The 115,343-nt window shown below is 34.2% G+C and carries 105 protein-coding genes and 1 tRNA gene (2 of these 106 running past the window's edge); 71 read left to right on the top strand and 35 right to left on the bottom strand.

The genetic code is table 11. The features are described 5' to 3' along the window. From BUR19_RS06590 to BUR19_RS06560, 7 genes are all read left to right on the top strand, one after another. On the top strand, positions 1-511 hold the 3' end of the coding sequence (locus BUR19_RS06590) for a phospho-sugar mutase (protein ID WP_074234093.1). Its footprint begins 1,211 nt before the window's first position; only the last 511 of its 1,722 coding nucleotides appear in the window; its start codon lies beyond the left edge, outside the window; its stop codon occupies positions 509-511. A gap of 194 nt (positions 512-705) precedes the next feature. After that, positions 706-1,959: a pyridoxal phosphate-dependent aminotransferase gene (locus tag BUR19_RS06585; protein ID WP_074234091.1), complete on the top strand. Its 1,254-nt coding sequence runs from the start codon at positions 706-708 to the stop codon at positions 1,957-1,959. A gap of 1 nt (position 1,960) precedes the next feature. Continuing rightward, positions 1,961-2,542: a hypothetical protein gene (locus BUR19_RS06580; protein ID WP_074234089.1), complete on the top strand. Its 582-nt coding sequence runs from the start codon at positions 1,961-1,963 to the stop codon at positions 2,540-2,542. 24 nt (positions 2,543-2,566) lie between these two features. After that, positions 2,567-3,289 (top strand): 3-deoxy-manno-octulosonate cytidylyltransferase, encoded by a 723-nt coding sequence (kdsB, locus tag BUR19_RS06575; protein ID WP_175565875.1) that lies wholly within the window; start codon positions 2,567-2,569, stop codon positions 3,287-3,289. Positions 3,290-3,375: 86 nt separating this feature from the next. Further along, positions 3,376-4,038, top strand: a complete 663-nt coding sequence (locus BUR19_RS06570) for a histidine kinase (RefSeq protein WP_074234085.1) — start codon at positions 3,376-3,378, stop codon at positions 4,036-4,038. 10 nt (positions 4,039-4,048) lie between these two features. Next, positions 4,049-4,402, top strand: a complete 354-nt coding sequence (locus tag BUR19_RS06565; protein WP_074234083.1) for an MmcQ/YjbR family DNA-binding protein — start codon at positions 4,049-4,051, stop codon at positions 4,400-4,402. A gap of 174 nt (positions 4,403-4,576) precedes the next feature. Continuing rightward, positions 4,577-6,835: a glycoside hydrolase family 3 C-terminal domain-containing protein gene (locus tag BUR19_RS06560; RefSeq protein ID WP_074234081.1), complete on the top strand. Its 2,259-nt coding sequence runs from the start codon at positions 4,577-4,579 to the stop codon at positions 6,833-6,835. Between the two features lie 52 nt (positions 6,836-6,887). On the opposite strand, the gene BUR19_RS06555 is transcribed toward BUR19_RS06560, so the two are convergent. Continuing rightward, on the bottom strand, positions 6,888-7,814 hold the full coding sequence (locus BUR19_RS06555; protein ID WP_074234079.1) for a bifunctional riboflavin kinase/FAD synthetase: 927 nt from the start codon (positions 7,812-7,814) through the stop codon (positions 6,888-6,890). 159 nt (positions 7,815-7,973) lie between these two features. Between BUR19_RS06555 and atpD the strand changes: the two genes are divergently transcribed. Both atpD and BUR19_RS06545 read left to right on the top strand, forming a co-directional pair. Beyond that, on the top strand, positions 7,974-9,482 hold the full coding sequence (gene atpD, locus BUR19_RS06550; RefSeq protein WP_074234077.1) for a F0F1 ATP synthase subunit beta: 1,509 nt from the start codon (positions 7,974-7,976) through the stop codon (positions 9,480-9,482). Positions 9,483-9,567: 85 nt separating this feature from the next. Next, on the top strand, positions 9,568-9,849 hold the full coding sequence (locus tag BUR19_RS06545; RefSeq protein ID WP_074234075.1) for a FoF1 ATP synthase subunit delta/epsilon: 282 nt from the start codon (positions 9,568-9,570) through the stop codon (positions 9,847-9,849). Between the two features lie 78 nt (positions 9,850-9,927). On the opposite strand, the gene BUR19_RS06540 is transcribed toward BUR19_RS06545, so the two are convergent. Then, positions 9,928-10,680 (bottom strand): NUDIX hydrolase, encoded by a 753-nt coding sequence (locus BUR19_RS06540; protein ID WP_074234073.1) that lies wholly within the window; start codon positions 10,678-10,680, stop codon positions 9,928-9,930. Positions 10,681-11,089: 409 nt separating this feature from the next. On the opposite strand from BUR19_RS06540, the gene BUR19_RS06535 reads away from it, so the two are divergent. The 6 genes from BUR19_RS06535 (at position 11,090) to BUR19_RS06510 (ending at position 22,270) form a co-directional block, all read left to right on the top strand. Then, positions 11,090-13,354 (top strand): TonB-dependent receptor, encoded by a 2,265-nt coding sequence (locus tag BUR19_RS06535; RefSeq protein WP_074234071.1) that lies wholly within the window; start codon positions 11,090-11,092, stop codon positions 13,352-13,354. 11 nt (positions 13,355-13,365) lie between these two features. Further along, positions 13,366-15,657 carry a glycoside hydrolase family 3 protein gene (locus BUR19_RS06530; protein WP_074234069.1) on the top strand — a complete coding sequence of 764 codons (2,292 nt, stop codon included), beginning with the start codon at positions 13,366-13,368 and terminating at the stop codon, positions 15,655-15,657. Between the two features lie 409 nt (positions 15,658-16,066). Then, on the top strand, positions 16,067-16,945 hold the full coding sequence (locus BUR19_RS06525) for an alpha/beta hydrolase (protein WP_074234067.1): 879 nt from the start codon (positions 16,067-16,069) through the stop codon (positions 16,943-16,945). A gap of 202 nt (positions 16,946-17,147) precedes the next feature. Continuing rightward, positions 17,148-18,176 carry a nucleoside hydrolase gene (locus BUR19_RS06520; protein ID WP_074234065.1) on the top strand — a complete coding sequence of 343 codons (1,029 nt, stop codon included), beginning with the start codon at positions 17,148-17,150 and terminating at the stop codon, positions 18,174-18,176. Between the two features lie 13 nt (positions 18,177-18,189). Continuing rightward, a complete protein-coding gene (locus tag BUR19_RS06515; RefSeq protein WP_074234064.1) occupies positions 18,190-20,649 on the top strand; it encodes a glycoside hydrolase family 3 N-terminal domain-containing protein in 2,460 nt (819 codons plus the stop codon). 199 nt (positions 20,650-20,848) lie between these two features. Next, entirely contained in the window at positions 20,849-22,270 is a 1,422-nt protein-coding gene (locus tag BUR19_RS06510; RefSeq protein ID WP_074234063.1) for a sugar MFS transporter, read from the top strand. Positions 22,271-22,348: 78 nt separating this feature from the next. Here BUR19_RS06510 and BUR19_RS06505 read toward each other — a convergent pair whose 3' ends face one another. Continuing rightward, positions 22,349-23,218 carry a hypothetical protein gene (locus tag BUR19_RS06505; protein WP_074234062.1) on the bottom strand — a complete coding sequence of 290 codons (870 nt, stop codon included), beginning with the start codon at positions 23,216-23,218 and terminating at the stop codon, positions 22,349-22,351. Positions 23,219-23,610: 392 nt separating this feature from the next. Between BUR19_RS06505 and BUR19_RS06500 the strand changes: the two genes are divergently transcribed. Next, on the top strand, positions 23,611-24,252 hold the full coding sequence (locus BUR19_RS06500) for a DUF6261 family protein (RefSeq protein WP_245799033.1): 642 nt from the start codon (positions 23,611-23,613) through the stop codon (positions 24,250-24,252). A gap of 115 nt (positions 24,253-24,367) precedes the next feature. Here BUR19_RS06500 and BUR19_RS06495 read toward each other — a convergent pair whose 3' ends face one another. Both BUR19_RS06495 and BUR19_RS06490 read right to left on the bottom strand, forming a co-directional pair. Further along, positions 24,368-25,309: a ketopantoate reductase family protein gene (locus BUR19_RS06495; RefSeq protein ID WP_245799032.1), complete on the bottom strand. Its 942-nt coding sequence runs from the start codon at positions 25,307-25,309 to the stop codon at positions 24,368-24,370. Between the two features lie 66 nt (positions 25,310-25,375). Continuing rightward, positions 25,376-25,957, bottom strand: a complete 582-nt coding sequence (locus tag BUR19_RS06490; RefSeq protein ID WP_074234060.1) for a Crp/Fnr family transcriptional regulator — start codon at positions 25,955-25,957, stop codon at positions 25,376-25,378. 130 nt (positions 25,958-26,087) lie between these two features. Here BUR19_RS06490 and BUR19_RS06485 point away from each other — a divergent pair, with 130 nt between their 5' ends. The 4 genes from BUR19_RS06485 to BUR19_RS06470 are packed head-to-tail and all read left to right on the top strand — an operon-like array spanning position 26,088 to position 29,467. Beyond that, complete coding sequence (locus tag BUR19_RS06485) at positions 26,088-27,332, top strand: EI24 domain-containing protein (RefSeq protein ID WP_074234059.1); 1,245 nt, start codon at positions 26,088-26,090, stop codon at positions 27,330-27,332. 19 nt (positions 27,333-27,351) lie between these two features. Beyond that, positions 27,352-27,912, top strand: a complete 561-nt coding sequence (locus tag BUR19_RS06480) for a LemA family protein (RefSeq protein ID WP_074234058.1) — start codon at positions 27,352-27,354, stop codon at positions 27,910-27,912. Then, entirely contained in the window at positions 27,896-28,273 is a 378-nt protein-coding gene (locus tag BUR19_RS06475) for a hypothetical protein (protein ID WP_074234057.1), read from the top strand. Before BUR19_RS06480 ends, BUR19_RS06475 begins: the two co-directional genes overlap by 17 nt. A gap of 12 nt (positions 28,274-28,285) precedes the next feature. After that, the gene (locus tag BUR19_RS06470; protein ID WP_074234056.1) at positions 28,286-29,467 is read left to right on the top strand and encodes a hypothetical protein; all 1,182 of its coding nucleotides are present in this window, start codon (positions 28,286-28,288) and stop codon (positions 29,465-29,467) included. Here the strand turns inward: BUR19_RS06470 and BUR19_RS06465 are convergent. The 6 genes from BUR19_RS06465 to BUR19_RS06440 all read right to left on the bottom strand — a co-directional run bounded on the left by BUR19_RS06465 (position 29,452) and on the right by BUR19_RS06440 (position 34,161). Further along, positions 29,452-30,159, bottom strand: a complete 708-nt coding sequence (locus BUR19_RS06465; RefSeq protein WP_083600655.1) for a lycopene cyclase domain-containing protein — start codon at positions 30,157-30,159, stop codon at positions 29,452-29,454. The genes BUR19_RS06470 and BUR19_RS06465 overlap by 16 nt on opposite strands. Positions 30,160-30,169: 10 nt before the next feature. Further along, on the bottom strand, positions 30,170-30,625 hold the full coding sequence (locus tag BUR19_RS06460; protein ID WP_074234055.1) for a sterol desaturase family protein: 456 nt from the start codon (positions 30,623-30,625) through the stop codon (positions 30,170-30,172). Then, positions 30,622-31,095: an SRPBCC family protein gene (locus BUR19_RS06455; protein WP_074234054.1), complete on the bottom strand. Its 474-nt coding sequence runs from the start codon at positions 31,093-31,095 to the stop codon at positions 30,622-30,624. The genes BUR19_RS06460 and BUR19_RS06455 overlap by 4 nt, the downstream gene beginning before the upstream one ends. A gap of 79 nt (positions 31,096-31,174) precedes the next feature. After that, positions 31,175-32,008: a phytoene/squalene synthase family protein gene (locus tag BUR19_RS06450; RefSeq protein WP_074234053.1), complete on the bottom strand. Its 834-nt coding sequence runs from the start codon at positions 32,006-32,008 to the stop codon at positions 31,175-31,177. 6 nt (positions 32,009-32,014) lie between these two features. Next, positions 32,015-33,484 (bottom strand): phytoene desaturase family protein, encoded by a 1,470-nt coding sequence (locus BUR19_RS06445; RefSeq protein WP_074234052.1) that lies wholly within the window; start codon positions 33,482-33,484, stop codon positions 32,015-32,017. Beyond that, positions 33,481-34,161 carry a MarR family winged helix-turn-helix transcriptional regulator gene (locus BUR19_RS06440; RefSeq protein WP_074234051.1) on the bottom strand — a complete coding sequence of 227 codons (681 nt, stop codon included), beginning with the start codon at positions 34,159-34,161 and terminating at the stop codon, positions 33,481-33,483. Before BUR19_RS06440 ends, BUR19_RS06445 begins: the two co-directional genes overlap by 4 nt. A 213-nt stretch (positions 34,162-34,374) precedes the next feature. On the opposite strand from BUR19_RS06440, the gene BUR19_RS06435 reads away from it, so the two are divergent. Continuing rightward, the gene (locus BUR19_RS06435; protein ID WP_074234050.1) at positions 34,375-34,884 is read left to right on the top strand and encodes a tetratricopeptide repeat protein; all 510 of its coding nucleotides are present in this window, start codon (positions 34,375-34,377) and stop codon (positions 34,882-34,884) included. A 54-nt stretch (positions 34,885-34,938) separates the two neighbouring features. On the opposite strand, the gene BUR19_RS06430 is transcribed toward BUR19_RS06435, so the two are convergent. Then, positions 34,939-35,871, bottom strand: coding sequence for a DUF4349 domain-containing protein (locus BUR19_RS06430; RefSeq protein ID WP_083600653.1), 933 nt, complete (start codon positions 35,869-35,871; stop codon positions 34,939-34,941). 208 nt (positions 35,872-36,079) lie between these two features. Here BUR19_RS06430 and BUR19_RS06425 point away from each other — a divergent pair, with 208 nt between their 5' ends. Further along, a complete protein-coding gene (locus BUR19_RS06425) occupies positions 36,080-36,880 on the top strand; it encodes a hypothetical protein (protein WP_139297277.1) in 801 nt (266 codons plus the stop codon). A gap of 5 nt (positions 36,881-36,885) precedes the next feature. Here BUR19_RS06425 and BUR19_RS06420 read toward each other — a convergent pair whose 3' ends face one another. From BUR19_RS06420 to BUR19_RS06400, 5 genes are all read right to left on the bottom strand, one after another. Then, positions 36,886-37,464 carry a hypothetical protein gene (locus tag BUR19_RS06420; protein WP_027382097.1) on the bottom strand — a complete coding sequence of 193 codons (579 nt, stop codon included), beginning with the start codon at positions 37,462-37,464 and terminating at the stop codon, positions 36,886-36,888. A gap of 103 nt (positions 37,465-37,567) precedes the next feature. After that, positions 37,568-39,160: a peptide chain release factor 3 gene (locus BUR19_RS06415; protein WP_074234047.1), complete on the bottom strand. Its 1,593-nt coding sequence runs from the start codon at positions 39,158-39,160 to the stop codon at positions 37,568-37,570. Between the two features lie 399 nt (positions 39,161-39,559). Beyond that, complete coding sequence (locus BUR19_RS06410; protein WP_074234046.1) at positions 39,560-41,086, bottom strand: SulP family inorganic anion transporter; 1,527 nt, start codon at positions 41,084-41,086, stop codon at positions 39,560-39,562. A 159-nt stretch (positions 41,087-41,245) separates the two neighbouring features. After that, entirely contained in the window at positions 41,246-42,433 is a 1,188-nt protein-coding gene (locus tag BUR19_RS06405; protein ID WP_074234045.1) for an MFS transporter, read from the bottom strand. A gap of 101 nt (positions 42,434-42,534) precedes the next feature. Continuing rightward, positions 42,535-43,635, bottom strand: a complete 1,101-nt coding sequence (locus BUR19_RS06400; protein ID WP_074234044.1) for a TlpA family protein disulfide reductase — start codon at positions 43,633-43,635, stop codon at positions 42,535-42,537. A 96-nt stretch (positions 43,636-43,731) separates the two neighbouring features. Between BUR19_RS06400 and BUR19_RS06395 the strand changes: the two genes are divergently transcribed. From BUR19_RS06395 to BUR19_RS06380, 3 genes are all read left to right on the top strand, one after another. After that, positions 43,732-44,643: a glycosyltransferase family 2 protein gene (locus BUR19_RS06395; protein WP_074234043.1), complete on the top strand. Its 912-nt coding sequence runs from the start codon at positions 43,732-43,734 to the stop codon at positions 44,641-44,643. Beyond that, positions 44,640-45,698 (top strand): hypothetical protein, encoded by a 1,059-nt coding sequence (locus BUR19_RS06390; protein WP_074234042.1) that lies wholly within the window; start codon positions 44,640-44,642, stop codon positions 45,696-45,698. Before BUR19_RS06395 ends, BUR19_RS06390 begins: the two co-directional genes overlap by 4 nt. 184 nt (positions 45,699-45,882) lie before the next feature. Further along, positions 45,883-46,227 carry a hypothetical protein gene (locus BUR19_RS06380; protein WP_074234040.1) on the top strand — a complete coding sequence of 115 codons (345 nt, stop codon included), beginning with the start codon at positions 45,883-45,885 and terminating at the stop codon, positions 46,225-46,227. 10 nt (positions 46,228-46,237) lie between these two features. Here BUR19_RS06380 and BUR19_RS06375 read toward each other — a convergent pair whose 3' ends face one another. Further along, positions 46,238-47,272: an FUSC family protein gene (locus tag BUR19_RS06375; RefSeq protein ID WP_175565874.1), complete on the bottom strand. Its 1,035-nt coding sequence runs from the start codon at positions 47,270-47,272 to the stop codon at positions 46,238-46,240. Between the two features lie 192 nt (positions 47,273-47,464). Between BUR19_RS06375 and BUR19_RS06370 the strand changes: the two genes are divergently transcribed. Genes BUR19_RS06370 through BUR19_RS06335 form a run of 8 tightly spaced genes read left to right on the top strand, consistent with a single transcriptional unit; the run spans position 47,465 to position 54,272 of the window. After that, positions 47,465-49,792, top strand: a complete 2,328-nt coding sequence (locus tag BUR19_RS06370) for an ATP-dependent helicase (protein WP_074234038.1) — start codon at positions 47,465-47,467, stop codon at positions 49,790-49,792. Between the two features lie 19 nt (positions 49,793-49,811). Beyond that, positions 49,812-50,483, top strand: coding sequence for an ABC transporter ATP-binding protein (locus tag BUR19_RS06365; protein ID WP_074234037.1), 672 nt, complete (start codon positions 49,812-49,814; stop codon positions 50,481-50,483). Then, a complete protein-coding gene (locus tag BUR19_RS06360) occupies positions 50,480-50,881 on the top strand; it encodes a hypothetical protein (RefSeq protein ID WP_074234036.1) in 402 nt (133 codons plus the stop codon). Before BUR19_RS06365 ends, BUR19_RS06360 begins: the two co-directional genes overlap by 4 nt. A 25-nt stretch (positions 50,882-50,906) precedes the next feature. Continuing rightward, on the top strand, positions 50,907-51,506 hold the full coding sequence (locus BUR19_RS06355; RefSeq protein ID WP_074234035.1) for a murein L,D-transpeptidase catalytic domain-containing protein: 600 nt from the start codon (positions 50,907-50,909) through the stop codon (positions 51,504-51,506). Continuing rightward, complete coding sequence (radC, locus tag BUR19_RS06350; protein WP_074234034.1) at positions 51,506-52,183, top strand: RadC family protein; 678 nt, start codon at positions 51,506-51,508, stop codon at positions 52,181-52,183. The genes BUR19_RS06355 and radC overlap by 1 nt, the downstream gene beginning before the upstream one ends. Beyond that, positions 52,180-53,085, top strand: coding sequence for a hypothetical protein (locus BUR19_RS06345; RefSeq protein WP_074234033.1), 906 nt, complete (start codon positions 52,180-52,182; stop codon positions 53,083-53,085). The genes radC and BUR19_RS06345 overlap by 4 nt, the downstream gene beginning before the upstream one ends. A gap of 49 nt (positions 53,086-53,134) precedes the next feature. Then, on the top strand, positions 53,135-53,644 hold the full coding sequence (locus BUR19_RS06340; RefSeq protein ID WP_074234032.1) for a DUF7935 family protein: 510 nt from the start codon (positions 53,135-53,137) through the stop codon (positions 53,642-53,644). Positions 53,645-53,651: 7 nt separating this feature from the next. Further along, positions 53,652-54,272 carry an inorganic pyrophosphatase gene (locus BUR19_RS06335; protein WP_074234031.1) on the top strand — a complete coding sequence of 207 codons (621 nt, stop codon included), beginning with the start codon at positions 53,652-53,654 and terminating at the stop codon, positions 54,270-54,272. A 175-nt stretch (positions 54,273-54,447) separates the two neighbouring features. Here the strand turns inward: BUR19_RS06335 and mgtE are convergent, their stop codons facing one another. After that, the gene (gene mgtE / locus BUR19_RS06330) at positions 54,448-55,767 is read right to left on the bottom strand and encodes a magnesium transporter (protein WP_074234030.1); all 1,320 of its coding nucleotides are present in this window, start codon (positions 55,765-55,767) and stop codon (positions 54,448-54,450) included. Positions 55,768-55,833: 66 nt separating this feature from the next. Then, complete coding sequence (locus BUR19_RS06325) at positions 55,834-56,409, bottom strand: pyruvate decarboxylase (protein WP_074234029.1); 576 nt, start codon at positions 56,407-56,409, stop codon at positions 55,834-55,836. Between the two features lie 134 nt (positions 56,410-56,543). On the opposite strand from BUR19_RS06325, the gene polA reads away from it, so the two are divergent. From polA to BUR19_RS06305, 4 genes are all read left to right on the top strand, one after another. Beyond that, positions 56,544-59,378: a DNA polymerase I gene (polA, locus tag BUR19_RS06320; RefSeq protein ID WP_074234028.1), complete on the top strand. Its 2,835-nt coding sequence runs from the start codon at positions 56,544-56,546 to the stop codon at positions 59,376-59,378. Positions 59,379-59,430: 52 nt separating this feature from the next. Next, on the top strand, positions 59,431-59,700 hold the full coding sequence (locus BUR19_RS06315; RefSeq protein WP_074234027.1) for a YciI family protein: 270 nt from the start codon (positions 59,431-59,433) through the stop codon (positions 59,698-59,700). A 42-nt stretch (positions 59,701-59,742) separates the two neighbouring features. Further along, the gene (locus tag BUR19_RS06310; protein WP_074234026.1) at positions 59,743-60,096 is read left to right on the top strand and encodes a bleomycin resistance protein; all 354 of its coding nucleotides are present in this window, start codon (positions 59,743-59,745) and stop codon (positions 60,094-60,096) included. 241 nt (positions 60,097-60,337) lie between these two features. Further along, positions 60,338-61,363: a M28 family metallopeptidase gene (locus tag BUR19_RS06305; protein WP_074234025.1), complete on the top strand. Its 1,026-nt coding sequence runs from the start codon at positions 60,338-60,340 to the stop codon at positions 61,361-61,363. Positions 61,364-61,421: 58 nt separating this feature from the next. Here the strand turns inward: BUR19_RS06305 and BUR19_RS06300 are convergent, their stop codons facing one another. After that, positions 61,422-62,189 (bottom strand): NUDIX hydrolase, encoded by a 768-nt coding sequence (locus BUR19_RS06300; RefSeq protein ID WP_074234024.1) that lies wholly within the window; start codon positions 62,187-62,189, stop codon positions 61,422-61,424. Then, a complete protein-coding gene (locus tag BUR19_RS06295; RefSeq protein ID WP_245799031.1) occupies positions 62,167-63,330 on the bottom strand; it encodes an MFS transporter in 1,164 nt (387 codons plus the stop codon). Before BUR19_RS06295 ends, BUR19_RS06300 begins: the two co-directional genes overlap by 23 nt. A gap of 242 nt (positions 63,331-63,572) precedes the next feature. On the opposite strand from BUR19_RS06295, the gene BUR19_RS06290 reads away from it, so the two are divergent. From BUR19_RS06290 to BUR19_RS06265, 6 genes are all read left to right on the top strand, one after another. Then, positions 63,573-66,491, top strand: a complete 2,919-nt coding sequence (locus BUR19_RS06290; RefSeq protein WP_074234022.1) for a SusC/RagA family TonB-linked outer membrane protein — start codon at positions 63,573-63,575, stop codon at positions 66,489-66,491. Between the two features lie 12 nt (positions 66,492-66,503). Beyond that, positions 66,504-68,066 (top strand): RagB/SusD family nutrient uptake outer membrane protein, encoded by a 1,563-nt coding sequence (locus tag BUR19_RS06285; protein ID WP_074234021.1) that lies wholly within the window; start codon positions 66,504-66,506, stop codon positions 68,064-68,066. Between the two features lie 9 nt (positions 68,067-68,075). Then, positions 68,076-68,954, top strand: coding sequence for a hypothetical protein (locus tag BUR19_RS06280; RefSeq protein WP_074234020.1), 879 nt, complete (start codon positions 68,076-68,078; stop codon positions 68,952-68,954). A 176-nt stretch (positions 68,955-69,130) separates the two neighbouring features. Further along, entirely contained in the window at positions 69,131-70,591 is a 1,461-nt protein-coding gene (locus tag BUR19_RS06275) for a glycoside hydrolase family 30 protein (protein ID WP_074234019.1), read from the top strand. 12 nt (positions 70,592-70,603) lie between these two features. Further along, positions 70,604-71,404 (top strand): glycoside hydrolase family 16 protein, encoded by an 801-nt coding sequence (locus BUR19_RS06270; protein WP_074234018.1) that lies wholly within the window; start codon positions 70,604-70,606, stop codon positions 71,402-71,404. Positions 71,405-71,453: 49 nt separating this feature from the next. Then, positions 71,454-72,893, top strand: coding sequence for a glycoside hydrolase family 30 protein (locus BUR19_RS06265; RefSeq protein ID WP_074234017.1), 1,440 nt, complete (start codon positions 71,454-71,456; stop codon positions 72,891-72,893). 47 nt (positions 72,894-72,940) lie between these two features. On the opposite strand, the gene BUR19_RS06260 is transcribed toward BUR19_RS06265, so the two are convergent. Further along, positions 72,941-73,462, bottom strand: a complete 522-nt coding sequence (locus BUR19_RS06260; protein WP_074234016.1) for a hypothetical protein — start codon at positions 73,460-73,462, stop codon at positions 72,941-72,943. 384 nt (positions 73,463-73,846) lie between these two features. Further along, positions 73,847-74,950, bottom strand: a complete 1,104-nt coding sequence (locus BUR19_RS06255; RefSeq protein ID WP_074234015.1) for a M14 family zinc carboxypeptidase — start codon at positions 74,948-74,950, stop codon at positions 73,847-73,849. Between the two features lie 1,123 nt (positions 74,951-76,073). Here BUR19_RS06255 and BUR19_RS06250 point away from each other — a divergent pair. Next, positions 76,074-76,595, top strand: coding sequence for a helix-turn-helix domain-containing protein (locus BUR19_RS06250; RefSeq protein WP_074234014.1), 522 nt, complete (start codon positions 76,074-76,076; stop codon positions 76,593-76,595). A gap of 46 nt (positions 76,596-76,641) precedes the next feature. Here BUR19_RS06250 and BUR19_RS06245 read toward each other — a convergent pair whose 3' ends face one another. After that, complete coding sequence (locus BUR19_RS06245) at positions 76,642-76,854, bottom strand: hypothetical protein (RefSeq protein ID WP_074234013.1); 213 nt, start codon at positions 76,852-76,854, stop codon at positions 76,642-76,644. Between the two features lie 254 nt (positions 76,855-77,108). On the opposite strand from BUR19_RS06245, the gene BUR19_RS06240 reads away from it, so the two are divergent. Continuing rightward, positions 77,109-78,737 (top strand): DUF6377 domain-containing protein, encoded by a 1,629-nt coding sequence (locus tag BUR19_RS06240; RefSeq protein ID WP_245799030.1) that lies wholly within the window; start codon positions 77,109-77,111, stop codon positions 78,735-78,737. A gap of 179 nt (positions 78,738-78,916) precedes the next feature. Then, positions 78,917-81,211: a beta-glucosidase BglX gene (gene bglX / locus BUR19_RS06235; RefSeq protein WP_074234011.1), complete on the top strand. Its 2,295-nt coding sequence runs from the start codon at positions 78,917-78,919 to the stop codon at positions 81,209-81,211. Positions 81,212-81,357: 146 nt separating this feature from the next. Here the strand turns inward: bglX and BUR19_RS06230 are convergent. The 6 genes from BUR19_RS06230 to BUR19_RS06205 all read right to left on the bottom strand — a co-directional run bounded on the left by BUR19_RS06230 (position 81,358) and on the right by BUR19_RS06205 (position 84,905). Further along, a tRNA-Ile gene (locus BUR19_RS06230) sits at positions 81,358-81,431 on the bottom strand. A gap of 62 nt (positions 81,432-81,493) precedes the next feature. Continuing rightward, entirely contained in the window at positions 81,494-81,892 is a 399-nt protein-coding gene (mce, locus tag BUR19_RS06225) for a methylmalonyl-CoA epimerase (RefSeq protein ID WP_074234010.1), read from the bottom strand. A 257-nt stretch (positions 81,893-82,149) separates the two neighbouring features. Next, positions 82,150-82,911 carry a triose-phosphate isomerase gene (gene tpiA, locus BUR19_RS06220; protein ID WP_074234009.1) on the bottom strand — a complete coding sequence of 254 codons (762 nt, stop codon included), beginning with the start codon at positions 82,909-82,911 and terminating at the stop codon, positions 82,150-82,152. A 6-nt stretch (positions 82,912-82,917) separates the two neighbouring features. Beyond that, positions 82,918-83,268: a tellurite resistance TerB family protein gene (locus BUR19_RS06215; protein ID WP_074234008.1), complete on the bottom strand. Its 351-nt coding sequence runs from the start codon at positions 83,266-83,268 to the stop codon at positions 82,918-82,920. Between the two features lie 9 nt (positions 83,269-83,277). After that, a complete protein-coding gene (locus BUR19_RS06210; protein WP_074234007.1) occupies positions 83,278-84,354 on the bottom strand; it encodes a BT_3928 family protein in 1,077 nt (358 codons plus the stop codon). Positions 84,355-84,368: 14 nt separating this feature from the next. Beyond that, complete coding sequence (locus BUR19_RS06205; RefSeq protein ID WP_074234006.1) at positions 84,369-84,905, bottom strand: DUF1599 domain-containing protein; 537 nt, start codon at positions 84,903-84,905, stop codon at positions 84,369-84,371. 98 nt (positions 84,906-85,003) lie between these two features. Here BUR19_RS06205 and BUR19_RS06200 point away from each other — a divergent pair, with 98 nt between their 5' ends. From BUR19_RS06200 to rplI, 7 genes are all read left to right on the top strand, one after another. Beyond that, positions 85,004-86,071, top strand: a complete 1,068-nt coding sequence (locus tag BUR19_RS06200; RefSeq protein ID WP_074234005.1) for a DUF2891 domain-containing protein — start codon at positions 85,004-85,006, stop codon at positions 86,069-86,071. A gap of 49 nt (positions 86,072-86,120) precedes the next feature. Then, entirely contained in the window at positions 86,121-86,954 is an 834-nt protein-coding gene (folP, locus tag BUR19_RS06195) for a dihydropteroate synthase (protein WP_074234004.1), read from the top strand. Positions 86,955-87,208: 254 nt separating this feature from the next. Then, the gene (locus BUR19_RS06190; protein WP_074234003.1) at positions 87,209-87,832 is read left to right on the top strand and encodes a hypothetical protein; all 624 of its coding nucleotides are present in this window, start codon (positions 87,209-87,211) and stop codon (positions 87,830-87,832) included. A gap of 39 nt (positions 87,833-87,871) precedes the next feature. Continuing rightward, positions 87,872-89,404 (top strand): GEVED domain-containing protein, encoded by a 1,533-nt coding sequence (locus BUR19_RS06185; protein WP_074234002.1) that lies wholly within the window; start codon positions 87,872-87,874, stop codon positions 89,402-89,404. Between the two features lie 125 nt (positions 89,405-89,529). Continuing rightward, entirely contained in the window at positions 89,530-89,871 is a 342-nt protein-coding gene (gene rpsF / locus BUR19_RS06180; RefSeq protein WP_074234001.1) for a 30S ribosomal protein S6, read from the top strand. Positions 89,872-89,896: 25 nt separating this feature from the next. Next, positions 89,897-90,199, top strand: coding sequence for a 30S ribosomal protein S18 (gene rpsR / locus BUR19_RS06175; RefSeq protein ID WP_027382072.1), 303 nt, complete (start codon positions 89,897-89,899; stop codon positions 90,197-90,199). 162 nt (positions 90,200-90,361) lie between these two features. Next, a complete protein-coding gene (gene rplI, locus BUR19_RS06170; protein ID WP_074234000.1) occupies positions 90,362-90,877 on the top strand; it encodes a 50S ribosomal protein L9 in 516 nt (171 codons plus the stop codon). A 66-nt stretch (positions 90,878-90,943) separates the two neighbouring features. Here rplI and BUR19_RS06165 read toward each other — a convergent pair whose 3' ends face one another. Then, complete coding sequence (locus BUR19_RS06165) at positions 90,944-91,492, bottom strand: thioredoxin family protein (RefSeq protein ID WP_074233999.1); 549 nt, start codon at positions 91,490-91,492, stop codon at positions 90,944-90,946. Between the two features lie 87 nt (positions 91,493-91,579). On the opposite strand from BUR19_RS06165, the gene BUR19_RS06160 reads away from it, so the two are divergent. The 3 genes from BUR19_RS06160 to BUR19_RS06150 are packed head-to-tail and all read left to right on the top strand — an operon-like array spanning position 91,580 to position 93,994. Next, on the top strand, positions 91,580-92,458 hold the full coding sequence (locus tag BUR19_RS06160; protein ID WP_074233998.1) for a lysophospholipid acyltransferase family protein: 879 nt from the start codon (positions 91,580-91,582) through the stop codon (positions 92,456-92,458). Next, positions 92,458-93,432, top strand: a complete 975-nt coding sequence (locus BUR19_RS06155) for a glycosyltransferase family 2 protein (protein WP_074233997.1) — start codon at positions 92,458-92,460, stop codon at positions 93,430-93,432. The genes BUR19_RS06160 and BUR19_RS06155 overlap by 1 nt, the downstream gene beginning before the upstream one ends. A gap of 7 nt (positions 93,433-93,439) precedes the next feature. Continuing rightward, on the top strand, positions 93,440-93,994 hold the full coding sequence (locus BUR19_RS06150) for a 3'-5' exonuclease (RefSeq protein WP_074233996.1): 555 nt from the start codon (positions 93,440-93,442) through the stop codon (positions 93,992-93,994). 131 nt (positions 93,995-94,125) lie between these two features. Here BUR19_RS06150 and apaG read toward each other — a convergent pair whose 3' ends face one another. Further along, the gene (gene apaG, locus BUR19_RS06145; protein WP_074233995.1) at positions 94,126-94,509 is read right to left on the bottom strand and encodes a Co2+/Mg2+ efflux protein ApaG; all 384 of its coding nucleotides are present in this window, start codon (positions 94,507-94,509) and stop codon (positions 94,126-94,128) included. Between the two features lie 152 nt (positions 94,510-94,661). Here apaG and purB point away from each other — a divergent pair, with 152 nt between their 5' ends. The 11 genes from purB (at position 94,662) to BUR19_RS06090 (ending at position 108,716) form a co-directional block, all read left to right on the top strand. Beyond that, positions 94,662-96,089, top strand: a complete 1,428-nt coding sequence (gene purB, locus BUR19_RS06140) for an adenylosuccinate lyase (protein ID WP_074233994.1) — start codon at positions 94,662-94,664, stop codon at positions 96,087-96,089. A 91-nt stretch (positions 96,090-96,180) separates the two neighbouring features. Next, positions 96,181-99,870 carry a phosphoribosylformylglycinamidine synthase gene (locus BUR19_RS06135; RefSeq protein WP_074233993.1) on the top strand — a complete coding sequence of 1,230 codons (3,690 nt, stop codon included), beginning with the start codon at positions 96,181-96,183 and terminating at the stop codon, positions 99,868-99,870. Between the two features lie 111 nt (positions 99,871-99,981). Next, entirely contained in the window at positions 99,982-100,677 is a 696-nt protein-coding gene (locus BUR19_RS06130) for a DUF3667 domain-containing protein (protein ID WP_074233992.1), read from the top strand. A 117-nt stretch (positions 100,678-100,794) separates the two neighbouring features. Continuing rightward, a complete protein-coding gene (locus BUR19_RS06125) occupies positions 100,795-101,631 on the top strand; it encodes a GLPGLI family protein (RefSeq protein ID WP_074233991.1) in 837 nt (278 codons plus the stop codon). 90 nt (positions 101,632-101,721) lie between these two features. Then, positions 101,722-102,294, top strand: a complete 573-nt coding sequence (locus BUR19_RS06120; protein ID WP_074233990.1) for an RNA polymerase sigma factor — start codon at positions 101,722-101,724, stop codon at positions 102,292-102,294. Next, positions 102,278-103,117: a HEAT repeat domain-containing protein gene (locus BUR19_RS06115; protein ID WP_074233989.1), complete on the top strand. Its 840-nt coding sequence runs from the start codon at positions 102,278-102,280 to the stop codon at positions 103,115-103,117. The genes BUR19_RS06120 and BUR19_RS06115 overlap by 17 nt, the downstream gene beginning before the upstream one ends. A 46-nt stretch (positions 103,118-103,163) precedes the next feature. Beyond that, complete coding sequence (locus BUR19_RS06110) at positions 103,164-103,967, top strand: DUF4097 family beta strand repeat-containing protein (RefSeq protein WP_139297275.1); 804 nt, start codon at positions 103,164-103,166, stop codon at positions 103,965-103,967. Positions 103,968-103,987: 20 nt separating this feature from the next. After that, on the top strand, positions 103,988-104,686 hold the full coding sequence (locus tag BUR19_RS06105; protein ID WP_074233987.1) for a hypothetical protein: 699 nt from the start codon (positions 103,988-103,990) through the stop codon (positions 104,684-104,686). Between the two features lie 4 nt (positions 104,687-104,690). Continuing rightward, positions 104,691-105,074 carry a ribonuclease inhibitor gene (locus tag BUR19_RS06100; RefSeq protein WP_074233986.1) on the top strand — a complete coding sequence of 128 codons (384 nt, stop codon included), beginning with the start codon at positions 104,691-104,693 and terminating at the stop codon, positions 105,072-105,074. 14 nt (positions 105,075-105,088) lie between these two features. Then, positions 105,089-105,715, top strand: a complete 627-nt coding sequence (locus BUR19_RS06095; RefSeq protein WP_083600651.1) for an SGNH/GDSL hydrolase family protein — start codon at positions 105,089-105,091, stop codon at positions 105,713-105,715. A gap of 103 nt (positions 105,716-105,818) precedes the next feature. Next, positions 105,819-108,716: an AsmA-like C-terminal region-containing protein gene (locus BUR19_RS06090; RefSeq protein ID WP_074233985.1), complete on the top strand. Its 2,898-nt coding sequence runs from the start codon at positions 105,819-105,821 to the stop codon at positions 108,714-108,716. Positions 108,717-108,800: 84 nt separating this feature from the next. Here BUR19_RS06090 and BUR19_RS06085 read toward each other — a convergent pair whose 3' ends face one another. After that, positions 108,801-109,436 (bottom strand): tetratricopeptide repeat protein, encoded by a 636-nt coding sequence (locus tag BUR19_RS06085; RefSeq protein ID WP_074233984.1) that lies wholly within the window; start codon positions 109,434-109,436, stop codon positions 108,801-108,803. A gap of 529 nt (positions 109,437-109,965) precedes the next feature. Between BUR19_RS06085 and BUR19_RS06080 the strand changes: the two genes are divergently transcribed. The 4 genes from BUR19_RS06080 (at position 109,966) to BUR19_RS06065 (ending at position 112,946) form a co-directional block, all read left to right on the top strand. Next, on the top strand, positions 109,966-111,147 hold the full coding sequence (locus tag BUR19_RS06080; RefSeq protein WP_074235572.1) for an acyl-CoA dehydrogenase family protein: 1,182 nt from the start codon (positions 109,966-109,968) through the stop codon (positions 111,145-111,147). A gap of 129 nt (positions 111,148-111,276) precedes the next feature. Beyond that, positions 111,277-111,849 (top strand): DUF1287 domain-containing protein, encoded by a 573-nt coding sequence (locus BUR19_RS06075; RefSeq protein WP_074233983.1) that lies wholly within the window; start codon positions 111,277-111,279, stop codon positions 111,847-111,849. 160 nt (positions 111,850-112,009) lie between these two features. Then, entirely contained in the window at positions 112,010-112,291 is a 282-nt protein-coding gene (locus BUR19_RS06070; RefSeq protein ID WP_139297274.1) for a hypothetical protein, read from the top strand. 4 nt (positions 112,292-112,295) lie between these two features. After that, positions 112,296-112,946, top strand: a complete 651-nt coding sequence (locus tag BUR19_RS06065) for an N-acetylmuramoyl-L-alanine amidase (RefSeq protein WP_074233981.1) — start codon at positions 112,296-112,298, stop codon at positions 112,944-112,946. A gap of 71 nt (positions 112,947-113,017) precedes the next feature. Here BUR19_RS06065 and BUR19_RS06060 read toward each other — a convergent pair whose 3' ends face one another. Further along, on the bottom strand, positions 113,018-115,343 hold the 3' portion of the coding sequence (locus BUR19_RS06060; protein WP_074233980.1) for a PD-(D/E)XK nuclease family protein. It continues 368 nt past the right edge of the window; 2,326 of the gene's 2,694 nt are visible here — the last part of the coding sequence; its start codon lies beyond the right edge, outside the window; it ends in the stop codon at positions 113,018-113,020.

Below are 115,343 nucleotides of genomic sequence, written 5' to 3'. Positions count from 1 at the left end.
AGATTTCGTTCGTGACAAGGATTCTTGTGGTTCTATTTTGACAGCTTGTGAAATCGCTGCTTGGTGTAAAGCCAATGGAACAACGGTTTACGAATATATGATTGACATCTATAAAGAAGTTGGTTTCTATTTCGAAGGCTTGATTAATGTTGTAAGAAAGGGTAGAACAGGTGCTGAAGAAATTACCCAGATGATGAGCGATTTCAGAAGTAATCCACCAAAAGAAATTGCTGGTTCTCCAGTAGAAGAAGTGAAGGATTTCAAAGAGCAGACTTGTTTCGTCGTTTCTAAGAACGAGAAAAAAGTAATGGACGATATTCCAAAGTCTAATGTATTGATTTTCTACACACAAGACGGAACGAAAGTTTGTGTTCGTCCTTCAGGAACCGAGCCAAAAATCAAATTTTATGTTTCTGTAAAAGACAGCATCACTTCAAAAGAAGATTTTGTTGCCAAATTGCCTAAGCTTGAAGAGAAAATTGCCAAGGTAAAACAGGACCTCAATTTGTAATTGAAAATTTTTATTAGAATAGAAATATAATCTAAAATATTTTTAACATAAAGTTCTCAATTACTGATTTAGGTTAGTTTTGAGAACTTTTTTGTTATGTAATTTGATTTACTCAGTTACATTTAAGACTTTTGTAAATCATAAAAAGTAAAAATCCGGATTAAGTTCCGGAAAAACATCAAAAAAATAATTAAGTGAAAGTATCTAAACTCGCATCTAACCTAGTTGGTTCAGAAATCATCAAAATCGGAAATGAAGTAAACGATTTGAAGGCCAAAGGTGCACAAATCTCAAATCTTACAATCGGCGACCTTAATTCCAACATCTATCCAATTCCACAAGAATTGAAAAACGGAATCGAGAAAGCTTATAAAAATAATCTTACCAATTATCCGCCAGCAAACGGTTTGCAATCTTTGAGAACATCCGTAAGCAACGACCTCAAAAAACGTTGGAATCTGGATTATTCAGCTAATGATATTTTGATTACAGCCGGTTCTAGACCTTTGATTTATGCAGTTTTCAAAACAATTGTTGACGAAGGCGATAAAGTGATCTATCCGATTCCTTCCTGGAATAACAATCATTATGCTTATTTGACAAGCGCGAATGCGGTTGAAGTTCAGACTCAGGAATCCAATAATTTCTTACCGACAGCGGATGATTTGAGACCACATTTAGAAGGCGCAGTTTTGCTTTGTCTTTGTTCTCCACTCAATCCAACTGGAACAATGTTCACAAAAGAGCAATTGTCCGAGATTTGCGAATTGGTTTTGGAAGAAAATAAAAAAAGAGGAGCAGACGAAAAACCGCTTTACCTGATGTATGACCAAATCTACGCAATGTTGACTTTCGGTTCAGACCATTACAATCCTGTAAGTCTTTTTCCGGAAATGAAAGATTACACGATTTATGTTGACGGAACGTCTAAATGTTTTGCGGCGACAGGTGTTAGAGTTGGTTGGGGATTCGGGCCGAGTTTGGTAATTGATAAGATGAAAGCTCTTTTGACGCACGTTGGAGCTTGGGCGCCAAAACCAGAACAGGAAGCAGTTGCCGAGTTTTTAGCTGATGATTCTGCGGTTGATACTTTCTTAGATGATTACAAACAAAAACTGAATACAAGTTTAAAAGAACTTCACGCAGGAATCCAGGATTTGAAATCCAAAGGTTTTGACGTCGAAAGTATCTCACCAATGGGAGCACTTTATTTGACAATCAAACTCGATTACCTTGGAAAAACTGCACCAGACGGAAAAGTTTTGGAGGATTCTACAGATTTGGTTTTCTATCTGATTAATAACGCAGGAATGGCTTTGGTTCCTTTCTCAGCGTTTGGAAATGATAAGTCAGTTCCTTGGTTCAGAGCTTCTGTTGGAGGTTGTTCTCTGGATGATATTAAAGATTGTCTTCCTAAGTTGGAGAAAGCTTTAAATGATTTAAAATAAATTGAGAAGCCGAATATTTCTTGAAACAAAATTCACTTTCTATTCATCAATAGTAATTATTCTATTAGTGATTTTAAGTGTTTGGATTTCAGGAAATAATTCTCATCATACATTATTTCAGAATTCGATTCTTTCAACTTCTATTCTTGCGATTGCATTTTTTCTTTTTGTAAGTATCAGTCTATATAAAGGAGTTGGATTGAGAGATAATCTTGGCAAAATTTTCACGAAAGAAAATTTTAATAAACGAATGAAATCTACCTCCGATTTTACTCCAGACATTGATATTCCATTGATGGATGCAGAGGGAATCGGAGGTATTATTATATCTATATTGGCTTGGATTGCGTTTACTGTAGCAGCATTATTCGCTATATATTTTGTAGGTGTTTTCTTCTGGTCAATTTTATTGCTTTTATTAGCCATTCTTTACTGGATTTATTTCAGAGCTTTGAGATTGATTTTTAAAAATTCAAAGTATTGTAAAGACAATTTATTCAAAAGTTTAGGATTTGGGATTTTTTATTCCGGATTATATGTATCTTGGATTTACGGAATCATTTTTCTATTAAAATATATTTAATTCATAACTCATAATTAAATTAAAATGAAAATTATCGCAGTCATTCCTGCTCGTTATAATTCTACAAGATTTCCAGGCAAAATGATGGAGATTTTGGGAGACAGAACTATTATCACAACTACTTATCAGAATGTTGTGGAAACAGGTTTGTTTGATGAAGTGTTTGTCGCTACAGATTCCGAATTGATTTTTGATGAAATTTCCAAAAACGGCGGAAAAGCTGTAATGACAGGCGAACACGAAACCGGAAGCGACAGAATTGCAGAAGCTGTTCAAAACATCGATTGTGATATTGTGATTAATGTTCAGGGTGATGAACCTTTCCTTAAGAAGGAACCTTTAAAACAATTGATTGATGTTTTTTCTAAAGATGATAAAAAAGAAGTTTCTTTAGCTTCATTAAAAATTCAATTAAAAGAATCTGAAGAAATTCAGAATCCAAATAACGTAAAAGTCGTTACTGATAATAATGGATTTGCATTGTATTTCAGTCGTTCCGTGATTCCTTTTCATCGAGAATTATCTTATAATGTCAAATATTACAAACATATTGGCGTTTACGCTTTCAGAAAAGAAGCTTTGCTTAAATTCTCTTCTTTAGAAATGACTCCTATGGAAATTTCGGAAAAATTAGAGCAATTGCGTTACTTAGAAAATGGAATGAAAATTAAAATGGTAGAAACCGATTTTGTCGGGATTGGGATTGATACGCCGGAAGATTTGGAGAAAGCCAAAAAACTGATTTAATTTAGTCGTTATTAATGTCAAAATTAACGTTCTTTAAGACAAGAAGCCAATTGAAAATTTTATCTTAGCAACCTTAAAAATTTTGAATGAAAAAATTAATTCTCATATTTTCCATTATATTTTCTATCATTATTTCTGCTCAATCGGCAAAAGATATCATTGATAAAAACATAGAAAATTCTGGAGGTCTTACCAACTGGAAACTTCTGAATACGGTTCAGATACAAGGGCGAGTAACTTTGGGAGTTAATGATTCTTACTTAATGAAAATCTATCAGCAACGCCCTAATCTTACCAAAACGGCAATTGTAGTGGGTGGAAAAGAAACACCTGTTGAAGGCTATGATGGAACGAATGGCTACGCAATGAACTACGCTCAGAACAAGCTACAAAAGTATAACGATTACATTCCTGAGAGTTTTGACAATGACTTTATAGACTGGGAAAACAAAGGTTTTGAAGCAGAATTGTTAGGTAAAGAAAAAATCGGAGAACAAGTTTATTTTAAAGTAGAATTGACGAAAAATGTGAATAAGACCATTTACTTTTTTGATGTCAAAAACTATATGCTATTCCGGGAAATCAAGAAAGACGAAACCCTGACTTATTCCGATTACAGAAAAGTAGGAAACTTATTGATGCCTTACAGAATCGAATCCTCTTCGCCTAAAAAAGACAGTGATTATGTGATGATGATTAATAAAATCGAAATCAATAAAGAACTTCCGAAGAATACTTTCAAATTCTAATTTCATCACAGTGGAAACAGAAGAAATCCGTGAATATTGTTTAGGAAAAAAGGCAGTTACAGAAGGTTTTCCTTTTGATAATGAAACCTTGGTTTTCAAGGTTGGTGGAAAGATGTTTCTTTTGATTTCCTTAGAAAAACAGCCTGCAACATTTTCAGCAAAAGCGGATCCGGAATGGAGTGAAGAACTTCGGGAAAATTATCCTCAGATTTCTGGTGCTTATCATATGAATAAAACCCATTGGAATTCAGTTCTTTGTGAAGGTCTTAAAAAAGAATTGATCCTTAAATTGATTGACCATTCTTATGATCTGGTATTTAAATCTTTGACGAAGAAGTTACAAGCGGAAATTCTCAATAGCTAAATTTTCGAATATTTAGCTTCATTAAGATTCAATTCATATACATATTCTAATTAATACTTCCAAACCTTATTAATGCTTATAAATCATAATCAATTTTTATTTTCTCATTTTGAGATAATGAAATAATTTGTATATTAGGCATTCGAAAATTTCTATTTGAAAAGAGTAAAATTTATGATTAAAAAATTAATATTACTTTCTGTATTAGGCTGTATGACACAGTTTAGTTTTGCTCAGAAAAAAACACCTGTTTATTTAGACGATTCCAAACCTGTAGAACAACGTATCGAAGATGCTTTGTCAAGGATGACTTTGGAGGAAAAAATCAATATCATTCACGCTCAATCCAAATTCAGTTCTCACGGCGTTCCAAGATTAGGAATTCCTGAATTGTGGACTGCAGACGGACCTCACGGCGTACGTTCAGAAGTACTTTGGGACGAGTGGGACCAAGCAGGCTGGACTAATGATTCTATTATTGCTTATCCGGCTTTAACGGCTTTGTCTGCAACGTGGAACAGAAATATGTCTTCCATCTACGGAAAATCTCTGGGAGAAGAAGCGCGTTACAGGGGAAAAGATGTCATTCTCGGACCTGGTGTTAATATTTATAGAACACCACTTAACGGCCGTAACTTCGAATATATGGGAGAAGACCCATTTTTGACTTCGCAAATGGTTGTGCCTTATATTAAAGGTGTGCAAGCCAATGGCGTAGCGACGAGTGTGAAGCATTTTGCATTGAATAATCAAGAAACTTTCAGACACTCCAGCAATGTGATTTTAGATGACAGAGCTTTGTATGAGATTTATTTACCACCTTTCAAAGCAGCAGTTCAGGAAGGGGATTCTTGGACAATTATGGGCGCTTATGATCTTTATAAAGGCCAGCACGCTAGTCATAATCAATATTTGTTGAATGATATTCTGAAAGGTGAATGGGGCTACAAGGGTGTTGTAGTTTCCGATTGGGGAGCAGTTTTAGATACAGACCAGGCGATTCATAATGGTTTGGATTTAGAATTCGGAACCTGGACAAACGGTTTATCAAAAGGAACAAGTAATGCTTATGAAAATTATTATTTAGCAAAACCTTATTTGGATTTGATTAAATCTGGAAAAGTTGGAACTAAGGAATTGGATGATAAAGTAAGACGCGTTTTAGGGCTGGCTTACAAAACATCAATGAACAAAAATAAACCATTCGGTTCTATCGCTTCAGAAGAGCATATCGCTGCTGCGAAACAAATCGCTTCAGAAGGTATTGTTCTTCTTCAAAATCAAAAAGCAACATTGCCAATCAACCTGTCTAAGACTAAGAAAATTGCAGTGATAGGAGAGAACGCTATCAAAATGATGACTGTTGGCGGTGGAAGTTCTTCTTTGAAAGTAAAATACGAAACTTTACCACTTGATGGTATCAAAGAACGTTTCGGCAAACAAACTGAAGTCGTTTATGCGAGAGGATACGTTGGCGATGTCGGTGGCGATTATAATGGTGTAAAATCTGGTCAAAACTTAAAAGAAACGCGCTCTTCTGCGGAATTAATTGCAGAAGCTGTGAAGTTGGCGAAAGAATCTGATTTTGTAGTTTTTGTTGGAGGTCTTAATAAAAGCGACCATCAGGACGCAGAAGGAATGGACAGAGAAAGCTATGGTTTGCCTTATGACCAAGATAAATTGATTTCCGAATTGTCTAAAGCCAACAAAAATTTGGCTGTAGTTTTGGTTTCCGGAAATGCCGTTGCAATGCCTTGGATCAAAGAAGTGCCTTCAGTTTTGCAGTCTTGGTATTTGGGTTCTGAATCTGGTCACGCGATTGCTGCAGTTTTGGCTGGTGATGCTAATCCATCCGGAAAATTACCATTCAGTTTTCCTGTGAAGTTGGAAGATAATTCGGCGCACGCTTTGGGAGAATATCCTGGAAATAAAGCAGAATTGGCTGCTGGAAAAGGAAAAGATTTGAAAGATCCTATCAATATTACTTATAATGAAGGGATTTTTGTGGGTTACCGTTGGCACGATACGAAAAATATCAAACCATTATTTAGTTTTGGACACGGTTTGAGTTACACCACTTTCGAATATGGGAAAGTAAAAGCAGACAAATCTGAATTAACAGCTAATGATAAAATCACTTTTACGGTAAATGTGAAAAATACAGGTAAAATGAATGGAGCAGAAGTGGTGCAATTATACATTAGTGATCTGAAATCATCATTACCAAGACCATTGAAAGAACTGAAAGGATTCGATAAAGTTTATTTGAAAGCAGGAGAATCCAAAGATGTCTCTATCACAATTGATAAATCTGCATTGAGCTTCTTTGATCCTGCAAAACACGATTGGGTTGCTGAACCAGGCGATTTCGAAGCTTTGATTGGAAGTTCTTCTTCTGATATCAGAACAAAAATCAAGTTTACTTTGAAATAAGATTTATTGGATATATAATTAAAGGATAGCAATTGCTATCCTTTTTTATTTCTTAAAACTGATATTCTTCAGTTAATCTTTTATCTTCATCCAATTTTTCAATCAGCTTTTCCAAACCTTCAAATTTGATTTCGTTGTGCAGAAAATCCCGGAATTTGATAGTGATGTCTTTATCATAAATATCCTGATCGAAATCAAGAATATATACTTCCGTATGTAAAGATTCGTTCTGGTCATCGATTGTAGGATTGGTTCCGATGCTTAGCATTCCTTTATAGAATTGATTGTCCATATAAACTTCAACGATATAAGCACCTTTTTTAGGGAGTAGTTTATTAATTGGAACTTCGATGTTTGCAGTTGGATAACCAATGGTTCTTCCCAATTTTTTTCCGTGGATCACTTTTCCGGTCAATGGATAATTGTAACCTAACATTTTGTTGGCATCATTGATTCTTCCTTCTGATAAAGCGATTCTGATTTTTGTAGAACTAATATTAAGATCATTCGTTTGAACAGCTTCCAATTGATTGACTTTAAAACCTAATTTATTGGACAAAGATTTCAATAATTCAAAATTTCCGCTTTTATTTTTCCCGAAAGTGTGGTCGTGTCCTATTATAATATGTTTAACATTGAGTTTATCAACTAAAACCTGTTCGCAAAACTCAGTTCCTGTCAGATTTCTGAATTCTTCGTCAAAAGTTTTTAGAAAAATATTTTTGATTCCGCTTTTTTCAAGTAATTCTAACTTCTCCTCAAGCGTATTTAGCATTTTTACATCATCATTTGGATTTAGAAACTTTCTTGGATGTGGCCAAAAACTGAGGATAGCAGATTCAAGATGTTCTTTTTCTGCGATTTCATTCAATTTATTGATGATAGATAAATGTCCCAAATGAACACCATCAAACATACCTAATGATAATGCTAAAGGTGTTGTAGAATGGTATTCTGTAAGATCTCTGATGATTTTCAAATCCTGAATTTTATGACAAAACGTTATAAGTTTGTCTGTGTAAAATTACACCGAAAAATGGTGTTTGATATTGTCATACAAATATGATAAAAATCTTTTTTTCTGACAATGCTCGTTTGCAAACTTTTATTATCTTTGCGCACAAGTAAAAATTTAGTAATGGCAAACCAAATTAAAGGAAAAATTTCACAAATTATTGGACCAGTTATCGACGTGGTTTTTAATGAAGTTGAAGAATTACCAAAAATATATGACGCTTTAGAGATCACTAAAAGCAACGGAGAAAAAGTTGTATTAGAGGTTGAGCAGCACATTGGTGAAGATATGGTAAGATGTATCGCAATGGATGCTACAGATGGTCTTCAAAGAGGTCAAGAAGTAACTGGTACAGGTAAACAAATTACAATGCCGGTTGGTGATGAAGTTAATGGTCGTCTTTTCAACGTAGTTGGAGATGCTATTGATGGAATCCAAAACTTGTCTAAAGAAGGAGGTTTGCCAATCCACAGACCAGCACCAAAATTTGACCAGTTGACAACTTCTGCTGAAGTTCTTTTCACAGGGATCAAAGTAATTGACCTTGTTGAGCCTTATGCAAAAGGAGGTAAAATTGGATTGTTTGGTGGAGCTGGTGTAGGAAAAACAGTATTGATCCAGGAATTAATTAACAATATCGCAAAAGGTCACGGTGGACTTTCTGTATTCGCAGGAGTAGGAGAAAGAACGAGAGAAGGAAATGATCTTTTGAGAGAGATGTTGGAATCTGGGATTATCAAATACGGAGACGAGTTCATGCACTCTATGGAAAATGGAGGTTGGGATCTTTCAAAAGTAGACTTAGAAGCTATGAAAGAATCTAAAGCTGCTTTCGTTTTCGGTCAGATGAATGAGCCACCAGGAGCAAGAGCAAGAGTAGCATTGTCTGGTCTGACTTTAGCTGAATACTATAGAGATGGTGGAGAAACTGGTCAAGGTAGAGATGTACTATTCTTCGTAGATAACATCTTCCGTTTTACACAAGCTGGTTCTGAGGTATCTGCACTTCTTGGTCGTATGCCTTCAGCGGTAGGTTACCAACCAACTTTGGCTTCTGAAATGGGTGCGATGCAGGAGAGAATTACTTCAACTAAAAACGGATCTATTACATCTGTACAGGCGGTTTATGTACCTGCGGATGACTTAACTGACCCGGCTCCGGCAACAACGTTTGCTCACTTGGATGCAACTACAGTACTAGATAGAAAAATTGCTTCATTAGGTATTTACCCAGCGGTAGATCCATTGGCTTCTACGTCAAGAATCTTGGCTCCGGAAATCATTGGTGAAGAACATTATGACTGTGCTCAAAGAGTAAAAGAAATTCTTCAGAGATACAAAGCATTGCAGGACATTATTGCAATCCTTGGTATGGAAGAATTGTCTGAAGAAGATAAATTGGTAGTTTACAGAGCTAGAAAAGTTCAGAGATTCTTGTCTCAACCTTTCCACGTTGCTGAACAGTTTACAGGTATTCCAGGATCATTGGTTGATATCAAAGATACCATCAAAGGATTTAATATGATCATCGACGGTGAGTTGGATCAATATCCGGAAGCGGCTTTCAACTTGAAAGGAACTATCGAAGAAGCTATCGCAGCCGGACAAAAAATGTTAGCTGAAAACGCTTAATAAATTTTAAATGTCAAATTTTAGATTTTAGATTGAATTTCAATAATTTATAATTTAAAATCTACAATCTATAATTTCATAAAAAATGAATATAAAAATTTTAACTCCGGAATACGTTGTTTTTGATGGCGAAGTAGATTCAGTTCTTCTTCCTGGAAAAAGCGGTGAATTCCAAATATTTAAAAATCACGCAGCGATTGTATCAGCTTTAGTACACGGTAAAGTGAAAATCTACACGGAGAAAGTAGATTCTACTTATCAGAAATTTTTGACTAAAGAAACTGAAGCTAAATCAGCATTTTCTTACGAAATTAAGAGCGGAGTTTTAGAATTTAATAATGACAAAGGAATTATTCTTTGTGAATAAAAATCCTTAAATCACATAAACAAAAAAGAATCATTAATTATTTAATGATTCTTTTTTTATTCTAAAGCTGATTAAAATCTACCAGCTCGTCAAACCGTTTTCTAAAGCTTTATTATAATTCTCCTCGTCAAAAGAATAGAGATCTGGCGCTTTGTGGGCACCACCTCGTCTTTGTTCATCAAGTTTTCTTAGGATTCCAAGGTTCTTGATTTTTCGATAGAAATTTCCTCTGTTTAGTTCTTTTCCAAGAATAGCTTCGTAAAGTTTCTGAAGCTCAGAAAGGGTGAATTTTTCAGGTAATAGATTAAATCCTATTGGTTTGATTGATATTTTTTCTCTTAAAGCTAACAAAGCTTTCTCAACGATTTCTTTATGATCCATCGCCATTTCTATTTCGGGCAATTGACTTAGATAAATCCATTCACAACTCTCACTGAACTCATCAGTAGCCAAATCAATTTTAGAAGGATTATATAAGGCATAATATCCTATTGTAATGAATCTTTGCTTATGAAATAAAGTTTCATCAAAATCTTCGAAATAGCCTTCACTTCTGTTCTTTTTTCCAAATACGGCAAACTCTTCAAGATAGGAAACTGCATTCACACCAGCTCTTTCTTTTAAGATTCTTACAACCGCATCATCCAGATCTTCATCTTTTTGTATGTATCCACCTGGCAAAATCCACATCTTTCGATAGTTCATCTTTACGAGTAGAACTTTCAATTCGTTTTGTTCGAAGCCAAAGATCACAGGATCCGCCGAAAGGTTCGGGATATATAATTGTTTATTTTCTTCTGATCGTTTTAGTATTAGTTCTTTAGAATCCATTTTTCTGTTTCTGAGGTCAATGTTACAAAAATATTAATAAAATAATTGAAGAAAGATAAAATTTGAAAAATCAAAAGTGTTTTTGGCGATTTTTTCTTACACTATTTTCATTGATTCTTATTGAATCAATGAAAATAAATTTTAGATTTAGTTGTAATTAATTGAAAATGAGTTAATTATTTTGATGTTAATTTTTATTAATATTTATTTTGTCACAATAAAATTTTGATTTATACTTGTAATGCTTCTTAATGAATCAATGATAATTAATTACTAATCTTTATCAAAGTTTCGGATTTACAACGATAATTTTTGCAATGATTAAAACATAATTGTCTTTCTGTAAACAATAAAAGTTTGAAGTAATCAATGACAATTCCAAAGAAAATTAAAATATATATAACTGAAAATGAGAAAATCAACTTTGAAATTATCAGCCCTTGGTTTGATACTTTCTTTCACCACAGCTTTCGGACAGGAAAAAACCGATACTGTTGCGGCGAAAAAAGCTTTGAATGCAACTAAAACCGAAGAAGGCGTAAAAACCGTGACCACATCTTCAAAAGAAGACAACAACAGAAACGTAATGCTGAACGCAGCCAATAACACAAGTCCAAGAGACGTGAATATCGGTTTGCCATCAACTGTGGGCGGAATTACCATTCTTGAAAACGACTTGCCCGCAGTATACTTCTTCTGGCCGGAACTTCCCAACAAAACGTGGAGGCAAAGTGTAGGCTTAGAAAAAACAGGACTGCTAAAGATGGATCAATTGGCAAATACAATGGGTGACCTTGGTTTTGCAGTTAACTCTTATTCTCAAATCGGAACAAAGGATTTAAAAGTAAAAGGAAAATTTACAACAAGCACTTTCGGCTGGCTGCAGGGTGATGCCAATGTTTCGGGTCCGATATCTAAAAACGGCTGGACATACACGGTTGGTGCCTTCGCCAATTTTGACCCGAGCACCTATAAATTGGGTTTTGCCAGAAATGCCGATGAAACAAAGATTTTCAGAGCCGGCATAACCAAATATTTCAATGACGATAAGGGTAAAATCTCAGTTTTATACAAATATGCTGATTCGTACAGTCTTACCAATTATGCGGTTTTTGAATACGGACCGGAAGGTAAGATAACCGAGCTGGATAACTTCAAAATCGGTAGAGATTCTTACATAGTGCGTGAGGGAAATATGAAGTTTAAAGACGTTCTTTCCGGACAGACCTATTTTGCAAATCTTGCAGGGAATGATAACAGGTCTAGCTCTCATAACATTGACGTTGTCGGAAATTATCTGCTGAATAACGGCTGGAATTTCAAATTCTCAACACGAGCCCACTTCTCAAAAGTAAAAATGGCCAACAGCATTCCTTTAAGTATTTTTAATGCTGCGCCGGGAGCTGGTTACACACTGGCTTCAAACGGACAGGCGTATTCAGGTCCAGTCGGAACGCAGTTGGCAATGTACACCCCCGAAACGCCTATTACGAGTGTTGCAGGACGTTTTTCACTGAACAAGCAGGTGGGAAATCATAACCTTACCGTAGGCGTTTTGGAGCAATACTATCACATCGATAAATTCACCTCAAACCGTTCTTTCTTCTATCAGACGGTTGGCGCGCAGCCTCAGAGATTAATCGGCCCCAATACAGATGCAGACGGTTTCTACAACTATAATGCCGGCGCAGAGTACCACAGCGGAACAGAAAATAAACTGTCTGTTTATGGAACAGATGAATGGAAAGTTTCTGATAATTTCAACTTGAGCTACGGTTTGCATCTGAAAAATCACATTCTGGACGGAGAATATTCTTTAACACCACGAACGGTTGGTTTCAGCTTTACAGATCCAAGTCAATTCAATCAGATTAATCAGAGCTTTTTCCAGATTGGTGGTAGCTTGAACGCAACATACAACATTACCAAAAACTTTGGCGTGATCGCAAACGCTTTATACACCGAAGAAAACAGAAGACTGGAAAGTTATTCACAGGCTTTTGAACCCAATACCAATAAAATTAAAAGTCCACTTGGTGCAATCGGAGTGTTCTGGAATACAGACTGGATTCAGCTGATTTCTCAGGCGACTTATCTGAAGAAAAATAACAACCTGAACCGATACAATCTTGTAAATCCAGCCAACAGTTCTCAGGCGCAGGTTGTAACAGTTTATTACGATATTCAGACATTGGGATGGACAACGGATTTTGTTTTAAAGCCATTCAAAGGATTTAACTTGCATTATTTGGTGACGTTCCAGAATCCGGTTTACAAGAAATTTAATTTTGATGCATTCGGAACTTCATATAACTACAGCGACAACAATGTGTTGGGTGTTGCTAAAACTTTAATGGAAATCGACCCGAGTTACACGATTGACAAGTGGAGATTATGGGCAAGTTTCAGATATTTTTCTAAACAGTATGCGAATCTTACAAACGCTTTATATTTCGCTCCAAGATGGGAAACTTTCGGTGGAGTAAGTTATACGGTTAATAAAAATATCAATCTTGGCGCAACGGTTATCAACTTCCTGAATCAAAGAGGAGCAAGCGGAACCATCAATGGTGCTGAACTGATTACCGATGCAAGTCCATACTACGGAAAATTATTGACGGGAACTTACATTATGCCATTAACAGGTCAGTTTTCTGTAAGCTTTAATTTCTAAAATTTAAAACAATGAAAAGAACAGTTTTAAATATTGCAGCCTTATTTTTAGGAATAACAGCATTTTCGCAAAACATTCAGATTGTAACCAATGCTAAAGGTCCGGTTTTGGGATATTCTACAGATTCTGGGGTGAAAATCTTGACAGTCGGCGGAAATAAATTTAAAGATTTAAACAAAAACGGAAAGCTTGACAAGTACGAAGACTGGAGACTTCCTGTTGACGAAAGAGCAAAAGATTTAGCTTCAAAAATGTCAGTTGAGCAGATTGCAGGATTGATGTTATACAGCAGCCATCAATCAGTTCCGGCTCCTGCAGAAGGTTTCAGAGCTGGAAAATACAGCGGAATGTTTTACAAAGAAAGTGGTGCAAAAGCCTTTGATTTAACAGACCAACAAAAGAAATTTCTAAAGGACGACAATCTTCGTCACGTTTTGGTAACAACAGTAGAATCTCCTGAAATTGCCGCAAAATGGAGCAATAATATCCAGGCTTATATTGAAGGTTTGGGATTAGGAATTCCTGCCAACAACAGTACAGACCCGAGACATTCTGCAACGGTAACCGCAGAATTTAATGAAGGAGCAGGCGGACAGATTTCACTTTGGCCGGATGGTTTGGCAATGGGTGCAACTTTCGACCCGGAATTGGTGAAAAAATTCGGAAACATCGCCGCTCAGGAATACAGAGCCTTGGGAATTTCAACCGCTTTATCTCCTCAAATCGACCTAGGAACAGAACCCCGCTGGTACAGAATCGCGTATGTTTTTTCTGAAAGTCCTGAGTTGACAGCAGATTTAGGAAGAGGTTACATCGACGGTTTCCAGACAACCATTGGAAGTAAAAACGGTTGGGGAAACAAAAGTGTGAATGCAATGGTCAAACATTGGCCTGGAGGAGGACCTGAAGAAGGCGGTCGCGACGGTCACTGGGCAATGGGAAAATACGCGGTTTATCCGGGAAATAATTTCCAGAACCACGTAAAACCTTTTACTGAAGGTGCTTTCAAGCTAAACGGCGGAACCAAAGAAGCTTCTGCGGTAATGCCTTATTACACGATTAGTTTCAATCAGGATACCAAAAACGGGGAAAACGTTGGAAACGGTTACAGCAAATATCTTATCACAGATTTACTTCGTGGAAAATATAAATATGACGGCGTAGTCTGCACCGATTGGTTAATCACAGCAGACGAACCAAAATCACCGGGAGGATTTGCCGGAAAACCTTGGGGAGCAGAAAAATTATCAATTTCTCAACGTCATTACAAAGTTTTGGAGGCAGGAGTTGACCAATTTGGTGGAAACAACGACAAAGTACCTGTTTTGGAAGCTTATCAAATGGGCGTGAAAGAACACGGCGAAAAAGCGTATCGTGCAAAATTTGAGCAGTCTGCAGTCCGTTTGCTGAGAAATTTCTTCAGAACCGGATTGTTTGAAAATCCTTACGTAAACACAGAAGAAACCAAGAAAATCGTTGGTAATCCTGAATTTATGAAAGCAGGTTACGAAGCTCAGGTAAAATCCATCGTGATGCTGAAAAACAAAGCCAATATTCTTCCGATTAAAGAAAGAAAAACGGTTTACATTCCGAAAAGATATTCTCCTGCAACCTTCAACTGGTGGGGAGTTTACACCGGACCGTCTTTGGAATATCCTGTCGATATCGAGAAAGTGAAGAAACATTTTAACGTAACAGACGACCCTGCAAAAGCTGATTTCGCATTGGTTTTCGTGAAAAGTCCGCACAGTGAAGAAGGCGGTTACAGCGACGTCGATGCTAAAGAAGGCGGAAACGGTTATGTCCCGATTTCTCTTCAATACCAAACGTACACGGCAACCGAAGCCCGTGAAAAAAGTATTGCAGCGGGAGACCCAGTTGTTGCACCAAATGTTCACGACAGAACGTTCAAGAACAAAACTTCTACAGCGACCAATTTCACAGATTTGTTAGCGATAGAAAATGCTTATAAAGCAATGAACGGAAAGCCGGTCATCGTTTCTATCACAGCTTCCAAGCCGATGATTTTTAATGAATTTGAAAAACACGCCGATGCAATTCTGATGAATTTCAATGTATCCAATCAGGCAGTTGTGGATATTGTGATCGGAAAATACGAACCTTCAGGTTTGCTTCCTTTACAGATGCCTGCGAATATGGCGACGGTTGAAAAGCAGAAAGAAGATGTTCCTTATGATATGGAAACACACAAAGATTCCGAAGGCCACAACTACGATTTCGGATATGGAATGAACTGGTCAGGTGTGATTAAAGACGTCAGAACTCAAAAATATCATAAGTAATAGTTCATCAAAAAATTAGTTAATTGATGTCTTGAGACCGGGCATTAGGTTCGGTCTCATTTCTTTTTTTATAATTATTTGGGCAGCTATTCCGCCTTCCACTCCCAATCTTTTTTGCAGACGATTTCAGTCTAAATAGAACTCGAAGTTTTCGCAAAAAAGGATTTCCGTTCAAGTCGGGCTGCGTGCAATTCGATGTTAAAATCAACAGCATTTTTGTCATTCCGTAGGAATCTCAACAATGATATTTGAAATACTGAGCTTAGATTCCTACGGAATGACAAACAGACTGTTATCTAATTGTTTGTCTTTGCTAAGTAGAACGCCTTTGCGAACGGAAAATTTGCAGAACAACATTAAAAAAACTTAGTCCCGAAACTTCGGGATTAAAAATTAAAATCAATTCAAAATGAAAAAATTAATCATAGTAAGTCTACTTCTTACAGGTTTAACAACCATCAACGCTCAAAAATCAATTCCATTATACAAAGGAAAAGCACCGGGAACAGAAAACTGGACACAAAAAGAAGCGCAGCAATTTAATGAATTGTTCAAAACAGAAGTTGTTTTCAACGTAGCGCAACCTTCAATGTTAATATTCGAAGCTGACAAGGCGAAAGCCAACGGAACGGTAATCGTTGTCGCTCCGGGGGGTGGTTTTCAAAGTTTATCCATCAACAGAGAAGGAATTGATGTTGCCAAAAAACTAGCAGAAAACGGAATCACGGCAATCGTTTTAAAATACAGATTACTGGAAACAAAATCCAACGACCCAGCCAAAGAAATGATGGAAGGCATCAAAGACCGAAAAGCATTTGACGCAAAAACAGCTCCAATCAAAGTAATGGCTGGAAACGACATCAAAACGGCCATTTCCTACATCAGAACCCACGCAAAAGAACTGAATATCAATCCTGAAAAATTGGGTGTTATCGGTTTTTCAGCGGGTGCAAGTGTGATTTTGGAAAGCGTTCTTCACAGTAAAGATGCTTCAACGTTACCCAACTTCGCAGCTTCGATTTACGGCGGACCAAGTCAGGAGATTTTAGATACTCAGATTCCTTCAACGACTTTACCATTGTTCATTTGTGCTGCAAGTGATGACCAATTAAAGTTGGCTCCAAAATCAGTTTTGTTGTACAACAAATGGCTTGAAGCAGGACAGCCAACCGAACTTCACATCTACGAAAAAGGTGGTCACGGTTTCGGAATAGGGAAACAGAATCTTCCTGTTGATAAATGGTCGGATGTGTATTTGGATTGGCTGAAATTCCACAAATTTTTATAGCATTTGATTAAATCATAAAAATTGTAATGACTTTAGTCTCAAGTAGGTTGAGCAAATTTTGCAGATAATAAATTAAGAAATCTACTTTATCTGAATAATCTGCGAGAGATTTTACAGAGTCCCAAAGGGACGATTTACTAAAGGATAGGATAAAATCCTATCAGAAAATAATCAATAACTCTTTTTTGGTTAACCTAAAACAATGAAATCAATTTTTAATATAGTTTCTTTTTTTGCGACAATGGCTGTGTCCGCACAGTCTTCTGCCGTGATTTCGGAAATGGATAAATACGTAAAACCCCGCTATCGCGTTATCGTCGATAACGATTTTGGTGGCGACCCCGATGGTTTATTTCAGTTGGTTCATCAGGTTCTTTCGCCTTCCGCAGAAATCAAAGGAATTATCGGTTCCCATTTAAAACCAGGCGACCCGTTTGACAAATCAGATATTACTGCGGAAAATGCTGTAAAAAGAGTCAACGAAACGTTGGAAGTAATGAATTTGAAAAACAAATTTTCAGTTTTCCAGGGTTCAAATGACCAATTGAAAGATTTGAAAACTCCTAATGTTTCCGAAGGTGCGAAAGCCATCGTTGCAGAAGCAATGAAAGCGGATGAAAAAAATCCTTTATTCGTGGTTTGTGGCGCAGGTTTAACGGAAGTTGCAAGTGCCTATTTAATGGAACCAAAAATCGCAGACAAAATTATCGTCGTTTGGATTGGCGGTCCGGAATATCCCGATTTGGCAACGCCACCTCCAGGTTACACGCCTTTAGAATACAATCTTGGAATCGACATCAAAGCAGCACAGGTTGTTTTCAATGAATCCAACTTAAATATCTGGCAAATTCCAAGAAACGCTTACCGACAGACTTTGATGTCTTATGCCGAACTCGTAACCAAAGTAAAACCTGAAGGAAAAACCGGAGCTTATCTCACTAAAAAGATTGAAGACCTGATGGAAATGGTTCAGAAATTCAATCTGAAAATCGGCGAAACCTACATTATGGGTGACAGTCCTTTAGTTTTGCTGACGGCCTTACAGTCTTCATTTGAAGCAGACCCATCTTCGAGTTCTTACGTCATCAAAAATGCACCGAAAATCAATGATAATGGACTGTACGAATACAATTCGAAAGGAAGGAACATTAGAGTCTATACGCAGCTCGACACTCGATTGATGTTCGAAGATTTCTATTCAAAATTAAAATTATTCAATAACAAAAAGTAAAAAATATAGAATTATGCAGAAGAATATATCAACGCTGATAGGACTTTCTCAGAAAGCAAAATATTCAGGATTATTCCTGGCTTTATTGGCTGCATCGCCGTTTGCGAATGCTCAGACTAAAAATGCAACAGTAACGGTTGACGGAAAAACATTTAAAGATTCTAACAAAAACGGAAAATTAGATGTTTGGGAAGACACACGTCTTTCGGTGGACAAAAGAATTGATGCCATCATCAAGCAAATGACCAACGAAGAAAAAGTAAATCTTCTCATCGGAACCGGAATGCCTGGAATTGAAGTTTTGACAGGTCCTGTCGGAGATTCAAAACAAGGATTGGTTCCCGGAGCTGCTGGAGGAACAGATTCTTTCGACAGATTTGGAATTCCAGCGACAATTGTTGCAGACGGACCTGCAGGTTTGAGAATTCAGCCAACAAGAGATAATGATTCAAAAACATATTATGCAACGGCTTTTCCTGTTGGGACAGCTTTGGCTTCAACCTGGAATAAAACATTGTTGGAGCAGGTTGGAAAAGCAATGGGAAATGAAGTGAAAGAATACGGTGTTGACGTACTTTTAGCGCCGGCTCTGAACATCCAGAGAAATCCATTGAACGGAAGAAACTTCGAATATTATTCGGAAGACCCATTAATTTCAGGGAAAACTGCTGCAGCCATCGTTAATGGAATCCAGTCTCAAGGTGTAGGAACTTCGATCAAACATTTCGCCGCGAATAACGAAGAAACCAACCGTTTGACCATCAACGCTCACGTTTCCGAAAGAGCAATGAGAGAATTGTATCTGAGAAATTTTGAAATCACGGTGAAAGAATCTCAGCCTTGGACGGTGATGTCATCTTATAACAAAGTGAATGGCGTTTATACTTCAGATTCAAAAGATTTACTGACTCAGGTTTTGAGAAATGAATGGGGTTTCAAAGGAATTGTAATGACCGACTGGTTTGGAGGTTTTCCGGGATTTGAATCGATTAGAAGCGGTGGAATTTCTGACGTTGTAAAACAGATGAATTCAGGAAATGACCTTTTGATGCCCGGAATTCCTGCTCAGAAAAAAGTCTTGTTGGAAGCTTTAAACTCAGGGAAATTATCTCCGGAAGTTGCGAATCTTAATGTGAAAAGAATCTTGGAATATGTTTTCAAAACACCGACTTTCGCACAGTACAAATACAGTGACAAGCCAAATCTAGCTGAACACGCAGAAGTGACGAGAAACGCTGCAGCAGAAGGAATGGTTTTGCTTAAAAATGAACAAAATGCTTTGCCTTTTGCCAACAAACAGAAAGAAGTTTCGTTATTCGGAGTGACTTCTTACGCTTGGATTACCGGCGGAACGGGAAGTGGAAGTGTGAACAACAAGCACACGGTTTCACTTTTGGAAGGCTTGAACGCAGCAGGATATAAATTGGACAAAGAACTGGTTGATTTGTACAAACCATTTGCTGAGAAAGAAGAAGCGGCTGAAAAAGAAAGCAGAAAAGCAAGAGGGATTTTAGCACTTCCGGGAAGATTGTCTGAAATGAAATTGGATGATGCTTTCTATGCTAAAAAAGCGGAAACTTCTGAAATAGCTTTCGTGACTCTGGGAAGAAACTCAGGAGAAGGCGGTGATAGGGTAGTGAACGATGATTTCAATCTGGCAAAGGAAGAAATCGAAATGCTGGATAAAATCTCAAAAGCGTTCCACGCAAAAGGAAAGAAAGTGGTTGTGATTTTAAACATCGGAGGCGTAATTGAAACTGCGTCTTGGAAAGATAAAGTAGATGGAATTCTTTTAGCTTGGCAACCAGGTCAGGAGGGTGGACATTCTGTTGCAGATGTGATTTCAGGAAAAGTAAATTCTTCAGGAAAACTGACGATGACTTTCCCTGTGAATTATACAGACCACGCTTCTGCAAGGAATTTCCCTGGAATTCCTGCGGATAATCCGAAAGATGTGACGTATCAGGAAGGTGTGTATGTTGGATACCGTTATTTCAATACATTTAATGTAAAACCTTCTTACGAATTCGGTTATGGTAAGTCTTATACGGATTTCGCTTACAGTAATTTAAAACTGAATTCTAAAACTTTTAATAATAAATTAGAAGTTACAGTTGATGTAAAAAATACCGGAAAAGTAGCAGGAAAAGAAGTGGTGGAATTGTATTTATCTGCTCCTGGAAAAACGATTGACAAACCAAAATCTGAGTTGAAAGCGTACGCAAAAACCAAAGATTTGAAACCGGGAGAATCTCAAACGATTACTTTGACTCTTAACCCGAAAGATTTGGCTTCATTTGAAACCGCAAAATCGGCTTGGATTGCAGAAGCAGGAAATTATAAAATTTCTGTCGGAGCGTCTTCTTTAGACATCAAACAAACGGCGGAATTCTCTGTTCCTAAAGAATTGGTGGTGGAGAAAGTTCAGCATATTTTGCCTGCGGATGAGAAGTTTGAGGATTTGAAACATTAAAATTATATTCTCGCAGATTTTACAGATTAAGCAGATTTTTAATTGACTAATCTGCAAAATTTGCTCAATCTGCGAGAGATTTTAGTCAAATAAAATAATCAATATTAAACTTGACTTTTTAGTGACAAATTTATTGTCTCAAAATAATATATTATCAACAAAAGGGGCTATCTTTAGCCTCTTTTAAAATTAAAAATATATGATAAATAATGAAGTAGGAACCAAAAGGAGTTACACCGTTCCGCTGATTACGATTACCCTTTTGTTCTTTATGTGGGGATTCATTACGTGTATGAATGACATTCTTATTCCTTACCTGAAACAGCTGTTCAATCTGACGTTTTTCCAATCGATGTTGGTGCAGTTTTGTTTCTTTGGAGCGTATTTTATTGGCTCATTAATTTACTTTTTAATTTCAACCACACAAGGCGACCCGATTGATAAAGTCGGTTATAAGAAAGGGATTCTTTTCGGAATTTTCTTGGCGGCATTTGGGTGTGTTTTATTTTTTCCAGCGGCGAGTTTGTCGTCTTATCCTTTGTTTTTAGGCGCTTTATTTATTTTAGGACTGGGATTCACAGTGCTACAAATCACGGCGAACGCTTACGTTTCACTTTTGGGTCCGGAAGATTCTGCATCCAGCCGACTGAATATGACACAGGCTTTCAACGCATTCGGGACAACGATTGCGCCGGTTTTGGGTGGACATTTGATTTTCGAATTGTTCTCTGAGGCAGACGGTTCTTTCTCTGCAGCAGCGACTAAGATTCCTTATTTGATTTTTGCCGGAATTCTTTTATTGGTGGCTTTGATTATCTCAAGAGTTAAACTTCCTGATTTCAAAGTAGCTGGAGAAGAAGTGGTAAAAGGTTTCGGTGCTTTGAAACACAATCATTTGAAGTTCGGCGTTTTGGCGATGTTTTGTTATGTAGGTGGTGAAGTTGCGGTTGGAAGTTTTATCATCAGTTTTCTGGAACAGCCACAAGTAATGAACCTTACCGAATCTGTAAGTAAAAACTACCTGTCTCTATATTGGGGTGGTGCGATGATTGGACGTTTCCTTGGAGCAATCTCTCTGAATCACTCGATTAGTCAAAGTAAGAAAGCTTTGTATATGTTAGGAGCGGCTGCAGCTGTTTTCTTGGTGATTTTCAGTATTGTGGATTTGACGTTTGCACAGATTAGTTTCTTCTTGGTATTTATTGCTTTGAATTTCATTGCGTTCTTCATCGGGAAATCTGCTCCGGCAAGAACATTGTCTATTTTTGCAGGAATCAACGTTTTGTTATTAATCTCCACAATGTTGAACCACGGCGAACTGGCAATGTACAGCGTTTTAGGAATAGGGATTTTCAACTCTATTATGTTCTCTAATATCTATACATTAGCGATTTCTGGTTTAGGAAAATACACGAGCCAAGGCTCTTCTTTGGTTGTAATGGCCATCTTAGGAGGTGCTATTGTTCCGATTTTCCAAGGTTATCTGGCAGATACTTTTGGAGTTCAACATTCTTTTGTAATTCCTGTGTTCTGTTATCTTGTGATTTTGGTTTTTGGAGCTTATTGTACTAAGTATCTTAGCCACGTGAAGCAAGATGCGGATGCTAAGTCTGGACATTAAGATTTTTGCTTTATATAAATGAAAACCTGCTGTTTAGCAGGTTTTTTTGTTTTAAAAACTTTATAGTTTATTCTTTTTTCAATTAATTGATTCAATAAGTAAATCATTAATATATCTAATAACTGTTCTTTCAGATACAATAATTTTATGTTGTTCTTCTAAAGTAAGACTTATTAATTGTGCCAATCTATTTTTAGAATATCCGTATTTTGAGTAATCTTCATCTCCATTAGTAAACTCATAAAATATAGATTTAACTAAATCTTTTAAATTCTTTTGAGTTTTAATTTCCAAATTTTGAATAGGTGTTTGATTCTTAGTTGAAATATTTTTTATTTCTTTTTGCAACTCATTTAGCTTTTCAAAAATAAACTGATTTTCTGAAACATTTTTTGTATTAAGTTCTTTAACAACAAATTTTCCAAAATCCTGTAAATACATTGAGTGATTAGGTTCTCTTGATTTTTCAAATGTCGCAACCAACTTTAGATGCAAATCTTTTTTAAACTGCTCAATAGATGAGAATCTTAAATCTTTTCTATAATTAATGTGCTCTACAGGACTAGTATCAAAAGAATATCCAGTCTCATCATCCTTTATGATTACTGCGGCCTTATCAAAAGCAAATCTTAATCCCAGTTCAAACATTACATTTGGGTTTTTAGAGCTTACATCGCAGATTACGATATCATCATCAAAAACATTCTGTACAATGTTTTTTTGAATTACCCGTACATCTTCGCTTTCACTAACAAGTCTTGTTCTAAATCCAGCTTCTTCTGCAACTGTTGTAATTATTTTTTTTACTTCTTTCCAATGACCAATAGGATATCCTTCTGTATCAGCAATTGGCATAATTAAACCACATACGGGGCGTATATCTTCTTTCTTATTTTTAATTTTCTCTGTTGAATTATTTAATTCTTCCTTATCTATATTTGTAATCATGGCTAAATGTTAAAAAACAAATATAGCTAAAAGCATCATATAACTTTTATCAATAGAGTCTCAAACTTTATTCAATATTCAAAAAATAAATAAGCCTATTCCTTAATAATCAATATTTATAATGAAAATAAAATCTCCCAAACACCCCATTTAAACCAAACCACAACTGTCATTTTCTCCAAACAACTCAATTAAACTAAAATACAAAGTGTTTTTTGCCAAAACAACTAGATTAAACAAAACCTCAATTTGTTTTTTCTCTAACCAAGTTGTTTAAACTAAAACACAAAATATTTTTAGTCTAAACAGATTGTTTTGCCGGAAATCAAAAAAATAATATATTTAAACAAAGAATTAGTTAAATAAATTATTAACAAAAACACATTTGATTTATGAAAATCACTTTAAGAAAGCTAAGCACGAAAGACTTAGCGACGCTCGCGCAGAGAACCATCAACACATCTGAGTCGGGGAATTATCCAGTTATCGATGGTCATCCGCTTCTGGCGGAGCTTAAGCTAAAGTATGCAGATTACGATGCGGTTTATACAAAAATGACATTCAGCGGAAAAGGAAATGACGTTGCCAATGCAGATCAGGAAAGAGATCTGGCTTTTACAACTCTGAAAGCCTTTCTCAACAGTTACCGCAAAATGCTAACTTTACCAAACTATCAATCTGCAGAAGACCTCTATGGGATTTTCAGACAATTCGGTCTCAATCTCGACCGGATGAGCTATTCCTCCCAAACCGCCCAGATGAAAAAGCTGATTGAGGAACTGGAAAAACCGGACAACAACCAAAAGCTCAAAGACCTGAAAGTGACAAGCGCTTTCGATGATATGAAAGACAAGCAGACCGCTTTCGAAACCATCTTTGCAGAACAGGCGGGTGCTAATGCCGACCTTCGAAATCAGAAAAGTGCCTCAGCCATCCGAAAAGATCTGGAGAAAACCCTGAAATCTTTTCTCAACCTGATTACTGCGATGAAAGATATCGCCGACTGGCAACTTTTTTTATGCAGATATCAATGAACTGGTAAAAGCCGCAAAGAATTCTAACCTGCCTGAGCCTAAAGACAATCCTCCTCAGTAAAGATTAGTGACAATCTCAAAAATATAAAACCTGCTACTGAGCAGGTTTTGTTGTTTATGAAGCTTTTATAATTTCCTTTAATTCATTATAAATCTTCTCCGTAAAAGGCGTTTCAATAGTCAGTTCTTTTCCATAATTGATAATGGCTCCTGCAAATAATTCCAACTCGCTATTTTCTTTTTTTACATTGATGTCCAGTTGTAAAGAAGTTGGTGTTGCTGGAGGAAAAGTCATTGCTTTTTCAAAGGTTTTCTCTATAATATCTTCGGGTAAATTAATTCCTTTTTTGTCAGCAATCAGTTTCACTTCTTTCATTATATCTGCAGCTTCCTGTTTCTGAATTTCATCTGTGCAAACTGTTCCGATAGAAGAATTGTATTTGGCTGTAACTAATCCAAAACTCGATACAAAAAAGAATTTGGTCCAGATATCAGCAAAGGAATTGTCTTTGAAATCGAAATCAATTTGACTGTTTTTCATCAACTCGATAATCCAATCGATTTCTGTTGAAAGATGGGCTGGATCTTTTCCAAAAATCAGTTTTCCGGCTTTACCTTTATGTTCTACAATTCCTTTTTCTTTGATGTGAGAAGCGACGTAAACACAAGCGGGTAGAATCGTATTATCAGGAATTATTTTTCTGATTCTGTCATAGATATCTGCGCCGTTCATCAGTGGAAGCAGAATAGTTTTATCCGTAATAACTTGCTTCAATTGCTTGCAAACATTTTCCAAATCATATTCTTTCACACAAATTAAAATCAAATCAGGATCGTTGATTTCATTAATGTTTTGTAAGACGTGATTCGGTTTTGTAATGCTGTTTGGATGTTCCGGAGAAAGGAGCGTCAATCCATTATTCTTTACAATATCATAAGTTTGATTTCTCGCTATGAAAGAAACAGTAAACTGATTTGTAGTTTCGTTAAATTGATTAATCTTAAATCCAAAATAACCGCCAACGCCGCCAAGTCCTACAACTACTATATTTTTCATTTTCATTAATTTTTGTCAAATGTAAAATACTTGAAACGTAAGTCCGATTGTCAAATGACAAAAAAATTAAATCTTTGTAATTTCTTTCCGGATTCTGCTGAGCGAACTGTTGGTAATTCCTAGATAAGAAGCAATGATTTTCAGTGGAACGTGCTGGAAAATATGTGGATGTTCTTTTAATAATTTCAGATATCTGGTTTCTGCTTTTTGGCTTGTCAGTTCAATAACTCGGTCATTCAGTCGGTAATAATTAATGACAAACAAGAGCCTGCTGAACTCCCGAAAATCAGAAATGTTATGAAAATTCTTTTGAACATTCTCAAGACCAGTTTCCCAAAATGAACAATCGGTGATCGTTTCGTAGATTTCTTTTGTCGGTTGTTGTTTGAAGAACGATAAAAAATCATTCACGAAGCAAGGCGCAAAAAAGATATTGGTTGTAACTTCTTCATTATCTTCATTGATGATATAAGAACGGACATAACCTTTTTCCAGAAAATAGGTTTTGGTACTTATAATCCCGTTATCCAAAAGAATTGTATTTTTCTCCATAGAAAATTGGGTAAAAGTTTTTGTAACCTCTTCCACAACATCTTTTTCTATCGGAAACAAGGAATGAAAATAATTGTTGATGTTTGTTTTGTCCATAGTATTAAAACAAATTTACAATAACTCCAATGATAAGTTAAAATTAAATATCTTTATCCGTATAAAATCAATACAGTTGGCGCGTTTGTTGTTGCCGAAAAGTCAAAACTATAAAAACTACTAACCCTTGATGAACGACTTCCTTGCATTTTATAACACTTTAGAAGTTGATAAAGGTCTCATTGTCATGTTGATGCTGATGAGTTTCTTTGTGGCTATTTTTCACACTTTTATTTTAATCGGATTATACGAAATCAATCTCAAACCAAAATGGTTATTTTTCGTACTAAATCCTTTATCAGTTGGTCTCTGTTCATTATATGATAACAAATTAGCCGCATTAGTAGCCATTGCTTTGTTTCTGTCGGTTTTCGTTCTGGGAATTATCGGGATGTTTTATGCGATGATTAGAGCTTCTTACCAGAGTTCCAAAGAGCAAAGCGAAAGGAGAAAAAAGGCAGGTTTGGCCAAAATCCCGCTTTGGAAAAAAATTCTTTATTCTTTATCAGGATTATTATTTTTCGGTTTTGTCTTTACATTGGGCGTTCCTTATTTTATCCTGATTGTTTTTATTATTCTTCCGTTCTTAACTTCCATTTTTAAACCTAGTAATAAGAAGAGATTTTACAGAATTCAACGCACTTTACCAACTTCCAATATACGTTCTGTGGCGATGGGTTTGGCAGAGATTTCTGGAACTGTAAAAATGATTGAGCCGATGATTTCGCGCATTGGTACAAAAGAATGCATTGGTTTTCTTTATACTATAGAAACTGTATCGACAGATAAAGACGGCAAAGATTCTTACTCGTTAGAATTTTCGGAAACGATTTGTAAACCTTTTTACGTACAAGATAAATCCGGTCAGATAAAAGTGATAACCGAAGGTATTGAATTTATTGATTTTGAAATCGATGAGCAATATCAATCCTCTATGAAGCGCTACACACAATATCTTCTTAAACAAAATATGGAAGTTTTGTTGATTGGTAAAGCAAGTGTAAAAGAAAATAATGAACCTGTTTTTGAGAAAGAAGAAATCAAAAATGTTTTCGGAATTGCAACTGTGGAAAGTGTTGACAATCATAATACGTTGCGGCCGATTTTACAGTCTGCAGGCTATTTTACTTACTTTTGGGTTATTCTGATTGCTTTGATTTTTCTAACGCCTGTGAAACTGAGGAATAATCAATTAGAAATTGGAAAGATTAATTTTGATTTACCTTTTCAGAATTCTAAACCTGTGAAATCTCTGGATGATTTTTATGATAATATCTACGACAGTTATGAATCTAAACCTGAAGAAGAGATCTATTCTCAACCAGCTGTAGGTGCTGAACCAGTTCCTGCACCAGAGCCAACATCATCAGAATAAATTAAAAAAATAAAAAACTATGATACAAATTTTTGCATATGTCATTATCGGATTAGTTGTCTTGGGATTGCTGAATGTGATTGTTTCCACTTACAACAGATTGGTTATGTTAAAAAATAATGTCGATAAATCTTTTGGAAATATCGATGTCTTATTAAAACAAAGAGCAGACGAAATTCCGAATCTAATCAAAGTTGTAAAAGAATCGATGAGGTTTGAAGAATCGATGCTGACGAAACTAACGGAACTGCGGACTCAATTTTTAAATGCTAATTCTGCTGAGGAAAAAGTAGAGTTGTCCAACCAAATGCAAAATCAGTTAAAATCGGTTTTTGCAGTGGCAGAAAATTATCCTGATATCAAAACCAGCCAAAATTTTCAATTACTCCAAGGTCGTGTTTCTCAAATCGAAGATGCAATTGCAGACCGAAGAGAATTTTATAACGAAAGCGTTACGATGTACAATATCGGCATCGCAGAATTCCCTAATTTGCTTTTGGCAAAACCAATGATGTACGGCAAAAAACAATTGCTTCAAATCTCTGAACAAGAAAAAAAATACGATGGAGTTGCCTTTTAACATCATAGATATTTTGCAACATATCGAAGCTGAGCCAGGCATTTTGGTTGCTTTTGCAGCTTTTCATCCATTCGCGCTGTTGTTGTTGCTAATTCCGCTCGGGATTTTTAAAAAGCTGGGAATCTACAAGCCTGCTCAGGAGTTAGGATTATTTGGCTTTTCTGTAGTAGTTATTATGATGGTTGGTTGGTTGATGGGGTTTGTTTCCCAAATTTTATTAATGTTTATGGGCGTCTCAGGCCTTAAAATGTTGCTGATTTATTTCTCGATGTATCTTTGTATTACTGCATTTGTTGCAGTCAATGTGAGAGGTTTGAAGAAGAAATTCGATGTAGATCAATTGAAGAAGAAAGTAGTTTAACTTAAATTATTGATGAAGAAATCTACAGTTATTATTCTTATCATTGGTTTATTAATTCTGTTATTTGTTGACAGATGTACGACGATTAATCTTACAACTGCAGATATTTTCCGCCCAAAATCTTATAATCATTTTAAAAAATTAACACAAAAACCTCAATCCGAAAATTTTGAAATTGTCCCAGCCTTAGGCACTTTTCCTATTCTTTATAATTCTGCCAAAAACGAATTTTATTTGAGAAACGGACAAGGGTTGACGAAGTATGATGCATCAGGAAATTTGATGATTTCTAATGATCTTAACAAAGAAAAATATACGTCTATTTTTGATTTTGCGAATTTTGTGCCTTATGTTTTTGCTGAAAATGGAGTTTATGATTTTTCCGGAAATCGATTAATCTATTCCAAATTTTCAAAGATTCTGAATTCCAAAAATGAACTGAGCGATAAGGAATTCAAATCTATTTTTGAAGAAAATTATGGCCAATCCAATCTGGTAATATATGATACAGATCGCAAAGTGGAATATGGAAGAAATTGTTTTCCAATGTACTTTCAGAGAGGTGAAAATTGGATTCTGATGTTTTCACAAAAAGATGATTACAGATTTTCGCATCAAGGAAATGAAGTTTTTGAAAGCGATACAATCGGACAAATCGATTTCAAAGGTTTTCCGGCCAAATTTTCTAATCAACGGTTAACTGTTCTGAAAGATGTCAAAACCGGACTTTATTCCATCAATCAATTAGGAAAAGAAAAAATCGATGATGATTATCTCAATAAATATTATACGCAGATTTTAAAAGAAAAGAAATTGGATTATCAAACTGATGATAAAATCAAATTATTGTCACGTAAAAAAGATGACTATTATGAAACCGGAAATCCCTTCAGTCTGCCAAAATGGGTAACACCATCTTTTATTAATACAGCTTATTACAGATTAATTTATCAAAATGAAAAGTTATTTTTCAAAGCAAAAGCAGTAAAAATGTATGACAGTCCAACTGCTCAAAATGATCTTTATTTGTATGAATTACCAAAACAATTCCGGACAAAATCAAAATTAGCATTTCTTGATTACGGTCTTGATTTAGGTGGTTACATGGACATGACTAGTGGAGAAATAGATCCGATTGTTAAAAATACGGGGTTGTATTTGATTAAGCCCAAAAAGATTTATTCTTCCAAATAAGCCTCTTCCAACTCATCTATTTTAAACTTTTTATAGAAAAAAAGGTTCCAAATAATTAATTCGAAGCCATAAAAGAAATCTTCGATTGGAATGGTGATAATTCTAAAACCAATGAAATCTTTAGGATTATAATTTACAATTGGATTTTCCAATCCTGAACCTGTCAATATCCCATTGACAAGTAGGAATCCGGGCAAAAGAATCAGATAAATTGTAAATGCTTTTCCTATCCACTGGACATTTAAAACAAATCTTAACACAATCATACTAACTGCTAAAGTCAAAAATGTGATGAATGTATAGATCTTATCGTAAAATAAAATAGCAAAAAAGACCGAAATTATTACAAATCCTAAAACAAAAACTTTATCCCGCAAAGAATCCCAATCCATTGGAAAAAACTTTGTTAAACAATGATATGTAAAGACACACGAAAAAGGGATACAGATGAAAAAAAGTAGTTCTTCGAGAGGTAATCCTAAAAACCTGATTCCAACCAGATAATCATCATTGAACCACCAAACGCCCATTTTTGTAAACCAAGAATCCCATATTACAAATACGATTGCTACTAAAACTGATGATAACAAAAATGCACGGAAATGCTTGTGGAAATTAATTTTTGGATGAAAAGAGAATATAAAACAGATAATAACGGTGAAGAAATCAATCAGCAAATAGGTGAGTTGCATTATATAATGGTTATTTTTTTTTATTGAAATACATTTTGAAGTATTTGACTGGAACCCAAAGAAAACCAAAACATTCGCCGTGTTCTTTTCCAAGATGTTTATGGTGTTGCTTATGTGCCCTTCTGATTGCAAGCAAATACGGATTCTGAGTATTTTTTAAGATTTTAAATCTTTGATGGATGAAGATATCGTGAACAAAAAAATAGGACATTCCATACAATGTTATTCCAATTCCGATATAAAAATAATAATTGAAGTTTTGTGTACTTCCATAGTACATCAAAGCTATAGCAGGGATTGCAAAAATCACAAAGAAGTAATCGTTTTTTTCCAAAGGCGGATCTGTAGAATGATCGTGGTGATCTCTGTGGAGCGACCAAAGAAAGCCGTGCATCACATATTTGTGAACACACCAAGTAAAACCTTCCATCAAAAGGAAAGTGGCTGCAATAATCAGAAAATTCATGAAGCTTTTCTTTTTTGATTGAATAATAATTCTAAAACCTCTTTCCTATAATCAAAAATGTGATCTAACTTTTTCTTTACGAAAAGATTGTGGGCAATTTCTCCTAGAAAACCAAGTGGCAATTCGTAATCCACAACATCTTTTACAAGAACACCCTCGTCATTTTCAACAAATTCATGGTAATGATGCCACAATTTATATGGACCTTTTACCTGAAAATCTATGAAACTCTTCAAATAATCTACCTTTATAATTTCTGTCTGCCAGTTCATTTTTATATTGAACAAAGGAGAAACGTGATAATCTATAATCATGCCTTCAAAAATATCATCATTCTCTAATTGTGTAAGCACAGTGAAATTCATATCTTTAGGAGTGATTACAGAGAGATTATTAGCGGAGGAAAAAAAGGCCCAGGCTTTCTCAATATTACAATTCAGTTGTTGTTCTCTTTTCAATTGGTGTTTCATTTTCTTTCATTTAAATTACAATATCAAGATTGATAAAGTAATATTTGTGCATTTTTGACTAAACAAAATCAGTTCCAATTTATATGGAAAACTTATATTCTACATAACAGCCCATCATTAATGATATTTTCCGACTGTTAGAAATTCTGATTCTTTGATTAATTATCTTATTTGCAGACGTTTTCTTGATTTTATTGAATAAGGAAACATAATATCTGTAAGCCAAATAAACCCCAAATCTGGACGAATTAGGCAATTTTTTAATTCCTTCTAAAGCTTGTGAAAATTCGTTTTCAATTTCCTTTTCAATTTCCGATTTTACATTTTGGTCAAAAGAAGTAATATCAACATTAGGAAAATATGTTCTTCCTAGGATTTCATAATCGTCTTTCATATCTCGCAGAAAATTTACTTTTTGGAAAGCAGAACCTAAAATCATTGCAGAAGGTTTTAATTTTTCAAATTCTTCTTTATCACCATCAACAAAAACCTGAAGGCACATCAAACCAACCACTTCCGCAGAACCAAGAATATATTCTTTATACAAATCAGAATTATAATCAATTTTATGAAGATCCATTTCCATACTTCTGAGAAACTGATTGATTAACTGAAAATCAATCTCATATTGATGAACTGTTTCCTGAAACGATTGCAGAATAGGATTAAGAGAAATTTTTTCGTTCAAGGCTAACAATGTTTCATCTCGGAATCGGGAAAGTAATTTTTGTTTATCAAAACCGTGAAAACTATCAACAATCTCGTCTGCTAGACGGACGTAACCATAAATGGCGTAAATAGAATTTCTAATTTTTGGTGACAATGCCAAAATACCCAACGAAAAACTGGTGCTGTATTGTTTTGTGGTCGCTTTGCTTACTTTGTAAGAAAGTTCGTCAAATAATTTTTTCATAGTAGTTTATTTTTTGTCGGCTTCTGTTGCTGCTATTTTTCCTGAAATTATAGATGGTGGAACGCCTGGTCCGGGAACTGTTAATTGTCCTGTGTAAAAGAGATTTTTGATTTTTTTATTTTTCAAAGAAGGTTTTAAAACTGCAGTTTGAGACAAAGTATTTGCTAAACCGTAAGCATTTCCTTCATAAGCATTGTAATCATTTATAAAATCATCAATGCAATAGCTTCTTTTATAATCTATTATGGATAGGAGATTAGTAGTCTTTGTGTGTTTTTCCAATCGTGCCATCATCTCCAGAAAATATTTTTCTCTCATTTCTTCAGAATCTTCGATTCCCGTTGCAATTGGCATTAGTAAAAAAACATTTTCGCCATTTTCAGGGGCCAAATTCTTATCCGTTTTAGATGGGCAACAAACATAGAATAGTGGTTTTGACGGCCATTTTTTATCATTATAGATTTCTTTGGTATGAAGATCCAATTCATTTTCAAAGAACAATGTATGATGTTTCAGATTTGGGATTTTTTCTCTGAAACCGAGATAAAATATCAAACAAGAAGGAGCAAAAGTTTTCTTTTTCCAATATTTCTCATCGTAATTTCTGTATTCTTCGGAGATTAATTTTGATTCTGTGTGATGATAATCAGAGGAAGCAATAATTGTGTCAAACTTTAAGGTTTTTCCATTAACAATAATTCCGGAAGCTTTTTTATCTTCAATAATGATTTGTTCAACATTAGAATTAAGATGAAATTTCACACCTTGAGCAGTAGCAATTTCCGACATCGCTTCAATCACTTTGACGAAACCACCCATTGGATACCAAGTTCCTAATTTGTAACCTCCATAATTCATCAAGCTATACAAAGCAGGAATATCTTTTGGTGCTGCACCTAAAAAAATTACAGGAAATTCCATTAAAGTAATCAGTTTCGGATTAGAAAAATATTTTCTTACGAATTGATGAAAATTAGATAACAAATCCAATTTCAAAGCGCTTTTAGCAATCTTCGGAGAAACAAACTCAAACCAGGAATGGCAAGGCTTGTTCACAAAATCCTTCATGCCAACTTCATATTTATATTGGGCGTCTTTCATAAAATCATCCAGTCGTTTTCCAGCTCCTTTTTCAGTTTGTTCAAAAAGAGTTCTCATCTCTTCATAGCTTTCAGGAATCGCCATTAACCCATCAGAAAAAACCATTTCAAATTGTGGATTAAGAGGAATCAATTCATAAAAATCAGACGCTTTTTTTTCAAAATCATTAAAGAAATTTTCAATAATATCTGGCATCCAATACCAGCTCGGACCCATATCGAAAGTATAACCGTTCTCTGTCTGGAAACTTCTTGCACGGCCTCCCAAACTATTGTTTTTCTCAAAAATGTGGACTTCATTTCCCATTTTCGAAGCGTAGGCTGCAGCAGATAAACCTGAAAATCCGGAACCGATAATTGCTATTTTTTTCTTCATAATTTATCTTTTCCAAAAGGATAATCTTTGTAAACCGTATCTATAAGATTGGGAGATTCTATATTTTTTGAGAAAATAGGATGGTGGAATTTATCCAATTTGTCCAGAATTTTGATGAGTTCTATTTTCTCAGGATAGCTCAGATTTCCAGTAACAATATTCGTCGCATTACGGATTTTATCCATTTGTAATTCCAGAGTATATAATCCTTTTTCAGTAATTTTCAGAACTTTGGTTCTTTTGTCGGTTTGAGAATTGGTTTGCTCCACCCAGCCTTGTTTTATGAGTCTGTTGATAATGAGAATACCTGTGGACTTGTCCTGAATGTTCTTTTTAATCAATTCCATTTTCGTCATTGTTCCTGTCGTCTTGAGATTGATTAAGTAAATAAATTCTTCCTGAGTGTTGAATTCCGAATCGGAAATAGCAGATTTAGAATAGGTTTTGGCGTATCGGTTAAGATGAACCAACAATGTGCTGATAACACTTTCCGGAGTTCTTCCGTTTTCTTTACCTTCCCAAATTGGTTCATCATTAACTGATTGTACTTTGCTGATCTCATTATCATAAATCCAGTGTCTGAATCCATCGACATCATCAGAATAGTTATCTCTTGTGTTTTCAGAATCAAATTTTTCTAGGAGCTGAATCACGTCTTTGATTGTTCTAAAATTCATTCTAGTTTTTATAATAGTTGAAAAGCATACCAATAATCATACCTAAATACTACATAAATATACTTTATTTAGTAGTTATATTAGATTATTTTAAAATTTCATAAATCATAAATTCATTTTCTTAAAAAAGTATTAAAAACTTTAAAATTTTAAAACTTTTCCAATTTGTGGAATTGTAGTTGCGATATACTTTACAACTTAAAATAAAAGGTTATGAAAACGAATATGAAAATTAAAGGACTATTATTAGGGTTCTCATTAATGACAGTAGGAATGATTAGTGCACAAAATAGCCCGGCAACTAATGCGGAGATAGAAACTCTTAATCAGAAAATAGTTACAAATCCAAGTGATACAGAAGCTTTGGTGGGATTAGCAACAGCTTATCAAAATGCTAACGATTGGACATCTGCTATCGCAACTTGGAATAAAATCACAGCAATTCTTCCAGATTGGGCTCCAGCATATTACAGTATTGGTTATGCCAATCAATCAGCTAAAAATAATGCTGGTGCAAAAGCTGCTTACGAGCAATATATCGCCAAGGTTAAACCAGAAGAAGTGGATGCTGCGAAGCAAAACTTAGCTTATGCTTATTTCTTCATCGCTTTCCAAGAAAAGGATACAGATAAGGAAAAAGCAAAACAATATATCGCAAAATCTTTGCAGTATGACGGCTCAAACCAAGATGCGCTTAACTTAAGCAAAAGCTTGATGAACTAGGAATCAAATTTTTCAATAAAATAAAAGACGCTTATAATTTAAGCGTCTTTTATTTTAGGAGTTCTCACCAGAATCTTTGTTTGGTAGATTGTGATTTCCGTTACCATATTTCTTTTTGTATAAATAATATCCAATACCACCAATCAGAAAAACCGGCCAAAAGGGTAGAAGGAACAGTAAAATATCTCCAATTACTTTCCAGCCGGAAGAAATTGCATCTGCAGATTTTTCTCCAAAACTTTGATTCTCGGATTCTTTTGGTTTGAAATGATTATCGTACAAAGTAATGTCCAGACTGCAAAGTTTATTAGGATTGTAAGAATCACCTTTGACTTCTAAATTTTTGTTGTGAATACTACCCAACATTGATAAATCTTCTACCAAATAATCGAATTTATCATAAGGAACTTTTGTCGTCAAATACAAAGTCTGAAACTCATCATTACTCACCAGATTTTCTGTGTTGATAATTCCATCATATTTACTGATAATATCTCTTACCGATTGCTTTGCTAAAGAAATATTGTCAACATTCAGTTCAACAGAACCATTTTTCACCATTGCGTTAACTGGTGCGACCGGTTCTTTTTTGACAGGTTTATCTTTGTAGATAACTTTGGTGACGGTTTTTGGTTTCGGAATTTCTTTTTTGATTTTCTCTTGGATAGAGTTAATCGTTGTGGTGACTTTTTTATTTTCAATATCTTTTTTGAATTGCTCAACATTCTCAGAAATAGAATCGATTTTATTTTTGCTATTCTCAAAAGCTTTTTCGATGTCTTCTTTATTTTTAATCAAATCTCTAGCTTTCAGATTGACTGAATCCAAAACAGCATTGGCATTGGAATCCAGATTATTTACTGTTTCAGAGGCTTTATCCATTAAAGAATCTGCATTGGCAATTGTATGATTAGCTTCTTGTAAATCTGCTTTTTTACACATCGTAAGTGTGCTCAAAATAACGGCGGTCAATATTAATTTTTTCATTGGGATAATTTTATGTTGTAAAGCTATCCTGAAACGAAAAGAATGATTTGTAAATGGATCTGAAATTTTTTGTAATATTTTAATCAAATGAAAATCAAATATTTAAATTGATTTTACAAGTGATTTACAAAATTTTTTGAAGTAAATTTTAAAGATAAAAAGAGGATTTTACCGAATTAATTCTAAATTGCTTCTTAAACCAAATGCGATGATAAAACATTTTAAATACTTTCTGATATTGACAATTGCAGTTTCGTGTAAAAAGGAACAAGAAATTCAAGAAGTTCAGCCAATTAAAAAAGATTCAGTTATTGTTAAATCAAAAACGATAAATGAAAATCCAAGAGACCAAGTTCAGCATCTTTTCACAGCCAACGGCGGTTCTATTCTGTATCTGAAAAATGGTGAGATCAAAGGTCAGGCGAGATTTGATACCGATGGCGATTTCATTACGGAATTGATGAAAACCGAAACCTATGGCCATTACACAGATTATGATGATTATCTTATTGATAAGAAAAATAAAGACACCACTTTTTTCTTTAATGACTTTGGAAGAATAGACGAAGGTTGGAGCATCCTAAAAGGTATTTCTATCGAAAATCCAATGCAGGTTGTTTCATACAAATCGCCAGAAAAACCAAATCCTTCTCAAACAGAAACTATCTCCGAAACACGACTTATCATTCTCAGTCCGGAAACCAAAACTTTTGCAAATGAAAACTCAGAAGAAGCCGACGCTTATTTCACAGCAATGGACGACTGGAATTTCTATTCGCTAGAACTTGATGAGAGCTTCGAAAAATTAGGCGTGAAAACCCATTATATGAGAAAACGCTTTCTGGGTCTTGATTTATCTAATCATAAAAGCATAACAATTGATACAAAATCAAAAATCAATGGATATAATGCATTGGCGTTGCTTTATAAAAAAGGTAAAATGCCGATTATTGTTTCTTTGATTTTTGGGGATAATAATTTGGATGAAGTGAAGGAGTATTTAAAATAAAATTTTTATAAAATATTATTAAGCGTTTCTATTTCAATATCTAATATTTCTATTATTTCACCATTTGATTTTACACTTAAAGAAATTGTTCTTTCACTATTTAATTCAAATGTGAAATTGTAAATATTAAAGGGCTTCGATGTCAAATCTTGTTTATTCTCTCTTTTGAACCAATTTGAAAAATCAACTAAAAATGTAGTATGATTATCAATCAATTTTATACTTTTAATATCATAATTTTTAGAGATATGTGAGATAGCCATAATTTTAGCTACATCTTCATCAATATAAACTTTGTCTGAATTATGAAATATTTTTGAAATTCTTTTTCCGATTTTTATCCATCCGTCAATACCTTTTTCAAGTTTATCGCCAAGTGAAATTATACTTGTTATAGAACTCAATGTAGCAAGTATCAGTATCCAATCCGCACCTCGCCCAAAATTAACTGTAGAAATTTCAACACTGTTATCAATTTCCTTAAGTTCAGTCAAAATTATATCTAATTCATTTGAGTTAATTTCAGATATGTCATAATTTAATAAATCTTCAGATATATCTTTAGGCAGTATAATTATTTTCATCTTATTAATGTTAAGTATTCAAATATAATCATTATTCTAGTCGAAATAACATCAATTCTTATCACCAAAAAAAATCCGCAGAAAAAGCTGCGGATTCAATATTTTAGTCATTAGCAAACTCACTAATAAAATGCAGTTTCACATTCGGAAACTTTTCCTGAGTCATTGTAATCGTAAAAGACGAATCAGCTAAGAAAACCAATTGGTCATATTTATCTCTCGCTAAGAAACGCTGTTTCAGTCTCGCAAACTCTTTAAATTCTTCAGATTTTTCATCCGCTTCCACCCAGCACGCTTTATGGATGCTGATTGGCTCATAAGAACATTTCGCTCCGTATTCGTGCTCCAAACGATATTGGATAACTTCGTACTGAAGCGCACCAACCGTTCCGATGATTTTTCTGTTGTTCATTTCCAGCGTAAATAACTGAGCAACACCTTCATCCATTAGCTGGTCAACACCTTTAGCCAATTGTTTTGCTTTCAATGGATCATTGTTATTGATATAACGGAAATGTTCCGGAGAGAAACTTGGGATTCCTTTAAAACTCAATTTTTCACCAGCTGTCAAAGTATCACCAATTCGGAAACTTCCCGTATCGTGAAGTCCTACAATATCGCCTGGGAAACTCTCGTCCACAACTTCTTTTTTGTCAGCGAAGAACGCGTTGGGAGAGGAAAACTTCATTTTTTTACCTTCTCTTACAAGCAGGTAATTTTCATTTCTTTTGAAAGTTCCGGACACGATTTTAACAAATGCCAGACGGTCTCTGTGTTTCGGGTCCATATTTGCGTGGATTTTGAAGACAAATCCTGTAAAATTATTTTCTTCAGGTTTTACCAATCTCGTTTCACTTTCTTTCGGTTGTGGCATTGGTGCAATATCGATGAAAGCATTCAATAACTCACGAACGCCAAAATTATTCAAAGCAGAACCAAAGAAAACCGGCTGCAGATCACCATTCATATAATCTTCACGATTAAATTCCGGATAAACCGACTGGATCAGATCTAATTCCTCACGCAAAGTCGTCGCCGCTTTTTCACCAACTAATTCATCAATTTGAGAATCGTTGATATCATCAATTTTCAGAGATTCTCCAACTTTCTGTTTTTTCTCTTCCAAAAACAACTGAATGTTATTTTCCCAAATATTATAAATCCCCTGGAAGTCACTTCCTATACCAATTGGCAGAGAAAGCGGACAAACAGTCAAACCTAATTTTTGTTCCACTTCATCCAGCAAATCAAAAGCATCTTTACCTTCACGGTCCAATTTGTTGATGAAAACAATCATCGGAATGTTTCTCATTCTACAAACCTGAACCAGCTTTTCCGTCTGTTCTTCAACCCCTTTTGCAACGTCAATCACAACAATTACAGAGTCAACCGCAGTCAGCGTTCGGTACGTGTCTTCCGCAAAATCCTTGTGACCAGGCGTATCCAGAATATTGATTTTATGGTCTCTATATTCAAAAGCCAAAACCGAAGTTGCCACAGAAATCCCTCTCTGACGCTCGATTTCCATAAAGTCGGATGTCGCACCTTTTTTGATTTTGTTGGATTTTACAGCACCAGCTTCCTGAATCGCTCCTCCAAAAAGCAGGAGTTTTTCCGTCAAAGTGGTTTTTCCCGCATCGGGGTGGGAGATGATTCCGAAAGTTTTTCTTCTGCTGATTTCTTGTTGTAAAGACATAATAAAATTTGAGATTGCAAAAATCGTGATTTTAGTTGGATTTTGAAAATCGAGTTTTTATAAAAGAATTAGGAGCTATTTCCCGCTTTCCGCTATATCTTTTTTGTCTCAGAAATTTTGTTATCAAAACAACTTTTCCAGTTAAGACAAAAAAGGATGCCGCTGCAATCGGGGCTAGGAATTTTGTCTTCCAATCAACATAAAAGCTTAACCACAATCTTTGTCATTCCGTAGGAATCTCGACAGTGAAATTTAGATTCTTACGGAATGACAAACTAAACGTTGAATAAATGTCAGTCTGAGGCTCTCGAAGACCTATAAAAATAAAAATTCAATATTTACTTTGGGACTTTTAAAACATTTAGGATGTAAAAAACTTGCGCCTTTGCGATAAAAAAATTAATTCTTCAAAACTCCATATTCCGGATCTTCGATAATGTTGATATCAACCACATTCTCAGCATTTTTTATCAGTCTTCTGCAATCCGGACTCAGATGTTTCAATCGAATCGTTTTCCCTTGAGTTTTGTAACGTTCAGTCAGTTTATTTAGAATATCAATCGCAGACATATCAACGACTCGGCTTTCTTTAAAATCGATAATAACTTCTTTTGGATCATCCATCACATCAAATTTCTCTGCAAAAGCAGTTGTAGAACCGAAAAATAATGGTCCGAAAATCTCGTAATGTTTTACTCCTTCATCATCTACAAATTTTCTAGCTCTGATTCTTTTCGCACTTTCCCAAGCAAATACCAAAGCCGAAATTACCACACCAATCAAAACTGCCAAAGCCAGATTGTGGAGGAAAACGGTAATCAAGGTCACGACGATCATTACGAAAATATCAGATTTTGGGAATCGTTTTATAGCTTTGAAACTTGCCCATTCAAAAGTTCCGACAGAAACCATGATCATTACGCCAACCAATGCCGCAACTGGCATCTTACCAATAACTGGCGCTCCAAAAAGAATGATTAAAAGAATGACCGAAGCAGCGATAATTCCTGATAATCTTGCTCTTGCTCCAGCTGATAAATTAACCAAAGTCTGCGCGATCATCGGACAACCGCCCATTCCAAAAAAGAAGCCATTCAGAATATTTGCGGTTCCTTGTGCAATACATTCTCTGTTGCTGTTTCCTTTTGTATTTGTGATTTCATCAACCAGATTTAAAGTCAGTAGACCTTCGGTTAATCCAACGGTTGACATTATCAGAGCAAATGGAAAAATGACTTTCAGAACTTCAAAAGAAAACGCAACATTCGGAATATGAAATGGCGGAAAACCTCCGGCAATATTAGCAATATCATTCACAGTTTTGGTCTGGATCCCAAAGATCATTACCAACGCAAAAGTCACTGCTATGGCGACCAAAGAAGCCGGAATTTTTTTTGTGAATTTTGGAAATATAAATACAACACAAATCGTCAGAGCAACCAGACCGAGCATTGTATAAAGTGGATTTCCCGACAGCCAATTGTCCGTTCCCTGAACCTTAAACTGATTGATCTGTGACATAAAGATCACAATCGCCAATCCATTCACAAAACCGTACATCACCGACTGCGGAACCAATCTGATGAATTTTCCGAGTTTAAAGATTCCGATAACAATCTGGATAACTCCTGCAAGAACGACGGTTGCAAAAACATATTCGATTCCGTGTGAAATCATTAATGGAATCAAAACAATAACAGTTGCGCCGGCACCTCCGGAAATCAATCCTGGTCTTCCTCCTAGAATTGCGGTAACCAATCCCATTATAAAAGCAGCGTACAAACCTGTCAACGGTGAAAATCCGGCAAGAATAGCAAATGACAAAGATTCCGGAATCATCGTCATTGCGACAGTTAATCCGGCAAAGATTTCATTTTTATAATTTACTTTTTGAGAGAAATCAAAAAGATTGAGAACTTTCTGCATAAAAATTTAAAATGCGAAAATAGAAACAAACTTAATAGAATAAAACATATTTTATTTTTATCTCGCAGATTGATATGATTTTGCAGATTTATTTTTACATATAAAATCTGCAAAATTTGCAAAATCAGCGTGGGTTTAAAAGTCCAAAGACTCAATTAATTATTTGCTTTGAGTCATCTTGAGGTAATAAGCCAAAGCTAAACCTAGCATTACGATTCCAATACTGAACGGGAAAATGTAAGGCAATCCAAATGCATCAGCAACACCGCCAATTAATGGACCTGTCACCCCAAGAGAAATATCAATAAATAATCCATAACCAGCCAAAGCCGAACCTTGATTGGAAGAAGGAACAGTTTTCATCGCCATTACACCCAAAGCCGGAAATATCAATGAAAATCCTAAACCTGTGATTCCTGCACCAATTAATGCAAAATAAGGATGATAAGACAAGCTAATAATCGTTAATCCAAGGGTTTCTACAGCTAAACTTGCAATTGCAACGTTGATTCCTCCAAATCGATTAATCGCATTGCTGAAAACTAATCTTCCTGCAACAAACAAAATCCCGAAAACAGATAAACACATCGCGCCGTTTTGCCAGTGGTAATAATCGTAATAAAGCGTGATAAATGTAGAAATAGTTGCAAATCCTAATCCTCCCAAAGCCAGACAAAGTCCAAAAGGCGCAACTTTTCCTAACACATTCCAAAAAGATTTTTGTTCTTCTTCAGAAGCGTGTTTTCCGGTTTTGTTTTCTTTGGTTCTTGCCACGAAAAATCCAATTAACCCTAAAATTACAATCAGAATTCCTAAACCATAAAAATTGAAGTTCTTAACAATCGTAACGCCCAAAGATGCTCCTAATGCCAAAGCGCCGTAACAAACAACACCGTTGTAAGAAATGATTTTTGCAGTATATTTTTCTCCGAAAGTCATAATCGCCCAGTTAATTGGGCTTGCGCCAACCATTCCTTCTGCACCTCCGGTAAAAAGTCTCGTGATAATTAGAAATAACAAACTTATCATAGGAGAGAATCTGAAATAATAGGCCATTATCAATACCAATCCCGTAAAAGAGAAACTTATCATACTTGCTAAAACTGCAGGTTTCGGACCTTTGCTGTCAATGATTTTTCCTGAATAAGCTCTCATCAAAAAAGTCATTATGTATTGTAAACTAATCACAATTCCTGCAACCAGCATACTAAATCCAAGACCTTTGCTAATGAAAATTGGTAAAACAGATAATGATAATCCGATGATAAAATAACCTATAAACGTGAAAAACACATAGGAAATAATGGAATAAGAGAAGTTTTTGCTTTGTTCAATCGTTGCATCCATAACATTAAAATCAAAGGTGTAAAATTACCTCTTATAAATATTTTAGCAGGAATGTTTACGGTTAATTAAACAATAATTTTTTATAGACGAAATCTATAATTTTACTTATTACTCAAATAATCTTTAATAAATACCGTGATAACGTCCAATTCTCCATAAGTTCTTTTAAGGATATTGCCTTCAGAGTCTACTAAAATCTGCAAAGGGTATCCGGAAGCATTTAATTTTTTCGGAAAATCTTTGTTTTTATCAAAATAATTTTCCCAGGTGATGTTATTTTTCTTCAGAATTTCGGTTGCTTTGGTCACCCTTCCAAGTGTTTGTTCATCAGCAATAGAAATGAAATTCACACCTAGATTTTTATATTGATTATAAAGCTCAACCAATCGTGGCATATCTTCTATGCAAGGTTTGCAAAACGTTGCCCAGTAATCGATTAAAGTTAATTTGTAATTTTTAAATGTTTCTTTTGATAAATGATTATTGTTATCAAGGTTAACATCAGGAAAACTATTTTCCGCTTCCAACTTTACAAGTTTACTGAATTCTATGTAAGTGAATGTTTTTTTGACAGTTGAATCGAATAATGTTAAATTTTCAGAGTAAATAGGATTATAACCATATTTGGAGAAATCACTAATAATTTCCCAAAGAGCAACAAAAGACTTAGGATTTTTTCTGATATATTTCTGAATTTCTAATTCTTTACCTTTCAGATTTTCAGCATCATTACTTTCGTAAGGTTTTAATTTGCTCTCATACGGTTTAAGAATCGCACTTAATTTATTGAATTCAATATTCGCTGGAGATGTGGACAAAAACTCAAAATTTAAATTGTCATCTTTTAATAATAATTTCAAATTTCCAGCTTCAACAAAGAAAGGCAGTGACTGCATTCCAGAATTTTTAATCGCATCATAATAAGAAATTGATACAGGTTGAGGATAATCAAATTTCGTTATAATCTTTGCAGTTTCTTTTATTCCCAATTTCAAATCGCCTTGTTCAGAAATTTTTTTCGAACCTTCAGAAGTGAATTGATAGTTGTGTAAAAGATGCGTATTTCTGGTAGCAGAAGGGTATGATACAAAGATGGTATCAAGTTTTAAATTTGATGCATCAATTTCTAAACTTGAGCTTTTTTGAGAATAAAATAATTGGGACGAAATTGATATCAATAAAAGGACAAAATATTTTTTCATTGGAATTTTAATCGATTTTAAAAATACATATTTTTTGTAAAAGAAAAATAATAGAAAAATCTGTAACTTTCGGCTTCTAATCTTTTTGAATCCAATTTGAAATTACTCATCATCATTCCTGCTCACAACGAAGAAAATAATATTTCTCTCTGTCTCGAATCTCTGAAAAGCCAGAGCTTTCAAGATTTTGTTTGTGTGATTGTAAATGATGGCTCAACAGACAAGACCGCAGAAATTGTCGAAAATTTCAAACTTCAAACTTCAAACTTCAAATTAGAAAATCTTCAAATTTCTGAACATCAACCTGGAGCAAAAGTCGTTCGGACTTTTATTAAAGGTTTAGAATCTGTAGATTGGAAAAGCTTTGATGTGATTTGTAAATATGATGCAGATATCGTTTTTCCTCAGAATTATTTAGAGAAAGTTAATCAGATTTTCGAGTCATATCCAAAAGCCGGAATTGTTTCTGGTTTGGTTTACATTAGAAATTATAAACAGAATCCTGAAATTAAAAATCTGAGAAATCCGAACGAAAATTGGTCAGATTTTAGTAATAAAAATCACGATTGGGTTTTCGAAAATCTATCTTCCAAAAATCATGTTCGTGGTCCGATAAAAGCTTATAGAAAAGAATGTTTCGAAGATATGAATGGCTTAAGAGCTGTTTTGGGCTGGGACAATTTGGATATTTTGTTGGCAAAAAAAAGTAATTGGGAAATAGTCACAATTAAAGACCTTTGGGTAAAACATTTGCGCCCAACTGCTTATAAATATAAAGACCAAAAAGCAGAAAAACTGGGTCAATATTTTTATAATATTGGATTAAGTTTGCCTTTGGCAATGATTTCTTCTGCTAAATCCAGCTTTAAAAACCGTTCTGCGAAAGAGTTTTTCATAACAATCAATTCTTTTCTTAGGCAAAAAGATAAACGAAATCTGAGTAAAAAAGAAATCAGATTTATCCGAAATCTGCGTTGGAAGGAGTTTTTCAAAAATTTTGGATTATGAAAAGAATCGCTTACATAGAACTCGATACACACGCAGAACTAGCAAACAATTTCTATGAGCTGACTAAAGATTCTCAGAATATTTCTGTAGATTTCTATTTTTCTGATAAGATTTTCAAGTTAATAAACATTCATGAGAAAAATATTTTTCTGACCGACTATTCTGAACTTTTGGAAACATTGGAGAAGGAAAAATATGATTTGATTATTATTGGAACTGTTCATCGTCATTTCATTTTCTACAAAGCGATTGTAAAGAAATTCAACACCGCAATTCTTGTTCATAATTTAAATTTTATCAAAGTTTCAAAATGGGAATTATTTAAGAGTATTTTCAAAAAAGATTTTAAATACAGACTTAAATTATTCCTCAAAGAAGGACTTTTGGAGGCTCCGAAAGTTTATCAACAGTCAAAATATCTTTTAGCAATTGATGAATTGATTTCTCAGAAATATAATCTTGAATTTTTACCAATTTATTTTAATCAATTTGATTCTCAAAATTCTGAAAAAGTATCAATCAGAATTGTGATTCCTGGTGCTGTTTCGCAAAGGAGAAGAGATTATAATTTGTTTCTTGACAAATTAAAAAACTTTGAAAATACCGGAATCAATTATGAAATTATTTTCTTAGGAAAAGCAATTGGAAGAGAATTAGAAAAATTAAAGTCAATTGTAGATAAACTTCCACAATTAATTAAAATACATTTTTTTGAAAATAAAATCCCTCAGCAAGAATTTGATAGTTGGATGAAAAAAGCAGATGTTTTATATTGCCCAATTCAAAATGAAACTGAATTTTTCTCTGTCAAAGAAATCTATGGAAAAACAAAAATCAGTGGTAATATTGGAGACGCGATAAAATACGCAAAACCTGCTATTTTTCCAGAAAGTTATCAATCGGATTTAGAATTTATTAACGAAGAAAAAAAGGATTTGCAAACTCAATTTTCGGAAGTCAGAAATCAGAAATTTAATTTTGAATTGTATTCGTTAGAGAATGTTTCAAAAAAAATATCGATATTAGTAGAAAGATTAACTACTAAAAATATTTAGATGAAAAATCACACACTAATAGCCATTATTTCTTTAGCAATTCTGACCTTAACTCAATTAGTTTACATATTTCCTCAAGTAGGTTTTTCACAAAACATGTATATGATAAGCAGTATGTTACAAGTTTTGGCATACGCAGGCCTTACCGCTTTCTTTATTAAATTATATCAAAAACAGAAGTAATATGAATAAAGAATTTAATGAGTTATTTGATATTAAGGAAGACAATGACGACAAACCCAACGTCCAAATTACGACTCAAAAAATAGTAATTCACACATTGATAAGGACTATAGTTCTAGTAGTTGCAACAGCGGCTAGTTGCGTTCTTTTATTTATTGCTGCTTACGATTCGCAAATTAGTCTGGGAGTTTTGGCGCTTCTAATTGTTGTTGGTTGGTTTAGTTTGATGATAATGGAAGCGATTAGACTGAATAAAAGCAATAAGACTCAACTATCTACAGCTAATATGATTTTGGTAGGATTGGCAGTATTGATGATTTTTATACTGATTTTAGGTATAAATTAAGCCCTTAATTTTATTTTTGAAAGCTTTTCCTCAAAACAACTTTCGACCTTCTCAAATGTTTGATAGAGTTAAATCTAATTCTCTCATTATACAAAAACCAACCTCCAATACAACCAATTACGCTTCCTATTAAAATTTCTAACAATCTCATTTGTAAAAGATAATCGGGATTAAGTGAAGTAGAACTTCCGGTTTCAGCCAAGAGAATTCCCATTGGTGTAAGGAACATCACAGCTAATGCATAATGTCTTGTAATTAGCATTTCTACGATGATTTGTAAAGCAATTATGCAAACACAAATTAGCAAAGGAGAAGTTACCAATGAAAAAATCAACCACGCGATTCCAAGTCCGATTGTAGTTCCAATAATTCTATGCAAACCTCGTTTCCAAATATGATATTGATTCACACCTTGCAAAACCGCCAAACTGGAAATCGGAATCCAATAGGGATAATCGAGATTGAAAAACTTACCAATAAAAACCGAAACCAACATACAAATCCCAATAATAAAAGATTCTACAAGATTGACGTAAGGGTTGATATGGAAGGTCGTCAGGTTTTTCTTTGTTTCTTTTTTAGAATTTAAAACACAATAAATTAAACAAATAATACAAGCATTAACCGTTCCGATGGTGAAAATCCCAATTCGTTTCGGAATCAATTCTGGATGATGTGGAAGCCCAATTGCCATAGAAGCCATCATAATAAAGAAAAAACTTCCCGGTGGTTTCAGATTAAAATATCTTGCAATATAATAAGCGATTGCCGAAAAAATCCCAAAAACCAAAGATGCAATCCAAAGATTAAAACTAAAAGTCAATCCCAAACCATAAGAAATAATCATCCCAAAAGAGCAGACAAACATTTTCATCATCGTCTCAATAAAATCATTACTTGTTGGAATATAAATAATTACCAGACCTGCCAAACTAGCTGTGAGAGCAGATTTGATATCGCCCAAAAAGTAGCCGAACATCAGCGGAATCCCAACTGCCAATCCAGCCAAAAATGGAATATGCCAACTTCTAGGCGAAGGCTTCAATTTGAAAAAAGAAAGAAATTCTTTCTTGATATAGTCAGATTTCAAGATTACTTTGATTGATTTTTAGAGTGTTATTGGATTCATTTTTTATGCTTGCAAAATTACCTCATAATTGTTGAAATTCAAATTTATAACGACTGAGAAATTGCATAAAAAAAGCTATTTTTGTTACCTTAAAATTTTGAGAATAGAATGGATTATCTGAAAGGACTGAATGAGCCTCAGTTAGAAGCAGTTACCACCTTGCAAGGCCCCCTGATGGTTTTGGCTGGTGCAGGTTCTGGCAAAACGCGTGTGCTCACGATGAGAATTGCGCATCTGATTACGAATGGAGTAGACCCTTTCAATATTTTGTCTTTAACTTTTACCAACAAAGCGGCAAAGGAAATGAAGGAACGTATCGCGAAACTCGTTGGAGACAGCAATGCACGCTCGCTTTGGATGGGAACTTTTCACTCGGTTTTTGCTAGAATTTTGAGAAGCGAAGGTCATCATCTCGGTTACCCTTCCAATTTCACGATTTATGATATGCAGGATGCTCTGAATGTGATGAAAAAAGTCATCAAGGATATGAACATCGATTCAGAAATCTATAAAGCCAAGAAAGTTTTATCAAGAATTTCTCAATATAAAAACAATCTTATTACAGTCAATGCTTATTTCAATAATCCTGACCTGATGGAAGCTGATGAAAAAGCGAATATGAGATTGATGGGTGACATTTATCGTAAATACGTTGAAGCTTGTTTCAAAAACGGTGCAATGGATTTCGATGATTTATTATTAAAAACCAATGAATTACTAACTCGCTTCCCTGAAGTTTTAGCAAAATACCAAGACAGATTCAGATATATTTTGGTGGATGAGTATCAAGATACGAACCATTCTCAGTATTTGATTGTGAAAGCTTTAGCATCTAAATTTGAAAATATTTGTGTAGTTGGAGATGATGCACAATCGATTTACTCTTTTCGTGGCGCAAATATCCACAACATTCTGAATTTCAAAAAAGATTATCCAGATGCAGTGACGGTTTCTTTGGAACAAAATTACCGTTCAACTCAAAATATCGTGGATGCGGCAAATGTTGTGATTTCGAAAAACTTACAACAATTCAAGAAAAATGTTTTCAGTGAGAATGAAATTGGAGACAAAATAAAAGTTTACCGAAGTCTTTCCGATGCGGACGAAGCGAATTTCGTTTCTGCCAACATCTTCGAATTACATAACACGCAACAGCGTCATTTCTCTGATTTTGCTATTCTTTACAGAACCAATTCGCAGACTAGAGCTTTTGAAGATGCATTGAGAAAAAAGAATATTCCCTACAAAGTTTATGGCGGATTATCTTTCTACCAAAGGAAAGAAGTGAAGGATTTGCTCGCTTATCTTAGAATTTTGGTTAATGAAAATGACTCCGAAGCGTTGTCAAGAATCATCAATTATCCGGCAAGAGGAATCGGCGAAACTACCCAAAATAAGCTAGTTGTTTTTGCAGATTCTCAAAATGTTCCTGTTGCTCAAGTTCTTGATAATCTTGGGTTTTATGCACCACAATTAGGATTAAATAATGGCGTTCTTACCAAGTTAGGTGATTTCTGGGCAATGATAAAAGCGTTCCAAGTGATGTTGAAAACAGAAAATGTTTACGATGTAGCGATGGAAGTAGCAAAGCGAAGCGGACTCATCAAATTCCTGAAAGAAGATGCAACACCGGAAGGTATTTCCCGAGTAGAGAATATTCAGGAATTGCTTAACTCAATGCAGGGTTTCATCGAGGAGCAAATTCAGATTGAAGGTGGTGACCCAAGTTTGTCCAATTTTATGGAAAATATTGCGTTGTCTGCAGATACTCAAACTGATAAAGAAGATGACGGAGATAAAGTATCGTTGATGACCATCCACTTATCAAAAGGTTTGGAATTTCCTGTGGTTCACTTAGTTGGACTCGAGGAAAATCTTTTTCCAAGCTTTATGAGTTCGTCGACAAGAGAAGAATTGGAGGAAGAAAGACGTTTGTTTTATGTGGCGTTGACGAGAGCTGAAAAGCAAGTGTTTTTCACTTATGCGGTTTCCAGATTCCAATGGGGGAAAATCACTGACGCTGAACCTTCAAGGTTTTTAAGCGAAATAGATGACAAATATGTAGAAATGATAAATCCTGTAACGGAATTGAAATTCATCAACCGTTCGGGAATCAATTCTAATATCTTTGATGATACACCTTCAGAGCCTCGATTTTTCAAGAAAAAAGAAGAAAAGAAAACAATTGAACGAAATGTAAACACTCCAGTCCCTAAACAATTGAAACCAATTGCTACTGCAAGAATCATCAATCCAAGTGGTTCGTCTTCAGAAGATATTCAGGTAGGAGACAACGTGAGACACGACCGTTTCGGAATTGGAAAAGTGGAATTTTTGGACGGAACAGACCCGCAAAATATCAAAGCAAAAGTCATTTTCAAAAATGAAGGCGAGAAAAATCTTATCCTGAAATTTGCTAAATTGACCAAAATATAACTCAATATCACATTAATAAATGATTCGAGCAAAAAATATACACAAATCTTATGGAACTTTAGAAGTTCTGAAGGGTGTTGACATACATATAAAACCAAGTGAAGTAATTTCTATCGTGGGAGAATCCGGAGCAGGAAAATCTACTTTACTTCAAATTTTGGGAACATTAGACCATCCTTCTAATATTGATAAATACGGAACAGAAATCAGTCTGGATGGTAATTCTTTCTTGAAAATGAAAGATAAAGAATTGTCAAAATTCCGTAATAAAAATATCGGTTTTGTATTTCAAAATCATCAATTGTTGCCAGAATTCACGGCTTTAGAAAATGTTTTGTTACCAACAAGAATCGGTGGAATTGCTGAAAAAGAAGTCATTGAAAAAGCACATTCCCTGTTTGAGGATTTGAATATCGCTAGTCGATTGCATCACAAACCATCAGAATTATCAGGTGGAGAAGCACAAAGAGTGGCGGTTGCCAGAGCATTGATTAATTCTCCAAAAATTATTTTCGCTGACGAGCCAACCGGAAACCTAGATTCCAAAAATGCGGATGCACTTCATCAGTTATTTTTTGATTTGAGAGACAAATATCAGCAGACATTCGTGATTGTAACCCATAATTCTGTTTTGGCAGAAAGTACGGATAGAAAGTTGGTTATGAAGGATGGGCAGATTGTTTTGGGATGAATCAACTATACAGATTTTTAGTTCTCTTGTTATTAATTCCGAACTTGATTTTGTCGCAAGATATCTCTATTCGCAATACAAAATCAAAATTAAATAAAGACATACCTCTGTTAAAAAAGAAAAAAACAACTGTAATATTTTCTTACAATGTAATTGGTTGTATTTGTCCTAATTGGAAAAATAAGAATGATTTTTATTATTTAGAGCCGATTAATAATAGGGTGAAAAACGCCAGTGATTTATGGAAAGGTAATAATCTTCCCCTAATTGTTAAACTTACAGGAAGTTTGGTTGAAGAAAATGGTTATCCAAATTATTTTACAGATAAACAATTAAATAAAGGAGCTAAAAAAGGAAAAGTTTTTCGATATACGAAAATTGAAGTAATTGCAAAATAAATTATACTTTCATTATTAAACACAAATGAAAACATTTTTACTAATATTTTTATCATTTTTATTGATTTCCTGCGAGGTAAAATCTCAGGAAAATCAATCGGTTAATTATATTAACACTGAAGATAAATTTTCTCAAAAAATCTCTGAAATAAAAGATTTTGTAAAAGATTCAGATTACAATTCTAATAAAGCTTTTTTAATTGATTTTTCAATTGCATCTTCCAAATTCAGGTTTTTCGTCATTGATATTAAAACCGGAAAAATTCTTCAAAAAGCTTTGGTTGCCCACGGCGACGGCTCAGAAAATGGAAAAACTAAGAACGGTTTGAAGTTCAGTAATTTGGAAAATTCTCATTGTTCATCTTTAGGAAAATATTTAATTGAGGAGAAATATAAAGGTCAATTCGGTTTATCATATCGATTAACAGGATTAGACGAAACCAATAGTAATGCGAGAAAAAGAGCTATTGTTTTGCACAGATTGAGTTGTGTTCCAGATGTTGAACAAAAAACAGATATTTGTTTAAGTTTTGGCTGTCCAATGGTTTCTGATGATTTTTTCAAGATTTTGGAGCAACATATTGACAAATCGAACAAAAAAATAATTCTTTACGCCTATAACTAATGAGTATAAAATCCCTTGCGGAAGACGACCGCCCAAGAGAAAAATTCCTGTTGAAAGGGAAAGCTTCAGTTTCCGATTCGGAACTGCTGGCAATCATTATGGGAAGTGGAAATCGTGAGGAATCTGCTGTAGAATTGGCAAGAAGAATTTTGAATTCGGTAGAAAATAACTGGCACAGATTAAGTCAATTATCTATAAAAGATTTGATGAAGTTCAAAGGAGTAGGTGAGGCAAAAGCTATTTCTATTGCAACGGCGTTGGAAATCGGGAACAGAAAATCTCAACAGGAAGTTCTCGAAAGACAGCAGATTTCCAGCAGCAAAGACGTTTTTGAAGTTTTGCAGCCACATCTTTCAGATTTGTCAACAGAAGAATTCTGGGCGATTTTCCTGAATCATCAAAACAAGATTTTATATAAAACCTGTCTTTTCAGAGGTGGAATTGCAAATTCTGTGGCTGATGTAAGAGTAATCTTCAAAACAGCTTTGGAACATTTTTCTACTAGAATCATTGTTGCACACAATCATCCTGCAGGAAGTCTGAAGCCAAGTCAGGAAGATATTAGTATTACAAATAAGATTAATGAAGCTGGAAATTTGTTGGATATAGAATTACTAGATCACATTATTATTGCTCAAAATAAATTTTATAGTTTCAAAGAAGAAGGGATTTTATGATTAAACGATTGAAATATCAAGAAATTAATTTTGAAAAGTACAATAGATGTATTGAAAATTCTGTTCAGAAGAAATTATACGCTGAACGTATTTTCTTAGACATTAGCACAGATAAAAATTGGGAATTACTGGTTTATAAAGATTATGAAGCGGTGATGCCCGTTCCATTGATTTATAAATTTGGAATTAGGATTGTCATTAACCCTAAGCTTTGTCAGCAACTGGGCATTTTTTCCAAAATTGATTCCACAGAAATAAATGATTTGTTCTATACTTATTTTGTCAAACATTTTTTAATTGTCTACTATGGATTCAACGATGCTAATTCATTTTCAAAACCATTAAAGAAAAGAAAAAACTTCTTGATTTTTCCGGATAAATATGAAACTGTAAGACAAAAATATTCACCAAAAAGAAAAAGAAAACTTAGGTTAGATCAAGAAGTTTTGGATAATTCTGAAATTATTAAAAATTTTGATTTACAAACTATTAAAAATTTTATCAGAAGTACAGGCTTAGGTGCAGACGCTAAAGATTTGGAAGACTTTATTAATCTTTTATCAAAATTTCATCTTAATGATAAATTAGATTTCTACGGTTTTTTCTATCATCAGAAATTGATTAATATGATTGCTGTTTATAGAGAAGACTATTCTTTGACACTATTAGGCACTTACAATGAAAGAGACTATGTAAAATTGAGTGGGTCATCTTATTTAATAGATAAAGTAATCGCTGAAAATATAGAAACCAAAATCTTTGATTTTGAAGGTAGCGAGATTCCTGCTGTGGAAGAATTTTTCCGTGGTTTTCGACCTGAATTGAAACCTTATCCTTGTATTCAGGTTAGCAAAAAGAACTTAATCTTGAAGATTATTAAGAAATTATTCTTTCTAAATTAAAATTCTTTATTAAGTCAAAAAGTATTAATTTTGCAATCCGATTTCAGATATGTTTGATTCAGATTATTTACCTTACGCTGTTGCAGTTATCATCGCATTGCCATTCTTGGTTTTTGCGAAACAATTCGTTAACAGTTTTATCAGACTCAAAAAACAGGAAATCAATTTCCTTGCAACAAAATCAAACAGCGAGATCAAGCTTCAGGCTTTAGAAAGAATGACTTTATTCTTAGAAAGACTTAAGCCATCCAATCTTGTAATGAAATTCGATAAAGGTCTTCAGCCTCACGAATTCGTTTTTCTTACTGAAAAAAATATCACAGAAGAGTTTGAATACAATGCTTCCCAGCAACTTTACATTTCAAAATCTTCCTGGCAAGATATCTTGACTAGTAAAAACAACGTCATCCAAGCCCTTCATAAAACCTATGAGGAACTGAATGAAAACTCAAAATTAGAAGACTTCAAAACTGTTTTCCTGATGAGTTATCTTAACTCCGAAGATTACATTTCGGACACGATTGAGAATCTTAGAAAAGAACTTAACAAAATAATATAAAATAAACATGATTCCTAGTTTTAAAGCACATCCTTGGCACGGGATTTCTGCTGGAGAAAATTCTCCTGAGATTGTAAACGTTTTTGTAGAAATCGTTCCAACGGACACTATAAAATATGAAGTAGATAAAGAAAGTGGTTATCTTAAAGTGGATCGTCCACAGAAATTTTCCAACATTATTCCTGCGATGTACGGTTTCGTTCCAAGAACGTATTGCGAGGATGAAGTTAAGAATTTAGCGGTTTCAACTGGCGCAACAGACGTTACAGAAGGCGATCACGATCCTTTGGATATCTGCGTTCTTAGCTCGCACAATTTCACTTCTGGTAACATTATTTTGCAGGCGATTCCAATTGGAGGTTTCCAAATGATTGACAAAGGAGAAGCTGATGACAAGATTATTGCAGTTCTGGTAGAAGATCAGGTTTACGGTCACATCAGGGATATTTCTGAGTTGCCAAAAGCAGAAGTTAACCGTTTGTTACACTATTTCTTGAGCTACAAAAACTTGCCAACAGAACCTGCAAAAGTGAAAATAGATTTGGTTTACGGCGCAGATCAGGCAAAACAAGTCATTATTGCCTCACAAAAAGATTATACAGATAATTTCGTTGAAAAATTGAAATAATCAAAAATACCAAATGCCATCTTTTATAAGGTGGCATTTTTATTTAAATATTATTTGAGCGCCTTTATCCGTCCTCCGTTCCCGCTTTTTTCTTTTCAAGAAAAAGAGCTCCACTCAGGCCGGGGCGCGCTACGCCAACGTCGAAGATTTGCCTACAATTAGAAATTTAAACAAATTATAGAAGTTTCCCCGTAAGGAACAATCCTGCAACAGAGAAGTAGATAATCAATCCTGTAACATCCACAAGCGTTGCGACAAAAGGAGCAGAAGAAGTCGCTGGATCAAGTTTTAATTTTTTAAGAACAAAAGGAACCATCGATCCTGAAATTGTTCCCCAAAGAACAATTAGCATCAAAGAAACGCCGATACTTAGTCCAACAAAAGTCCAATGTTCTCCATAATTAAATAATCCGACTTGTTGCCAGAAAGCAATTCTCATGAACCCTATAATTCCCAAAATACTTCCCAAGAAAATCCCTGTGAAGATCTCCTTTTTCATCACGTACCACCAATCCTTCAGTCCAATTTCTTGTAGAGCCATTGCACGGATAATCAAAGTTGCAGCTTGCGAACCCGTGTTTCCACCACTCGAAATAATTAGTGGAACAAATAACGCTAAAACAACAGCCTTTTGGATTTCGTCTTCAAAATGTCCCATTGCAGAAGCGGTCAACATCTCGGAAAAGAAAAGTACAACTAGCCAGAATCCTCTTTTCTTCACCATTTCAAAAACGGAAGTTTGTGTGTAAGGAAGATCCAATGCATCCAAACCTCCAAACTTCTGGATATCTTCAGTATTTTGAGATTCAATTTGATCTAGGATATCATCGATAGTCACAATTCCCACCAAAACACCATTTTCTGTAATAATAGGCAAAGCACTTCTATCATATTTCTCAAAATACGGAACTGCATTTTCTTTGGAAGTTGTTGTTTTGATTGCAACAAAATGGTCATCACAAAGTTCAGAAATCAATTGTTCTTCATCAGCCAATAGGAGAGAACCTATTGTAATATCGTCTATCAAACGATTTCTTTCATCAACAACATAGAGGAAATTGAGCGTTTCTACCTTCTTTCCAACTTTTTTGATTTGCTGAAAACATCTTTTAACGGTCCATTCTTTTCGGATCTGAACATAATAAGGCGTCATCAAACGTGCGATTGAATCCGCTTCGTAGCCTAAAAGTTTTAAGGCAACTCTACGCTCTTGCGGATTAAGAAGGTTGATAGAATATTTGATTAGTTCATCCGGAAAATCCTCAAAAAGTTGAGTTCTGTCGTCAGGCGACATTTCGTTCAGGATGTCAGAAACTTCGTGACTCGCAATACTTCTGATAGTATCTTCTTGAAAATCAGGGTCAAGATGCGAGAAAACTTCTGCCTTCTCAGATCTTTGTAATTTCAAAAACTGCAAAATACGTTCTTCCGCTGGCAATTTGCTCAGGGATTCGGCAATATCCGCAGGATTTAATATGATTTCTTGATTCTCGATACTTAACTTTTTTGCATTGCAAAAGTATTAAAATCTTAAGAAAAAAAGTATTAAGATTACGTAAAATTAAGATGCTTTTCTTAGGATTACTTGTCGGTTTCTCAGTTCTTTTTCCATTTTTCGGATAGCTCCTTTTGTACCGATTATTACAGAGTTTTCTGCACTTCCCAACAATCTGGCATTTCCTTTATAAGTATCGTAGGAAGTTTCCATTACAAAATCACCATTAGAATCATAAAGCTTCAAACTTACAACCACTTGATTAGAAAACACATACTTTCCAAAGCCAACTTTGAAATATTTTACTTTTGGTATAACAGCAACATCTGCATTATTATTTTTACAGATTTCTTTTACCGTTTTAGAATCAACTTCGTCAAAAGGAATAGAAGTGTTGACCTGCAAATATTTTACATTTCCTATAGATTTCATCTTGTCAGAAGTTGCATTATAAAAAGCAGAAAATGTAGGATCTTTAATCTCAGTAATATCAGGAAACACCTCTGGTTCAAAGTAAAGAACAGTTTTTATAGCATTGATTTTTGCATCTTTATTAAAATAAAGAAGACTGTCCCCATAACTGGCACAGGAAACTAAAAAGCAAAGGATAAAAACAGAATAAAAAGAGTAGTTTTTCTTCATCGTATTGATGTTGCAAAAATACAACCAAATTTCCTTATTCGTAATAAAAATTTAAGATTTTTTAACAGACACATTTTTTATTTTTTCGATGTAACCATTCACAAAATCGATAACAATTGATTACTTTTGTTTCTATGACTTCAACAGACAAAAGATTATATCTTATAGATGCTTACGCTATGATTTTTCGTGGCTATTTTGCATTCATCAAAAATCCGAGAATTACAACTAAAGGTATTAATACTTCAGCAATCTTCGGATTTACCAATTCATTGATTGAGCTTATCAAAAGAGACCGACCAACACACTTAGCAGTTGTTTTCGATGTTGGTAGAACCAATGTACGTCATGATGATTATGCAGAATATAAAGCCAATCGTTTGGAAACGCCAGAACCGATTTTGTTGGCGAAACCTTATATTAATAGTATTTTGGAAGCAATGCATATTCCTATTTTGGGAGTTGAAGGTTATGAAGCAGATGATGTTATCGGAACAATTGCCTGCAAAGCAGAAAAGCAAGGTTATCAGGTTTTTATGGTGACACCGGACAAAGATTTTGCGCAATTGGTAACAGAAAATATCAAAATTTATAAACCTGGCTTGAAAGGTGGTGACATCGAAATCTTAGGTGTCGAAGAAGTCAAAGCTAAATATGAGATCAACGATCCAAAACAAATCATCGATTATCTAGGAATGATGGGCGATGCTGTGGATAATATCCCGGGTTTGGAAGGTGTTGGTGAAAAGACAGCTAAGAAATTCATTCAGGAATTTGGATCAATGGAGAATCTTTTGGCAAATACGCATACTTTAAAAGGGAAACTTAAAGAAAAAGTTGAAGCCAGTGCAGAAAGAGGTTTATTATCCAAAAAGTTAGCAACAATACTTTGTGATGCTCCGATAGAGTTTTTAGAAGAACAATATGATTTGGATATTCCGGATTTTGAAAGAGTAAAAGAAATTTTTGATGAATTGGAATTCCGAAGACTTTATGAAAATCTTTACCGCGCATTCTCCAATAAAGAATATGTGGAAGAGCTGATGGAAGTAGATAATCCTGTCGCTGGAAAAATTGAAACAAAAGTTGCGTCTCATAAAAACGGTACAATGGATCTTTTTGCAAGTTTCGAACAATTGGAACAAGCAACAACGACAAAAACGAATATCGAAGAAAATGATCACCTTTATCAATACATAGATTCTCCAAAAGCTCAGAAAATCCTTGTAGAAAACCTTCTCAAACAAAAAGCGGTGTGTTTTGATACAGAAACAACTTCTCTTAATGAGCTGGAAGCTGAATTGATCGGAATGAGTTTTTCATACAAAAAAGGCTTGGCTTATTATGTTCCGATTTCTGAAAATCAGGAAGAAGCACAAGAAACAGTTGAGATTTTCCGTCCGTTTTTTGAAGATCAAAATGTTCTGAAAATTGCTCATAATATGAAATATGATGCTAAAGTTCTTCAGAATTATAATATAGATGTGACGGGCAAATTGTTCGATACGATGATTGCCCATTATCTTCTGAATCCAGACGGACGTCATGGAATGGACTATCTTTCCGAAATGTATCTAGACTACAAACCTGTTTCCATCGAGACTTTGATTGGAAAAAAAGGGAAGAATCAATTGACACTTCGCGAAGTTGATTTGGTGACTCAAACCAATTATGCGGCGGAAGATGCGGATGTTACGTTTCAATTATATGAATTATTTGCGCCGCAATTAGCCAAAGAAAATTTGGAGGATTTGTTCTACAATGTTGAGATGCCATTGATGAAAGTTTTGGCTAAAATAGAATTGACAGGTGTTAAACTTGATGAAAAATGGTTGGCTCAGGAAAGTATAGATTTGGAAAATGATTTGAGAATTCTTGAATCAAAAATATTCGAATTGTCTGGAGAAGAGTTCAATATGAATTCACCGAAGCAATTGGGAGAAATTTTATTTGATAAAATGCAATTGGATCCGAAAGCTAAAAAAACCAAAACCGGACAATATGCAACCTCAGAAGATGTATTACAAAAATTATCTTCAAAACATGAAATCATCACTTCGATTCTGGAATACAGAACTTTACAAAAATTAAAATCGACTTATGTTGATGCTTTGCCGAGTCAGATTGATAAAAAAGATGACCGTGTGCATACAACTTTTGCTCAAACCGTTGCTGCGACCGGACGTTTGGCAAGTGTGAATCCAAACCTTCAAAATATCCCAATCCGAACTTTGAGAGGACAACAGATTCGTGGTGCTTTTGTTTCGGATGAAGGAAAAAAAATCATTTCTGCCGATTATTCTCAAATTGAATTAAGATTGATTGCAGAAATTTCCGGCGAACAAAATATGATAAAGGCTTTCCAAAATGGTGAAGATATTCACGTTTCTACAGCGGCAAAATTATTTGATATTCCTCTGGAAGAAGTGACGAAAACTCAGAGAGGTCAGGCAAAAACCGTTAATTTTGGGATTATCTATGGTCAAGGTGCTTTTGCTTTAGCAGAACAAACCGGACTTTCCAGATCGGAAGCCAAGAAAATGATCGATTCTTATTATGAGAATTATCCAAGACTGAAAGAGTATATGGCAGAGCAAGTCAAAAAAGCTCAAGATTTCGGTTATGTAGAAACCATTCTCGGTAGAAAACGCCATTTAAAAGATATTAATTCAAGCAATTTTGTAGTTAAGGCTCACGCCGAAAGAAACGCCGTGAATGCACCAATCCAAGGAAGTGCGGCAGACATAATTAAACTCGCAATGATAAAAATTGATAAAGAGTTGGAAGCTCAACATCTTGAAACCAAAATGCTTTTGCAGGTTCACGATGAATTACTTTTTGAAGTTCCCATCGATGAAATAGAAACTGCAAAATCCTTAATCAAAAAAGAAATGGAATCGGCATTTGCTACAAGCGTTCCGCTTTTGGTGGAAGTTGGCGTTGGCGATAATTGGTTGGAAGCACATTAGTAGAAATTATGAATTATAAGTTATAAATGATTAATTATTAAAAACATACAATATGAAAGCAGTAGTATTTTACGAGCACGCAACAGACAAATCAATGGATGAATTTATGGCTGTGTTTCCACGCCACGAAGAGTTTGAAGCAGAATTTATAAAGTCCGGAAGAGTTCTTGGAACAGGCGCTTTTGCTAATGCTGGCGAAGGTGCAATGGCAATTTTTGTGGACAGACAAGCAGCGGAAGATTTTGTAAATGGCGACCCTTTTGTTCAGGAAGGTTTGATTGCAAAAACGACTATCAGAGAATGGAATGATGAATTGGCATAATTTGTTCTGTTTAATTGACTTTAAACATTAAAAATCAATATTATGATTTCACAAATAATTCCAAAATTACCTTTTATCAACAAAGAAAAAACCTTACAGTATTATCAGAATTTAGGTTTTGAATTTCCTGCAGATTATGATCAATATTTGATTGCAGTTTATAATAATTCGGAGCTTCATTTTTTTGAGTTTGAAAGTTTGATTCCTGAAAAATCAGATTTTATGCTTTATCTCAAAATTTCGAATAATATTGATAAATTTTATCAGCAAATTCAGGATAAAGGAATTGCTATTCATCCCAATGGAAGCCTTGAAACAAAACCTTGGGGAATGAGAGAATTTTCTTTAATTGACCCGAACGGAACTTTACTGACTTTCGGAGAGAAAATGAATTAATATTATGGAAAATTGATGCTAAGTCCCAATATTATTAGACTGATTTTCATATTCACAGGATTGATTCAGATGATTTTTGTAGCAAAAAAGATCAACAATCTTTACGGTTATAGATCAAGAAAAAGTTTCCTTAGGAATTGTAACATTACTTTTAGAAAATCGACTTAATAATAAATTAACTTTATGAAATCGCCATTAAATGTGCAATTCCATATGACAATAAAAAAATAAATATCTATATATGAGAAATGTAAAACTATACGGATTTTTCATTGGTGCAGCGCTTTTGACAAGTTGTGCGTCCAGTAAAAATTTCGGTTATGAAGGAAAAGGTTTCAAAGACGCCTATAACAGTATTACTGCAGAAGAACTGAAAACCAATCTTTATGTGATTGCTGGTGATGATATGGAAGGTAGAGATACCGGAAGTGCGGGACAGAAAAAAGCCGGCGTTTATATGATTGAGCAGTACAAAAAAAATGGAATTGGTTTCCCATCGGTATTAGGTTCTTATTATCAAAAAGTACCTTCTGAAGCTATGAAAAAATACGGTGAAACTCTGCCAGATTCTGAAAATATAATGGCTTATATAGAAGGTTCTGAGAAACCAAATGAAGTGATTGTAGTTTCTGCTCATTACGATCACGTAGGAATGAAAAAAGGCGAAGTTTACAACGGTGCAGATGATGACGGAAGTGGAACTGTGGCTGTAATGGAAATTGCTCAAGCTTTTCAGGAAGCTAAGAAAAAAGGTTATGGACCAAAACGTTCTATTCTTTTTCTACATGTAACAGGTGAGGAGCACGGACTTTTTGGTTCCGAATATTACTCAGAGCATCCGGTTTTTCCTTTGGCTAATACTGTTGCAGACCTTAATATTGATATGATCGGACGTGATGATCCAGAAAACAGAGGCAAGCAATATGTATATGTGATCGGATCTGAAATGTTGAGTACAGAATTGAAAAAAATCAATGAAGAAGCCAACAAAAAATCGGTGAATCTGGAACTAAATTACAAATATGATGATCCAAAAGATCCACAAAGATTGTATTACAGATCAGACCATTACAACTTTGCGAAGCATAATATTCCGGTTGCATTTTTCTTTGACGGAATCCACGAAGATTATCACAAACCGACAGATACGCCTGACAAAATTGATTATCCATTGTTGCAGAAAAGAACGCAATTGGTTTTCACGACTGCCTGGGAATTGGCAAATAGACCAGAAAGAATTGTTGTTGACGGAAAGAATACCAGATAAAATTCTAAACTATCAAATAAAAAACCAGCTTACTATTAAGCTGGTTTTTTTATTTGAATTAATTACCAAAATCATTATTCTTGACTTCAGGATTATCTAAAAATCTATAGAGATAAGGCGCCTTGTTTGCTGAACCACTATAATGTTTTTCCAGTCTTTCCAAGATATTCATGCTCAATATTTTTCTTTGAAAATTATTCCTTCTGAGTGGTTCTCCCAAGATAGATTCATAAAGATTTTGAAGTTCTTTCATCGTGAATTTATCAGGTAAAAGATTACTACCCATCACTTGATAGTCTATATTTTTCCTAAGATAGAGGAGTCCTTTTTCAATCATTTCCTTGTGGTCAAAAGCGAGATTCGGAATTTCATCCACATTAAACCATTGGCAAACTTCATTGAATGAATCGGGGAAAGTGTATGTTAGAGTATAATCAATCAGAGCATAATAACCAACAGAAATAAAACGCTGATAAATCCAGTGATTGGTATCCACTTTAATATTTTTGTTCTCTAAAAGTTTTTGGTGTGTATTGTTTTCTGTCCTTTTGATATCACCAAAAGTGTAAAATTGCTCCATATAAACATCCGAAAGATGTGTTCTCTCGTACAAAGTTCTGGCAGCAGCGTCATTCAGATTTTCATCATTAAAAATAAATCCTCCGGGAACTGCCCAAAGATCCAAATCATGATATTTTAACAACAAAACCTTCAGTGTATCCTTATGAAATCCGAAAATAACACAATCTACAGACACGTGTTCCACGAAGTCTTTTGTGTCTATAAGTTCCCTTAAATTCTGTTTATTCTTGTTGGTTTCGGTCATAGGTTATCGTTGTTTTATTAAGAAAAAAAGTGAGACCAAATATAATTAATAATGGGAATAAAATAAATATTGGATAAAAATTACTTAGATTTTTATGAAAAACTCCTGCCATATACAGAGAACCGACTGAACTTCCTAAGGAGGAACAAATCATAACAATTGATATTAGCAAGTGTGTTTTTTCCTTTGGAACTTTATTCAAAACTTCTGCATTATAGAGCGGAAACAATGGTGCTAGAAATAATCCAATTAAAGGCATCAAGAATATAAGCAGGAATTTATAATCCAAATAAAAATTTGAGATAATGATTTGACAAATTGCCAATATGGTGAAGACGGTAAAAAGACAAATCAGTACCAATTTAAACCAATGGAATCTTAAAATCAATCTGCTGTTAATCAATCTGCCAAAAAAAGAAAATAATGCTAAAAATGCTGAAGCCTGCAATGCAAAATAAGAATTGAGTTTCAAATTATTTCTAAAAAAACTTGGTAACCAGGAGTTAAAACTTTGCTCTACAAAAACCATAAAAAAGACAATGACAAAGAAATAAATGATTTTTAGATTAAGAAAAAACTTCCATTCGCCCGATTTTTTTTCTGTGTTTGAAATCTTAATTTCATCTATTTTCAGAGGTTTCAGCATTAGAATATTAATGATACTTAAAACTGCAATTACCCAAAATCCGAATTTCCAATATTCGGAAAAAGAACTAGTTAACAGACTTCCGAAACCTATATTGACAAAGAAAATTCCAATCATAAAAGAGGCATCCACACTGCTGATTGAACTTGCCAACTGTTTGTCCTGAAAATTATTTTTGATAATACTGAAAACCGAGATTTTAGCCAGAGCAAAGCTTACCCCAACAATACTGAGCCAAATCTTGAAAAACCAAAAAGCATCCACGAGAGGAAGTGCAATGCAACTTACGAGAATAAAAATCAATGAAAAAATAAGGGCGTTTTTATTTCCAGTTTTAGCAATTAAATTAACACAGAACAATGACACAATTGCCATCGGAATATCTTTAAATGACTCCAAAACCCCCAAGCCTTTGTATGAAATCTTCTCCGAAAGTTGCAGAATAATCACTCCCATGCTGTTAAGCAACATAGAGAAGATTAAAAAGCTCAACATTAGCGGAGGTTTTAGAGATTTTTTATTAACATTCATTTAATCGACCTTAACTTAAACTTAACAATTGGAAGCGTTTTTGGGGATTCCAAATATAACAATTATAATGATATTACTGATGATAAGCATCGTTAAATTATCGATAAACAGTAGTTTTTTGAAAAAAATAAAAAATAATTTTGTTATATCGAAAAAAAAGATACTTTTATTGTCTCAGTTTGAGATTAACAAAAATTAATTAAAATATGAACTTAAAGTATTCAAAATGTCTTGGGTTAGCCGCTGTACTTTACTTCACAGCCAACTACTCAGCTCAACAACGGGTAAGTGACACTGCTTCTAAAGAAAAAACAATAGAAGAAGTAGTCGTTATCGGTTATGGGACTCAAAAGAAAAGTAATGTTACCGGTGCGATTGCTAGTATCAAGGCTTCTGACATCGAAAACATCCCTGCTGGAAAGCCTGAACAGGTTCTACAAGGCAGAGCAGCCGGTGTCTCTGTAGTTACTAATTCTGGTCAGCCAGGAGCTGCTGCAACAGTTCGTGTAAGGGGAATTACAAGTTTTGGAGCAGGTAGTAACAGCCCTTTATGGGTTGTTGATGGAATTGTTGTTGATAACATTGGCTGGCTTAATCAATCTGATATAGAAAGTATTGAAGTATTAAAAGATGGAGCTTCATCAGCAATTTATGGTGTTTCTGCTGCAAAAGGGGTAATTCTTGTAACAACCAAAAAAGGAAAGAAAGGAAAATTAGGCCTCTCTTATAATGGCTTTTATGGATTTGGTAATGCTGCAAAGAAATTGGATCTTCTAAACGCTACGGAGTATGCTACTATTATCAATGAAGCTTTTTCAAATGATGGTAAACCAATTCGTTATGCTGACCCTTCAAAATTTGGAAAAGGAACAGATTGGCAGGATGCGATTTTTGGAACTGGTGAGAAATCTAATCATGAAGTAAGTATAACGGGAGGAAATGAAAAATCTACTTATTATGCTTCTTTTGGATATCTTGATCAGACAGGAATTGTGTTGAGTGATATCTCTTATTACAAAAGGTTAAACGCAAGATTAAATTCAACTCATAAGGTTACTGATTATTTAACCATCGGACAAACGTTTGCTTATACTCATACAAAATCTCAAGGTATTAGTGCAAATGAAGAATTTGGAGGCCCGTTAGCTTCAGCAGTTAATCTGGATCCTACAACTCCTGTAGTAGTAACCGATTGGTCTATGGTAGATCCTAGTGGTTACACAAATCCATATATTGTGCGCGACCCTAATGGAAATCCTTACGGAATTTCACGTTACGTAAATCAAGAAATGACCAACCCAAGAGCTTTTCGTTACATCCAACAAGGAAACTATAGCTGGTCAGATGATTTTGTGGCAAATATTTTTGCAGAACTAAAACTTCATAAAACGCTTACTTTCAAAACAAGTTTGAATGGTAAAAAATCTTACTGGGGAAGCCGCGCTTTTACTCCAAAATATTACTTAAGCCCTAATTACAATAACACTACATTCAATAATCTGAATAAAGTTGATCAAAATAAATTTGAATGGAGTATGGAGAATACTCTAACTTATCAAAATAGATTTGGAGATCATAATTTAAGTGTGTTAGTAGGTCAGGGTGTTTATGAATATAATATTTCTGGTGGTACAAGCTTAACTTATACCAATTTACCAATTGATAATTGGCAGGATGCTTCATTCAATTTTGACATTCCTCAAGATAATATTACCGCTACAGGATGGGACGGGATAAAAACTCATAAAGCATCTTATTTTGGTAGAATTATCTATGACTATGCAGATAAATATTTATTTACTGGAACTATTCGTAGAGATGGTTCTTCGAAATTCGCAACTAACAAACACTGGGGAACTTTCCCATCTATGTCATTGGGATGGAATATTAATAAAGAGAATTTCTGGCCAGAAAATAAAATTATTAATACTGTAAAACTTAGAGGAGGTTATGGAGTTTTAGGTAATGATGAAATGGATAACTTCAAGTTTGCAAATTTTATGGTTTCCGGAAGTAACTACACCAATTCAGGAAATAATATCATTATCGGATATGCGCCAAGTACATTGGAAAATCCTAACCTGAAATGGGAAGAAACAAGCCAGTTAAATATTGCTGCTGATTTTAAAATACTTAACAATTTTACGTTCACTGCAGACTGGTACAAAAAGAAAACTACAGATATCCTAAGACAAATCAATGTTCCTGGTTACATAGGTGTTCCTAATTTACCATGGTCAAATGTTGGAGATATGGAAAACACAGGCCTGGAACTTGAATTAGGTTATAAAAAGAATTGGGGAGATTTTGGTATTTCAGTTAATGGAAACTTTGCAACAATTAAGAATAAAGTGTTGAGATTAGAAGATGATATAGAGTACTTCAACCTTGCTTCATTCCAAACTATGGGACCTATCTCTCGAGTACAGGTCGGCCAACCTTACGGATCTTTCTATGGACAAACTTATAGCGGAGTTTTCCAAAATCAGGCTCAAATCAACTCCTACGTAAATAGTAATGGAGATTTATTACTACCTAATGCAAAACCTGGAGATTTTATATGGCAGGATAATAATGGAGATGGGAAAATTGATCCTAATGACAATGTAAATTTAGGAAGCTCTATTCCAAAATATACTTTTGGTTTAACTGTCAATTTGAATTATAAGAATTTTGATTTTATGGCGTTTGCACAAGGACAAGCAGGAAATAAAATTTTCCAAGGACTTAGAAGATTGGATATGCTTGATGCCAATTATCAAACAAAAATTTTAGATCGATGGACTGGGGAAGGCTCTACAAACGATAACCCAAGAGTTACAAGGGATGATACTAATCATAATTATTCTTGGATGTCAAACTATTATTTACAAAAAGGAGATTATGTTCGTTTGAAAATAATTCAGTTAGGATATACAATTCCACAAGATGTTACAACTCGTTTTGGTATGAGTAAAGTAAGACTCTACATAACTGGTGAAAACGTCTTTACTTTCACTAAATATACTGGTTACGACCCGGAAATTGCAGGAAGAAATAATTCTGAGCAAGATATAATAGGAGTTGATAGAGCTTACTATCCGCAAGCTAGAACTTTTTTAATAGGTGCTAATATTCAATTTTAATTGTAAACAAAAATGAAAAATAAAAAATTTTTATATAAGGGACTTGCCATTACATTCTTAACTGGTTTAAGTTTTACTAACATTGCTTGTAATGATGCATATCTAGATGATGTACAGAATTCAGGATCTTTCAATACAGATTTGTATTTCAAAAATGAACAACAATCTTTCAGCGCATTAGTTTCTGTATATGATGTTTTGAGAAAATATTCTGGAGGTTTTGAGAATAGTGTCACTTTCTTTAATGCTGGTTCAGATGATCTTTACTCAGGAGGTGGAAACTCCAATGATGGTGCGGGGATCCAAGGTATTAATAATTATACAATCAATCCTAACACAATGCCAGCCAGCTATTGGAAAGATTATTACCAAGGTATTGCGAGAGCCAACTTATTGATTGAAAGAGTTCCAGCTGCAGATATGAGTGATGGTTTAAAAAAGAGATTCATTGCAGAAGCTAAAGTTCTTAGATCATTATATTATTTCGAATTAGTAAGAATTTTTGGAAATATTCCTCTGATATTAAACTATATTAAATTCGATGATGATTATTGGAATATTCCGCAAGCAAAACCAAGTGAAGTATATGCACAAATAGAAAGTGATATAGTTGCTGCAATTCCAGATTTGATGCTTACGGCAGATACAAATGATAAAGGAAGAATCACTCAAGGTACTGCCAGAGCAATACTAGGGAAGATTTATCTTTATGATAAAAAAATGCCCCAAGCAGCAGAACAATTTGCACAAGTTAATGGTGTGCCTGGAGGAACCAGCCAATATGGATATAAACTTGTAGCAAATTATGCTGATTTATTTAAAGTTGGTTTGGAAACTGATCCGGATCCAAATAGATATAAATTCTTATCAGAATCTATATTAGAAGTAATGCATACTAATAAAGCAAACTCTGATTGGGGTTTCTGGGGACAAGGAAAAGATGAAGGAAATTCAATCAATATTATGGTAGGACCAAGATCATACTCTATAAAAAAAGATTTTCCAAATAATAATGCACCTGATTTATATTCAGGATGGGCATTTAATACTATAACAGACGATTTATTTAATTTCATGCAAGGAGATCCTAGATTAGATGTCACAATTTTCAATGCAAAAAAATTAGTAGAGGAAGGCAAAATTTCTTATAGTCCTGCATATTCAGATACAGGTTACTTCTTAAATAAATATTTGCCTACCAATAATCTAAGAAGCTCTCTACCTGGAGCAACGGAACTAAATTTCCGTCAAAACTATATTGCAATTAGATTAGCAGATACTTATTTGATGGAGGCTGAAGCACTTGGTGCAACAGGTGGAAGAGCTCAAGCATTACTAGATGCAGTTAGAGCAAGAGTTGGATTAGGCTCAGTTCCTGTTTCAATGCAAGCGATTAAAGATGAGAGAAGAAGAGAATTGGCAGGTGAAGGTCACCGTTGGTTTGATCTAGTAAGATGGGGAGATGCTCCTTCTAAATTAGCATCTAAAGGTTTTGTAGCTAATAAAAATGAAATTATGCCTATTCCATTTAACGAACTACCTAATACAGCATTGAATCAAAATCCTCATTATTAATTTTTAGTTATGAATAAATATTTAAAACATACAATTTGTTTGAGTTTATCGGTATTTGCACTTTCTTGTGTGCCAGATACTATAGATGGAGAAGGTAACGGACTTACACCTACTAATTCTGACGCATCATTTACCGTAACAAAAACATCAGAAAATCATTATAGACTTTCGTCTTCTAATAATAATTTCTTGGTCTCTAAATGGGATTTAGGTGACGGAGGTGGATTTGGAGTTGGTCCTAATATTTACGATGTTTTTATCCCAGATGAAGGAACTTATAATGTTCAACACCAAATTATTGGTCAAGGAGGAATTGTAGGTGGTACAGCAACCCAAACCATAAAAGTTGATAAATCTGACCCTGCTGCAGGAAATATGATTCAAGGCGGAAAGTTTGCTGATGCCGCAGATATTACCAAATGGTCATTAGCTTTCCCTAATCCTTCCAACTCCGCTTTATGGGTTTGGGATCTTACAAACAAGAAAGCAACATTCACAGCAAATGGATGGGATAGAAATGTAATGTATCAAGCTGTTGAAGTTGTTGAAGGTCGTAAATACAAAGCAGATGCAGTTGTTAGCTCAAAAGGTGTTTCAGATTCTTGGTTTGAGATTTACGTAGGTTACACAAAACCAACGGCTAATACAGATTACACAGGAGATGGAAATGATTCCACCTGGTTAAGAGGAATCAATACTTGGGCTGGAAGCGGAACTTCTGCTTTCGACGGTAAAATTTCTAATGTAGGTTCTAAAAATGCTAATAATCCGGATGGTATTTTTACAGCTACCAAAACAGGTGTGGCATATTTTGCAATCAGATCAGGCGGTAACGATATGAAAGATGGAATTTCTATTACCAACATAGAATTCCGCGGCGTTAACTAATTTTTTCTTATCATATTCTTAGGTGAAAGAGGTCCTCAAAAACCTCTTTCATTTTTTAATTTCAAATCAAAATATAGTTTTCTAAGCTTCTCTTGAAAAAGAGAGCTGTATTGGGAAATCACTATTCCAATACAAGTCTCTTATTAGAATCAAATATTTTAAATCAATCTAATAAAATGTACAGCAACAAAATTTTCCCGAATAAATTATTTTTCTTAGGACTCACCGTTTTCTCACTTTTATTTTGTCAAAGCAATAGTGTAGATGATTCATCAAATCCTCCGGCTGACAATGGTGGAGATAACAGCAGTTATGCCTCAGCAAGTGTCTGGCTCACAAAAGCAGACGAAACCATAAAACTCCAAAAACAAAACGATATTTTCTTCAATAATGCAAGCAATAACTATCAAACTCTTGATGTTGATGCTTCGCAAAAATATCAGACAATTGATGGTTTTGGATATACATTGACTGGCGGAAGCGTTCAGGTAATCAATCAATTGTCAACTTCTAAGAAAGAAGAATTATTACAGGAATTATTTTCTAATAAAGATAATTCCATTGGCGTGAGTTATATTAGACTAAGTATCGGCGCATCAGATTTAAACAGCAGTGTTTTTTCTTATGACGATATGCCTGCTGGACAAACGGATACTTCTTTAGCTAATTTTTCATTAGCCAAAGATCAGGCATTAATCGATATGCTGAAGAAAATATTAGTCATCAATCCAAATATCAAAATTATGGCAACCCCTTGGTCACCTCCAGTTTGGATGAAGGATAACGGAAGCAGCATCGGAGGAAGTTTGAAACCAGAATATTATGGCGTTTATGCTCAATATTTTGTAAAATATATTCAGGGAATGAAAGCGCAGGGAATTACTGTCGATGCCATTACTCCACAAAATGAGCCCCTGCATCCAGGAAACAATCCAAGTTTATTGATGACTGCTTCTCAACAGGCGACTTTTATCAAAAATAATTTAGGACCAGCATTTAAAGCAGCAAATATCACAACGAAAATTGTTCTTTATGACCACAATTGTGACAAACCGGATTATCCTTTGGAAATTTTAGCTGATGCAGAAGCTGCGAAATATGTAGATGGTTCGGCTTTCCATCTTTATGCAGGAAATATATCAGTTTTGAATAATGTTCATTTGGCTCATCCTTCTAAGAATCTTTATTTTACGGAACAATGGACTGGTTCTACATCATCTTTTTCTGATGATTTGATATGGCATTCCAAAAATGTGATTATCGGTTCTATGAGAAACTGGAGTAAAATAGCTTTGGAATGGAATCTTGCCAATGACCCACAATTCAATCCCCATACAGAAGGTGGTTGTACACAATGTAAAGGAGCTGTAACAATCAATTCTAGCGAAAGTTTGACTAAGAATGTAGCTTATTATATCATTGCTCACGCTTCTAAATTTGTTCCTCAGAATTCTCAAAGAATTGCTTCGACTCAGCCGGGAAATCTAAGTTCTGTGGCGTTTACAAGACCTGACGGAAAAACAACTTTGATTGTCCTGAATGAAGGAAATGCAACTGAGAATTTTAACATCAAGATGAATGGTAAATCTGCAGCAACTTCTTTACCAGCAAGAGCTGTAGCGACTTTTGTTTTTTAAATTTAAATCCTAATGAATTTCAAAACACTTAAAATAGTATCAGCATTTGCATTGATTTCTGTATTGAATATTTCCTGCTTGACTCAAAAAAACTCGGATAAAGGAAAACTCGTTTTTCAGGATGAGTTCAGTTATAAAGGATTGCCAGATTCATCGAAGTGGGAATTCGAAGTGGGAGGCGATGGTTTTGGGAATAATGAACTTCAGTTTTATACTAAAAACAGAACTGAAAATGCAAGGGTAGAAAACGGGAATCTCATCATCGAAGCTAAAAAGGAAAAATGGGATAAAAACGATTATACATCGGCAAAACTGATTACCAAAAATACTTTTCCATTCCAGTACGGAACTGTTGAAGTTAGAGCCAAATTACCGAAAGGAAAGGGAACTTGGCCCGCCATCTGGATGCTTAGTCAGAATATCAAAGAATGGCCGGATGATGGTGAAATCGATATTATGGAACACGTGGGTTACAACCAAGGTTTTGTTCACGGTTCTGTTCATACGAAGAAGTATAATCACATCATCAACACGCAGAAAACAGATACGATTGTCATCAAAGATGCGTCAGAAAATTTCCACATTTACAGAGCGGATTGGTCGCTAGAGAAAATCGAGATGTATGTAGACGATAAAAAATATTTCACCTACATCAAAACTGAAAATGATTATGAAGCGTGGCCATTTGACCAACCTTTTTATTTGATTCTGAATCAAGCGGTAGGAGGGAATTGGGGTGGAAAAGAGGGCGTAGATTCTAGCATTTATCCACAAAAATTCTGGATAGATTATGTCAGAATTTATAAAAAATAACTAATAAAAATGATGTTCATCTGTGACATCTAATTTTCTTAAAGTAAAAATGAAAAAGACAATTGTACTATTTGCTGCATTAGCAATTGCATCAAATATGAATGCCCAGAATTACTGGAAAAAAGGAATGAAAGAGGGTAGAGTTATAATCACTTCTCAAAAAACAAATGAGAAATTTGCTAAAAAAGCGAATGCCAAATTTGTAGATTTTCCTCAGCCAAAAGAAACAGATGTTTGTGTTTTTGTAGATCCAGATTTCAAATATCAAAAATTAATTGGAATCGGAGGTGCGATTACGGATGCTTCTTCGGAAGTTTTTGCAAAAATACCTAAAGAGAAACAGAAAGAATTTATCGAAGCTTATTACGGAAAATCGGGGATTGGTTATAATATTGTTCGAACCAATATGAACTCTTGCGATTTCTCCAGCGACAGTTATACTTATATTAATGATAATGATGAATCTTTAAAATCCTTCGATGTAAAGCACGATGAACAGTACAAAATCCCATTAATTAAAGCAGCTCAGAAAGTAATTAATCCAAAAGATTTCAGATTTTATTTCAGTCCTTGGAGTCCGCCAGCTTGGATGAAATCCAATAATAATATGCTGAAAGGCGGAAGATTATTGGACAAATATTATCAGGTTTGGGCGAATTATTATGTTAAATTCATTCAGGAATACGAGAAAAGGAATATTCCGGTTTGGGGATTGACTATCCAGAATGAACCAATGGCCGTTCAAACTTGGGAATCTTGTATTTACACAGCAGATGAAGAGGCAAAATTCCTAAAAGAAAACCTTGGTCCAACATTATGGAAGAATAATTATAAAGACAAAAAAGTCATTATTTGGGATCATAACAGAGACTTGATGTACCAACGCGCTACAACAACTTTACAAGACCCAGAAACTTCAAAGTACGCTTCCGGAATCGGTTATCATTGGTACGAAACGTGGAATAACAAATCTCAACTCTTTGATAATCTTGCAGAAACACACAGAGCTTTTCCAGACAAATTCTTGATTTTCACGGAAGGTTGTAAAGAACAATTTGATTTTTCTAAGATTTATGATGTCAGCTTGGGAGAATTGTATGGTAGAAATATGATCAATGATTTCAACAAAGGAACATCAGCTTGGACTGATTGGAACATTCTTTTAGACGAAAAAGGCGGTCCAAATCATGTAGGAAATTTCTGTTTTGCACCAATTATTTATGATACAAACAAGCAAGAACTTCATTATACTTATGAGTATTACTACATCGGTCATATTTCAAAATATGTAAAACCAAATGCTCAACGTGTTGGAACCTCCACCAATAAAGATTTCCTATTATCTACAAGCTTTTTGAACGAGAGTGGGGAACTGGTAGTTGTGGTGATGAACGAAGGTGATGCAGATACGGATTTCAATCTCTGGATTGAAGGAAAATCTTCAAAACTCTCTGCACCAGCGCATTCTATTCAGACTATAGTTTTATAGTATATATTATTTTCTTGTGAACAGCAGCTTTTTTAAGGCTGCTGTTTTCATTTTAATTTGGTTTCAATCATTTTACAATCTGCCGGAGTCAATCTTTGACCTTTGGTAAAATTGATGACTTTTGGAGATTCGTAGACGGATTTTGAAGAATTAGATTGCGCATATTTTCCGATGCCTTCCAACAAAACGCCGCTGTCTTGTAAGAAGTAAATTTCACGTTCGCTGGTAGAACCTTCAGAAGCAAACTTATAATTGACCTTCAGCGTGTCACCAAAAACTTTTCCTGAGATCTCGCCGGAATTTGAATCTTTTTCGAAGTTTTTGTATTTCAATTTACCGGTGACATTTCCATTTGTTATTTGGTAAGATAGAAACATCGAATCTTTTGCTAAGACATTCATATAACAATAATCCACATTTTCAGCCAGACGAATCTGATTGGTTGAATCTTTATCAACAGCTAATGTATCAGGTTTTCTGTTTTCAACGTTGATTTGTTTGCCATCGTTTTTTTCACACGAATAAATCAGGAGCATAGTTGTTGATAATAATAAAAAGGCTTTTTTCATAAACGCTTATTTTAATCTGATACCAATGCAGAAAATAATATACCAAATTGATTTATAAAGGAATATGACAGCTGTAAAAGGCAACAATTAAATAATTATAAAATGTCCTATAATTTATATTATGTTAAATTGAATATTATAACTGACTGATTATTAGAAAATATTATGTGAGTATAACTTTTAAAAAAATATCCAAAATTTTTACAAACTTTGGATATCAATTTATCTGTGCGAAATTATATTCGATTAAAAATTTATAACAGATTCTCAACGATTAGAAATTAAAAATTATTCCGTTTAAAATCAACAAAAAAATATCGTCTGTGCAAAATTATATTCGATTAAAAATTTTATAACAGATTCTCAGCGATTAGAAATTAAAAATTATTCAATCCTAAAATCAACTAAAGAATCTAGTTTCGGAAATTTCTTTACAGATACAAATCGTTTATCCGTACAGTCGATTTCTGTCCAGCCTTTTTTATGATTCAGATCTCCAACTTCAACTACGTATGGTTGATAAGTCAGTTTTTGATTGTCATCCAAAATCTCTCTGTATTGTACAGCAATATCCAAAATACACTCAAAATCTGTATTCAGCTTTACATTTCTATAAATTAGGTCAAAATGTGTTTCTTTATTTTGAGGAATATCAAAATAAGTTTCATAACTCAAAGTATCACCTTTAAGCACTGAGATTGCCTTTAAAGCAAAGTATAAAGCCTGAGTGTAATATTCTCGGGTTTTACGACGTTCCAAATCATTCTCATAAAATCCACCTTCAAATAAAATCGCAGGAATGCCAGATTTCATAAAATTATCACCGCTGGATGTTGGGTAAAATTCGTCTGTATATTTTGCAATTCTATTAGGCAAAATCTGTTTCATCTGCATATAGATGGCCGCAATTACAGCCATACTTTTCTTTCTGTTTTCGGTAATATCTCTTTCAGCATTTTCTGATGGCGATAAGAAGGATAAAGTCGCCGGATGAATTCCGTCTGTAGTGAAAATTGTTCTCTGGTCGTGAAGGTTTAACAGATAACTGTAATTTCCGTTTAGCACAATAGATTTCAAAACACGGATTTCATTACTCGAATTTCGGATAAAATCTCTGTTGATATCAATATCGTAGGCATTTCTTCTTGTCCAGGCTTCGGAACCATCAGGATTTAACATGAAAATGAAGTCCAACTGAATTAATGTGAAAAGTTTGTCTTTCAACTCAGGATTCATGTCAAATATGGATAACAAATCCAGCATTGCCAATGTAGCTGTAGATTCATTGCCGTGCATTTGTGACCAAGCTGCGACTTTCAAATTTCCATTTCCTAAAGACAACATATAGATTGGCTTTCCCAAACTGGATTTTCCAATTTCTTTTATATAATCGCTGTAGTTGTGCTGTAAGTAAGAAAATAAATTTTCAGGGAAAACATAGCGATCTGGGAAGTTAGGATTTGGGAAATATGGAAAACTAAAATTCATTTTTTCTTTGATTTGATTTGTCACAAAAATAACATTTAATCCGAAATAAACTAATTTACATTTGTAACATCTTTAAACAACACCAAATGTCACATTGTCTGTTTATTATTTTGTGGAATACATTATTGTTATTTTAATTTTTTAAAACCAATAATATCAGCATTTTATAAAATTTAAATAAAGTTATTTTTTAAATTTACTTTAATACTCATTTTGCTGATGTAGTTTGATTTGTTCAACAAAACACTAAACGTGTTTTTAATAAATAATTGACTATATATTACAAATGTATAAAGAATTATGTATCACTAGTTTCTCTATTTCTACCCGCCTTTATCCACAGTTGTTAATTTGGATATGTTTTTATCTTACTTTATTACTGAACAAAATAATTATGTTAAATGGATTCGTATAAAAAAATAGTTGTAATTAACCTCTTCCCTGCTCCACTGTATAGTTTTAATCGTAGAAATTGAATTTATACTAACTCAAATTTTAGCAATTCACATTCTTGAACAAAAATATATTTAATGGTAATGGAAAAATTTGGATTTGAAAAAATCATATAATGTTACAGATTTTGTGTTTATTAGAAATATTATATAATAAACTATATCCTTACTAAAAACTATTTGTTTCAGAGAATATTTGAGCGACTATAAATGATTTTTATAATTAACGAAACAGCAAGAACGTAAATCAAAAGAATGAAAATGACAGATGAAAGAAATAACAATGTTTATAAAATTGAAATATCACTATTTCTAGAATATTGCTGTTAATAACTGTTATTTTAAAAATTTTAAAAAATTAGTGTAAATTTTATACAGAAGTAAACATCTGATTTAATTTACATTATATAGATTATTTCAAGTTAAATATACCAAATTGAATTTAAGACTTGATTGTATCAACAAACTTTTATGTTTATATCTAATGATTTTCAACACGACGTTTTCCACAATTGTCAATACTTAAGACTTTTAAACAACCTTATAAACAATTGTAATTGTAAATAACTGTAATTGAACATTTTATATTGAATATAATCAGTTTACAAAAGTAAATCAGCAAAATTCACAAATGTAATTGATGATAAATTAAAATGCGTTACATTTGTAAAATGGATTTTAATGATAGATTTACAAAAGTTATCGAATACTCTGAACTAACTCCTGCTGAGTTTGCAGAAGAAATTGGTGTGCAACGTTCGAGTATTTCACACATTATTTCTGGAAGAAACAAACCTTCTCTTGATTTCATTACCAAGATAAAATCTAAATTTCCAGATCTTGAATGGGATTGGTTGATTAATGGAAATGGTGAAATGCTTATTAATAAAGAAGAAATTCCAGTTACAATTCCTATAGCTGAACCAGAGGAAAAAAAACCGGCGAAAAAAACTTTGCCAGATTTATTCTCATTAATTAGTGATGAACAATTTGGACAACAAGAAACGGATAAGAAACCCGAAAATCAAATTTCACGAGAATCTAATATTTCTGTACCAATTGCAGAAAAAAATAAAATATCCGATTCTCAGCGATTAGAGAATTTTGATAAAAAACAAGAAAATTCGTCAAAAAAAATTAGACGAATTGTATTTTTCTTTGAAGATGGAACTTTTGAAACTTATGAGAATTAAATATTATGTTAAATTGAGTACCTAATAATTATAAATCTATAAGAATCTAAAAAGCATAAGCCGCTTTATTTTCAAAAACATTCATTCCCGTCATGCGATCTTGCTTATAAATAATCTCGACTGAAAAACATGAGATTTCATAAAGTACAAATTTTAGCTCATTAACTGTGCGCTGTTCTCTGATATGACCTTCTTTTTTAGCCATCTCAATTTGTTGATAATCCGGAAGATTCTTAAAATCGTAGAAAGATATTGTCATAACATTTTTATTTAATAGTTCTTACTTTTGACTATACAATTTGTTTACCAAAATCTAATTATCATTTTAAAATTAACAAGAGAGTTAAAAATTGTTGATAATATCACAATTGATTGAGCATTCATTTTTCAAATCATATGAATCAAGATTTTGAATTAAAATTTATAAAATTTGATTTGATGAATGTAAAATTTTAACTTGCAATATTATTGATGGCTTTGGAGACTATACAAAGTGCTGAAGTAATTTCTGTTATGAAGTTTAAACTTATCTTTTTATTTTTTCTGATTTCGAATTTCTTATATTCTCAAAGTTCTAATGAGCTTCTGAAAACATTGACCAAAGAGATCAGTCAGAAAAAAATGTACAGTGATAAAAAAGAAGCGGCTATTGAAGATTTAAAGAGAAAGAAATCGCAGAATCCAAATCAGGAATATATTAATAATGAAAATATTTACAGATTGTACAAGCAATATCAGATTGATTCTGCCGTGCATTATGTAAAGAAAAATATGGCAATTTCGGAACAGCTTAATAATCCGAAAATGATAGCTGAATCAAGTCTTCAACTGGCGCATCTCTACTCGACTTTAGGAAAGTTTAAAGAGTCTGAAAATCTTTTAAAAAGTATTAATATAAAGAGTTTAGACAACGACACCAAAGCCAATTATTACGACACCTACAGCAAATTCTATGAGCATTACACCACCAACATTAATGATGTCAACGGTATAAAAAAAATTGAACTGTACCGTGACTCACTTTTGATGATGCTTCCCAAGTCTTCTATTCAGTATAAAATCAATCTTTCGCAAAAATATATTCACGAAGGAAAACTGGATAATGCTGAAAAGCTTCTTCACACTTTGATTAATGAAGCCAAGAAGAAAAATCTCGATTATGCAATGTCGGCTTATCTTTTGGGAGATGTTTACAAACTGAAAAATAATAATGAGGATGAACTGAAATATTACCTTATATCAGCGATTACCGATACCCAAAATGCGATTAAAGACAATGCTTCTTACCAAAATTTAGCAATGATTTTTTATCATAATGGAGACATTGATAAAGCCTATCTTTTTACAAAATCTGCGATTGAGGACGCTATTTTTTGTAATGTGAAATTCAGAACTTTGAATATTTCTGAAATGTATTCCATCATCAATAAAGCATATGTTGATAAAGAAACGAAATCAAAAAGTCAGCTGGAGTTATATTTAATTTTCATCAGTTTGCTTTCTGCGATTCTTGCCGGATTGATTATTTACATTTACCGTCAGATGAAAAAGGTTACTCGCATCAAAGAACAGCTTTCAAAAACGACGGAACAATTGGAACTTTCCAATTCTGAAATTACAAAAACCAACGAAAAACTACAGCTTCTCAACCATCAATTATCAGAATCAAACCTTATTAAAGAAGAATATATCGCCTATTTTTTTGATACCTGTTCGTCTTATATCAGTAAATTAGAAGATTACCGAAAAAATTTAAATAAAAAAGCGAAAGACAATCAGCTTGATGAACTTTTCAAAACATTACGTTCAAATACATTGATCGAAAATGAGCTGGAAGAATTGTACCGAAATTTCGACCAGATTTTCCTGAATCTTTATCCGAGCTTCGTCACCGATTTTAATTCTCTATTAATTCCTGAAGAAAAAATCATTTTGAAAAAAGGTGAACTTCTGAATACCGAACTGAGGATTTTTGCCCTCATCAGATTAGGAATTACCGACAGCGTAAAAATTGCAGCCTTCCTCAGATATTCTTTAAGCACGATTTACAATTACAGAACCAAGACCAGAAATAAGGCCGCTGAGTCCAGAGATTTGTTCGAAAACAAGGTGGCAAACATTGGAGAAATCGCTTCAAAATAACTCAAATTTTTATATTTCCGCTACATTTTTTGTCTTATTTAAATTTATAAATAATTAATTTCCATATACTTAATTTTAAAAACCACTACTTTTTAGCTTTCCGATCCAAATCCGCTTCTATTAAATTTTAGTTTTGCCTTAAACGGTTCAATTAACATTTAATTTAAATTATTTTAATAATGAAAAGGATGGTTATCGCAGCTTGTATGGCGGCAAGTATTTCTCAAATCGATGCGCAGACAGTTGCTCAATATGAAAAGGTAAAAATGGATAAATTCATCACGGAACTGATGAGCAAAATGACGGTTGAAGAAAAAATCGGTCAGCTCAATTTTCCGGGAGGTGGAGATGTCACGACAGGTCAGGCAAAAAACAGCAACATCGCAGATAAAGTAAGAAAGGGAAATGTAGGTGCGATTCTTAATCTTAAAGGCGTAGAAAAAATCAAAGAAATACAGAAAGTTGCAGTTGAAGAAAGCCGTCTGAAAATCCCTTTGTTTTTTGCTTTGGATGTAATTCACGGTTACGAAACAGGATTTCCAATTCCACTTGGTTTAGCGGCAACGTGGAATCCAAAAATGATTGAACAATCCGCAAGAATTGCAGCAAAAGAAGTGAGTGCAGACGGAATCAGTCTGACTTTTAGTCCGATGGTTGACGTTTCGAGAGATCCGCGTTGGGGAAGAGTTTCTGAAGGAAATGGAGAAGATCCGTTTTTGGGTGGAGAGATTGCAAAAGCTTTGGTAAAAGGTTATCAGGGAGATAATACCTACAAAACCAATTCCCAGATTATGGCGAATGTGAAGCATTACGCTTTATACGGAGCGAGTGAAGGCGGAAGAGATTACAACACGGTGGATATGAGCCGACAAAGAATGTTCAACGAATATATGTATCCTTACAAAGCCGCTGTAGATGCAGGAGTTGGAAGTGTGATGACTTCGTTCAACGATATCGACGGATTGCCTGCTTCTGCCAACAAATGGCTTTTGGATGATGTCTTGAGAAAACAGTGGGGTTTTACAGGTTTCATTATGACAGATTACACCGGAATGAGCGAAATGGTTGACCACGGAATCGGCGACCTTCAAACCGTTTCTGCAAGAGCTTTGAAAGCCGGAGTTGATTTGGATATGGTTAGTGAAAGTTATTTGGTTACTCTGAAAAAATCTCTTGAAGAAGGAAAAGTAACAGTTGCCGATATCGATAAATCTTGCCGTTATATTTTGGAAGCTAAATATAAAATGGGCTTGTTTAAAGATCCTTATAAATATATTGATGTAAAAAGACCTGCAAAGGATATTTACACCAAAGAAAACAGAGAATTTGCCAGAAAAATAGCTGCTGAAAGTTTTGTTTTGCTTAAAAATGAGAATGTTTTACCATTAAAAAAGCAAGGAACTATCGGAGTTGTTGGTCCACTAGCCAATACAAGGTCGAATATGCCCGGAACGTGGAGCGTTTCTGTAGATTTGAAAAAACCATCAACTTTGGTAGAGGGAATTCAGTCTGTTGCAGGAAAAAATGCGAAAGTTCTTTATGCAAAAGGAAGTCATTTGACCTCTGATCCGGAATTAGAGAAAAGAGCTACAATGTTTGAGCGCGGATTGGGAAGAGAAAACGAAAAACGCAGCGATGAGGAAATGATTAAGGAAGCACTTGAAGTCGCTTCAAAATCGGATGTGGTTGTGGCTGCTTTAGGAGAATCTTCGGAATTCAGTGGAGAATCGAGCAGCAGAACAGACCTTAATATTCCTGATGTTCAGCAAAAATTATTAGCCGAATTATTAAAAACCGGAAAACCAGTTGTTTTGGTTGTGTTTAACGGAAGACCTTTGACTTTGAATTGGGAACAGAAAAACGTTCCAGCCATTCTGAATGTTTGGTTTGGAGGTTCTGAAGCTAGTCCTGCGATTGCAGATGTTTTATTTGGAGATGTAAATCCAAGTGGAAAATTACCGATGACTTTCCCGCAAAATGTTGGTCAAATTCCGATTTATTACAATCATAAAAATACAGGAAGACCTTTGGCAGAAGGAAAATGGTTTGAGAAATTCAGGTCAAATTATATTGACGTCAGCAATGACCCGCTCTACCCTTTCGGATATGGTTTGAGTTACACCAAGTTTGACTACGGAGATATTAAACTAAGTTCAAATCAATTGGATCAAAATGGGCACATCACTGCGAGTGTAGATATTACAAACAAAGGTTCTTTGGAAGGTCAGGAAGTTGTGCAGTTGTACATTCGTGATATCGTCGGAAGTATTACACGTCCTGTAAAAGAGCTGAAAGGTTTTGAGAAAATTTCTTTAAAACCAGGTGAAACGAAAACTGTTACTTTCAAAATCACTCCTGAACTATTGAAATTCTACAATTATGATTTGGAATATGTGGTTGAACCAGGAGATTTTGATTTGATGATTGGGGCGGATAGTAAGAATGTGAAAACAGTCAAGTTTAGTTTGAAATAATTATTAGTAGCAATTTGTAGTGATACATTTTAATTACTTCTATTTATAATTAATTTTTTGTTAAAGATAAAGAGAGCCAGAATCTGGCTCTCTTTATTGATTTTTGTTAATAGAAATAAAAAAAACCTCCTTTACAGAGGCTTTTGTGGTCCCACCTGGGCTCGAACCAGGGACCACCTGATTATGAGTCAGGTGCTCTAACCAACTGAGCTATAGGACCTCAAAATTTGGTTAAATTTTGTGTGTGCAAAAATAACAAAATTTCTTTATCTACCAAACCTTTTATGGTTTTTCTTGACACAATTCTACCAATACTCCATTAGTTGATTTGGGGTGCAGAAAGACAACTAATTTGTTATCAGCACCTTCTTTCGGTTCTTCTGATATGAAAATAAATCCTTCTTTTTTTAATCTTTCGATTTCAGTTTGGATATTTTCTACTCCAAAGGCAATGTGATGGATTCCTTCTCCTTTTTTATCGAGGAATTTTGCAATTGGACTTTCGGGGTTTGTAGCTTCCAAAAGTTCGATTTTGCTTTCTCCAAGTTCGTAGAATGATGTTGTCACACCTTCTCTTTCTACCGATTCCTGTTTGTAATTTGGTTTTCCTAAAAGTCGGGTAAACAGATTATCAGAATCTGATAGAGATTTGACTGCGATACCGAGATGTTCTATTTTCATTTTTGTAATCTTAAAATTTTAGAAAAGGAAAATATGGATAAATTTCAATTTTTGACAAAACTGGTTTGGATAACAAATCCCCTAGCCCCGATTGCAACGGCATCCTTTTTTGTTTTTGTTCCTCAGTTCGATTGAATGACAAATCTTCTAAAAACAAAAAAGATATAGTGGAAAGCGGGATTAAGCTCTTAAAAAAATTGTCAAATCGAAAAAACTTTGGTTACACCAGTTCTTCGATTTGACAAAATGTTATTTTATTAAAAATTGAATCCTTCGATAATCTTGGAAAAATCTTCGATTTTAAGTGCTGCACCACCAATCAAACCGCCATCAACATCTGGCTGAGAGAAGATTTCTTTAGCGTTGTCCGGCTTTACACTTCCTCCGTAAAGGATAGAAACTTCGTCAGCAACTTCTTTTCCGTATTTGTCAGCAATCAGACTTCTGATGTAAGCGTGAACTTCCTGAGCCTGCTCTGCAGTCGCTGTTTCGCCGGTTCCGATAGCCCAAACTGGTTCGTAAGCAATGACTACTTTTTTGATTTCCTCAGCGGAAAGTGTGAAAAGAGCAGTTTCTGTTTGGTTTTTTACAACTTCGAAATGTCTTCCTGCTTTTCTTTCTTCTAATTTTTCGCCATTGCAATAGATTGGCGTCAAACCTTTGTCCAAAAGTGCTTTTATTTTTCTATTGGCGTGGCTGTCGGTTTCTCCGTGGAAAGTTCTTCTTTCCGAATGCGAAACCAAACTTCCATCTGCATCAACAGAAGCCAGCATATCAACAGAAATTTCGCCTGTGTAAGCGCCACTTGCATACTCAGAAACGTCTTGAGAGAAAACGCCTACTTCCCCATTTTTGAAAACTTCCTTCGCCGCTGTAAGATACAACGCTGGCGGAGCGATATAAACTTCGCAGTTTGTAGTGTTATTTTTTTTGTATTCTAAAAGCTGAGCCATCAATTCCTGTGCTTCAGCATACGTTTTGTTCATTTTCCAGTTTCCTGCAACAATGTTCTTTCTCATTATATTTTAATTTAAGTTCCAAATATTTTTTAACAAAGTGTAAAATTGATGCTCCTCATCACTTACTTCATTGTCAGCTTTAATCAATGATTTTGCAAACTGGATAAAGTCTTTTCTTTCCTGTTCTGTAGAATCGTCTTCAAAACATTTTGCATGGAATTCAAAATGGTCTTTCCACTGGTCTGAAGTGAGTTGTGCAATGATTTCCAATTCATCATCCAGATTGAGACGGAACGGAAATTCTTCCGCCATATATTCCTGAACTTTAAGACCTTCTTCCGGTTTGATAATACCGTCCACAGCGGACAAAATCATTAGCAAATGATAGCCGGCGATAGGTTTATTTGATTTTCTCATTATTATAATTTAATCTTGATTTAAATAATCTTTTGCTCCCAATTTCTCAACTACTTTTCCTTTTTCCAAAATCAATACAAAAGGATTGCTTCTTGCGATGGTTTTGATTACGATTTCGTCCATTAGATAATTTGGGATTTGTTTATAGAAATTAGGTTGTGTGCTGATTCCGTAAACCTTTGCTTTTTCAGTCAAAGCTTTAGTTTCTGTTTTTTTAACTAACTCTAAATCCGCCTCTTTTGGCTTATAAGTGAACACTAAAACAACTCTTGGTTCTTTCAGAATTTCGTCTGTAATAGGATTTCCATTAGCATCTTCTACTTTGAATTTCGAGATTTCAGACTCATAGCCTTTTTTCGAGATTTCAGAAGTTGTTTTACCGTCTTCGATTTGCCAGTTGGTGTCTTTCCAATATTCTTTGTTGATGTATTCGTCCTGATCCACTTTTTTAACCTCATTGGTTTTAGAATTTTTAAGTGAATAAAAAGTCTTGTATTCAGAAGGATTCTGTGCGATTTTTTGTTTCTCAGCCGCTAAATCTGTTCCGATAGAATAAGCTCTGAAATCTATCATCGGCTCGTGAGCAATTCCTCTGTACATAACAAAAATCATTACTAAAATAAATACTCCTAACAATGGTAATTTTCCAAATCTTACCTTTTCATCTTCTTCTCTTTTTCTATAAAGAAAAGCCAATATGATTAATAAAATCAAAAGCGTAATATCTTTCCAGAACGATTGCCAAGGCGTGAATTTCAGGGCATCTCCGAAACATCCACAATCTGTTACAACATTATAATAAGCGGAATAAAACGTCAGAAAACCGAAGAAAACACAAAGTGCAATCAATGCATAAAGCGTTTCTTTAAGCTTGATTTTCATCAATAACATAAATCCTAAAACCAACTCCAGAACAACAACAATGATTGAAAATGCCAAAGCATATTTTTCCAAAAACGGTAAATTGAAAACAATTGGAGAGAAATACTCTTCTAACTTGAAAGAGAATCCTTTTAAGTCAACTGCTTTTACAAATCCGGAAGCGATGAATATAAGTGCAACAATGTAGCGTAGAACTGCTTTCATAATTTTTTTCGGTATTAATTTTTAAATTTAATCAGACAAAAAACAGCATAATTCAACATATCAAAATAGTTGGCATCCAAACCTTCCGAAACCAAAGTTTTCCCTTGATTATCTTCTATTTGCTTGGTTCTCAAAACCTTTTGATAAATCAAATCTGTAATGGACGAGATTCTCATATCTCTCCAAGCTTCGCCATAATCGTGATTTTTTCGTTCCATCAGTTCTTTTGCTTTCTGAGCATAAGAATCGTAGAGATTAATAATGTCTTCAGGATTAGCATTTAGTTCATCAGAAAAACCCTTCTCCAGCTGAATCAACCCAATAATAGAATAATTGATAATCGCAATGAATTCATCTTCCTCACTTTCATCAACCATTTTCACATCCGTCATTTGTAACGTTCTGATTCTATTCACCTTGATATAGATTTGGTCCGTGATAGAACTTGGACGAAGAACGCGCCAAGCTGTTCCATAATCTTTCATTTTCTTTTGAAAAAGGTCTCTGCAAGTCTTGATAACGTCGTCAAACTGGGCGGATGTATTGTGCATAAATCTGTCTAATTGGTCAAAGATACAAATTTAGTTGTTTTTAATTTTTGATTGCCAACCAGAAAAATTATCTATTTTTATGATTCTAAAAATTATTTATGCGATTTGTCATTTCTTTTTTTATAGTATCCTCTGTTTTTATCAATGCTCAACAGAAATTGGAACTGACAACAGAAATGGCCAATAGGCTTGCTTCGATGCCTTTGAAATGTATCAATCAAGAGTATCCCAATAAAACGGCACACGTCATCAATGCTGAAAAAGACGCTATGCTTACTCCAAAAGAATTGCATCCAAGTTTTTATGGTTGTTTTGATTGGCACAGTTCTGTGCACGGACATTGGATGTTGTTGAGATTATTGAGAACTGTTCAGGATTTAGAAAATAGAGATAAAATTATTTCTATTCTGGATGAATCTTTTTCACCTGAAAAAATCAAAGAAGAAGCGTCTTATTTTACCAAATATCAAGTGGCGCAAAATTTTGAAAGAACTTACGGTTGGGCTTGGATTTTGAAATTGGACGAAGAATTAGCAAGATGGAATCATCCAAAAGCCAAAGTCTGGCATCAAAATTTAAAACCTTTGACAGGTGAAATTCTAAGGCTTTGGAAAGCCTATTTACCCAAACAAACCTATCCCAACAGAACAGGCGTTCATCCGAATACCGCATTTGCAATGAGTTTCGCTATCGATTGGGCAGGAGAAGTTGGAGATCAATCATTCGAGAAAGAGTTATCTGAAAAAGCTAAAATTTTCTATTTAAATAATACTAAAACTCCAGCTTACCTGGAACCTGATGGAAGTGATTTCTTTTCACCAAGTCTGGAAATTGCAGAGTTGATGAGCAGAATTCTACCTCAGAAAGAATTTGAAAAATGGCTTAATCAATTTTACGAAAAAAGAAGTTTGGAAAATATTGAGCAAATTCCTATTATAAGTGATGTTAATGACTATCAAACAGTTCATCTTGTGGGACTATCATTTTCGAAAGCTTGGGCAATGAAAAAAATTATCAATGCTTTACCGGAAAAGAATTCCATCAGAAAGCAATTTGAAGTGACTCGGGAAAAATTTATTGAAAACTCATTACCAATTATTTTTCAAGGCAATTATGGTGGTGATCATTGGTTGGCGAGCTTTGCTGTCTATGCTTTGACTAATTAAAATAATATTTTTTCACACAAATTTACTTTACATTATTATAAAATTTCAAATGGAATTTTCTGTTACCAATTCTAATCAATCAAGATTTTTCTCAATCAATTGCAATGGCAGATTGATTGATTTGTCAAAACCCAAACTAATGGGAATCTTGAATCTAACGCCTGATTCTTTTTCTGATGGCGGGAAATTTAACAATGAAAAATCAGCTTTGCAACACGCTGAAAAATTATTGAAAAATGGAGCGACAATTATTGACGTTGGTGCACAGTCAACCCGTCCAAATGCGGAATTTTTGAATGCAGACGAAGAAATCAGAAGAATCGGAAATGTGATTTCATTAATCAAAAAAGAATTTCCGGAAAGTTTGATTTCGCTGGATACATTTTATTCTGATGTTGTAAAGTTTGGTTATGATGAAGGAATTGATATTGTAAATGATATTTCTGCAGGACAGTTTGATTCTGAGCTTTTGGATACAGTTGCAAAAACCGGTTTACCTTATATATTGATGCATATTAATCCGACTTATGGTTCGATGCACGATAAAATTAAATTCGATGATATCATAATCTCAATCAATCGATTTTTTTCAGAAAAAGTAAATCTTTTAAGACAAAAAGGAATTAAAGATATTATTCTCGACGCTGGATTCGGCTTCGGTAAAACAGTTGAAGACCAATATCAAATGATTAATGAATTTGACTATATTGGATTTGGAAAATTACCGATTCTAGCTGGGATTTCAAAAAAATCATTCATCTACAAACCACTTGGAAAACAACCGAACGAAGTTGAAAAGGAAACATTAGATTTACATCACAAGTTATTAGAAAAGGAAGCAAATATCATTAGGCTTCATAATCCGGAAAGTTTAATTAACTGATTTCCATTATTTTCGCCAAACAAATATTTAAATTTTTTAATATTTGTTTGGCGAAAATTTTAAATCATATGATTCTAAATATTGTGTGATTAAAGAAAATTATTTGAATATTTCATATTTATAATTGAATATTTAAATAATTTAAATCATAACAAAATTTAATTTGTCATATATTATTAACAATTTTACTTACTTAAATTTGGTTATTTAAAAATAATTTAACTAAATTTGAGAGAATTAAAAAAAAATAACTTATGAAAAAAAATCTATTTATTTATTTTATCTTGACAATTATTATTTCCTGCAATAATAGAATTGAAGAAGATTCATCCTTATTTAGTGATTCTAATTTTAGCTCCAGCAAAAGTGGTGTAGAGCAAAGTTCAATTTTATTTGGGACTATTAATCCTAGTACAGGAGAATTTATTAGTATTTATAATGATCCGTCTAATTTGAATTTAATCAGTTTTCCTTATATAGATTCATACAATGTTGCTTTTTATGATAATAGTTATCTTCTTAATAATTGTCTACAAAATGGTAAAGAATGTATTGATCTTTCTCATTTTATTGGAAAAAATATAATACCTATTGAATCTAGAGCCATTCCTACTTTCTATGGTGAATTTAATTCTGGATTTGATAATATATATGGATCTGTTAATTATAGAATTTTTGAGGAAAATGGTTATCAAAATTTACTAGTTACTAATACATGGATGACAAATGATGCAGCTAATACAGTTTTAAACACATTTAGAGCTGAAGTTCAAAATAATTACCAACTAAAACATATAAAAGCGTTTCGTATACACACGAAAGAGTATTTTGGACCGAGCAGACGCGTAATCGTGGAAATTAAAACAAATCCCTATTAATAATTTTATTATACATAATAACAAATAAAAATTAATTTTATGAAAAAAACTTTACTTAATTTGGTTTTGCTATCAATTCCTTTCTTTGGTTTTGCACAAAGCAATGTATTATTGAATGAAAACTTCCAAACGGGTACGCTTCCCACAACTTGGACAGTACAACAATCTAATCCTACCGAGACTTGGCACGTTGAGGATCCTCTTGCAGGTACAGATTATAAAGCAACGGTAAATTATGATGAATCAACGGCAGCTCAAAACGAATGGCTCATTACACCTAGTTTAGATTTTAGTGAAAGCACCACCTATACTTTGACTGCTAACATTGGATTAAGCTATTATTGGGCTGTGGATCCTGAAAACAACTATGATGCATTCATCAAGGTTTCTACAGACAATGGGGCAAATTGGACTCAGGTTTGGTCAGAAAATGATCTAGGAACTTTTACAAACTGGGTTATGAATCCAGTAACAGTTAATTTATCTTCTTATGCTGGAAATGCCAATGTAAAAATTGCTTTTCAATATGTTGGAGCAGATGGAGCTGCTTTATATGTTGATAATATAAAAGTGCAAAAACCAGCTGCTTCGGCTCCTAATTGTGCAATGCCAACACTCCCGGCAAATGCAGCAGCAAATGTATCATATGCATCATTAGCATTATCTTGGACACCTCCTTCTTCCGGTAGTTCAGTTGACTCATATGATGTATATCTTGATAAAAATACTAACCCAACAACTTTACTTACTAATGTTACAGGAACAACTTATACAGCAACTAATCTAGACCCATCCTCAACATACTATTGGAGAGTAATACCTAAAAATACAGCTGGTTCAGCTTCCGGTTGTGTTGTGTATTCTTTTACAACAATGGCGCCAACCTATTGTACCGCTGGTGCAACATCTACAAGTTTTGAGAAGATAAGCAATGTGACTTTTGCTACTATTAACAATAATTCAACAGCTACTGCAGGTTATGAGGATTTTACCTCAGTTACAGGTAATGTAGAGGCAGGATCAACTTACACTTTTACAGCATCATTCACTGGAACTTCTTATGACGAAGATCAAGTAACTGTTTGGATAGATTTGAATAATGATAAGGACTTCAATGATGTTGGAGAACAAGTTTTAGTAACTCCAATAAAAAAATCTCCTTGGACAGGTTCTATCACTATTCCCGCAAGTGCTACTATTGGCACAACTCGTATGAGAGTTAGATTGAACGATACAAGTTCTTCTAGTTCTAATACTACTCCTTGTGGAACTGCAACATTTGGACAGGTAGAAGATTATACTTTAAATATTGGACAGTTAGCTGTTAATGACGTTTCTAAAAACGGTATCAAAGCTTATCCAAACCCAGTAAAAGATATCTTCACTATTGAGGCTCAAGGAAAAATCAAATCTGTTAAAGTATTTGATGTAACTGGTAAGCAATTATTAACTAAAGATTTAAATGAAGCGACATCTAAAATTGATTTCACTAAATTTAATTCTGGAGTTTATGTTGTAACTACTACGATGGAAGATGGCTCTACTTCTTCTACAAAAGTGATCAAGAAATAATTAATTTTTCTATAATCAATTTAATCCCGCTAATATTTAGCGGGATTTTTTATATTAATTAGTTGTAGTTTAGAAAAAAGTTGTACTTTTGCAACTCGAATTTTTAATTAAAATTAATTAACATTATGAACAATTACGAAACTGTTTTCATTTTAACTCCCGTTCTATCTGATGGTCAGGTGGAGGAAGCAGTGAAAAAATTTGAAGATCTATTGACTTCAAACAATTGCGAAATCGTTGCCAAAGAAAATTGGGGACTTAAGAAATTGGCTTATCCAATCCAATTGAAAAAGAATGGGTTTTATACTCTAATCGAATTCAAAGGGGAAGGAACTGTAGTTGCTGATCTAGAAACTGCTTACAAGCGTGATGAGAGAGTTATCCGTTATTTAACGACTAAACTTGACAAGCACGCTATAGAATATGCAGTAACAAGAAGAAGCAAAGTAAAATCTGCTAAAGCTTAATTATTAATCTTTAAAATTTAAAACAATGGCAATAGACGATATGGCAAAACAAGCCTCTGCTGGAGGTGAATCAGAAGTGAAGTTTCTTACTCCACTTGATATCAATACAAAATCTGAAAAGAAATATTGTAGATTCAAAAAATTTGGAATTAAGCACGTAGATTATAAAGATGCAGATTTCCTTTTACAATTCGTAAACGAGCAAGGTAAAATTTTACCTAGAAGATACACAGGAACTTCTCTTAAATATCAAAGAAAAGTATCTGCGGCTATCAAAAGAGCAAGACATTTAGCTCTTATGCCTTACGTAGCGGATCTTTTGAAATAAGACAAAAATTAATAAAAGAAGTAGGTTTGCCTGCTTCTTTTGTTGCTGAATAATAATTTAATTCTAACTGTTTTAGATATTAGATATTAGATCTCAGATATTAGATTTTCTAACTTCTTATTTCTAACCTCTAACTTCTAGAATCTAAACAAGACAACAACAATGGAAATTATCCTAAAACAAGACGTAGAGAACTTAGGACTTGAGTTCGATACAGTAAATGTAAAACCAGGTTACGCTCGTAACTTTTTATTACCTCAAGGTTTTGCTCTTTTGGCAACTCCTAAAAACAAAGCGGCTTTAGAAGCTACTTTGGAAGCTAGAAAAGAAGAAGAAGCTAAATTGATTGCTACTGCTAACGCTGTTGTAGACCAATTGAAGAAAACTTCTGTTACTATTCCTGCAAAAGTAGGTGCTGGTGATAAATTATTTGGTTCTATCAACAATGCTGATCTTGCTGCTGCACTAGAAAAAGCAGGTGTAAGCGTTGATAAAAAATACATCAAAATCCCTGGAAATACAATTAAGAGAACAGGTAAATTCTCTGCAGTTGTAAGACTTCACAGAAATGTAGAATACAACTACGAGTTCGATATCGTTTCTGACGCTCCAGTAGAAGCTCCAAAACCAAAGGCTGCTCCTGCTAAAGTAGAAGAAACTCCTGCTGAGGAAGCTTAATTGAATTAATTTTCAAAACATAAAAAACCATTCTAAATTTTAGAATGGTTTTTTTTATATTTATATCTATGATTTTTTAGATCTCCAGCTATTAAAAAATTCTTTTACCTTCTCAAGACTATAACCACTTCCCTCTTCTAAAACCGAACTATCTTGAGTATGAATCAGTTTACCATTTTCATCTAAGACCATAAAAACAGGATAACCATATTTTGTTCCAGGATTATCATACTTGGAAAATATTTTTTCATTTTTATTTTCAGGTGACCAGTTCAAATGATAATACACATAATTATCATCAACAATTTGTTTTAATTCCGGTGTTTGCTGTACATAATTATTGAATCTTAAACACCAAATACACCAGTTACCTCCTGCTTGTATAATGACATTCTTATGTTCTTTTTTAGCTAATTTCACAGCATTCTGGATGTCTGCTTCAGCATTAGCTTCGGGATGATATGGTTTAGGTAGTTTTGCTTTTTCTTCAGCCGCAGCTTTCTTTTTAGCATCTATTTGCTCCTGAGTTAAAGGAGATTCTTTTGTTTGCGCATTGGAAAGAGAAAATAAAAGTAAACCTCCAACAAACAACAAACTCTTAACAGATTTTCTCATTATAATTGATAATTGATTTTAATTAAACATCAAAGTTAAGCAAAAATTCAGCCATTTTTCAGTATATTTGCCAATATTCATTATACATTGAATCAATTTTTATTCAGCATATTATTACTAATTTCCAGATTACCACTCAGAATATTATATTTCTTTTCAGATATAATGTTCTTTCTCAATTATTATATCATAGGCTATAGAAAAGCAGTTGTTTTAGAAAATTTACGAAACTCTTTTCCCGAAAAGACGGAGAAAGAGATAAAAGAAATTTCTAAAAAATTCTTTTCTAATTTTTGCGATTATCTTGCAGAAATGCTAAAGGCTTTCACAATTAGTCATACAGAGTCACGTGTTAGAATGCAGCACTTGAATCAAGATCTTTTCCATGAAGCGAAAGCCGAAGGTAAAAACGTCATCCTTCTTTCTGGTCACGTTTTCAACTGGGAATGGTTTAATGCGCTGGCAACACTTGTTCCTCAAAAAAATTGCCATCCAGTTTACAGAAAAATGAGCAGCAGTTTTTGGGAAGAGAAAATTAAAATGATTAGAAATCGATTTAATAATAAATCTTTAGAAGCCAACGAAGTTATTAAGCATATTTTCCGAACACCCAATAATGGAGAATCAATCTATATGTTTGTTGCCGATCAGACGCCGCACGTTTTGCACGTGAATTACGGATTGAAATTTTTGAATCAAAAAACACCGGCTTTTATCGGTTATGATAAACTATCTACAAGGATGGATATGGCTTTCATCTATTGTGAGATGAAGAAAGTAAAACGTGGATTTTATCAGGTTAATTACCATAGAATTTATCCTGATGGCGAAAAATTTGTGGAACACGAGGTGGTGAAAAAATTCCACGGCTTGTTGGAGAATACGATTCGAAAAAGACCGGATAATTGGCTTTGGTCACACAGAAGATGGAAATATAAAGATGCTATAAAAAACTACCAAGAATAATGACTGTAGCTATCGCAATCCTCAATTGGAACGGTAAAAGCTGGCTCGAAAAATTCTTACCATCTGTAATAGAACATTCTCAGGAAGCCGAAATTTATGTTATAGACAATGCTTCTACAGACGATTCTATTCAATTTTTGACGTCTAATTTTCCATCAATAAAAATCATACAAAATCAATCTAATTCTGGTTTTGCTAAAGGTTACAACGAAGGTTTAAAATCCATTAAAGCTGACATTTACTGCTTACTGAATTCCGATGTAGAAGTTACAGAAAACTGGATATTTCCTATCACAAAATTATTTTTTGAAGACCAAAATATCGCAGCCATTCAGCCGAAAATTCTGGATTATAATCAAATGAACAAATTCGAATTTGCAGGTGCTGGTGGTGGTTTGATAGATAATTTAGGTTATCCTTATTGCAGAGGAAGAGTTTTTGATGATATCGAAACTGATAACGGACAATACGACGATGAAACCGAAATTTTCTGGGCTTCCGGCTGTTCATTATTTATCCGTTCAGAAGATTTCTGGAATATGAACGGTTTTGACGAAAGATTCTTCGCCCATCAAGAAGAGATTGATCTTTGTTGGAGACTGAAAAACGCTGGAAGAAAAATCTATTACACTGGTAAATCTATAGTTTACCACGTTGGTGGTGGGACTTTAAACAAACAAAATCCTAGAAAGACTTTCCTTAATTTTAGGAATAATTTGACAATGCTCGTTAAGAACCTACCTATTTACCAAGTAGTTCCTATAATATTTACAAGATTAGTTCTTGATGGTTTTGCAGGATTATATTTTGGATATAAAAATGGATGGTCTCATCTTGGAGCAATCTTGAAAGCTCATTTTGGGTTTTATGCAGCGATTCCTCAATCTTTAAAACTAAGACAAACATATCAAGTGAAAAATTATTATCAATCAAAATGGTTGATATTTAAACATTTTCTAGGTTCAAAAAAATAATTAATAGATGGACTTTATTGCTTTAGACTTTGAAACGGCAACCCACGAGAAAAACTCCGCTTGCGAGTTGGGAATTTGCATTGTGGAAAATGGGCAAATCAAAGAAACCAAATCTTGGCTCATAAAACCACCTTCGTTTCCCTATTTCAATCATCATAATGTTATGGTTCACGGTATTACGCCGGAAGATGTAAAGCACTCTCCCACTTTTGCAGACGTATGGTATGAGATAGAAAATCTAATGTATGGCAATCTGATCATTGCTCACAATGCCGCTTTCGATGCTAATGTTTTGCGAGGATGTCTGGATCATTACGGATTTTTCAAACCAAATATGAACTATTTGTGCAGTATTGGAGTTGCAAAAAAAGCGTGGAAAGATTTGAAAAGTTACGGACTCAAAAGTTTGGCAGAACATCATCAAATCAATTTTAATCATCACCGTGCAGATGCCGATGCAGAAGTATGTGCGAAGATTTCTCTATTAAGTTTTGAGAGGCTTTTAATTACAAGAAATGATGAAGTTCGTGATGTTTTTAACAAGAAAATTAAGGTTCTTTAAAATATTAATTTGGGCAGCTTAATCCGCCTTCCACTCCCAATCTTTTCACTCCACTGCGTTGCGTAAAAAGGATTTCCGTTCAAGTCGGGCTGCTGCAATTCGATGTTCAAAAAGACGTTTCAATTCGAAAATCAATTACTCAAAACCTCAGAAACCAAATTGAATTTTGGAATCTCAACTGCAAAATTTTCTTTACTATCACTTTCAAATTGGTAAGAACCTTCCATATTCCCAACCCCAGATTTTAGAATCACATTAGAAAAATAGGTAAACGTTTCGCCCGACGCCAGAACTGGAGTCAAACCAATAACGCCAACGCCTTCAACCTCAGTAAAACCAAAGCCTAGGTCATAAATCATCCATTTTCTCCTAAGAAGCTTCACTGTTTCAGTTCCAAGATTCTGAATTTCAATATGATATTTGAATACAAAACGGTTTTCAGAAGGATAACTGTTGAAATTATCATATTCTGCAGTAACGCTGACTTTTATTTCTGACGTAATTTTTGACACCATTTTTATGAATTTAAAGGTAAAATACAAATATCTAGCCGAATATTGGATTAAAAAATCATAATTAAGTTAAATTGATTTCAATATTAATTAGATTTTATTGAATCGGTTAATTTTCTTAATTTTGTATAATCTAAAAAAGTAAAAAGAAAGAAATGAATTCCTACAAAAATCCATTGGAAGAGCGCTATTCCAGTGAAGAAATGTTGTTTAATTTTTCGCATAACAACAAGTTCCAGAACTGGAGAAAGCTTTGGATTGCCCTTGCTGAAATCGAAAAAGACCTTGGCCTTGATATCACAGACGAGCAAATCGCAGACTTAAAAGCCAATGCAGAAAACATCGATTATGAAAAAGCCGCCGAATATGAAAAAAAATTCAGACACGATGTAATGGCTCACGTTCACGCTTATGGTGATGTAGCGCCTTCTGCAAAAGGAATTATTCACTTGGGAGCAACTTCGGCGTTTGTAGGAGATAACACAGATTTAATTCAAATCCGTGACGGACTTTTAATTTTAAAGAAAAAGTTGGTGAACGTGATGAAAAACTTAGCAGATTTTGCTATTCAGTATAAAGACCTTCCGACATTAGGATTTACCCACTTCCAACCAGCTCAGTTGACAACTGTTGGAAAAAGAGCAACACTTTGGTTACAAAGTTTAGTTTTAGACATCGAGGAACTTGATTTCTTCTTAGAAACATTGAGATTTAGAGGTGTTAAAGGAACTACAGGAACTGCAGCAAGTTTCCTGGAGCTTTTCAACGGAGACTATTCTAAGGTGAAGCACTTAGATAAGGAATTATCAAAAAGATTCGGTTTTGAGAAAGTTTTCGGCGTTTCCGGACAGACTTACGACAGAAAAATTGATGCTAAAGTGGTAGCTTTATTAGGAAATATTGCTCAATCTGCACATAAATTTACCAATGATTTGCGTTTACTTCAAAATCTTAAAGAAATTGAAGAACCATTCGAGAAAAACCAGATCGGTTCATCGGCAATGGCTTACAAGCGTAACCCAATGAGAAGCGAAAGAATCGGAGCTCTCGCAAAATACGTAATATCCTTAACGACAAGTTCTGCAATGGTCGCTTCTACACAATGGTTTGAAAGAACTTTAGATGATTCTGCAAACAAGAGATTGACAATTCCTCAGGCATTTTTAGCGGTTGATGCGATTCTATTGATTTGGAACAACATTATGAACGGAATAGTAGTTTATCCAAACAGAATCAACAAACATATTATGGAAGAACTTCCTTTTATGGCAACGGAATACATCATTATGGAGGAAGTAAAAGCAGGTGGTGACCGTCAGGAAATCCACGAAGTAATCAGAGTTCATTCTATGGAAGCTTCCAAAAAAGTGAAAGAAGAAGGAAAAGAAAATGATTTGATCGAAAGAATTTTAAATGACGATTCATTAAAACTCGATAAATCAAAATTAAAAGAAGTTCTCGACCCGAAAAATTTCATCGGTTTTGCACCAATTCAGACGGAGGAATTCATCGCCAATGAAGTTCAGCCGATTATTGATGCGAATCAAGACTTGATTGGCTTGGAAGCTGACCTTAAAGTATAAAATAACTTGCAGTCTCGTTGACTGCATTTTTTATTAAAATAAATCTAATAAATGATTTTAGAATGAAAGCTAAAATCTCATATCTATAAAAATGAACAAAAGAATTTTCGTAGAAAAAAGGGGAATTTTCGATGTTGAAAGTCCAAAAATTTTTGATGATGTAAAAGCTGTAGTTCCGTCTATCCAAAGCGTAAAAGTGTATAACGTTTACGATATTTTTGGATTAAACGATGGCGAATTCGAAAAGGTGGTCAATAGCACTTTCGTTGATCCGGTTACTGATATTTTAATTGAGGAAAATCCTGCAAAAGGAACTCATTTCGCATTGGAATTTTTACCAGGACAATACGATCAGCGTGCCGATTCTGCACAACAATGTATCGCTTTACTGACTGGAAATGAGAAGTCTAAAGTAAGAAGCGGAAAGTTAATCGAGTTCGAAGGAGTTTCTGAATCCGACCTGGTTAAAATCAAAGACCTTTTAATCAATAAAGTAGAGTCTCAGGAAAAAGATTTATCAACTTTAAATATTCCTGCGGAAGAAACTCCGTCAAAGGTTATTGTTCACGAAGGTTTTATCAATTTTGATGATGCTCAGCTTGAAGAGTTCTTTAACAATCACGGTTTTGCTTTAGGATTAGACGATTTAAAATTCATTCAGGAATATTTTAAAACAGAACAGAGAAATCCTACGGAAACTGAACTTAAAGTTTTAGACACGTATTGGAGCGACCACTGTCGTCACACAACGTTTGAAACAGAATTGTCAAATATTGAGTTTGAAGGACAGTTTAAACATACATTGGAAACCATTTTCAATGATTATATTGAAAAAAGAAAATTCTTAGGACGCGAATTGAAACCGATTTCCCTAATGGATCTGGCAACAGTTTGCGGAAGATATTTCCATAAAACAGGCGATTTGGAAAACCTGGTGGTTTCTGATGAAATCAATGCTTGTACAATTCAAATCGAAGCTGAATACGATGGTAAAAAAGAACCGTGGTATTTATTATTCAAAAACGAAACGCACAATCACCCAACAGAAATTGAACCTTTTGGTGGGGCTTCAACTTGTTTAGGGGGTGCAATCAGAGATCCTTTATCAGGACGTTCTTTTGTTTTCCAGGCGATGAGATTAACGGGTGCTGCAGATGTTTTAGAACCTGTGGATCAGACGTTACCGGGTAAATTACCTCAAAAAACAATCACAAAGCAGGCTGCAAACGGATATTCTTCTTACGGTAACCAAATTGGTTTGGCAACTACAATGGTTTCCGAAATTTACGATGAAGGCTACAAAGCAAAAAGAATGGAAGTTGGTTTCGTTGCCGGAGCTGTTCCTGTAGATTGGGTAAGACGTGAAAAGCCTGAAGCTGGTGATTCTATCATCATTTTAGGTGGTGCAACGGGTCGTGACGGTGTTGGTGGGGCAAGCGGAAGTTCAAAAGAGCAGGACGAAACTTCGATCCACACGATGAGTTCTGAAGTTCAGAAAGGAAATGCTGTTGAAGAGCGTAAAATCCAGAGATTATTCAGAAATCCTGAAGTGACGAGACTGATTAAAAAATCGAACGATTTCGGAGCTGGAGGTGTTTCCGTAGCAATCGGTGAAATCGCTGATTCTTTGGAAGTTAATCTGGATGTTTTACCTTTGAAATATGAAGGTTTGAACGGAACCGAGCTTGCTATTTCCGAATCTCAGGAGAGAATGGCGGTTGTGGTTGAACCAAAAGATAAAGAAAAATTCATCAAATTCTGTGAAGCTGAAAATATTGTTGCTGTTGAGGTTGCAAAAGTGACAGATTCAGGAAGAATGCAGATGTTCTGGAAAGGCGATAAAATTGTTGATCTTTCAAGAGCTTTTTTAGATACGAACGGGTGTTCAAAAAGTCAGGAAGTTAAAATTACTCACCTTAATGAAGTAAAAGAAAAGACTCCGACATTTAATGAAGAGAATTTCTTGAAAATTTTAGGTGATAAAAACGTTGCTTCTCAAAAAGGTTTGTTGGAGATGTTTGATTCGTCTATCGGTGCGACTACAGTTGCGATGCCTTTAGGTGGGAAATATCAGCAGACTTTGATGGAAGGAAGTGTTCAGACGTTACCAATCATTGGAGCAAAAAATATTGAAACGGTTTCTTTGGCGAGTTGGGGATTCGATGCCGAGATTTCTAAACAGAATTCTTTGTTGGGAGCTTCTTACGCAGTCGTTGAAAGTGTTGCCAAAATCGTTGCGATGGGGGGCGATTACAAAAATATAAGATTCAGTTTCCAGGAATATTTTGAGAAATTGGGTCAGAACCCTGAGAAATGGGGTAAACCTTTGGCTTCTCTTTTAGGAGCTTATGATGCTCAGATTAATTTCGGTTTAGCAGCCATTGGAGGTAAAGATTCAATGAGTGGTACGTATCAGGATCTGAATGTTCCGCCAACGTTGATTTCTTTCGCTTGTGCCAACGGAGAAAAGAAAAATATTATCTCTCCTGAATTTAAAAACGAAGGAAATAAAGTGTATTTCTTCAATCATATCGCTCAGGAAAACGGACTTCCGAATTATGATGCTTTAAAGGAAATTTTTGAATTGATTTTCGAAAATATCAAAGTCGGAAAAATTGTTTCTGTTAAAACTGTGAAAGAAGGTGGAGTTGCAGTTGCTTTGTCAAAAATGAGCTTTGGAAACAGATTAGGTGCTGAAATTACAGTTGACGAAAATGTTTTATTAGCGAAAAATATCGGTAGCTTAATCATCGAATCTAAAGAAGAATTAAGTTCTACAGCTTTTCAATTAGTCGGAGAAGTTAAAGATTCAAATATTGTTAAAATTAATGATGCTGAATTTGCAATTGAAAAATTATTAGCTGCAAATACGAATACATTTGAAAGCCTTTTCCCAACGGTTGAAAAAGAAAAAATAACGGTTAAAATTGATGAAAAATTAAATTCAATCGACCCTAGAAATATCATCATTAAGAAACACGGAATCGCTCAACCAAAAGTATTCGCACCGGTTTTCCCGGGAACAAACTGCGAATACGATACGTTGAATGCTTTTGCAAAAGAAGGTGCCGTTGTAAGCAGCTTGCCTTTAATCAATATCAATCACCAATTATTGGATGAAAGTATTGATGCTTGGGTAAAAGAAATCAAAACTTCTCAGATTTTGGCTTTCTCAGGAGGTTTCTCTGCGGGTGACGAGCCGGACGGTTCTGCAAAATTCATCGTGAACGTTTTGAAAAACGAGAAAATGAGAAATGCCGTTCACGAATTGCTGGACAGAGATGGAATGATTATCGGTATCTGTAACGGTTTCCAAGCTTTGGTTAAATCTGGATTGCTGCCTTACGGAAGAATCAAAGATTTAGATGAAAATTCTCCAACGTTGGCTCACAACGCGATCAGAAGACATATTTCCCAAATGGTTAATGTGAAAGTTCTGAATGACGAATCTCCTTGGTTGAAAGGAATGAAAGATCAGGTATTCACGATTCCAATTTCTCACGGTGAAGGTCGTTTTATGGCTTCAGAAGCAGAAATCCAGAAGTTGTATGAGAATGGGCAGATTGCAACTCAATACTTGGATTTAGAAGGAAATATTGCTCACGGAATGCCATTTAATCCAAATAATTCATTGTTCGGAATTGAAGGAATTACGAGTCCTGACGGGAAAATATTTGGTAGAATGGGACATCCTGAACGTTTTGCAGAAGGTTTGTTTAAAAATATTCCGACAGCGAATTATCACAATATCTTTAAAAATGGAGTTGAATACTTCAAATAAACAATAAATAAAACCTCATAGATTTTCCTTATTCTATGAGGTTTTTTTAATAATGATTTAACAAATAAGTTCCTATTTTTGTATCATTACAATTAGAAAAAACTTTGACCAATGAACGAAGAACATTCTTCTGAGCCTAAAAAAGAAATCAAAAGAATAGACGCCAAATATATTTCGCACGAGATTCAACACCTTTTACATTTTGATAAAGGATTTCCTTTTACCTTCAAAGAACTCTTGATTCGTCCTGGAAAAGCGGTAAGAGAATATCTCCGGGAGAATCGTGAAAAGTATGTTAAACCAATTGTGTTTTTGGTTTTTTCGGCTGTTATTTACACGTTTTTGATTCATCTATTTCATATTGATGTTCTGATATTTAACATCAAAGGATTAGGAAAAACGCAATGGGAAAATAATCATAATATCGAAGCTATAAACAGCTGGATAGATTCTCATTTAGGTTACTCGGCTTTGATTATTGGATTTTTTATGGCACTTTGGACGAAAATATTCTTTTACAAAAAAGGCTTTAATATATTTGAGATTTTTGTCTTATTATCTTACATTTTCGGCGTATTTTTCATTTCAGTTTTAGTCTTTTTATTAATTGGGAAACTATTTAATTTATTTATTATCGCTCAAGTTGGAATATATCTGGTTCAGGTTTATTTTGTCTGGGCAATTGGACAATTTTTTGGAGAAAAGAACTTTTTGAATTACGTTAAGAGTTTGATTTGTTTGTTTTTAGGGATTGTTACTTATAAATATAGTTTAGTTCTCTTGGCTTATTTAATTCATTTATTTTAAATCAAAATCGAAATAATATAAAAATGACTGTCAATCTTGGCGGTCATTTTTTTTAGACGAATTGCAACATTATTTATAATCCTGCATCTTAATAGTAGAACCATCAAAAACTATTATATGAAATTCAAACTATTATTAAGCTTATCTGCAATCATCAATTCCATTGCAATATTTTCCCAATCGTATAAAATCATCTACGATTTCAAATGGAAAACGGAAGAACAATCAAAAGATTATAATTCGGAATTAACTGTTCTATTAAAAAATGATGAGAATTCTTATTTTGAATCCTTAGCAAAATTTAAATATGACTCCATAAAAACAAAACTTGTGGATGAAGGAAGCAGAAGTTTTCCAAGCCCAAAACAGCAATGGAAATTACAGCCTTTAATTTTTAAGGATTTGAAATCTCAAACTACAATTACTGAAGAGAATTTTTTCGATAAAGTTTACTTAACAACTTATACCTGCAAACCGATTTGGAAGATTCAACAGGAAAAAAGTAAATTATTCAATTATAATGTTCAGAAAGCGGAAACGGATTTTGGAGGGAGAAAATGGATTGCGTGGTTCACGAATGAAATCCCGATTAGCGATGGACCGTATAAATTTTTTGGATTACCCGGATTGATTCTTAAAATATCCGATTCTGAGGAGAATTTTATTTTCGAAATTAAAGGGCTTACCAAAGAACAATATAATATTGAAGGACGTAATGCCTACGATTCCAAAGTTAACCTTACGCCTAAAAAATGGGAGGCATTTTGGAACAAATATCAAAAAGACCCGTCGATGATTTTTGCTAATCTCAATTCTCCTAATAATACTTTTACTTACGTCTATCACGGACTAAGTGTGGATAGTAAAGAAGCCAAAGAGATTTACAACAAAACAGAAAAAGAAAAAATTGATATTTTTAAAATCCCAATTGAAATAAAATCTTGTGAACAATAATAAAAAAAATCAGAAAAAAAGATAAAAAACTGCAACATTTGTAAAAGGTCTGCGTCTATTATATAGAACCGAAAAAAAACGAATAACTTTTTGAAGACAACAACAGAAAATATCAGTGACAAAGAATTGTTGGAACGATGCTGTTCCGGAGACAATTCGGGGTATTCTCTACTCTATCATCGTTATTCAAAGGCTGTTTTCAATTCCATTTATCGTATCGTCAATGATAGAGAAGATGCGGAAGATATTCTTCAGGAGGTTTTTTTGAAAGCATTTTCTGAAATCAAATCTTTGAAAAATGTAGAAAGTTTTGGAGGTTGGATTAAGCGAATCGCTATCAATCAATCGCTTAATTATCTTCGGAAAAATAAAATCTATTTTTCAGAAATTGAAGATGATAAAATATTGGATATAGAAGATGATGAGTTGGAGGCAAAGCTGGCTATGGAATCTCGAGTAAAAGAACTTCAAAATATAATCGCTGAATTTCCTTTGCAAACCAGAACAATCGTCAATCTTTTTCTGTTCGAGGAAATGCCACAGGAAGAAATCGCAAAAATTTTAAATATCCCGCACGGAACCGTAAGAAGCTATTACCACCGTGCTAAAAAGAAAATTTTTGAAAAATTAAACCCAAAACACTACAATGAAAGATTCGCTTAAAAAATATATCAATGAACACCGAGATGAATTCGATAATCTCGAAGTTCCTGACGAAATGTTTGACAAAATAATGTCCAAGCTGGATACCTCTGCTCCATCTGTTGGGAAAACACGTTCGATATTTCCTTTGAAAAATTGGGCAATCGCGTCTTCCATTGTGGTTATTTTAAGTTTAGGAATCTTTAATTTATGGCAAGAAAAAGAAATCGATAAAACTGTTATTGCAACAAAGCAAACTCCGAAAAAAGAAGATGAAAATATTGTTGACACAAATTCTAAGAAAGAATTAGAAACATCAATAATAGAAAAAATACAAAAAAACACCGCAAAAGTTCTTGCAAATCACAGTTCTGATTCTCCAAAACAATCAATAGATAGTCAAAATTCTATTCCTAATTATAATATTGAAGGTGAAAATCATTCTGACCAAGCCAACGCAATAGAATTGATGAATAATGAATTTTCTGCAAGTTCCAGATTGCAAGGGATTGCTTTTGTAAAGAATTTTTCTGATTATGATTCAAAAATAATCGATTTGCTTTCTGAAAAAGCCATCTCAGACGAAAACACGAATGTAAGATTGTCTGCAGTTTCAGCCTTAGAAATGCAGAGACAAAATTCTGTTGTAACAGATAGAATTCAGCAGATTTTTGTTCAACAAAATGACCCGATGGTACAGAAAGAATTAATTTCCTTTTTGGCTGAAAAACCATCATCAGACTTAAGTCCAGAAGTTAACATAAAACTTTTGGCACTCGCTAAAGACCCAACAACAGTAGATTTTGTGAAAGACGAAGCATACGCTGTTCTAATGAAGTATTAAAAGCTTTTATATAAATAACTCATTAATTATTAACAAATTAGACATTATGAAAAAGATATATTTGATTATGTTTGCTTTGATGACAGTTTCCTTCAATGCGCAGGAAAACGCAAACCAAACAACTACAACAAAAGAAAATCCGAAGACTTACAAAGTCAACAAAAGCAAAGGAAAATTACTAATCAATCTTGGAAAAGTAACTGTTGAAGGTTACAAAGGCAATGAAATCGTTTTCTCTTTGGAAGGTAAAACGCCTGCGGAGGACAAACGCGCAGAAGGACTGCAGGCAGTCAATGCTTTAGGACTTATAGATAACACGGGACTCGGAATCAATGTTTCTGAAAAAGATGGTGTTTTGGAAGTTAATCCATTGAAAAAAATGTCGTCTCCATCAATTAAAATATTAGTTCCAGAGAATGTGATTGTTTCCTTCAAACATCAATCTCAATATGGCGGAAAAGTTGTGTTCAGAAATATGCAAAATGAAATCGAAATCGCTTCAACTTATAACGATGTTCAATTAGAAAATATTACGGGACCTGCAACTGTAAAATCTATCTACGGAAATGTGGAAGCAGTTTTTAGCCAAAATGTAAAGGGGCCATTGTCTATTATTTCGGTTTATGGTCACACAGATGTCAGCCTTCCAAAATCTGTAAAAGCCAACCTAAAAGCGACAACTTCTTATGGCGAAATCTACATTTCCCCGGATTTTAAAATCGAACAAGAGAAGAAAACGGAAGATGGTTTAGTTCGTCTTGATAATGACCTTGTCGGAAAAGTGAATGGCGGTGGAACGGATATAGAACTTCGTTCAGATTACAGTAAAATCTATTTGAGAGCAAAATGATAAGGCTGATAATTTTTGTAATGACTTTCATATTCGGAGTGATTACAGCACAAACACAGATTAATAAGAGCTTTCCTGCGACTAAAAATCAGAATATATCTTTGAAGTTTGACTATCCTCAATTGATTAAAGTCAGCACTTGGGACAAAGACGAAGTTCAGATTTCGGGAACGGTCAACATCAATGACAATGACAATAATGACGCTTTTCAAATCAAAGAATCAAAAGAAGGCAATTCTCTTGTTATCGAAGGAAATGTTTCCGGAATAGACAATATTCCTCACAGAATCACGGTTCATAAGGGAAATGAAAAATTGACATTTAAAACCAAAGAAGATTATCAGCAATATTGCAAAACCAACGGTGTCACTTTCAACACGATGTCCAATGGCGTTGATATCAATATTGAATTGGAAATCAAAGTTCCGAAATCTCTTAAAACTCAAATAGAAGCAAAATATGGATTGGTAGAAGTTAAAAACTTCGGTGGAGAAATCAGTGTGAATGCAACTTATGGAGGAATCGATGCTACGATTTTGGAGAAAAACACGGGGAAACTTTCTGCTGAAACCTATTATGGACAAATCTATTCTAATTTAGAAACCAAATTTGCAGGAAAAGATTCGGATGATTTTCATACCTTAGTGACTACAACGTTGGGGAACGGACCTCAATACAGTCTTGAATCCAAATATGGAAATATCTATCTAAGGAAATAATTAAATGAAAAACGAAATCAATAATAAAAAAATGACTGTCATCAATGGCGGTCATTTTTCAGATTTGGAAGGTTTCTATGAAGAAGTTTCTGAACTTTTTATGAAAGATGAAGATTGGAAAGTGGGGACTTTGGATGGTTTTGATGACATTCTTTACGGCGTTGATTCCGATATTACTTGGAAAGATTCTCAAAAATCGAGGGAAGATTTGGGATTTGATTTGACGAAGGAATTTTATGAAAATAAAATCAGGCAAGGAAAACCATTTAATGTCAAATTAATCCAACAAAAACTGGGTGATTTGATTGATGGAAACGGACAAACTTTATTCGAAATTTTGATTGAGATTATAGAATCACACCAAAATATTAAACTAATTTTGGAATGATTTAAAACAAAACAATGAACAAGATGATTTATGGATTATTCTTCGGAGACAGCATTACTTACGGAGAATACGATGGCGTTTTTGGAGGCTGGGTAGATATTCTGAAACGATATGCTTTGCAAAAATATAATGAAGGAAGTAATGAATTAATCCTTTTCAATCTCGGAATTGGTGGCGAAACAACAGAAGGTTTGCTCAATAGAATTCCGCACGAAATGAAAGCCAGAAATTCAGCTGACGGAAATATCGTTTTTATAAGTTACGGTGCGAATGATTTGGCTGTAAAAGATGGAAATCAAATGGTAAATCAATCACAGTTTAAGGTAAATATTGAAATCGCAATTCAGGATGCAAGGCTTTATTCCAAAGACATATATCTGATAAGCATTCTTCCTATTTCGGAAAACATTGATTCAAAAGTTTCTCCAACGGGAAAGATTAGAACCAATGAAGATGTTGTGATATACAACCAAATTCTTAAAAACATTGCAACTGAAAATTCATTAAATTATATTGATTTTCATTCAGCTTTCTTACAAGACAAAGAGATTCTGCTTTCCAAAGACGGCGTTCATCCCAACGAAAAAGGTTACGGAATGATGGCTGAAATTGCGATTCCAATTATCGAAAAATACTTGTAAATGTTCATAAATAAAGACTTGAAACCTTTCTCAAACCGAGGAAGGTTTTTTTTTGAATTAATTTTTAGCACAGTCTTTGAACTAATCATAAAAATCTAAGTTTATGACTGCGGGAAATATAACAACAATTTTGCTGAAAATATTAAAATGGCTGGGAATTACAATTGCTTCTATCTTATTCTTAATGTTCATTATTCCGATTCTTTTTCCTGGAACAATTGAAAAACAGGTTAAAATTTTCGCTAACAAGCATCTTGCCGGCGAGTTGGATTATAAAAAAACACACCTTACGTTTTTTCGCCATTTCCCATCATTAACGGTTTCCGTGGATGATATTTTGTTGAAAGGTTCCAAACCTTTTGAACAAGACACGCTTCTTGCTGCTAAAGAATTATCAGTCGGAATCAATCTTAAAAATTTAATTTTTGACCAGGAAATCAAGATTGACGAAATCTACGTGAATGACGCAACAGCCAATGTTTTCGTCAATTCCAAAGGTCAGGCAAATTACAATGTTTACGTTTCAAAACCTTCTGAAAAACCTAAAGATACAACGGAAGCCGGCGCATCGATAAAATTAGATTTAATCAAATTAAAAAACTGGAATATTAAATATAATGACCACGCAGCAAACGTTTTGGTTAATGCAAAAGGTCTTAATTACACAGGAAAAGGTGGATTGAGTGAAGATATTTTCGACCTCGAAACCGATTTGGATATTGATAAAGTTGATTTTGCTCTGAACCGAATCTGGTATGCACAACAGAAAACTTTACACGCCGATTTGATTACAAGAATCAACACCAATGCCTTGACTTTCGTTTTAAGAAAAAATGAGTTGAGAATCAATGAGCTGCCTTTGAAATTTACCGGTTTCGTCAGTATTTTGAAAGATGGATATAATTTGAACATCAATGCAGCTTCGGAAAAAACGACGATTAAAGATATGTTGTCCATTTTGCCACCGCAATATTTGAGTTGGGTTAAGGACACAAAAATTGAGGGAAATAGTGATTTATTTTTCAGTTTAAAAGGAAGATTCAGCGAGCCGAAAAACCAGAAACCAGATTTGAAAGCCAGTCTGAAAGTTGGTAACGGTTTTGTTTCTAACAGCAATGCGCCGGTTCCGATGAACAATCTGAATCTCGATTTGAATGTGGATTTACCTTCGCTGGACACCAACAAACTCCTACTCGATTTGAGGAATCTGAGTTTTGACTTAGGAAAAAATAATAAGTTCCGAGCCGTTGTGAGAACTCAGGGAATGGACGAAATGAAAATTAATGCCAACATCAAAGGCGGAATTGATTTGGCCACTTTGGATTCAGCATTGGGATTGAAAGATATTGAACTGAAAGGCCTTATGAATACGGATATTCAATCGAACGGAATTTTCAATTTGGATAAAAAATTATTCCCAAAAACGAAAGGTTATCTGAATCTGAAAAATGGCTGGCTGAAAACCAAATATTATCCAAATGCCATTCAGAACATAAATATTTTAGCGAATATTTATAATACAGATGGGACTTTCAAAAGTCTGGGTGTGAAACTTGACCCATTCAAATTTGACTTTGAAGGAAATCCGGTTTTTGTGAACGCCGACCTTCAAAATTTTGAAGATTTGTTGTACAAAGTCAGAGCAAAAGGTGTTTTGAACATTGGCCGAATCTATCAGGTTTTCAAGAAAGAAGGATTTGATGTCAGCGGTTTGATAATGGCCGATTTATCTTTGAATGGCCGTCAAAGTTACGCAACCACCGGACAATACAGCAAGCTTGATAACAAAGGAAATTTAATCCTGAAAAATATCAAAGCAACAACCGAATATCTTCCGAAATCATTCTTCATCAAAGAAGGAAACTTCGAATTTGAAAATGAAAAAATGTGGTTCAGAAAATTTTTCGCCAACTATGGTAAGTCCGATTTTGCTTTGAATGGTTATCTTTTAAATACTATTAATTATTTCATCGAGAGAAAAGGAACATTGCACGGGAAATTCCATTTGAAGTCAAATTATATTTTGATTGATGAATTTATGGCGCTGAAAGATGGAGACAACAAAGACAAATCGCTCGCTGTAGAATATGCGAAAGAAGAAAATCCGAAAAGCAGCGGCGTCGTGATTGTTCCTACAAACCTTGATGTTTCATTGGAAGCAAATGCGAAAAAAGTCGAATTCAAAGGTCTTGGACTGAATAATCTTGTTGGATTGGCTTCTGTCAACAAAGGTGAAGTTTATCTTAAAAATACAACTTTTGACATTGTCGGAAGCCGAATGGGAATCGATGCAAGATACCAGAACGAATCGCCAATTACCGCCAATTATGATGTCGCTTTGAAGGTTGATAACTTCGATGTTCAGAGAGCTTACAAGGAAATCGATATGGTGCGTGAAATGGCGACTGCAGCGAAAGATGTGAAAGGAATTGTTTCTTTGGATTACAAATTGAAAGGGGATTTCGATGCGAATATGAAACCAATTTATCCATCGCTTGAAGGTGGCGGAAACGTCAATCTAAAAGATGTCGAAGTCAAAAACCTAAAAATGCTTTCCGCCGTTGGAAATGATATTGGTTCAGAAGCGTTTAACAATCCTGATATGAAAGGCGTTGACATCAATACCACCATCAATAACAATCTGATTCACGTTGAGCCATTCACTTTCAAAGTGTCAGTTTTGAGACCTTCTATCAGCGGAACTACAAGTTTCAACGGCCTACTGGATTTCCGAATCCGGGTTGGCTTGCCACCTGGCGGATGGATTGGTTTCCCTGTTGTAGTAACCGGAACGCACGAAAAACCGAAAATCAAAATCTTCAGCAAAACCGGACAAGGCATCGTAGAAGCGTTGTATAATACCAAATCCAACAAAGTCATCCGAGAAGAAAAACGTGCTGAGAAAAAATCCAGAGCACAACAACGAAAAGACAAACGCGCTCAGGAAAAAAAAGCTGAGAATGCCGAGAAGCAGATTGTTAAAGATTTGAAAAAGAAATAAAATGAAAGCTCCAATTGATTTTGGAGCTTTATTTTTCTATTGTTGGTGCGAATCTTTCGCTCGTATATTACAATTCGCTAAATTTTATTTAAGCTCATTTTTAATTATTTCTTCGGCTTTCTTTTCACTATTAGCAATCACCCATTTTTTAACATTTTTAGGTGGTCTTTTTTCTTTAATATAATTAACGAATTTTATAGTGTCTTGATAATCTTCTGCGTCGGGTTGTAATTCAGTATATTTTTCTAATGTCTCCAGCATTCTATCTGTTTCTTCAAAGCTAAGACCCTCGGAGTATAATAGATTTCGATAGCTTTTGCCAATATAAAAATTAACTCCAAAAAATTGACCAGAGTTTTTATTAATTAAAGGATATGCTTTTTCAAAATATATTATTGCTTTTTTAAAATCGCCTTCCTTTGCCATAAAATTATTAATTCCTCCGTACCAAAGAGCTGCAACATTCAAGCTATCAACTTTCAAAACTTCCTTAATAGTTTCTTCCGCATCATTATTTTTTCCTTGATTAATTAATGCTAAAGCAATTTGATTTTTGTACATCAAATCTTTTGGATTTTCTTTAAGCCCATTTTCAAATATTTTTTGAGCTTCTTCATATTTCCCATTTTGTAGTAAACTATTTCCTTTTTCAAAATAATCATTTTGTGCAAATACTATTTGAAAACTTAGAAGTAGTAATAATTTAAATATTTTTTTCATCTTAATATTAAGCTATTTAAAATTAAATTTTTTCTGAGATTTGTAAGCGAGATATTCAGTGATAAAAATAACATTAATTCCAACACCATCAACAAAAACCACCCTCACCCAGTTCCGAAGTGGCTAAAGGTGGTTTTTCAAGTGGTCACAACCGGTTCTGAACCACCTATAACCACTTCACTAACTGGTTGCAGACGGTTATGCAAGTGGTCACGGGCGGTTCCTGACCACCCAAATGTGGTTGGTTAAGGGGCTCTAGCCACTTACACAACTGGTTACAGGCGGTTCCGAACCAGTTGCAACCATTTAAAAACCAGGTAAAGGGTGGTTCGGAACCAGGGGTACCCCCTTCCGAACCACCCCCTCTCAGAATTTCATAATTATAAAATGATGAGTATTGATAAGCATTGCAGAGCTTTCCGCTGAAATTTTCAATTGTAAAAATGCATTTAATCAGAAAATGAATTATTTGTTAACAAAATTTTTTGGTAATTCGAGAAAAGCTCTATTTTTAAGCAAAACAAAAACAATGTCATATTACCCGTTAACAAGCATACCAGATTATTATTCCATAGACGCTCTTTTGACCGAAGAACACAAGCTTATCCGTGATTCTGTAAGAAACTGGGTAGAAAGTTTCGTAATGCCACAGATAGATGAAGCAGCACAAAATCATACGGATATCCCCGGATTGATGAAGGAATTGGGAAATATCGGTGCGCTTGGCCCATACATTCCTGAGGAATATGGCGGTCCTGGCTTGGATCAGATTTCTTACGGCTTGATAATGCAGGAATTGGAAAGAGGTGATTCGGCGGTTCGTTCTGCAGCTTCTGTTCAATCTTCATTAGTGATGTTCCCTATTTTCGAATATGGTTCCGAGGAGCAAAAAAGAAAATATCTTCCAAAATTAGCATCAGGCGATATGATCGGCTGTTTTGGATTGACAGAGCCTAACCACGGTTCCGACCCTTCTTCTATGGAATCCAAATTCACAGACCAAGGCGACCATTATCTTCTGAATGGAGCGAAAATGTGGATTACAAATTCTCCTGTTGCTGATATCGCTGTAGTTTGGGCAAAAGGCGAAGATGGAAAAGTACGAGGAATGATCCTGGAACGCGGAATGGAAGGCTTCACAACACCAACCACGCATAACAAATGGAGCTTGAGAGCATCCAAAACCGGAGAATTGGTTTTCAATAATGTGAAAGTTCCGAAAGAAAATTTACTACCAAATATCGAAGGTTTGAAAGGCCCTTTGTCTTGCCTAAATTCTGCCAGATATGGGATTTCCTGGGGCGTCATCGGTGCAGCAATCGACTGTTATTGTACGGCTGTTCAATATACTAAAGAGAGAAAACAATTCGGAAAGCCGATTGCTTCCTTCCAGCTTCAGCAAAAGAAATTAGCAGAATTCCTGACCGAAATTACAAAGTCGCAATTGCTTTGCCTTCAACTCGGAATGTTAAAAAATGCACACAAGGCTTCACCTGCACAAATCTCTATGGCGAAAAGAAACAATGTAAAAATGGCGATTGACATTGCCAGAGAATCCCGGCAAATGCTTGGCGGAATGGGCATAATGGGAGAATTCCCGATGATGCGTCACGCAGCCAATCTGGAATCTGTGATCACTTATGAAGGAACGCACGACATCCATTTATTAATTACCGGAATGGATATTACGGGCATCAATGCCTTTGGATAAGACCAAATCAATCTTATATATTTTTAACAAAAACCTGCGGAATATTTTAGCAGGTTTTTTCGTTCAGATATAAACCACAAAAGTCACAAAAGATTTATTCTTTGTATTTGTGATTTAAAAAAACTTAATATGAAAAAATACTTCGTCATTCTATTCTTCGTTTCCATCACTATTTTTGGACAAAATTTTCAAACGAAACTCTCCAACGCAGCTATTAATCTAACTAAAGACAAAGTCGTTTATGATCCTACTTATTTTAATATAAAATATCCGAATGGCGATGTTCCGGAAGGAAAAGGTGTTTGTACAGATGTTGTCATCCGGGCTTACAGATCTTTGGGAATTGACTTGCAGAAGGAAGTTCACGAAGACATGTCCAAAAATTTCTCCAAATATCCAAATAAATGGGGATTGAAAAGACCTGATACCAATATCGATCACAGACGTGTTCCGAATCTGATGGTTTTCTTTTCGAGATTTGGGAAAGTAAAGCCTATTACAAATGATGCAAAAGATTATGTTCCGGGCGATATTGTAACCTGGGATTTGCCTAAAAATCTGACACATATCGGCATTATTGTCAATAAAAAATCAGCAGATGGCAAGCGTTATTTAATTTCTCACAACATCGGCGCTGGGCAGGTTTTACAGGATTGTCTTTTTGATTGGACGATTACAGGACATTATCAGTATTCAAAGTAATTTTTAAAAATTGTAAAATTGATTTTCGATGAGGAAAATATTTCTAATTATAATAGGTTCTTTATTAGTAATCTTTCTATTTTTACTTTGCTTTTCTAATAAAAGTTCAAATAGGAGAAGCCTTATAAATACTGATAATATCGAATTAATAAAAATAGGTATGAAAGTAGAAGATGTTGTTACTATTTTAGGAAAACCTTTGAAAATTACAAATAGGTATGAGAACAGAGGGAAAACCTTTACTTATACTGAAAAACAAGAAAATAAGATGACTTTTCCAATGCTTTGGGTTCATTTCGATAAAGAATTAAAAGTTGATGAAGTTTTCGCAAAAAAATATTTTCTTTGGGGTATGGATAATGAATGCATTTATATATTAGATTCTAAAGATGATAATCCAAAATTTATGAATACTCAACAACTTAGAGCTGCATTTGAATAAAATTATGAAAAAATTTATCCTAATATTATTTCTGAATTTCTCTTTCCAATTCCAAGCTCAAAATCTTAAAATCATTCAAAAACCAATTGATTATTCCAAGGAAAGAATCAAACTGAGTTTGGATTATATGAAAGAACATCACAATCTAATCCAGAAAACTCCAAATATCACACCGAAAATCATTGTTCTGCATTACACAGCTGGTGGAACTATTGAGTCCAATTTCAGATATTTCAACAATTTATATTTGGAAAGTCAAAGAGCTACGCTTAAGAAACAAAGTTCTCTAAATGTTTCTGCCCATTTTCTGGTTGATAGAGACGGAACAGTTTATCAATTGGTTGACCCGGAACTATTTGCAAGGCATACAATTGGACTTAATTACTGTGCAATCGGTGTTGAAAATATTGGAAGCAAAGCTCAACCTTTGACCGACAAACAAGTGGAAGCGAACGCAGAATTAGTAAGATATTTAGCAAAAAAATATCCTATTGAATATCTCATCGGGCATTCGGAATATGGTGTTTTTAGGAATTCTAAACTTTGGAAAGAAACGGATCCTAGATATTTTACTGGGAAAGAAGATCCAGGTGCTGGTTTTATGAAAAAGGTTAGAGAGAAATTAACTGATTTGAAACTGAAAAGCCAGCCTTAATTAATTTTATTCTAAATTTAGCAGATTCATTTTATCTGCTAAATCAATAGAATCTGTGAGAAATTATTTAACTACCAACTCACTTTTTCTTTCTCCTCAAAAGAAACCTCAGGATTCAGAATTTCAAAAATTAAGTTCCTGACAGAATCTTCCACTTCATTATCTTCAATATCAATAAAATTCAGTTTTTGTGGACCATTATTAACTTCTGCAAAAGACCAGATTGCCGTTTCAATATGATTTGGACTGATGTTCAAAACATTTTTGATACAATATTTATAAATTGAAAGCTGTAAAGCCTGCTTATAATCGTCTCGGAAAAATAATTCTGGAAGTTTTTCATCTTTATTTTTTCCAAGATTAATTGTTAGATTTTTTGGTTTCGCTGTTTTGTAATCAATTACTCTCGTAACTCCGTCCAACTTGTCTATTCTATCAATAAAACCATAAAAACTGATTTTGTCGCTTTTATTTTCATCGAGGAAAAAATCACAGTTGATTTCTTTTTCCAAATCCAAAATCTCCAAAGACGAACCATTTTTCACTAACTCCAAATCATACTCCACAATATTACGTACTACCCTTTTAGCAATTTCTTTATGGATGTAATTCATTCCACGTTCATAGAATTCCTGCTGATGTTTCAATTTGTCAATTGCAAAATCAATCGCTAAATCTGTCTGTTGAAGTAAACTTTCCAAATCATTAATTGACAACAATTTACCTTTAATTGGTTCATGTAAAAATTGCAACGCATAATGAACCAAATTTCCATAATTTCTTTGTGAAAGCTCTTCTTCAATTTCGTTGGTTTCTCTGGTTTTGAGGAGATTATTAAGATAGAAATCAATCGGATTATAAAGATAAGTTACGAGATGCGAAGGAGAAACACGATTTTTCCATTCGTTTAAAAGTCGCATTACTTCATCATTCTTATCGATTTTCATTAATTCCTGAGAAATTGGTTCAGAAGTATTTTCGATGATGATATGTTCGATATTATGAGGACTTTCCATTTCTAATTGTGTGATAAAACGGCTCTTTTCGCCTGTATTAACCCCAGAACTCAGCGCATTGTAAAGCAAATGAACATTCTCCGAATTCTGAATCAAGCGGTAAAAGTGATAGGCATAAATACTGTCATTTTCCAAGAAAGTATTCAGTCCAAAATTCTTGCGAACATCAAACGGAATGTAAGTGTTTTGAGTGTTTCCTAATGGCAATTTTCCTTCGTTGACAGATAATAGAATGATATTTTTAAAGTTCAGAAGACGTGTTTCCAAAAGTCCCATAATCTGGAATCCCGCCAACGGTTCTCCCACAAAATCAATACTTTCTGAATTGACCAATTGATTAATAAGAACTTCAAGTGTTTCTATTTTGACATCAATTTGATAAGGTAACAATTGATTTTTGATGATTTTGAAAACATTCTCAAACAATGCAATATTCTCATACTGAATATCGTCCAGTTCTTTGAATTTCAGCTCATAACAGAATTTAATCAATAAATCTAAAAATTGTTGAGAATTTTCCGGTTTTTGCAGAAGCTGGAAATAACTGAGTTTTCCAAGTAATTCTTTCAACAAAGATTTAGAAATATAAACAATGTTTCTTTCCTCTATTGATGCAATAAAATCTCTAATAACTTCTGAATCTTTTTCGTCGTTCGGAAGCTCTTCCAATATTGGCAAAACATCGGCGTAATAATAACTCGATGACTTTTTCTCCTGCTGTTTCTGAAGATAAAACAGTTTTTTAATAGCATTACTGAAAGACAAATTCTTCAATGGAAATCCCATTGTGATATTTACGCTTTCAACAACGTTTAAACTGTCTAAAACTGCTGGCAAAAGATTTTCATCCAGCAAAACCAAAGCTGTTTCCGACAATTCATTTTTCGGTATTTTTTTTAAGATTTCGGGAAGGAATTTTGCCTGAACGATGTTTCCAGAAACTTCGTAGGTTTTGATATTTTTTGGTTGATTGAATTGATTTTCAATCCATTTAAAATCTCGACTGTCATTGAATTCTTTCCATTTTAAAGTCTCTCTCAGGAATTTTCCAGATTCTTGTCTTTCGTCGTCAATGTAATATTGGTCGGCTTGGAAATAAGTTTCGGCTTTGTTCCACTGCAAAAGCTGTCTTACCAATTGCTCCTCCACTCTTGACAACGCATTAAATCCACAGAACACAAATTGACGATTGGTTTGTTTGGCAAAGTTTTCAATTCCGGAAAAAGCATCTTGATACAACATTCCGGAAGTGGCCAGATTTTCTTTCTTTAATTCTGATTTCAGGAGTGGCAAAAATTCATTCATTTTTCGCCAGAAATTAAGGTTTCTTTTTCTTGGATTATCGTCGTCTCCAAGATTTTCGCCCCAGTTTTTGATTCGT

This window comes from Epilithonimonas zeae (assembly GCF_900141765.1).
Taxonomy (GTDB): domain Bacteria; phylum Bacteroidota; class Bacteroidia; order Flavobacteriales; family Weeksellaceae; genus Epilithonimonas; species Epilithonimonas zeae.
The sequence above is the reverse complement of the archived record's forward strand: the minus strand, read 5'-3'. Positions and strand labels throughout refer to the sequence as shown.

What these genes read in the sequence shown, in the direction of transcription:
- BUR19_RS06095 (WP_083600651.1), top strand. Translation starts at nt 105,089, where the DNA reads ATGAACAAGATGATTTATGGATTATTCTTCGGAGACAGCATTACTTAC.
- BUR19_RS06390 (WP_074234042.1), top strand. Translation starts at nt 44,640, where the DNA reads ATGAAAAGAATCGCTTACATAGAACTCGATACACACGCAGAACTAGCA.
- rpsR (WP_027382072.1), top strand. Translation starts at nt 89,897, where the DNA reads ATGGCAATAGACGATATGGCAAAACAAGCCTCTGCTGGAGGTGAATCA.
- BUR19_RS06420 (WP_027382097.1), bottom strand. Translation starts at nt 37,464, where the DNA reads ATGAAAATAATTATACTGCCTAAAGATATATCTGAAGATTTATTAAAT.
- BUR19_RS06480 (WP_074234058.1), top strand. Translation starts at nt 27,352, where the DNA reads ATGATACAAATTTTTGCATATGTCATTATCGGATTAGTTGTCTTGGGA.
- BUR19_RS06540 (WP_074234073.1), bottom strand. Translation starts at nt 10,680, where the DNA reads ATGGATTCTAAAGAACTAATACTAAAACGATCAGAAGAAAATAAACAA.
- BUR19_RS06435 (WP_074234050.1), top strand. Translation starts at nt 34,375, where the DNA reads ATGAAAACGAATATGAAAATTAAAGGACTATTATTAGGGTTCTCATTA.
- BUR19_RS06340 (WP_074234032.1), top strand. Translation starts at nt 53,135, where the DNA reads ATGTTTGATTCAGATTATTTACCTTACGCTGTTGCAGTTATCATCGCA.
- BUR19_RS06215 (WP_074234008.1), bottom strand. Translation starts at nt 83,268, where the DNA reads ATGAGAAAATCAAATAAACCTATCGCCGGCTATCATTTGCTAATGATT.
- BUR19_RS06260 (WP_074234016.1), bottom strand. Translation starts at nt 73,462, where the DNA reads ATGAAAAAAGCCTTTTTATTATTATCAACAACTATGCTCCTGATTTAT.
- rpsF (WP_074234001.1), top strand. Translation starts at nt 89,530, where the DNA reads ATGAACAATTACGAAACTGTTTTCATTTTAACTCCCGTTCTATCTGAT.
- BUR19_RS06470 (WP_074234056.1), top strand. Translation starts at nt 28,286, where the DNA reads ATGAAGAAATCTACAGTTATTATTCTTATCATTGGTTTATTAATTCTG.
- BUR19_RS06315 (WP_074234027.1), top strand. Translation starts at nt 59,431, where the DNA reads ATGAAAGCAGTAGTATTTTACGAGCACGCAACAGACAAATCAATGGAT.
- BUR19_RS06500 (WP_245799033.1), top strand. Translation starts at nt 23,611, where the DNA reads ATGAAAATCACTTTAAGAAAGCTAAGCACGAAAGACTTAGCGACGCTC.
- kdsB (WP_175565875.1), top strand. Translation starts at nt 2,567, where the DNA reads ATGAAAATTATCGCAGTCATTCCTGCTCGTTATAATTCTACAAGATTT.
- BUR19_RS06425 (WP_139297277.1), top strand. Translation starts at nt 36,080, where the DNA reads ATGATAAAACATTTTAAATACTTTCTGATATTGACAATTGCAGTTTCG.
- BUR19_RS06190 (WP_074234003.1), top strand. Translation starts at nt 87,209, where the DNA reads ATGAAAAAAAATCTATTTATTTATTTTATCTTGACAATTATTATTTCC.
- BUR19_RS06295 (WP_245799031.1), bottom strand. Translation starts at nt 63,330, where the DNA reads ATGTTGAGCTTTTTAATCTTCTCTATGTTGCTTAACAGCATGGGAGTG.
- BUR19_RS06165 (WP_074233999.1), bottom strand. Translation starts at nt 91,492, where the DNA reads ATGAGAAAATCTGTTAAGAGTTTGTTGTTTGTTGGAGGTTTACTTTTA.
- BUR19_RS06105 (WP_074233987.1), top strand. Translation starts at nt 103,988, where the DNA reads ATGACTTTCATATTCGGAGTGATTACAGCACAAACACAGATTAATAAG.
- BUR19_RS06110 (WP_139297275.1), top strand. Translation starts at nt 103,164, where the DNA reads ATGAAAAAGATATATTTGATTATGTTTGCTTTGATGACAGTTTCCTTC.
- BUR19_RS06270 (WP_074234018.1), top strand. Translation starts at nt 70,604, where the DNA reads ATGAATTTCAAAACACTTAAAATAGTATCAGCATTTGCATTGATTTCT.
- atpD (WP_074234077.1), top strand. Translation starts at nt 7,974, where the DNA reads ATGGCAAACCAAATTAAAGGAAAAATTTCACAAATTATTGGACCAGTT.
- BUR19_RS06150 (WP_074233996.1), top strand. Translation starts at nt 93,440, where the DNA reads ATGGACTTTATTGCTTTAGACTTTGAAACGGCAACCCACGAGAAAAAC.
- BUR19_RS06535 (WP_074234071.1), top strand. Translation starts at nt 11,090, where the DNA reads ATGAGAAAATCAACTTTGAAATTATCAGCCCTTGGTTTGATACTTTCT.
- BUR19_RS06410 (WP_074234046.1), bottom strand. Translation starts at nt 41,086, where the DNA reads ATGCAGAAAGTTCTCAATCTTTTTGATTTCTCTCAAAAAGTAAATTAT.
- BUR19_RS06520 (WP_074234065.1), top strand. Translation starts at nt 17,148, where the DNA reads ATGAAATCAATTTTTAATATAGTTTCTTTTTTTGCGACAATGGCTGTG.
- BUR19_RS06100 (WP_074233986.1), top strand. Translation starts at nt 104,691, where the DNA reads ATGAAAAACGAAATCAATAATAAAAAAATGACTGTCATCAATGGCGGT.
- BUR19_RS06255 (WP_074234015.1), bottom strand. Translation starts at nt 74,950, where the DNA reads ATGAATTTTAGTTTTCCATATTTCCCAAATCCTAACTTCCCAGATCGC.
- apaG (WP_074233995.1), bottom strand. Translation starts at nt 94,509, where the DNA reads ATGGTGTCAAAAATTACGTCAGAAATAAAAGTCAGCGTTACTGCAGAA.
- BUR19_RS06560 (WP_074234081.1), top strand. Translation starts at nt 4,577, where the DNA reads ATGATTAAAAAATTAATATTACTTTCTGTATTAGGCTGTATGACACAG.
- BUR19_RS06570 (WP_074234085.1), top strand. Translation starts at nt 3,376, where the DNA reads ATGAAAAAATTAATTCTCATATTTTCCATTATATTTTCTATCATTATT.
- BUR19_RS06460 (WP_074234055.1), bottom strand. Translation starts at nt 30,625, where the DNA reads ATGAATTTTCTGATTATTGCAGCCACTTTCCTTTTGATGGAAGGTTTT.
- BUR19_RS06285 (WP_074234021.1), top strand. Translation starts at nt 66,504, where the DNA reads ATGAAAAATAAAAAATTTTTATATAAGGGACTTGCCATTACATTCTTA.
- BUR19_RS06280 (WP_074234020.1), top strand. Translation starts at nt 68,076, where the DNA reads ATGAATAAATATTTAAAACATACAATTTGTTTGAGTTTATCGGTATTT.
- BUR19_RS06205 (WP_074234006.1), bottom strand. Translation starts at nt 84,905, where the DNA reads ATGCACAATACATCCGCCCAGTTTGACGACGTTATCAAGACTTGCAGA.
- BUR19_RS06070 (WP_139297274.1), top strand. Translation starts at nt 112,010, where the DNA reads ATGAAAGTAGAAGATGTTGTTACTATTTTAGGAAAACCTTTGAAAATT.
- BUR19_RS06475 (WP_074234057.1), top strand. Translation starts at nt 27,896, where the DNA reads ATGGAGTTGCCTTTTAACATCATAGATATTTTGCAACATATCGAAGCT.
- BUR19_RS06490 (WP_074234060.1), bottom strand. Translation starts at nt 25,957, where the DNA reads ATGGACAAAACAAACATCAACAATTATTTTCATTCCTTGTTTCCGATA.
- BUR19_RS06135 (WP_074233993.1), top strand. Translation starts at nt 96,181, where the DNA reads ATGAACAAAAGAATTTTCGTAGAAAAAAGGGGAATTTTCGATGTTGAA.
- BUR19_RS06370 (WP_074234038.1), top strand. Translation starts at nt 47,465, where the DNA reads ATGGATTATCTGAAAGGACTGAATGAGCCTCAGTTAGAAGCAGTTACC.
- BUR19_RS06430 (WP_083600653.1), bottom strand. Translation starts at nt 35,871, where the DNA reads ATGAAAAAATTAATATTGACCGCCGTTATTTTGAGCACACTTACGATG.
- bglX (WP_074234011.1), top strand. Translation starts at nt 78,917, where the DNA reads ATGAAAAGGATGGTTATCGCAGCTTGTATGGCGGCAAGTATTTCTCAA.
- BUR19_RS06080 (WP_074235572.1), top strand. Translation starts at nt 109,966, where the DNA reads ATGTCATATTACCCGTTAACAAGCATACCAGATTATTATTCCATAGAC.
- tpiA (WP_074234009.1), bottom strand. Translation starts at nt 82,911, where the DNA reads ATGAGAAAGAACATTGTTGCAGGAAACTGGAAAATGAACAAAACGTAT.
- BUR19_RS06365 (WP_074234037.1), top strand. Translation starts at nt 49,812, where the DNA reads ATGATTCGAGCAAAAAATATACACAAATCTTATGGAACTTTAGAAGTT.
- BUR19_RS06125 (WP_074233991.1), top strand. Translation starts at nt 100,795, where the DNA reads ATGAAATTCAAACTATTATTAAGCTTATCTGCAATCATCAATTCCATT.
- BUR19_RS06210 (WP_074234007.1), bottom strand. Translation starts at nt 84,354, where the DNA reads ATGAAAGCAGTTCTACGCTACATTGTTGCACTTATATTCATCGCTTCC.
- purB (WP_074233994.1), top strand. Translation starts at nt 94,662, where the DNA reads ATGAATTCCTACAAAAATCCATTGGAAGAGCGCTATTCCAGTGAAGAA.
- BUR19_RS06485 (WP_074234059.1), top strand. Translation starts at nt 26,088, where the DNA reads ATGAACGACTTCCTTGCATTTTATAACACTTTAGAAGTTGATAAAGGT.
- BUR19_RS06290 (WP_074234022.1), top strand. Translation starts at nt 63,573, where the DNA reads ATGAACTTAAAGTATTCAAAATGTCTTGGGTTAGCCGCTGTACTTTAC.
- BUR19_RS06245 (WP_074234013.1), bottom strand. Translation starts at nt 76,854, where the DNA reads ATGACAATATCTTTCTACGATTTTAAGAATCTTCCGGATTATCAACAA.
- BUR19_RS06155 (WP_074233997.1), top strand. Translation starts at nt 92,458, where the DNA reads ATGACTGTAGCTATCGCAATCCTCAATTGGAACGGTAAAAGCTGGCTC.
- BUR19_RS06515 (WP_074234064.1), top strand. Translation starts at nt 18,190, where the DNA reads ATGCAGAAGAATATATCAACGCTGATAGGACTTTCTCAGAAAGCAAAA.
- BUR19_RS06185 (WP_074234002.1), top strand. Translation starts at nt 87,872, where the DNA reads ATGAAAAAAACTTTACTTAATTTGGTTTTGCTATCAATTCCTTTCTTT.
- folP (WP_074234004.1), top strand. Translation starts at nt 86,121, where the DNA reads ATGGAATTTTCTGTTACCAATTCTAATCAATCAAGATTTTTCTCAATC.
- BUR19_RS06355 (WP_074234035.1), top strand. Translation starts at nt 50,907, where the DNA reads ATGAAAACATTTTTACTAATATTTTTATCATTTTTATTGATTTCCTGC.
- BUR19_RS06400 (WP_074234044.1), bottom strand. Translation starts at nt 43,635, where the DNA reads ATGAAAAAATATTTTGTCCTTTTATTGATATCAATTTCGTCCCAATTA.
- BUR19_RS06465 (WP_083600655.1), bottom strand. Translation starts at nt 30,159, where the DNA reads ATGCAACTCACCTATTTGCTGATTGATTTCTTCACCGTTATTATCTGT.
- BUR19_RS06310 (WP_074234026.1), top strand. Translation starts at nt 59,743, where the DNA reads ATGATTTCACAAATAATTCCAAAATTACCTTTTATCAACAAAGAAAAA.
- BUR19_RS06455 (WP_074234054.1), bottom strand. Translation starts at nt 31,095, where the DNA reads ATGAAACACCAATTGAAAAGAGAACAACAACTGAATTGTAATATTGAG.
- BUR19_RS06530 (WP_074234069.1), top strand. Translation starts at nt 13,366, where the DNA reads ATGAAAAGAACAGTTTTAAATATTGCAGCCTTATTTTTAGGAATAACA.
- BUR19_RS06075 (WP_074233983.1), top strand. Translation starts at nt 111,277, where the DNA reads ATGAAAAAATACTTCGTCATTCTATTCTTCGTTTCCATCACTATTTTT.
- BUR19_RS06200 (WP_074234005.1), top strand. Translation starts at nt 85,004, where the DNA reads ATGCGATTTGTCATTTCTTTTTTTATAGTATCCTCTGTTTTTATCAAT.
- BUR19_RS06085 (WP_074233984.1), bottom strand. Translation starts at nt 109,436, where the DNA reads ATGAAAAAAATATTTAAATTATTACTACTTCTAAGTTTTCAAATAGTA.
- BUR19_RS06510 (WP_074234063.1), top strand. Translation starts at nt 20,849, where the DNA reads ATGATAAATAATGAAGTAGGAACCAAAAGGAGTTACACCGTTCCGCTG.
- BUR19_RS06525 (WP_074234067.1), top strand. Translation starts at nt 16,067, where the DNA reads ATGAAAAAATTAATCATAGTAAGTCTACTTCTTACAGGTTTAACAACC.
- BUR19_RS06415 (WP_074234047.1), bottom strand. Translation starts at nt 39,160, where the DNA reads ATGTCTTTACAACAAGAAATCAGCAGAAGAAAAACTTTCGGAATCATC.
- BUR19_RS06250 (WP_074234014.1), top strand. Translation starts at nt 76,074, where the DNA reads ATGGATTTTAATGATAGATTTACAAAAGTTATCGAATACTCTGAACTA.
- BUR19_RS06325 (WP_074234029.1), bottom strand. Translation starts at nt 56,409, where the DNA reads ATGAAGAAAAACTACTCTTTTTATTCTGTTTTTATCCTTTGCTTTTTA.
- BUR19_RS06240 (WP_245799030.1), top strand. Translation starts at nt 77,109, where the DNA reads ATGAAGTTTAAACTTATCTTTTTATTTTTTCTGATTTCGAATTTCTTA.
- BUR19_RS06130 (WP_074233992.1), top strand. Translation starts at nt 99,982, where the DNA reads ATGAACGAAGAACATTCTTCTGAGCCTAAAAAAGAAATCAAAAGAATA.
- BUR19_RS06335 (WP_074234031.1), top strand. Translation starts at nt 53,652, where the DNA reads ATGATTCCTAGTTTTAAAGCACATCCTTGGCACGGGATTTCTGCTGGA.
- BUR19_RS06305 (WP_074234025.1), top strand. Translation starts at nt 60,338, where the DNA reads ATGAGAAATGTAAAACTATACGGATTTTTCATTGGTGCAGCGCTTTTG.
- BUR19_RS06345 (WP_074234033.1), top strand. Translation starts at nt 52,180, where the DNA reads ATGATTAAACGATTGAAATATCAAGAAATTAATTTTGAAAAGTACAAT.
- BUR19_RS06065 (WP_074233981.1), top strand. Translation starts at nt 112,296, where the DNA reads ATGAAAAAATTTATCCTAATATTATTTCTGAATTTCTCTTTCCAATTC.
- radC (WP_074234034.1), top strand. Translation starts at nt 51,506, where the DNA reads ATGAGTATAAAATCCCTTGCGGAAGACGACCGCCCAAGAGAAAAATTC.
- BUR19_RS06545 (WP_074234075.1), top strand. Translation starts at nt 9,568, where the DNA reads ATGAATATAAAAATTTTAACTCCGGAATACGTTGTTTTTGATGGCGAA.
- BUR19_RS06360 (WP_074234036.1), top strand. Translation starts at nt 50,480, where the DNA reads ATGAATCAACTATACAGATTTTTAGTTCTCTTGTTATTAATTCCGAAC.
- BUR19_RS06505 (WP_074234062.1), bottom strand. Translation starts at nt 23,218, where the DNA reads ATGATTACAAATATAGATAAGGAAGAATTAAATAATTCAACAGAGAAA.
- BUR19_RS06115 (WP_074233989.1), top strand. Translation starts at nt 102,278, where the DNA reads ATGAAAGATTCGCTTAAAAAATATATCAATGAACACCGAGATGAATTC.
- BUR19_RS06445 (WP_074234052.1), bottom strand. Translation starts at nt 33,484, where the DNA reads ATGAAGAAAAAAATAGCAATTATCGGTTCCGGATTTTCAGGTTTATCT.
- BUR19_RS06380 (WP_074234040.1), top strand. Translation starts at nt 45,883, where the DNA reads ATGAATAAAGAATTTAATGAGTTATTTGATATTAAGGAAGACAATGAC.
- BUR19_RS06265 (WP_074234017.1), top strand. Translation starts at nt 71,454, where the DNA reads ATGAAAAAGACAATTGTACTATTTGCTGCATTAGCAATTGCATCAAAT.
- mce (WP_074234010.1), bottom strand. Translation starts at nt 81,892, where the DNA reads ATGAAAATAGAACATCTCGGTATCGCAGTCAAATCTCTATCAGATTCT.
- BUR19_RS06450 (WP_074234053.1), bottom strand. Translation starts at nt 32,008, where the DNA reads ATGAAAAAATTATTTGACGAACTTTCTTACAAAGTAAGCAAAGCGACC.
- BUR19_RS06090 (WP_074233985.1), top strand. Translation starts at nt 105,819, where the DNA reads ATGACTGCGGGAAATATAACAACAATTTTGCTGAAAATATTAAAATGG.
- BUR19_RS06405 (WP_074234045.1), bottom strand. Translation starts at nt 42,433, where the DNA reads ATGGATGCAACGATTGAACAAAGCAAAAACTTCTCTTATTCCATTATT.
- BUR19_RS06300 (WP_074234024.1), bottom strand. Translation starts at nt 62,189, where the DNA reads ATGACCGAAACCAACAAGAATAAACAGAATTTAAGGGAACTTATAGAC.
- rplI (WP_074234000.1), top strand. Translation starts at nt 90,362, where the DNA reads ATGGAAATTATCCTAAAACAAGACGTAGAGAACTTAGGACTTGAGTTC.
- polA (WP_074234028.1), top strand. Translation starts at nt 56,544, where the DNA reads ATGACTTCAACAGACAAAAGATTATATCTTATAGATGCTTACGCTATG.
- BUR19_RS06275 (WP_074234019.1), top strand. Translation starts at nt 69,131, where the DNA reads ATGTACAGCAACAAAATTTTCCCGAATAAATTATTTTTCTTAGGACTC.
- BUR19_RS06495 (WP_245799032.1), bottom strand. Translation starts at nt 25,309, where the DNA reads ATGAAAAATATAGTAGTTGTAGGACTTGGCGGCGTTGGCGGTTATTTT.
- BUR19_RS06440 (WP_074234051.1), bottom strand. Translation starts at nt 34,161, where the DNA reads ATGAATTTTAGAACAATCAAAGACGTGATTCAGCTCCTAGAAAAATTT.